At 45.0% G+C, this 114,017-nt stretch carries 117 protein-coding genes, 1 pseudogene, 1 riboswitch and 1 other annotated feature (2 of these 120 running past the window's edge); of the genes and pseudogenes, 73 read left to right on the plus strand and 45 right to left on the minus strand.

The window, feature by feature from the left end:
• On the plus strand, positions 1-1,293 hold the 3' portion of the coding sequence (locus V1499_RS10320) for an FtsW/RodA/SpoVE family cell cycle protein (RefSeq protein WP_409275988.1). It extends 39 nt beyond the left edge of the window; only the last 1,293 of its 1,332 coding nucleotides appear in the window; its start codon lies off the left edge, out of view; its stop codon occupies positions 1,291-1,293.
• 189 nt (positions 1,294-1,482) lie between these two features.
• Here the strand turns inward: V1499_RS10320 and V1499_RS10325 are convergent, their stop codons facing one another.
• A complete protein-coding gene (locus tag V1499_RS10325; RefSeq protein WP_409275989.1) occupies positions 1,483-1,962 on the minus strand; it encodes a GNAT family N-acetyltransferase in 480 nt (159 codons plus the stop codon).
• A 137-nt stretch (positions 1,963-2,099) separates the two neighbouring features.
• Here V1499_RS10325 and V1499_RS10330 point away from each other — a divergent pair, with 137 nt between their 5' ends.
• Positions 2,100-2,411, plus strand: coding sequence for a hypothetical protein (locus V1499_RS10330; protein ID WP_409275990.1), 312 nt, complete (start codon positions 2,100-2,102; stop codon positions 2,409-2,411).
• A 106-nt stretch (positions 2,412-2,517) separates the two neighbouring features.
• On the opposite strand, the gene V1499_RS10335 is transcribed toward V1499_RS10330, so the two are convergent.
• Positions 2,518-3,030 (minus strand): DUF3231 family protein, encoded by a 513-nt coding sequence (locus V1499_RS10335; RefSeq protein ID WP_409275991.1) that lies wholly within the window; start codon positions 3,028-3,030, stop codon positions 2,518-2,520.
• 166 nt (positions 3,031-3,196) lie between these two features.
• Between V1499_RS10335 and coaW the strand changes: the two genes are divergently transcribed.
• Both coaW and selB read left to right on the plus strand, forming a co-directional pair.
• Entirely contained in the window at positions 3,197-4,012 is an 816-nt protein-coding gene (gene coaW, locus V1499_RS10340) for a type II pantothenate kinase (protein ID WP_409275992.1), read from the plus strand.
• Between the two features lie 81 nt (positions 4,013-4,093).
• Complete coding sequence (selB, locus tag V1499_RS10345) at positions 4,094-5,977, plus strand: selenocysteine-specific translation elongation factor (RefSeq protein ID WP_409275993.1); 1,884 nt, start codon at positions 4,094-4,096, stop codon at positions 5,975-5,977.
• A gap of 520 nt (positions 5,978-6,497) precedes the next feature.
• Here selB and V1499_RS10350 read toward each other — a convergent pair.
• Positions 6,498-7,571 carry an AI-2E family transporter gene (locus V1499_RS10350; RefSeq protein WP_409275994.1) on the minus strand — a complete coding sequence of 358 codons (1,074 nt, stop codon included), beginning with the start codon at positions 7,569-7,571 and terminating at the stop codon, positions 6,498-6,500.
• A 149-nt stretch (positions 7,572-7,720) separates the two neighbouring features.
• Between V1499_RS10350 and V1499_RS10355 the strand changes: the two genes are divergently transcribed.
• The 3 genes from V1499_RS10355 (at position 7,721) to V1499_RS10365 (ending at position 9,753) form a co-directional block, all read left to right on the plus strand.
• Entirely contained in the window at positions 7,721-8,089 is a 369-nt protein-coding gene (locus V1499_RS10355; RefSeq protein ID WP_409275995.1) for an amidohydrolase family protein, read from the plus strand.
• A gap of 246 nt (positions 8,090-8,335) precedes the next feature.
• Entirely contained in the window at positions 8,336-9,337 is a 1,002-nt protein-coding gene (locus V1499_RS10360) for a nuclease-related domain-containing protein (RefSeq protein ID WP_409275996.1), read from the plus strand.
• Positions 9,338-9,396: 59 nt separating this feature from the next.
• Positions 9,397-9,753, plus strand: coding sequence for a hydrolase (locus V1499_RS10365; RefSeq protein ID WP_409275997.1), 357 nt, complete (start codon positions 9,397-9,399; stop codon positions 9,751-9,753).
• Between the two features lie 192 nt (positions 9,754-9,945).
• Here the strand turns inward: V1499_RS10365 and V1499_RS10370 are convergent, their stop codons facing one another.
• Positions 9,946-10,698: a TPM domain-containing protein gene (locus V1499_RS10370; protein WP_409275998.1), complete on the minus strand. Its 753-nt coding sequence runs from the start codon at positions 10,696-10,698 to the stop codon at positions 9,946-9,948.
• Entirely contained in the window at positions 10,698-11,276 is a 579-nt protein-coding gene (locus V1499_RS10375; protein WP_409275999.1) for a LemA family protein, read from the minus strand. The genes V1499_RS10370 and V1499_RS10375 overlap by 1 nt, the downstream gene beginning before the upstream one ends.
• A 291-nt stretch (positions 11,277-11,567) precedes the next feature.
• Between V1499_RS10375 and V1499_RS10380 the strand changes: the two genes are divergently transcribed.
• From V1499_RS10380 to V1499_RS10420, 9 genes and pseudogenes are all read left to right on the plus strand, one after another.
• On the plus strand, positions 11,568-12,206 hold the full coding sequence (locus V1499_RS10380) for a DedA family protein (protein ID WP_409276000.1): 639 nt from the start codon (positions 11,568-11,570) through the stop codon (positions 12,204-12,206).
• 316 nt (positions 12,207-12,522) lie between these two features.
• Positions 12,523-13,143, plus strand: coding sequence for a sporulation-specific diadenylate cyclase CdaS (cdaS, locus tag V1499_RS10385; RefSeq protein ID WP_409276001.1), 621 nt, complete (start codon positions 12,523-12,525; stop codon positions 13,141-13,143).
• A 166-nt stretch (positions 13,144-13,309) separates the two neighbouring features.
• Positions 13,310-13,603, plus strand: a pseudogene (locus V1499_RS10390) (helix-turn-helix domain-containing protein); the annotation flags it as partial.
• Positions 13,604-13,740: 137 nt separating this feature from the next.
• Positions 13,741-14,712, plus strand: a complete 972-nt coding sequence (locus tag V1499_RS10395; protein WP_409276274.1) for an IS3 family transposase — start codon at positions 13,741-13,743, stop codon at positions 14,710-14,712.
• 173 nt (positions 14,713-14,885) lie between these two features.
• The gene (locus V1499_RS10400; protein ID WP_409276002.1) at positions 14,886-15,686 is read left to right on the plus strand and encodes an SGNH/GDSL hydrolase family protein; all 801 of its coding nucleotides are present in this window, start codon (positions 14,886-14,888) and stop codon (positions 15,684-15,686) included.
• The gene (locus tag V1499_RS10405) at positions 15,686-16,597 is read left to right on the plus strand and encodes an ABC transporter ATP-binding protein (protein WP_409276003.1); all 912 of its coding nucleotides are present in this window, start codon (positions 15,686-15,688) and stop codon (positions 16,595-16,597) included. Before V1499_RS10400 ends, V1499_RS10405 begins: the two co-directional genes overlap by 1 nt.
• Positions 16,590-17,570: an ABC transporter permease subunit gene (locus V1499_RS10410; protein ID WP_409276004.1), complete on the plus strand. Its 981-nt coding sequence runs from the start codon at positions 16,590-16,592 to the stop codon at positions 17,568-17,570. The genes V1499_RS10405 and V1499_RS10410 overlap by 8 nt, the downstream gene beginning before the upstream one ends.
• 180 nt (positions 17,571-17,750) lie before the next feature.
• A complete protein-coding gene (locus V1499_RS10415; RefSeq protein ID WP_409276005.1) occupies positions 17,751-18,386 on the plus strand; it encodes an FMN-dependent NADH-azoreductase in 636 nt (211 codons plus the stop codon).
• Positions 18,387-19,115: 729 nt separating this feature from the next.
• Positions 19,116-19,487 carry a VOC family protein gene (locus V1499_RS10420; RefSeq protein ID WP_409276006.1) on the plus strand — a complete coding sequence of 124 codons (372 nt, stop codon included), beginning with the start codon at positions 19,116-19,118 and terminating at the stop codon, positions 19,485-19,487.
• A 164-nt stretch (positions 19,488-19,651) separates the two neighbouring features.
• Here the strand turns inward: V1499_RS10420 and V1499_RS10425 are convergent, their stop codons facing one another.
• Both V1499_RS10425 and V1499_RS10430 read right to left on the minus strand, forming a co-directional pair.
• Positions 19,652-20,881, minus strand: coding sequence for an MFS transporter (locus V1499_RS10425; protein WP_409276007.1), 1,230 nt, complete (start codon positions 20,879-20,881; stop codon positions 19,652-19,654).
• A 329-nt stretch (positions 20,882-21,210) separates the two neighbouring features.
• Positions 21,211-22,437, minus strand: a complete 1,227-nt coding sequence (locus tag V1499_RS10430; RefSeq protein WP_409276008.1) for an NAD(P)/FAD-dependent oxidoreductase — start codon at positions 22,435-22,437, stop codon at positions 21,211-21,213.
• Positions 22,438-22,703: 266 nt separating this feature from the next.
• Between V1499_RS10430 and V1499_RS10435 the strand changes: the two genes are divergently transcribed.
• Positions 22,704-23,273 (plus strand): hypothetical protein, encoded by a 570-nt coding sequence (locus V1499_RS10435; RefSeq protein WP_409276009.1) that lies wholly within the window; start codon positions 22,704-22,706, stop codon positions 23,271-23,273.
• Positions 23,274-23,759: 486 nt separating this feature from the next.
• Here V1499_RS10435 and V1499_RS10440 read toward each other — a convergent pair whose 3' ends face one another.
• Both V1499_RS10440 and V1499_RS10445 read right to left on the minus strand, forming a co-directional pair.
• Positions 23,760-24,032, minus strand: a complete 273-nt coding sequence (locus tag V1499_RS10440) for a hypothetical protein (RefSeq protein ID WP_409276010.1) — start codon at positions 24,030-24,032, stop codon at positions 23,760-23,762.
• Between the two features lie 214 nt (positions 24,033-24,246).
• Positions 24,247-24,654: a hypothetical protein gene (locus tag V1499_RS10445; protein ID WP_409276011.1), complete on the minus strand. Its 408-nt coding sequence runs from the start codon at positions 24,652-24,654 to the stop codon at positions 24,247-24,249.
• A gap of 395 nt (positions 24,655-25,049) precedes the next feature.
• Between V1499_RS10445 and V1499_RS10450 the strand changes: the two genes are divergently transcribed.
• Positions 25,050-25,622, plus strand: a complete 573-nt coding sequence (locus V1499_RS10450) for a M15 family metallopeptidase (protein WP_409276012.1) — start codon at positions 25,050-25,052, stop codon at positions 25,620-25,622.
• Between the two features lie 37 nt (positions 25,623-25,659).
• On the opposite strand, the gene V1499_RS10455 is transcribed toward V1499_RS10450, so the two are convergent.
• The 4 genes from V1499_RS10455 to V1499_RS10470 all read right to left on the minus strand — a co-directional run bounded on the left by V1499_RS10455 (position 25,660) and on the right by V1499_RS10470 (position 29,188).
• Positions 25,660-26,040: a response regulator gene (locus V1499_RS10455; protein WP_409276013.1), complete on the minus strand. Its 381-nt coding sequence runs from the start codon at positions 26,038-26,040 to the stop codon at positions 25,660-25,662.
• Between the two features lie 61 nt (positions 26,041-26,101).
• Positions 26,102-26,188: riboswitch (cyclic di-GMP riboswitch) on the minus strand.
• A gap of 273 nt (positions 26,189-26,461) precedes the next feature.
• Positions 26,462-26,662, minus strand: a complete 201-nt coding sequence (locus tag V1499_RS10460) for a CsbD family protein (protein WP_409276014.1) — start codon at positions 26,660-26,662, stop codon at positions 26,462-26,464.
• A gap of 100 nt (positions 26,663-26,762) precedes the next feature.
• Complete coding sequence (locus V1499_RS10465; RefSeq protein WP_409276015.1) at positions 26,763-28,037, minus strand: dicarboxylate/amino acid:cation symporter; 1,275 nt, start codon at positions 28,035-28,037, stop codon at positions 26,763-26,765.
• 101 nt (positions 28,038-28,138) lie between these two features.
• Positions 28,139-29,188 (minus strand): M42 family metallopeptidase, encoded by a 1,050-nt coding sequence (locus V1499_RS10470; RefSeq protein WP_409276016.1) that lies wholly within the window; start codon positions 29,186-29,188, stop codon positions 28,139-28,141.
• A gap of 313 nt (positions 29,189-29,501) precedes the next feature.
• Between V1499_RS10470 and V1499_RS10475 the strand changes: the two genes are divergently transcribed.
• Positions 29,502-29,810 carry a hypothetical protein gene (locus tag V1499_RS10475; RefSeq protein ID WP_409276017.1) on the plus strand — a complete coding sequence of 103 codons (309 nt, stop codon included), beginning with the start codon at positions 29,502-29,504 and terminating at the stop codon, positions 29,808-29,810.
• Positions 29,811-29,935: 125 nt separating this feature from the next.
• On the opposite strand, the gene corA is transcribed toward V1499_RS10475, so the two are convergent.
• A complete protein-coding gene (corA, locus tag V1499_RS10480; protein WP_409276018.1) occupies positions 29,936-30,889 on the minus strand; it encodes a magnesium/cobalt transporter CorA in 954 nt (317 codons plus the stop codon).
• A 150-nt stretch (positions 30,890-31,039) separates the two neighbouring features.
• Positions 31,040-31,251, plus strand: a binding site (T-box leader).
• A gap of 155 nt (positions 31,252-31,406) precedes the next feature.
• On the opposite strand from corA, the gene proS reads away from it, so the two are divergent.
• Positions 31,407-32,837, plus strand: a complete 1,431-nt coding sequence (gene proS, locus V1499_RS10485) for a proline--tRNA ligase (protein ID WP_409276019.1) — start codon at positions 31,407-31,409, stop codon at positions 32,835-32,837.
• 122 nt (positions 32,838-32,959) lie between these two features.
• Positions 32,960-33,862, plus strand: coding sequence for a DUF899 family protein (locus V1499_RS10490; protein ID WP_409276020.1), 903 nt, complete (start codon positions 32,960-32,962; stop codon positions 33,860-33,862).
• Between the two features lie 100 nt (positions 33,863-33,962).
• Here the strand turns inward: V1499_RS10490 and V1499_RS10495 are convergent, their stop codons facing one another.
• Positions 33,963-34,331: a hypothetical protein gene (locus tag V1499_RS10495; RefSeq protein ID WP_409276021.1), complete on the minus strand. Its 369-nt coding sequence runs from the start codon at positions 34,329-34,331 to the stop codon at positions 33,963-33,965.
• Positions 34,332-34,427: 96 nt separating this feature from the next.
• Between V1499_RS10495 and V1499_RS10500 the strand changes: the two genes are divergently transcribed.
• Complete coding sequence (locus V1499_RS10500; protein ID WP_409276022.1) at positions 34,428-35,006, plus strand: HAD-IA family hydrolase; 579 nt, start codon at positions 34,428-34,430, stop codon at positions 35,004-35,006.
• Between the two features lie 60 nt (positions 35,007-35,066).
• On the opposite strand, the gene V1499_RS10505 is transcribed toward V1499_RS10500, so the two are convergent.
• The 3 genes from V1499_RS10505 to V1499_RS10515 all read right to left on the minus strand — a co-directional run bounded on the left by V1499_RS10505 (position 35,067) and on the right by V1499_RS10515 (position 37,334).
• Complete coding sequence (locus tag V1499_RS10505) at positions 35,067-36,194, minus strand: TIGR04053 family radical SAM/SPASM domain-containing protein (protein WP_409276275.1); 1,128 nt, start codon at positions 36,192-36,194, stop codon at positions 35,067-35,069.
• Between the two features lie 232 nt (positions 36,195-36,426).
• Positions 36,427-36,885: a hypothetical protein gene (locus V1499_RS10510; RefSeq protein ID WP_409276023.1), complete on the minus strand. Its 459-nt coding sequence runs from the start codon at positions 36,883-36,885 to the stop codon at positions 36,427-36,429.
• Positions 36,886-37,001: 116 nt separating this feature from the next.
• Positions 37,002-37,334 carry a DUF3243 domain-containing protein gene (locus tag V1499_RS10515; RefSeq protein WP_316568708.1) on the minus strand — a complete coding sequence of 111 codons (333 nt, stop codon included), beginning with the start codon at positions 37,332-37,334 and terminating at the stop codon, positions 37,002-37,004.
• 183 nt (positions 37,335-37,517) lie between these two features.
• Between V1499_RS10515 and V1499_RS10520 the strand changes: the two genes are divergently transcribed.
• Positions 37,518-38,345, plus strand: coding sequence for an STAS domain-containing protein (locus V1499_RS10520; RefSeq protein WP_409276024.1), 828 nt, complete (start codon positions 37,518-37,520; stop codon positions 38,343-38,345).
• Between the two features lie 196 nt (positions 38,346-38,541).
• On the opposite strand, the gene V1499_RS10525 is transcribed toward V1499_RS10520, so the two are convergent.
• Entirely contained in the window at positions 38,542-39,462 is a 921-nt protein-coding gene (locus tag V1499_RS10525; RefSeq protein ID WP_409276025.1) for a VanW family protein, read from the minus strand.
• An 89-nt stretch (positions 39,463-39,551) separates the two neighbouring features.
• The gene (locus V1499_RS10530; RefSeq protein WP_409276026.1) at positions 39,552-39,887 is read right to left on the minus strand and encodes a DUF948 domain-containing protein; all 336 of its coding nucleotides are present in this window, start codon (positions 39,885-39,887) and stop codon (positions 39,552-39,554) included.
• A 241-nt stretch (positions 39,888-40,128) separates the two neighbouring features.
• On the opposite strand from V1499_RS10530, the gene V1499_RS10535 reads away from it, so the two are divergent.
• The 5 genes from V1499_RS10535 (at position 40,129) to V1499_RS10555 (ending at position 45,325) form a co-directional block, all read left to right on the plus strand.
• Positions 40,129-41,637 (plus strand): carboxypeptidase M32, encoded by a 1,509-nt coding sequence (locus V1499_RS10535; protein ID WP_409276027.1) that lies wholly within the window; start codon positions 40,129-40,131, stop codon positions 41,635-41,637.
• 210 nt (positions 41,638-41,847) lie between these two features.
• Complete coding sequence (locus V1499_RS10540) at positions 41,848-43,302, plus strand: PstS family phosphate ABC transporter substrate-binding protein (protein ID WP_409276028.1); 1,455 nt, start codon at positions 41,848-41,850, stop codon at positions 43,300-43,302.
• A 141-nt stretch (positions 43,303-43,443) separates the two neighbouring features.
• Positions 43,444-43,641, plus strand: coding sequence for a PLD nuclease N-terminal domain-containing protein (locus V1499_RS10545; RefSeq protein WP_409276029.1), 198 nt, complete (start codon positions 43,444-43,446; stop codon positions 43,639-43,641).
• On the plus strand, positions 43,641-44,549 hold the full coding sequence (locus tag V1499_RS10550; protein WP_409276030.1) for an ATP-binding cassette domain-containing protein: 909 nt from the start codon (positions 43,641-43,643) through the stop codon (positions 44,547-44,549). The genes V1499_RS10545 and V1499_RS10550 overlap by 1 nt, the downstream gene beginning before the upstream one ends.
• Complete coding sequence (locus V1499_RS10555) at positions 44,546-45,325, plus strand: ABC transporter permease (RefSeq protein WP_409276031.1); 780 nt, start codon at positions 44,546-44,548, stop codon at positions 45,323-45,325. The genes V1499_RS10550 and V1499_RS10555 overlap by 4 nt, the downstream gene beginning before the upstream one ends.
• 220 nt (positions 45,326-45,545) lie before the next feature.
• On the opposite strand, the gene V1499_RS10560 is transcribed toward V1499_RS10555, so the two are convergent.
• The gene (locus V1499_RS10560; RefSeq protein ID WP_409276032.1) at positions 45,546-46,412 is read right to left on the minus strand and encodes an alpha/beta hydrolase; all 867 of its coding nucleotides are present in this window, start codon (positions 46,410-46,412) and stop codon (positions 45,546-45,548) included.
• Between the two features lie 235 nt (positions 46,413-46,647).
• Here V1499_RS10560 and V1499_RS10565 point away from each other — a divergent pair, with 235 nt between their 5' ends.
• The 6 genes from V1499_RS10565 to V1499_RS10590 all read left to right on the plus strand — a co-directional run bounded on the left by V1499_RS10565 (position 46,648) and on the right by V1499_RS10590 (position 52,585).
• Positions 46,648-47,871, plus strand: a complete 1,224-nt coding sequence (locus V1499_RS10565; protein ID WP_409276033.1) for an amidohydrolase family protein — start codon at positions 46,648-46,650, stop codon at positions 47,869-47,871.
• A gap of 431 nt (positions 47,872-48,302) precedes the next feature.
• Positions 48,303-49,526, plus strand: coding sequence for a Zn-dependent hydrolase (locus tag V1499_RS10570; protein WP_409276034.1), 1,224 nt, complete (start codon positions 48,303-48,305; stop codon positions 49,524-49,526).
• An 18-nt stretch (positions 49,527-49,544) separates the two neighbouring features.
• Entirely contained in the window at positions 49,545-50,729 is a 1,185-nt protein-coding gene (locus tag V1499_RS10575; RefSeq protein WP_409276035.1) for a M20 family metallopeptidase, read from the plus strand.
• Positions 50,730-51,102: 373 nt separating this feature from the next.
• The gene (locus V1499_RS10580; protein ID WP_409276036.1) at positions 51,103-51,432 is read left to right on the plus strand and encodes a hypothetical protein; all 330 of its coding nucleotides are present in this window, start codon (positions 51,103-51,105) and stop codon (positions 51,430-51,432) included.
• Between the two features lie 3 nt (positions 51,433-51,435).
• On the plus strand, positions 51,436-51,603 hold the full coding sequence (locus V1499_RS10585; protein WP_409276037.1) for a hypothetical protein: 168 nt from the start codon (positions 51,436-51,438) through the stop codon (positions 51,601-51,603).
• Between the two features lie 136 nt (positions 51,604-51,739).
• The gene (locus tag V1499_RS10590; RefSeq protein ID WP_409276038.1) at positions 51,740-52,585 is read left to right on the plus strand and encodes an aldo/keto reductase; all 846 of its coding nucleotides are present in this window, start codon (positions 51,740-51,742) and stop codon (positions 52,583-52,585) included.
• 91 nt (positions 52,586-52,676) lie between these two features.
• Here the strand turns inward: V1499_RS10590 and V1499_RS10595 are convergent, their stop codons facing one another.
• Positions 52,677-54,128, minus strand: coding sequence for an alpha-amylase (locus V1499_RS10595; RefSeq protein WP_409276039.1), 1,452 nt, complete (start codon positions 54,126-54,128; stop codon positions 52,677-52,679).
• Positions 54,129-54,298: 170 nt separating this feature from the next.
• Here V1499_RS10595 and V1499_RS10600 point away from each other — a divergent pair, with 170 nt between their 5' ends.
• Both V1499_RS10600 and V1499_RS10605 read left to right on the plus strand, forming a co-directional pair.
• Positions 54,299-55,177 carry an SMP-30/gluconolactonase/LRE family protein gene (locus V1499_RS10600; RefSeq protein ID WP_409276040.1) on the plus strand — a complete coding sequence of 293 codons (879 nt, stop codon included), beginning with the start codon at positions 54,299-54,301 and terminating at the stop codon, positions 55,175-55,177.
• Positions 55,178-55,382: 205 nt separating this feature from the next.
• Complete coding sequence (locus tag V1499_RS10605; protein WP_409276041.1) at positions 55,383-56,231, plus strand: hypothetical protein; 849 nt, start codon at positions 55,383-55,385, stop codon at positions 56,229-56,231.
• 40 nt (positions 56,232-56,271) lie between these two features.
• Here V1499_RS10605 and V1499_RS10610 read toward each other — a convergent pair whose 3' ends face one another.
• Positions 56,272-57,102, minus strand: a complete 831-nt coding sequence (locus tag V1499_RS10610; protein ID WP_409276042.1) for a protein-glutamine gamma-glutamyltransferase — start codon at positions 57,100-57,102, stop codon at positions 56,272-56,274.
• Positions 57,103-57,309: 207 nt separating this feature from the next.
• Here V1499_RS10610 and V1499_RS10615 point away from each other — a divergent pair, with 207 nt between their 5' ends.
• Both V1499_RS10615 and V1499_RS10620 read left to right on the plus strand, forming a co-directional pair.
• Positions 57,310-57,816, plus strand: coding sequence for an SRPBCC domain-containing protein (locus tag V1499_RS10615; protein WP_409276043.1), 507 nt, complete (start codon positions 57,310-57,312; stop codon positions 57,814-57,816).
• A gap of 115 nt (positions 57,817-57,931) precedes the next feature.
• Positions 57,932-58,495 (plus strand): hypothetical protein, encoded by a 564-nt coding sequence (locus tag V1499_RS10620; protein WP_409276044.1) that lies wholly within the window; start codon positions 57,932-57,934, stop codon positions 58,493-58,495.
• Positions 58,496-58,642: 147 nt separating this feature from the next.
• Here the strand turns inward: V1499_RS10620 and V1499_RS10625 are convergent, their stop codons facing one another.
• The 4 genes from V1499_RS10625 to V1499_RS10640 all read right to left on the minus strand — a co-directional run bounded on the left by V1499_RS10625 (position 58,643) and on the right by V1499_RS10640 (position 64,441).
• A complete protein-coding gene (locus tag V1499_RS10625) occupies positions 58,643-60,232 on the minus strand; it encodes an acetolactate synthase large subunit (RefSeq protein WP_409276045.1) in 1,590 nt (529 codons plus the stop codon).
• Between the two features lie 216 nt (positions 60,233-60,448).
• Complete coding sequence (locus V1499_RS10630) at positions 60,449-62,560, minus strand: transglycosylase domain-containing protein (RefSeq protein ID WP_409276046.1); 2,112 nt, start codon at positions 62,558-62,560, stop codon at positions 60,449-60,451.
• A 619-nt stretch (positions 62,561-63,179) separates the two neighbouring features.
• Entirely contained in the window at positions 63,180-63,332 is a 153-nt protein-coding gene (locus V1499_RS10635; protein WP_082306864.1) for a YpzG family protein, read from the minus strand.
• Between the two features lie 164 nt (positions 63,333-63,496).
• Positions 63,497-64,441 (minus strand): aldo/keto reductase family protein, encoded by a 945-nt coding sequence (locus V1499_RS10640; protein WP_409276047.1) that lies wholly within the window; start codon positions 64,439-64,441, stop codon positions 63,497-63,499.
• A 301-nt stretch (positions 64,442-64,742) separates the two neighbouring features.
• Between V1499_RS10640 and mtnA the strand changes: the two genes are divergently transcribed.
• From mtnA to ppc, 3 genes are all read left to right on the plus strand, one after another.
• Positions 64,743-65,789 carry an S-methyl-5-thioribose-1-phosphate isomerase gene (gene mtnA / locus V1499_RS10645; protein WP_409276048.1) on the plus strand — a complete coding sequence of 349 codons (1,047 nt, stop codon included), beginning with the start codon at positions 64,743-64,745 and terminating at the stop codon, positions 65,787-65,789.
• Positions 65,790-65,896: 107 nt separating this feature from the next.
• Positions 65,897-66,538 (plus strand): L-fuculose-phosphate aldolase, encoded by a 642-nt coding sequence (locus tag V1499_RS10650; RefSeq protein WP_409276049.1) that lies wholly within the window; start codon positions 65,897-65,899, stop codon positions 66,536-66,538.
• Positions 66,539-67,045: 507 nt separating this feature from the next.
• Positions 67,046-69,802, plus strand: coding sequence for a phosphoenolpyruvate carboxylase (gene ppc, locus V1499_RS10655; protein ID WP_409276050.1), 2,757 nt, complete (start codon positions 67,046-67,048; stop codon positions 69,800-69,802).
• Positions 69,803-70,213: 411 nt separating this feature from the next.
• On the opposite strand, the gene V1499_RS10660 is transcribed toward ppc, so the two are convergent.
• The gene (locus V1499_RS10660) at positions 70,214-70,630 is read right to left on the minus strand and encodes a VOC family protein (RefSeq protein WP_409276051.1); all 417 of its coding nucleotides are present in this window, start codon (positions 70,628-70,630) and stop codon (positions 70,214-70,216) included.
• Between the two features lie 101 nt (positions 70,631-70,731).
• Between V1499_RS10660 and V1499_RS10665 the strand changes: the two genes are divergently transcribed.
• The 4 genes from V1499_RS10665 (at position 70,732) to V1499_RS10680 (ending at position 73,128) form a co-directional block, all read left to right on the plus strand.
• Positions 70,732-71,466 (plus strand): polysaccharide deacetylase family protein, encoded by a 735-nt coding sequence (locus tag V1499_RS10665; RefSeq protein WP_409276052.1) that lies wholly within the window; start codon positions 70,732-70,734, stop codon positions 71,464-71,466.
• A 99-nt stretch (positions 71,467-71,565) separates the two neighbouring features.
• Positions 71,566-72,315 carry a Cof-type HAD-IIB family hydrolase gene (locus tag V1499_RS10670; protein WP_409276053.1) on the plus strand — a complete coding sequence of 250 codons (750 nt, stop codon included), beginning with the start codon at positions 71,566-71,568 and terminating at the stop codon, positions 72,313-72,315.
• Positions 72,316-72,383: 68 nt separating this feature from the next.
• Positions 72,384-72,983, plus strand: coding sequence for a hypothetical protein (locus V1499_RS10675; RefSeq protein ID WP_409276054.1), 600 nt, complete (start codon positions 72,384-72,386; stop codon positions 72,981-72,983).
• Positions 72,970-73,128 carry a hypothetical protein gene (locus V1499_RS10680; protein ID WP_409276055.1) on the plus strand — a complete coding sequence of 53 codons (159 nt, stop codon included), beginning with the start codon at positions 72,970-72,972 and terminating at the stop codon, positions 73,126-73,128. The genes V1499_RS10675 and V1499_RS10680 overlap by 14 nt, the downstream gene beginning before the upstream one ends.
• A 45-nt stretch (positions 73,129-73,173) precedes the next feature.
• Here V1499_RS10680 and V1499_RS10685 read toward each other — a convergent pair whose 3' ends face one another.
• Entirely contained in the window at positions 73,174-73,635 is a 462-nt protein-coding gene (locus V1499_RS10685; protein ID WP_409276056.1) for a hypothetical protein, read from the minus strand.
• Positions 73,636-73,815: 180 nt separating this feature from the next.
• Here V1499_RS10685 and V1499_RS10690 point away from each other — a divergent pair, with 180 nt between their 5' ends.
• Entirely contained in the window at positions 73,816-74,058 is a 243-nt protein-coding gene (locus V1499_RS10690; protein WP_409276057.1) for a glutaredoxin family protein, read from the plus strand.
• Positions 74,059-74,196: 138 nt separating this feature from the next.
• On the opposite strand, the gene V1499_RS10695 is transcribed toward V1499_RS10690, so the two are convergent.
• The 3 genes from V1499_RS10695 to V1499_RS10705 all read right to left on the minus strand — a co-directional run bounded on the left by V1499_RS10695 (position 74,197) and on the right by V1499_RS10705 (position 76,011).
• Positions 74,197-74,562, minus strand: a complete 366-nt coding sequence (locus V1499_RS10695) for a hypothetical protein (protein WP_409276058.1) — start codon at positions 74,560-74,562, stop codon at positions 74,197-74,199.
• Between the two features lie 49 nt (positions 74,563-74,611).
• Positions 74,612-75,076: a hypothetical protein gene (locus tag V1499_RS10700; RefSeq protein ID WP_409276059.1), complete on the minus strand. Its 465-nt coding sequence runs from the start codon at positions 75,074-75,076 to the stop codon at positions 74,612-74,614.
• A gap of 290 nt (positions 75,077-75,366) precedes the next feature.
• The gene (locus V1499_RS10705) at positions 75,367-76,011 is read right to left on the minus strand and encodes a hypothetical protein (protein ID WP_409276060.1); all 645 of its coding nucleotides are present in this window, start codon (positions 76,009-76,011) and stop codon (positions 75,367-75,369) included.
• Positions 76,012-76,370: 359 nt separating this feature from the next.
• Between V1499_RS10705 and V1499_RS10710 the strand changes: the two genes are divergently transcribed.
• Positions 76,371-77,744 (plus strand): MATE family efflux transporter, encoded by a 1,374-nt coding sequence (locus V1499_RS10710; protein WP_409276061.1) that lies wholly within the window; start codon positions 76,371-76,373, stop codon positions 77,742-77,744.
• A gap of 129 nt (positions 77,745-77,873) precedes the next feature.
• Here the strand turns inward: V1499_RS10710 and V1499_RS10715 are convergent, their stop codons facing one another.
• Positions 77,874-78,338, minus strand: coding sequence for a GNAT family N-acetyltransferase (locus V1499_RS10715; protein WP_409276062.1), 465 nt, complete (start codon positions 78,336-78,338; stop codon positions 77,874-77,876).
• Between the two features lie 264 nt (positions 78,339-78,602).
• Between V1499_RS10715 and V1499_RS10720 the strand changes: the two genes are divergently transcribed.
• The 8 genes from V1499_RS10720 (at position 78,603) to V1499_RS10755 (ending at position 86,592) form a co-directional block, all read left to right on the plus strand.
• Entirely contained in the window at positions 78,603-79,058 is a 456-nt protein-coding gene (locus tag V1499_RS10720) for an NUDIX hydrolase (protein ID WP_409276063.1), read from the plus strand.
• Positions 79,059-79,395: 337 nt separating this feature from the next.
• Positions 79,396-79,773, plus strand: coding sequence for a GntR family transcriptional regulator (locus V1499_RS10725; RefSeq protein ID WP_409276064.1), 378 nt, complete (start codon positions 79,396-79,398; stop codon positions 79,771-79,773).
• 1 nt (position 79,774) lies between these two features.
• Complete coding sequence (locus tag V1499_RS10730; RefSeq protein WP_409276065.1) at positions 79,775-80,674, plus strand: ABC transporter ATP-binding protein; 900 nt, start codon at positions 79,775-79,777, stop codon at positions 80,672-80,674.
• Positions 80,649-82,616 (plus strand): multidrug ABC transporter permease, encoded by a 1,968-nt coding sequence (locus V1499_RS10735; protein WP_409276066.1) that lies wholly within the window; start codon positions 80,649-80,651, stop codon positions 82,614-82,616. Before V1499_RS10730 ends, V1499_RS10735 begins: the two co-directional genes overlap by 26 nt.
• 47 nt (positions 82,617-82,663) lie before the next feature.
• Positions 82,664-83,185 carry an RNA polymerase sigma factor gene (locus V1499_RS10740; RefSeq protein WP_409276067.1) on the plus strand — a complete coding sequence of 174 codons (522 nt, stop codon included), beginning with the start codon at positions 82,664-82,666 and terminating at the stop codon, positions 83,183-83,185.
• Positions 83,186-83,215: 30 nt separating this feature from the next.
• On the plus strand, positions 83,216-83,905 hold the full coding sequence (locus V1499_RS10745) for an ABC transporter ATP-binding protein (RefSeq protein WP_409276068.1): 690 nt from the start codon (positions 83,216-83,218) through the stop codon (positions 83,903-83,905).
• On the plus strand, positions 83,902-85,251 hold the full coding sequence (locus tag V1499_RS10750) for an ABC transporter permease (protein WP_409276069.1): 1,350 nt from the start codon (positions 83,902-83,904) through the stop codon (positions 85,249-85,251). The genes V1499_RS10745 and V1499_RS10750 overlap by 4 nt, the downstream gene beginning before the upstream one ends.
• A 483-nt stretch (positions 85,252-85,734) precedes the next feature.
• Positions 85,735-86,592, plus strand: a complete 858-nt coding sequence (locus tag V1499_RS10755; protein WP_409276070.1) for an MBL fold metallo-hydrolase — start codon at positions 85,735-85,737, stop codon at positions 86,590-86,592.
• 100 nt (positions 86,593-86,692) lie between these two features.
• On the opposite strand, the gene V1499_RS10760 is transcribed toward V1499_RS10755, so the two are convergent.
• Entirely contained in the window at positions 86,693-88,267 is a 1,575-nt protein-coding gene (locus V1499_RS10760; RefSeq protein WP_409276071.1) for a M2 family metallopeptidase, read from the minus strand.
• A gap of 106 nt (positions 88,268-88,373) precedes the next feature.
• Here V1499_RS10760 and V1499_RS10765 point away from each other — a divergent pair, with 106 nt between their 5' ends.
• From V1499_RS10765 to V1499_RS10790, 6 genes are all read left to right on the plus strand, one after another.
• The gene (locus tag V1499_RS10765) at positions 88,374-88,871 is read left to right on the plus strand and encodes a GNAT family N-acetyltransferase (RefSeq protein WP_409276072.1); all 498 of its coding nucleotides are present in this window, start codon (positions 88,374-88,376) and stop codon (positions 88,869-88,871) included.
• A 75-nt stretch (positions 88,872-88,946) separates the two neighbouring features.
• Positions 88,947-89,417 carry a hypothetical protein gene (locus V1499_RS10770; protein WP_409276073.1) on the plus strand — a complete coding sequence of 157 codons (471 nt, stop codon included), beginning with the start codon at positions 88,947-88,949 and terminating at the stop codon, positions 89,415-89,417.
• An 82-nt stretch (positions 89,418-89,499) separates the two neighbouring features.
• Positions 89,500-90,453 carry an aminoglycoside phosphotransferase family protein gene (locus tag V1499_RS10775; RefSeq protein ID WP_409276074.1) on the plus strand — a complete coding sequence of 318 codons (954 nt, stop codon included), beginning with the start codon at positions 89,500-89,502 and terminating at the stop codon, positions 90,451-90,453.
• Positions 90,450-90,818, plus strand: a complete 369-nt coding sequence (locus V1499_RS10780) for an NUDIX hydrolase (RefSeq protein WP_409276075.1) — start codon at positions 90,450-90,452, stop codon at positions 90,816-90,818. Before V1499_RS10775 ends, V1499_RS10780 begins: the two co-directional genes overlap by 4 nt.
• A gap of 15 nt (positions 90,819-90,833) precedes the next feature.
• Positions 90,834-91,265, plus strand: a complete 432-nt coding sequence (locus V1499_RS10785) for a DUF4829 domain-containing protein (protein ID WP_409276076.1) — start codon at positions 90,834-90,836, stop codon at positions 91,263-91,265.
• Positions 91,266-91,387: 122 nt separating this feature from the next.
• Entirely contained in the window at positions 91,388-91,726 is a 339-nt protein-coding gene (locus V1499_RS10790; protein WP_409276077.1) for a hypothetical protein, read from the plus strand.
• Between the two features lie 419 nt (positions 91,727-92,145).
• On the opposite strand, the gene V1499_RS10795 is transcribed toward V1499_RS10790, so the two are convergent.
• Positions 92,146-92,352 (minus strand): zinc ribbon domain-containing protein, encoded by a 207-nt coding sequence (locus tag V1499_RS10795; protein WP_409276078.1) that lies wholly within the window; start codon positions 92,350-92,352, stop codon positions 92,146-92,148.
• Between the two features lie 103 nt (positions 92,353-92,455).
• On the opposite strand from V1499_RS10795, the gene V1499_RS10800 reads away from it, so the two are divergent.
• A complete protein-coding gene (locus V1499_RS10800; protein ID WP_409276079.1) occupies positions 92,456-92,788 on the plus strand; it encodes a hypothetical protein in 333 nt (110 codons plus the stop codon).
• 103 nt (positions 92,789-92,891) lie between these two features.
• Here the strand turns inward: V1499_RS10800 and V1499_RS10805 are convergent, their stop codons facing one another.
• Positions 92,892-93,128, minus strand: a complete 237-nt coding sequence (locus tag V1499_RS10805; protein ID WP_409276080.1) for a hypothetical protein — start codon at positions 93,126-93,128, stop codon at positions 92,892-92,894.
• A 153-nt stretch (positions 93,129-93,281) separates the two neighbouring features.
• Here V1499_RS10805 and V1499_RS10810 point away from each other — a divergent pair, with 153 nt between their 5' ends.
• A complete protein-coding gene (locus tag V1499_RS10810; RefSeq protein WP_409276081.1) occupies positions 93,282-94,010 on the plus strand; it encodes a BsuPI-related putative proteinase inhibitor in 729 nt (242 codons plus the stop codon).
• 39 nt (positions 94,011-94,049) lie between these two features.
• Here the strand turns inward: V1499_RS10810 and V1499_RS10815 are convergent, their stop codons facing one another.
• On the minus strand, positions 94,050-94,811 hold the full coding sequence (locus V1499_RS10815) for a GNAT family N-acetyltransferase (protein WP_409276276.1): 762 nt from the start codon (positions 94,809-94,811) through the stop codon (positions 94,050-94,052).
• A gap of 2,067 nt (positions 94,812-96,878) precedes the next feature.
• The gene (locus V1499_RS10820; protein WP_409276082.1) at positions 96,879-97,655 is read right to left on the minus strand and encodes a FixH family protein; all 777 of its coding nucleotides are present in this window, start codon (positions 97,653-97,655) and stop codon (positions 96,879-96,881) included.
• A 347-nt stretch (positions 97,656-98,002) separates the two neighbouring features.
• Here V1499_RS10820 and V1499_RS10825 point away from each other — a divergent pair, with 347 nt between their 5' ends.
• Entirely contained in the window at positions 98,003-98,410 is a 408-nt protein-coding gene (locus tag V1499_RS10825) for an NUDIX hydrolase (protein WP_409276083.1), read from the plus strand.
• A gap of 58 nt (positions 98,411-98,468) precedes the next feature.
• Here V1499_RS10825 and V1499_RS10830 read toward each other — a convergent pair whose 3' ends face one another.
• A complete protein-coding gene (locus tag V1499_RS10830; RefSeq protein WP_409276084.1) occupies positions 98,469-98,750 on the minus strand; it encodes a hypothetical protein in 282 nt (93 codons plus the stop codon).
• Positions 98,751-99,250: 500 nt separating this feature from the next.
• On the opposite strand from V1499_RS10830, the gene V1499_RS10835 reads away from it, so the two are divergent.
• The gene (locus tag V1499_RS10835; protein WP_409276085.1) at positions 99,251-100,072 is read left to right on the plus strand and encodes an STAS domain-containing protein; all 822 of its coding nucleotides are present in this window, start codon (positions 99,251-99,253) and stop codon (positions 100,070-100,072) included.
• 74 nt (positions 100,073-100,146) lie between these two features.
• On the opposite strand, the gene V1499_RS10840 is transcribed toward V1499_RS10835, so the two are convergent.
• On the minus strand, positions 100,147-100,737 hold the full coding sequence (locus tag V1499_RS10840) for a DUF421 domain-containing protein (RefSeq protein WP_409276086.1): 591 nt from the start codon (positions 100,735-100,737) through the stop codon (positions 100,147-100,149).
• Positions 100,738-101,502: 765 nt separating this feature from the next.
• Entirely contained in the window at positions 101,503-101,877 is a 375-nt protein-coding gene (locus V1499_RS10845; protein ID WP_316568783.1) for a nucleotide excision repair endonuclease, read from the minus strand.
• A gap of 171 nt (positions 101,878-102,048) precedes the next feature.
• Here V1499_RS10845 and V1499_RS10850 point away from each other — a divergent pair, with 171 nt between their 5' ends.
• Entirely contained in the window at positions 102,049-102,591 is a 543-nt protein-coding gene (locus V1499_RS10850; protein WP_409276087.1) for an HD domain-containing protein, read from the plus strand.
• A gap of 129 nt (positions 102,592-102,720) precedes the next feature.
• On the opposite strand, the gene V1499_RS10855 is transcribed toward V1499_RS10850, so the two are convergent.
• Entirely contained in the window at positions 102,721-103,272 is a 552-nt protein-coding gene (locus V1499_RS10855) for a GNAT family N-acetyltransferase (RefSeq protein ID WP_409276088.1), read from the minus strand.
• Between the two features lie 260 nt (positions 103,273-103,532).
• Here V1499_RS10855 and V1499_RS10860 point away from each other — a divergent pair, with 260 nt between their 5' ends.
• A complete protein-coding gene (locus V1499_RS10860) occupies positions 103,533-104,600 on the plus strand; it encodes an undecaprenyldiphospho-muramoylpentapeptide beta-N-acetylglucosaminyltransferase (protein WP_409276089.1) in 1,068 nt (355 codons plus the stop codon).
• 120 nt (positions 104,601-104,720) lie between these two features.
• On the opposite strand, the gene V1499_RS10865 is transcribed toward V1499_RS10860, so the two are convergent.
• Complete coding sequence (locus V1499_RS10865) at positions 104,721-106,136, minus strand: S1C family serine protease (RefSeq protein ID WP_409276090.1); 1,416 nt, start codon at positions 106,134-106,136, stop codon at positions 104,721-104,723.
• A 120-nt stretch (positions 106,137-106,256) separates the two neighbouring features.
• Positions 106,257-107,579, minus strand: a complete 1,323-nt coding sequence (locus V1499_RS10870) for an oligosaccharide flippase family protein (protein WP_409276091.1) — start codon at positions 107,577-107,579, stop codon at positions 106,257-106,259.
• Positions 107,580-107,675: 96 nt separating this feature from the next.
• Between V1499_RS10870 and V1499_RS10875 the strand changes: the two genes are divergently transcribed.
• The 6 genes from V1499_RS10875 (at position 107,676) to V1499_RS10900 (ending at position 112,861) form a co-directional block, all read left to right on the plus strand.
• Positions 107,676-108,167 carry a redoxin domain-containing protein gene (locus V1499_RS10875; protein WP_409276092.1) on the plus strand — a complete coding sequence of 164 codons (492 nt, stop codon included), beginning with the start codon at positions 107,676-107,678 and terminating at the stop codon, positions 108,165-108,167.
• 113 nt (positions 108,168-108,280) lie between these two features.
• Entirely contained in the window at positions 108,281-108,898 is a 618-nt protein-coding gene (locus V1499_RS10880; protein WP_409276093.1) for a peroxiredoxin, read from the plus strand.
• Between the two features lie 628 nt (positions 108,899-109,526).
• Positions 109,527-109,874 (plus strand): PadR family transcriptional regulator, encoded by a 348-nt coding sequence (locus V1499_RS10885; protein WP_409276094.1) that lies wholly within the window; start codon positions 109,527-109,529, stop codon positions 109,872-109,874.
• The gene (locus V1499_RS10890; RefSeq protein WP_409276095.1) at positions 109,861-110,859 is read left to right on the plus strand and encodes an HAAS signaling domain-containing protein; all 999 of its coding nucleotides are present in this window, start codon (positions 109,861-109,863) and stop codon (positions 110,857-110,859) included. Before V1499_RS10885 ends, V1499_RS10890 begins: the two co-directional genes overlap by 14 nt.
• A gap of 234 nt (positions 110,860-111,093) precedes the next feature.
• Complete coding sequence (locus V1499_RS10895; RefSeq protein ID WP_409276096.1) at positions 111,094-111,633, plus strand: RNA polymerase sigma factor; 540 nt, start codon at positions 111,094-111,096, stop codon at positions 111,631-111,633.
• The gene (locus tag V1499_RS10900; RefSeq protein WP_409276097.1) at positions 111,626-112,861 is read left to right on the plus strand and encodes a hypothetical protein; all 1,236 of its coding nucleotides are present in this window, start codon (positions 111,626-111,628) and stop codon (positions 112,859-112,861) included. The genes V1499_RS10895 and V1499_RS10900 overlap by 8 nt, the downstream gene beginning before the upstream one ends.
• Before the next feature lie 116 nt (positions 112,862-112,977).
• Here the strand turns inward: V1499_RS10900 and V1499_RS10905 are convergent, their stop codons facing one another.
• On the minus strand, positions 112,978-114,017 hold the 3' portion of the coding sequence (locus tag V1499_RS10905) for a DUF4179 domain-containing protein (RefSeq protein WP_409276098.1). Its footprint extends 289 nt past the window's final position; only the last 1,040 of its 1,329 coding nucleotides appear in the window; the start codon falls outside the window, past its right edge; its stop codon occupies positions 112,978-112,980.

The raw sequence follows: 114,017 nt of genomic DNA on the forward strand, positions 1-114,017 counted from the left end.
ACGTCCAAAGTGAAATCGAAGGAAGCCCACAATATGATAAAAAAAGAGCTTACCCATCATCTACAAGAGTTAAGTCAATCTTATATAAGGAGAGGGTTATCTAAAGAGGATGCAGAGGAAAAGGCTATTCAAGAAATGGGGAATCCATTTACAATTGGAGAGAAGTTAAATCCCCTGCATAAGCCAAAAATGGATTGGGTTCTAATTGTTTTATTTGTTCTATTTGCTGGTATTAGTTTTCTCCCGTTGGTTGATGGGATTCCTGAATTTTCATTATCAGGCACCTATTTTATGTGGCGCCAGGCTATATGGTACACCCTGGCTGTTCTTGTAATGATTGGATTCCTTTTCTTTGATTACCAAAAATTAAAGAATGGGTGGATGTACTTTTATGCTGGCGGCTTGCTTATTCATTTATATCTCCATATATTTGGAATTATGGTCAACGGAGCAAAAAAGTGGGTGTCCCTTGCAGGCCTGACGATAGATGGAACAATGATTAGCTTATTTTTCTTCTTTCTTGCTTGGGCTGGTATTCTTAACAAAATGAATGAGTTAAATAGTTGTAAAAAACAAGGTTTACTATTTGTTTTGTTTTGGACCCCCATCTTGCTCTACACGATGGTGCCAAGCTTTATGGTTAGTATGATTTACTTATTCTGTGTACTTGGGATGTTTGCTTTCGCTCGAATCCATAAGAAATTAGCGATCAATCTAGTCGTAACAAATATAGTGGCTGGTATCACCTTCATGATTATGATTATCATGACATCTAGCCAAAGTTCTTGGTTCACCAGATTATCTGCATTTATAAACCCCACTGCCGATCCAAATGGAACAGGATATCTGTATATGGCGGTTAGGAAGGTACTTTCAGAAGCGGGATGGTTCGGTAACGGACTTAACAACGATTTGAATTTTCAATCGTTGCCGGAAGCACATACAGATTTTGCTTTCCCCTTCCTCGTCTATTCTCTTGGTTGGGCATTCGGAATCTTTCTTTGTTTGACCCTGCTGATATTTATTTCAAGGATTTCAAAAAATGCGTTTAAAACAAAGGACCTCTATGGGAGATTGCTTGTAATTGGTGGTGCTACATTATTTGCCGTTCCTACAACCTGGAACATCTTGATGGGTCTTGGAGTCGTGCCGATCATGGGAGTTTCCCTGCCTTTTATTAGTTATGGAGGCAGTGGGATTGTCTTTTATGCTGCTGTTTTAGGACTCATTTTAAATGTTTATCGAAGAAAAGATCTTGTAGAATCCACGATTGCAGATGAAATTAAAAGTTAAAGTCAACCATGTAAATGTTGATAAAAAGGGCGACAGCTAAATAATAGTTGTCGCCCTTTCCTTATTGAACTATCGGTTGCTTATATAAAACAATACACTAACTAAAGGAAGCCCAGTTCATTAGTGAACCTGAGCTCCTTCGCGTGCTAATTATTGCGAGAGCCCGCCGAAATCCTAGACTCCCATTTTTCACCCACTAACAGATTCAAATTCCTGTATGGTCCTTCGGTTAGAATCGTTTGTTTCACTATAGCTGCCATTTGTATACTGACCGATTACATTACGCCAAAATGCTTTCGCCGGGTCGTTGGCTTCGATTTGCGTAATCCGCCACTTGCCCGGAAACATCGTGAAAATTTTCAAAGCAGCCTGCCTGCCGTACCCAAATCCATTGTATTTCCGGATGACGTGGAACTCCTCGATTGAATTTGGATTTCCGTCATTCCCTATGAAAACAAGTGCGAACCCGATTAGCTCCTCGCCGAGTTTTATGAAAAATGGATGGTGGCAGGGATCCTCCCAATACGTTGACAAGTCAAAACGTTTGTACGTTCCGTCCTGTTCCAATTTGATTTCTGGCTTTAACGCTGCAAATTCGTAAATATAGAATTGCATTAAATGATGGAGTGTGTCTTCTTCCTCTTTTTCTACCCTAACAAGTTCGATCATCATTTTTCCCCCTCACCGGGTATATTCGCCAGTCTGCCAATAAATCCCTTCCTGGTTTGAACTTTTTCAAAAACGGATATGTAGAAAGCAAATGAAACGATACACATTCTGCTTCATACATGAGAGGAGAATTCCATATGAAGATTGTATATGGATTAATGACAAACACAGGAAGCGGCAATGAATTTTTGTATGACCTGGGGGTTTGGGAAACTGAGGAAGCGGCCAGTGACTATCTTGCGAACAAGCTTCCACATTCGACCGGAATTTGGGTTGAGAAGATTGAAATCAATGACGCTTCACCGGAACAGTTTATTCCGATAACTGAAAAAATGATTGAATGCAGCCAGTGCGGAATAGAGTACAGCCCTGAAGACATCCATGTAATCGACGGCATGGAAGTTTGCCTGGACTGTGAACCGGCTTTAAATGAAAATTTGACTGGCTAATACGGTTAAAAGCAAAAGGATGGCGGCTGCCATCCTTTTTTAACTGTCTTCCGCAATATAATTAAATGTCATGCAAATATGGAGAGGGGTAGAGCAAAACCCCGCCTTACTCTTCCACAGGTTTTTGCATATGGAGCGGCGGCGGGATGAGCCAGCCTTTTTCCTTATTGAGCCTTAAGTAACGGGCGGCTTGCTGCGCCATTGTCATATGGAATTCGCCGAACATCATCGCGATATCTTCCCTGATGCAATTTCCCATTGCACCGCTGCACATCACCAATCCAGCCGCGAGATTTGCGGATGCCGCATAGGAGATCTCGTTATCCATGAACCTTGCACCTGGCGGGATGGTCTCCAAATCAGCCAGTGGCCTCTCAGGAGGTGTAGGAGGTAGCCCAATCCCATTTTCTTTTAGAATATCCTCCACACGCTTTTCTTCCTGCTGGCAAGTGTTGATTGAATCCTCAATAAGGTTCCGTAAATCCTTGTCGCCGATATGGTTTAGAAACGTTTGGTAGGCAGCCTTCATTGCCTTGCTGCCAGCCACATAAGACCAAAGCGCATACACTTCACCATAGTGCAGAGGTTCTGATTGAGGGTTTCCACTTAAAATTCCCATATTTACACACGTCCTTTATTAAAATAATGCAAATCTACCCGCATAGTGTCCCTCAAATGGCAAAAATTATTCGATACTTGGGAAATATGGTGGCAGCCACCCAAAGATGGAATTTCCAATCAACACCACTATAATTAAAGCTAGTAAAACAGAAATGGGGGATACGATGGAAACGGGCAGGATTGGAATTGATGCGGGAGGGACGCTGCTGAAGATTGCCTATGAAGAAAGCGGGAGGATCAAGTACCGGAAGACCGGATACAAAGAAGCGAAAGAGCTGCTGAACTGGCTGAAGCTTATCTCGCCTGCAGCTTCTCCATCGGTAACTGGAGGAAGGGCTTCTTGGGTAAAAGAACATTTTTTCCCCAACGCACGGCTTGTCCCTGAATTCGAAGCGGTCTGCACGGGTGCTGCTATTCTTCGCCAAAAAGAAGAGAACACCTCCGTCGGCCAGTTTCTACTCGTAAATATCGGGACTGGAACATCCATTTTCCTTGCCGGAGAAGGAAAATGCGATCGCATCGGAGGAAGCGGCCTTGGCGGCGGTACATTGACAGGGCTCGGCAGCCTGCTAACAGGAACGGATGTTTTCTCCGAGCTCGTCGGCATGGCAGCCGTCGGGTCAAGGCAACAAGTTGATTTATTGGTGAAGGATATTTATGGCGGCGGGGATGAACCGCTGAACGGAGACATGACCGCAGCAAATTTTGCTAAAGGGAACGGTTCCAGGAAGGAAGACCTTGCGGCAGCGCTTATCAATATGATCGCCGAGACAATTATTCTACTAACTTCCCAGCTTGCTATGGCAAGTAATGTGGACACAATTGTATATGCAGGCAGCACGCTGGCCGGGAATGCTCCTTTAAAGGACACCCTGTCCGCCTATACTGGGGCGTTTGGCCTCAACCCAGTTTTCCTTGCGAACGGCGAATATTGCGGGGCACTCGGGGCGCTAATGGCTGATGGCCCAACTAGGAATTAACCGGCAGAGAAAAAGAGTTTCTTGAACAAACCAGCCGTTTCAGTCAGAATATAGGGAGAATGGTTGAAGAAGGTGGCTTATTTGGAAAAACGATTTTTTACGATTGGCATGGCAGGCCATATCGACCACGGAAAAACATCGCTTACAAAAGCGCTTACCAACGTCGATACAGACCGGCTGAAAGAGGAAAAAGAGCGGCAAATTTCAATCGAGTTGGGTTTTGCCCCACTTTATGAAGATAATGAAATCCAAATTTCCGTCATCGATGTGCCCGGCCATGAAAGGTTCATCAGGCAGATGATTGCCGGAGTGGCAGGAATCGACCTTGTAGTCCTAGTTGTTGCAGCCGATGAAGGCGTCATGCCGCAGACACGGGAGCACCTCGATATTCTCGGATTTCTTGGGATAAAAAACGGAATCGTCGCCATCACGAAGATGGACCGTGTTGAAGAAGAATTCATCGAGCTTGTTAAAGATGACATCCTTGAAGAACTACAGGGAACTGTCTTTGAAAACGCGCCATTCATGCTCGTTGATTCGCTTTCGAAAAAAGGAATCGAAGAACTGAAACAATTGATTATCGAAACCCTGAAAGAACAGGAAATGCGCGATGCCCGCGGTGCATTCAGATTGCCGATTGACCAGGTGTTTACTGTCAAGGGACAGGGGACGGTCGTCCGCGGCACGGTATATGAAGGAACGGTCGAAGAGGGCCAGGCGCTGACTATAATGCCGAGGGGAATTGAAGTCCGCGCGCGGCAGCTTCAGGTTCACCATAAACCGGCACAAAAAGCGTATGCCGGGCAAAGGGCTGCGATCAATCTTTCCGGGGTGGCGAAAGAAGACCTTGAACGGGGCGATGTCCTCGTATCCTCCGAGCATTTCATCGTTTCAAAAACGCTTGATGTCGCAATTAGGGTCGTAGAAGACCTTGATTATATGGTGAAACAACGCATGCCTGTAAAACTCCATATCGGCACAGCCGAAGTGATGGGGCGGATTGTCTTTTTCGACCGGAACGAATTGAAGGAAGAATCTGGCGAAATCCTCTGTCAGCTCCGGCTTGAGGAGGAAGTGCTGACGAAGCGGGGCGACAGGTTCATCCTACGGAGACCAAGCCCGCAGGAAACGATCGGCGGCGGCTGGGTCATCGATCCGCGCGGCAATAAGTACCGGTTCGGAAATGAGACAATTGAAGAATTGGAAAAGAAGAAGGCAGGCAAACCAAAGGAACGGATTGCCGCTGCTCTCTACGAAGCAAAAAGCCTTGGTTTTAATGAGCTCATCAAACGAACAGCGCTTGACAGCGAAACGCTTACAGCCGAGCTTGTGGACGAAAGCTTCCTTTTATATAACGGAAAGGAATATACGCTTCGCCAATTAGTCGATTCAATTGAAGAGGATATGTACGACAGGCTTCAGGACTACCACCAGCAGCATTCGATGAAGCAGGGGCTGAATAAAGCCGAGCTTCTCCAATCGATGAACAAAACCTTCCCGCGCAGCCTCCTTGATTTTGTGGTGGAAAACGGGATTGGAAAAGGAGCGTTCAAACGTAACGGCCAGTTCGTTTCTCTTGCCGAGTTCTCACCGCATGTACCGAAAAACTGGCAAAAACGAGCGGAGAACCTCGTCGATGAACTGAAAAAGGATGGACTGCAAGTTAAATATCTAGCAGACTATTTTAAGGCTGCCGGAATCCCTGACTCCCTTGAAAGCGATCTGGAAAGATACCTGGAGGAAACAGGGCAGATTGTCCCGCTTGACGGGCAGTATTTTTACCACGGCGATATTTTTGAAAAAGCGGTCAAGACGCTCCGTGATAGTACCGGCCCCGAGTTCGAAGTCGGCGACGCAAAGGATGCACTGGGTCTTTCCAGGAAATACATGATTCCATTCCTCGAACGTCTCGACGCCAAAGGACTCACAAAACGCGTTGAAAACAAACGTGTTTGGCAGAAATAAAAAGGAAAAACCCATCCGGTTCGGTAATGAAGGCAAAATTCCAATTAGCTATATATGTTAGAATGGAATTTGCCTTTTTAACAACACATTCAAACCCAAATTAATGCAACAAAAAATGCTTAGGTTTTTCTGAGCATTTTTTTTATGAAGAAAACTCAATTACGTTAAAAGAAGATTTAAAGCCCGAACAGCAGTGGTTGGGCGGTCCTTCGGGCGTTAACAGAGGATTTAAAACCTGAACAGAAGTTGTAAGGCGGCCTTCGGGCGTTAAAACGGGATTTAAAGCCCGAACAGCATTGGCTAGACAGTCCTTCGGACGTTAAAATGGGATTTAAAGCCCGAACAGCATTGGTTAGACAGTTCTTCGGGCGTTAAAAGAAGATTTAAAGCCCGAACAGAAGTGGTAAGGCGGTCCTTCGGGCGTAAAAAGAAGATTTAAAGACCGAACAGATCTGGTTAGCCTTGTGTACATACCATTTAAAACGCGCCAGGAATTGTTCCTGACACATTTTCATTTCTGCTAGATCGCTTTTTTGATTTTGTTCAAGTTATAAAACTTTTGAATATTTTTGAAGGTTACTTTCACAACAGAGAATAAAGGGATTGATATAATGACGCCAATCGCTCCGTAAAGGGAACCCGCGACCAACAGGACGAGGATGACTGTCAGCGGATGGAGGTTCAACTTATTGCTCATTACCCTTGGTGTAATCAAGTTGCCTTCGAGCTGCTGGACGATGAACATAACCAATAGGACCTTTACAACAAGGTCCGGCCCGTCCATGAGCGCGATAAACACTGCCGGGATAACCCCGATGATGGGCCCGAGGAACGGGACGATCGCGACACACATTGCAAACAATGCTAGTAGCAAGGCGTTTTCTAGTCCGATGATTAAATAGCCTGCATAAAGCATAACGCCATCCGAGACCGCGATGATGAATTGCCCGACAATATACGATGAAAGGGTTTTGTCGATATCACGGAGGATTTTTCGCCCCTCGTCCTTTCTGTCGGTTGGCAAATGGCGTAGCAACGCGGGCTGAAGCCGTTCTGCATCCCGTAACAAGTAAAACACGATGAAGGGCACAACGGCGAGAACAGTCACAATGCCTGCAATTGCGGAGAGGACTTTCCCGATATTTCGTTCCGCTGCTCGGAAAAATTCCCCGACCATGCCATTCGCTTTCGTTTGGATTTTGTCCACGGATTGCTTGGCTTTTTCGTTTTCCTTTACCAACTCTTTTGATTCATCCGTGACCTCCGCTACCTTTGATGGAAGATGGCTGCTGATTTCCTTTACTTGTTCGGCGATTTGGGGGCCGGCGACATGAAAGAAGGCGAACCCTATTGCGAAAATCAGCAAAAATACGGTTAGGATGCTGGGGGTCGTGGGCATGAATTTTTCCAAAAAGCGGACTGGTGGACGCAAAATATAATAAAGGAAACCTGATAATAACATTGGAAAAAAGATGGTGGCGATGAGTTTTTTGAACGGCCAGATAAAGTAATCGATTTTGCCGAGCAGGAAAATGATCAATAATAGCAGGATTGCGGCTGTCGCATACCTGAAGAATGGTTTCTCAATCCACATAGATATCCTCCGTTTTCTCTCTGATACGATGCTTTTTCCCTGTTTATGTACCGCGGTAAACAATTCTGTATCTGAGAGGCTGAAAGGGTTTTGGTTTCCTGCGTTTGGTAAAAATACTGTCAAACTCGTATAAGAAAAGGTGGCTTGCCATGCTGACGCTTATAAAAAACGGAATTGTGTACAGCCCCGATTTTCTTGGCAAAAAGGATCTTTTAATTGTGAGGGACCAGATCGGGTTTGTAGAGGATGAGATCAGGCAACCGTCCGATTTTGTTGAAATCGATGTGATTGATGCGGAGGGGAAATACATATTCCCGGGATTTTTAGATTCCCATGTTCATATTATGGGAGCCGGAGGGGAAGGCGGTTTCAGGCTGCGGACCCCCGAATTGATGCTGACGGATGTCACAACAGCGGGAATCACGACGGTAGTTGGCCTTATTGGGGGTGTTTCGAAGCGGGTGCTCTTATTAAACTGGCAGTTCGTTCACCTATTGCCACCATGGCGGGTTGGTTAACCGGTGTCTTTTGCGCTGCAAATGTGGCAGAAAAGTGACAAATCCGGATATCGTGGTTGAAAACCCGGATAAGTGGTCCAAAAACCCGGATAAGTGGCCCGAAAACCCGGATAAGTGCCTCGAAACCCCGGATATTATTTCCCCCCCCGAAAGAACAGTCCCAAAAAGTTCACGAATGAACCTCCAATTCGGCAGGATTTTACAAAAAGTGCTAGAATTGTAACAGAAAGAAAGGAGGATACTAATTTGATTGCATTGGAAAGAGCAATTCCGCTTATCATTTTGATGCTTGAGGCACTTTTAAGGAGGCTGCCGGGCGGTCATCCAAAGAGAAAGGATATTGAGGAATCGTTACGGACTCAAAAAGCGGGGTATAACGGTGAAAAATCAGTTGACCATTACCTGAATTTCCTCGATCAGGAAAAGTTCATGATTTTCAAAGGATTGCGGCTCAACAACAACGGATTCTTTTTTCAAATTGACACGCTTTTAATCACTCCGTTCTTCGCATTGATTCTTGAAAGTAAGAACTGGGCTGGAGAAATTCATTTTGAGAAAAATTTCTGCCAGGTTTTTCAGGAGAAAGATGGCAAAACAGCAACATACACCAATCCCATTTCACAAGCAAAACTGCAGACGCGCAATTTAAGAGAGTGGTTCAAAAAACAGAACTTCCCGGACATCCCGATTGAATTCCTTGTGGTGATGAGCAACAATTCCTCGAAGCTTAAGGCAGACCCGGGCTACTACGAAGTTTTCCAAAAAGTCATTCTCGCCATACGCCTGATTGAAAAAGTTTCTGAAATCGAAAAGGGCTACAAACAGTTGGTGCTGGAAGCGAAGCCATTGAAAAAGTTAAAGAAGGCGATTCTCCTGCAACACACGCCACACCGTCCCGACGTCCTAAAAAACTTCACCATTTCCACTACTGAAATCCTTCCTGGCATCCTTTGCCCCAAATGCCTATCACTCACAATGAAATTTCATTATAGAAAAAGCTACTGCGGCCGATGTGGCGATATATCGCTAACCGCCCATTTGGAGGCAATCCAAGATTATTTTTTATTGATTTCCCCCGAACTTACAAATTCTGAGTTGAGACGGTTTCTAAAGTTAACAAAACCCGATCAGGCATACAACCTCCTCACTTCGATTGGCCTCCCTTTTACCGGCACAAAAAGAGGCCGCATCTACCACCAGCCCCATAACTGCACACTGACATCCAACGCCCGCCTACGAAAAGATTAAAAGTTCCCAAAAGTGGTAAAGGACAGTATAGTAGATTGCGTTGAACAGGAGATGAAACCATGCTGGATAACCCGCAGGAAAAGAAGATGTATTTCGTCGATATCAAGACAGGGGAAATTACGATGGAACCGACCGCGGAGAATACGTTTACCGTTATCGCGGATGAGCAGGAAATCCAGGATTTGCGCGAGCTGTTCGAGGAAAATTATGATGCTGACAAGCGAGGCTACTTGCGGACGCATTTGCCGTGGCAGCAGTACCATGAATTTTCCGAGGGAGAAAATAAAGATTACGATAGGTCGATTGAACTGATTTATGCGATGATTTACAGGCTCGGCGATGCTGAAGCCAGGCAGCACATTGATGAGATGGGCATCCTCAAAGAGCAAAATTATGATAATGAGGATTTCCGTTGATGATAGCGGCGGACTGACAAGGTCCTACTTTTAAATGACATGAAAAAAGCTGTTCCTGGCCGGGAGCAGCTTTTTCACATTCAGAAAGAGTTTTATTATAAGCAGGGTTCGTAACTCAGTGACCTCAGCATAAAAAAACCGCCCGGGTTCCCGGACGGCCAATATGTTGAAGAACTGCACTCCAATCCCATTTTACCAGCCCCGGCTGGCGCCGCCTCCTCCGGACGAACCACCGCCACCGCCGCGTGGGCCTCCGCCACCGCCACCGCCGCCTCCACGTCCAATCATGGAGAGGAGGAGGAAGGTGAATGTACCGCGGAAGAAAACCATATCGACGATAATAAACCCGACGACAAGCAGGATAATCAGCCATTCAGGCAGGCCGCCGGATTTCTCGGAAGCTTGCTGGCCGTCAGTAGTCCCACCGACTCCCTTACCTTCGCCGATGACTTCATTCCCAATCGCCTGGTACGTTTTCATCACAGCCTGGCCCGGCTTGCCTTGCTGAAGGTAGGGAATCGCGTTCGTATCGAGAATTCGGCCTGCCTTGCCATCGGGGATAATCCCTTCAAGGCCGTAGCCGACTTCGATTCTGATTTTCTTGTCTTTTAAGGCGAGGACAAGGAGAACGCCATTATCCTTTTCTGCGCTGCCAAGCTTGTATTTCCGGAATGCTTCATTTGCATACCCCTCAATATCGCGGCCGCCAAGCGAGTCAACAGTCAGGACGGCAACCTGGGCGCCGCCCGTGCTATCCTCAATTTGCCGGCCCCAGCCGATCAGTTGCTGTTCCTCGGCGGGACCTAATACATCGGCGAAATCCTGGACGTAAATATCTCCCCGCGGTTCCGGGATTTTATCGCCGGCAGCATAGGCCCCAGCGCTGCCGCCAAGCAGAAACAGGACTAACAGCGAAAGAATGGCTGAGGCCTTTGCCGCTTTCATTACCCGTTGCCCCCGAAGTCGACTTCGGGTGCTTCCTGGGCACGCGGGTCTGCGCGGAAATATTCCTTTTCATCAAAACCTGTAATCGATGCGACAATCGCACCAGGGAATCGCTTTACCCTTTTATTAAATACCGCGACTTGATCGTTGTAATCCTTTCGGGCGACAGCTATCCGATTTTCTGTCCCGGCAAGTTCATCCATCAGCTGCCTGAACTGCGCGTCAGCTTTCAGGTTTGGATAATTTTCAACGACGACAAGTAATCTGCTCAACGCCCCCGACAATTCCGCGTTGGCGGTCGCTTCTTCTTCAGGTGATCTTGCGCCTGCAAGACGGGCGCGGGCATCAGAGATAGCCTCAATCGTTTCTTTTTCATGCGCTGCATAGCCTTTAACCGTGTTCACCAAGTTTGGTATTAAATCCAGCCTTCGCTGCAGCTGGTTTTCAATTTGCGCATACGATTGGTCTACGTTTTCCTCGGCGTTGACAAACCCGTTGTAGCTGGACATCAACATGATGACAAGTACAACGACGATACCGAGGATGACAATCCATGTTCCCTTAAAGCCTCTTCCCATTTTCGACACTCCTAACCTGTTTAATCTATACGGGTATCTTCCCTCGGGGCCTCGGGTTTTAAACCCGGCGGCAATGGCACCGCTTTGTTGCCCGCTGTTCAAGTATACGGGACTTCTCTCAGGAAGTTTCATTTTTCGAAAGCATTGGGGAAAAATAAAACCGAACCAGTTTTCTGAATAAAATTGCTTATTGCCAGAAAGGCGTAATGGTACTATAGTTAAATTGGAGAAAGTTGGGGACAGACTCGCAGCTTGATTTTACACACAGTATTCCGGGGGAGGAAGTGCCCAATGCAGCAAGTGATGGCATTTATGAATGAATACGGCTATTGGTTTCTCTTCTTGTCGATGGCGACAGGAATGATAATCTTGCCATTGCCGTTGGAAGCGATAATGGGATATTCGGGTTATCTTTCATTTGAAGGTGATTTGGACTGGTTTACATGCGTGCTTGCCGCAGCGGCAGGAACTTTTCTTGGAATGATTGTCAACTATTGGATTGGCAAAAAGCTTGGTTATGGATTTTTCAAAAAATACGGCCATTACTTCTTTCTGAAACCAAAAACCCTTGATAAATTGTCTGACTGGTTTTTAAAATACGGCAACAAGCTGTTGATTATCATATTCTTCGTCCCGGGGGCCCGCCACGCAATCGGCTTCTTCGCCGGCATTACAAAGTTCCCGGCAAGGACGTATGCGATATGCACTGCACTCGGATCGCTTATTTGGGCGACGCCTTTCATCATAATAGGTAAAATGATTGGCCCGGGCTGGATGCTGTACCATGAGGAAGTGAAGAATTTCCTCTATATAACAAGCATGGTCCTACTTGTGGTATTTCTTGCATTCTTTTTGTCGGGAAAAACGAGCCCGCGCGTCTCCGATTTCGGCTTCAGGCTTAAGAGGAAGCTCTCCAAATTGATTCGTTAAGCTGCTCGAGAATTGGTTTTAGCTGGACCACCTATTGAAAAGTTCAGTCAAGAAAAATACATGAAGTTTTAACCAGAATGGGTTCCGAATTTTGTCGGGCCCTTTTTATTTTGCTCTAGATGAGCAAGTTATGCATCCATTCTAAGGCAGGTTTTTACAAAAAGCACAAAGCCCTAACATGAATGTATTAAAAGCCAACTAGCGAATAATTCACGTTCTTGTAGAAAAACATAAGGTGGGATGAAGGAATTGAAGTTTGAAAATCCATTAAAAGCTTCATTATCCATATAAAAAGTGATTACGAAGAGGTGTCTCTGTGGACCAGGAAAATTGTGACTTCTCGCCGATGAAGCAATCATTGAAAAAGGATATAAGCCAGGTTATTACGGCCTTACAGAGTAGCTTGGAAACAATGGATAATGAAAATTATTGTCTTCTAGGAAATTTTGAAAGAATAAAAAACCAATTTATACAAGTCGAAATGACCGCTGCTTCCTTTTATTTAAACTGCTATTTGTCCCCGTTTACGGATAAATATCCGGAATTAACCACCTGTGTGCAAAATATGTCGGCCCGGAAACATGGTGGATTAATTGTCATTGAGCGTGAAGATTCAGTTGAGCCCTACATTCATCCTGGTATTTCGATAGGGGCAGAGTTGAGCCATTCCTTACTGGAATCGATCTTTTTTCCGGGAAATCCGTTACATGATGGCGCTGTGCTGGTTAGCCAAAATCATATCGTGTCCGCTGCCAATGTACTCCCGCTTTCAGGCAAATATGTTGGAGATAAAAAATTGGGGACACGCCACCGGGCTGCTCTCGGGCTATCCGAAAAATGTGATGCTCTCGTCCTTGTTGTATCGGAGGAAACGGGTAAAATTTCATTTGCTTTTAATGGGAACTTATATCCTATTACGACAGGGGAACTACTTTGACTCTGCTTGCTTGAACGGAGAGGCCTGTTCTTTTAAAAAGATCTTCTGCCATCCGTATTGGCACCAACTTTGAAAAAGAATTAACAATTCACTTACCAAAAGGACTTCAAACTGATGTGCACCCCAAAAGTTAGACGAACAAATTCTAACTTTTGGGGTGTTTTTTATGGTCAAATATGATGAGGGATTTAAGCAAAAGGTAGTAGACGCTTATTTAGCCGGTGAAGGTGGATATGCTTCCTTGGCGACTAGGTTTGGAATTCGAAGTAAAACCAATATAAGAAAATGGGTCAGTGCGTTCCATCAATTCGGGAAACAGGGCTTAATTACTAAAAAAGCATCTACGAATTATCCTGTTCAATTTAAATTAGATGTCCTAAACTATAAGGTAAGAACAGGAGATTCCCTTGAAGAGGTTGCTAGAAAATTTGGCATTACTGAACCGCCTATGATTCTTAATTGGTTGAGGAAATGGCAAAATGAAGGTATTGAAGGGCTCTCTAAATTAAAGGGGCGTCCATCCGTGTCCAACAAGCCGAAGAACAAGAAAAACGAAAAGAAAATGACGAAGGAAGAACAACTTTTAAAAGAAATAGAATTACTGCGCGCGGAGAATGCCTATTTAAAAAAGCTCCGAGCTTCAGGGATAAATATTCCGAGCCGACTGCTAAAACAGAATCCAGGATCATCCATGAACTCAGAAAAGAATTCAAATTAGCTGTTATCCTTGAAGCTACAGGTTTTCCAAAGGCAACCTATATGTATTGGCAAAAGCGATTTAATGAACCTAATCCAGATGAAGAGATTGAAAGTATTATCCAGGATATTGTAGATAAACATAATGGAAATTATGGTTATCGTCGAATTGATATGGAATTACGTAAGAGAGGTTATATCGTAAATCACAAAAAAATCCTTCGGATCACCAATAAGCTGGGTATTATTTGTACCTCATACACACGTAAATCTCGCAAATATAGCACTTATAAAGGAAGCATAGGTAAAATTTCTAAGAACCTTGTCAACCGCAGATTCCATACAAGCATCCCGCATCAAAAATTAACAACTGATACATCTGAATTCAAATACTACATGACCGACTCTGATGGGAAGATGATTATCAAGAAGGCTTATTTAGATCCGTTCCTAGATATATTTAATGGGGAAATTCTATCATTTCGGTTCTCGGAACGCCCCAACGCAAAAGCAATATTGGATGCTCTAGACGAAGCAATTGAAATAACAAAAGATTGCCCCTATCGAACTACTATACACTCTGATCAAGGCTGGGGTTACCAAATGAACACGTACGTTAAGAAACTGAAAGATAATGGCGTCTTTCAAAGTATGTCACGGAAAGGAAACTGTCTCGATAATTCACCAATGGAAAACTTCTTCGGAATAATGAAGCAGGAAATGTATTACGGTAAAGTTTATCATTCATTTGACGAGCTTAAGCAAGCAGTGACTGATTATATTTTTTACTATAACAATGAAAGAATAAAAGCAAAATTGACTGGCATGAGCCCGGTTGAATACCGTCTTCATACCAGCCAACTAGCTGCTTAAATATTTTGGTCTAACTTTTAGGGTTCAGCACAAACTTGGAGTCCTTTTTGCTTTTTCAACTTAAGCCTGCCGCGTATCCCAAAAACCTCCCTTTATTTTTATAAAATGAGCCCTGCAAAATTTGAAATAGGCCTATTCTATGATTAAATAAAATAAGGAAGTTTTTGAAAGGGATGGTTTTTTTGCGAAAAAGGACTGTTGGCATTTGGATGATTACATCAGCATTGTTCATGCTGCTTTGGATGGCGGGGCTTGTTTGGGCTGTTGGCGATTATTACGCGGGCAAACCATCGGAACCACAGGCCAGGAACCCCGAAACACCAATACAAGAAAACAAAGAAGGGGATCTCACGATTGTCGCGATGGGCGATTCATTAACAAGAGGGACCGGGGATGCCGCGGGGCGTGGGTATGTCGGCTATTTGACCGACAGTTTGAAAAAGCGGTCCGAAGAGGACATTAAGCTAGTTAATCTTGGCATAAATGGCCAGCGATCAGAACACCTCGCTCAACAGGTTAAGCAGACTGAGGTCAAACGGCAGCTCGGGAACGCGGATATTGTCCTTATTACAATAGGCGGAAATGATTTATTCAGGGGCGGGCAAGGGCTTGTTGAATTCGACCGCCAAAACCCCGAAGAAATCGAAAAGAAGTTCCTTGCAAACGTAAACGCCATCCTTTCGGAAATCAGGGCTGTAAATAAAGATGCGACCGTTTATTTTATCGGACTGTACAATCCATTCATCGAACTTGCAGATGGAAAGGAAATTTCCGCTGTCATCAGGCAATGGAATTTCGCAACCGCCAATCTTGCCGCGAAATTTGAGAAGGTGGTGTATGTCCCGACATTTGATTTGTTCGAACAGAACGTGAACGATTATTTATATACAGATAAATTCCACCCGAATACAAAAGGCTACCAGCTTATCGCGGACAGGGTGGCGGCATTGGTGGCATGGAAGGGGAAAAACTGATGTCCTCGGTAACGCTTGAAGTCAAAGAGTTGAAAAAACGGATTGGCAAAAAGGAGATTATAAAAGGAATATCCTTTGAGCTTCATAAAGGGGAGGTATTTGGCTTCCTAGGCCCAAACGGCGCTGGAAAAACAACGACAATCCGGATGCTCGTCGGATTGATCAAACCGACATCGGGCACCATTTCCGTCTGCGGTTACGATTTGAGGAAGGACTTCCCTGACGCGATGAGGCATCTCGGCTGCATCGTCGAAAACCCGGAGCTTTATCCGTATTTATCAGGCTGGGACAATCTCGCCCATTTTGCAAGGATGCTAAATGGCGTCAGTGACGAGCGGATTTGGGAAGTGGTACGGCTAGTCGGGCTTTCCGAACGGATTCATGACAAGGTAAAAACGTATTCGCTCGGGATGCGGCAGCGGCTCGGAATTGCCCAGGCGCTTCTCGGAAGCCCAAGCGTGCTCATTTTGGACGAGCCGACAAACGGCCTCGACCCGGCTGGAATCCGTGAGATGAGGGAGTTCATCCGGTTTCTTGCCGAAAAAGAAGCCTTGAGCGTCCTCGTATCGAGCCATTTGCTGAGCGAAATCCAGCTCCTATGCGACCGGGTGGCAATCATCTCAAAAGGCAGGGTCATTAAGACGGATACGGTTGCGGTCCTGCTTGGCATTAGGGAACGGATTGCCTGGAAGCTCGAACCCTTCGAGGAGGGTAAAAAAATCCTCGGCGCCCTTACCTCAATTGAAGTCGCTGAAGATGGCTCGATTTTAACGGAGTACAGCGCTGATAAAGCCGCCGAGTGGAACCGGAAGCTTGTTGAAGCTGGCATCTCCGTCTCGGAAATGAACAGGAAGATGCCGGTCCTCGAAGACCTGTTCCTTGAGCTTACCGGGGGTGACACAATTGACTAAGCTCGTACATAATGAAATGCTCAAGCTTTTGGCTAAAAAGAGACTCCTGGTTATCGCTGCAATCATCGCCGTCCTCGTCGCCCTTTTCACGTACGCGCAGCTTCGCCAGGTAGAAACACAGCGCGAGCGCATGGGTACAACCGATTGGAAAACCATTCTCCAGCAGCAAATCATCGATACGCAAAACAGGCTTTCATCAAGCCGGATAAGTGAAGAATGGAAAAAACAGCTGCAAATTAGCCTTCAGCAGCAGCAATACTACCTTGACCATAATATCAATCCATCCGAGCCAGGCGCGCCAACCTTTATGCGCATGTTCATCGAAAATTCGATCGACCTGTTTCTGCCACTCATGGTCATGGTCATCGCGAGCGACCTTGTGTCCTCCGAGCACAGCCAGGGAACAATCAAGTTATTGCTGACAAGGCCCATTAAGCGTTGGCGGGTTTTGCTCAGTAAGTATGTGACGCTTTGCCTTTCCGTTTCGTTGATTGTCGCCATCATGGGCATTCTGTCGTATTTAATCTCAGGCCTTGTGTTCGGTTACAAAGGGTGGGGCGCGCCAATTCTGACCGGCTTTTCCGCTGCGGGTAGCACACTTGATACATCAGACGTCAAATTGGTTGACCAGTGGCAATATTTGTTGATGGAATTCGGGCTTGTCTGGTTCGTCGCCATCGTCGTCGGCACGTTGTCGTTCATGTTATCGGTATTAATCAGGAGCACGGCGGCGGGAATGGGCATCATGTTAGCGGCACTCATCTCCGGGGCGATTTTAAGCAATATGGTATCATCTTGGGAATCCGCGAAATACTTGTTCATGGTAAACCTCAGGCTGACGGATTACATGAATGGCACCGCTCCGCCAATCGAAGGGATGACCCTTTCGTTCTCGCTCGCCGTCCTGCTCGCATGGTGGGCTGCAGGCCTGTTCATCTCGTTCTATGTCTTTATTAATAGAGATGTATATTAAGCCGGATGCTTTAAATGGAAGATGTATCTACACGGAAGTGTGATTCGATTTTTTAAAAAATCTCGTCATGGTACTTCGTTTCTCTTTTTTAAACAAACCTTCCTGCTTTTTCCACGGTTACCTACCTCATAAACAGGAATAATAATGGAGTCAGCATTATTTGGAAAGGCAGGGGTTAAAATGTCGCAGCTTTTATACGTCACCGCCCATCCGCATGACGATACGGCTTCATACAGCATGGCGGTCGGGAAAGCATTTATCGAAGCCTACCGGGAAGCAAATCCTAATGATGAGGTAATCCATCTTGACTTGTACAAAGAGGATATACCGCAAATAGACGTAGACGTTTTTAGCGGGTGGGGAAAACTTCGTTCGGGTTCCGCGTTTGATGAGCTGTCCGGCGAGGAAAAACGGAAAGTGACCCGGCTCGGGGAATTGACCGATCAATTTGTCGCAGCCGATAAATACGTCTTTGTTACGCCGCTCTGGAACTTTTCTTTTCCTCCGGTCATGAAAGCGTATATCGATTCCATCTGTACGGCAGGAAAAACATTCAGGTACACAGAAAAGGGGCCAGTCGGGCTTCTTACTGATAAAAAAGCGCTCCATATCCAGGCACGCGGCGGCGTTTACTCGGAAGGCCCTGCAGCCGCAATGGAAATGGGCCACCGCTACATCGGAATCATCATACAGTTTTTCGGAATTCCGTCCTTCGAAGGCTTGTTCGTTGAAGGGCATAACCAGTTCCCCGACCGGGCGCAGGAAATCAAGGAAGACGCCATCCGAAGAGCAAAGGACATGGCAGCTACGTTTTAACACTCATTGTATGGCACGGTGCTATCATGGCGCCGTGCCTTTTTGAATTCAAGGACTAATCTATTTGAGTGGTTATTAAACTGTTTTCCTTGATCAAATCCGGCTATGTGACAAAGATTTAGCGAAATCCTGAAAAGGTGTCGCTAAATCAAAATGTGCGACAAAAATCCGGTGAAATTCTGAAAAGGTGTCACTCAAATCCGGATGAGTGACAAAGATTCAGCGAAATCATGAAAAGGTGTTCCTCAAATCCGGATGAGTGACAAAGATTCAGCGAAATCATGAAAAGGTGTCATTCAAATCGAGATGTGCGACAAAGATCCGGTGAAATTCTGAAAAGGTGTCACTCAAATCAAAATGAGTGACAAAGATTCGGCGAAATAATGAAAAGGTGTCATTCAAATCGAGATGTGCGACAAAGATCCGGTGAAATTCTGAAAAGGTGTCGCTCAAATCAAAATGTGCGACAAAGATTCGGCGAAATCCTGAAAAGGTGTCGCTCAAATTAAAATGAGCGACAAAGATTCGGCGATATCCTGAAAAGGTGTCACTCTCCTCTTAAGGAATATCAACAAAGAACCAAACCTTAGAAGCCCAATACAGTACCTATCGAATTCCTCTCTAACCCATCAGCATAATAAGATTTAATTATCGGCATGGATAATAGTCTCCTAATTTCTATAACCTCCACTCTGGCTTATAATGGAAGGACAAAGGGGGAATGAGTGGATGGAATTTGCATTCAAGCAGCTTGACCATGTCCAGCTTGCCGCTCCAAAAGGATGCGAGGAGGACGCGCGTGCTTTTTACGGAAATCTATTGGGGTTTACGGAAATTGAAAAACCACCCGTTTTAAAAAAGAAAGGCGGCGCCTGGTTCCAAAACGGTACGATTCAATTACATATTGGCGTCGAGGATCCGTTCCTTCCGGCAAAGAAGGCGCACCCCGCGTTTGAAATCGAAAATTTAGATGGATTAAAGGCTCATTTAAAGGAAAATGGGGTGGACGTCATTGAGGATGACAACCTTCCTGGCGCGAACCGGTTTTATGCCGCGGACCCATTTGGCAACAGGCTCGAATTCCTTGAATGGGTAAAATAATCCTGGAGGAACAGCTTTACCCCAGCTCAAGTGGCATCTAATAAACAAAAACATTGCCAGACAACTGCGATTTCTCAGGTATCTAAAAATCACCCCATAATAGCTAATTACAATAAAAGAGAAGAACCCGCATTTCCAAACCAAGGAAATGCGGGTTCTTCCAATTATAAGGCTTGGGCTGGCTGCTTGCGCTCGAATTTCAGTGCGACAAGCAGGAAGGAACAGCCAGCAAGCAGGCGGACAACGGAAGCGATAGCCATAGCCGAGAACATTCCGAATTGGCCGAGCAAGAAGACACCTAGCTGCGGTGCTACAAAACCGATGATTGACAAGATAAATTGATAGTTTGCGAGATAAGTGGACCGGTTTATTTCTGGTGTTGCCTTCAGAAGCTGGTTGAATAACAACAGGTTTGTGCCGGATACGAACAGGCCGATCCAGAAGTTAAGGGCTGTCAGATAGAACAGATTGGTGGACAGCATGGTCAGGATTGGCGCGGTCGCCATACCGGCTGCGGCAACGAACAGGACGAGCGTGTTCCCGTGTTTGTCGGCGGCTTTTGCCCACCATTTCACGCTCAAGATTTGGGCGACTTGGTTTGTAACTGAGAAAAAGCTGAACCAGAGCGCGGTCGCGTTTGCTTCGCGGATATGGTAGATGCTGAACAGAGACCAGGCCATTTGCGCCCCGATGTTGAAAAGGACTGCGCATACGATGAACGATAGGAACGGCTTGTACCGGAAAACGTCCAAAGAAAATTTCTTTTTGGAGGTCTGTGTTTCAATTTTTTCAATCTTATCCTCTTTCATGTCACTGTGCTTATACAGGTAAAACACTTCCAGGAGTGCGAACAGGAAGCCGGCGACAAACAGGATTTGATATGGGAAAGCATCAGACTTGCTGAACTGCTGCAGAAAAAAGCCAGTCAGGAAGGTCACGATCATCGCGGCGATAGTTGTCCATTGGTTTCTTGTACTAAAGAATGAGCCACGGCGTCCTTCGGGGATGAGCCCGCCAATCAAGGTTTGCCATGAAAGCCCGGACAGCGCGCCGGGGAAGTTCAATGCCGCTATTAAAAAAACGAGCACCCACGGAGCAAAATGCGCATCCAGAAAAGGGACGAACAGGATAAGCATGAACATTAGCCTGGTGGCGAGGGTTGTATATACGGCAAAATTCTTTTTGCTTCTCGACAGGTTCAGCCATATCGCGCCCGGGATAAGGGCAAGCATAGCCACTATGGATGGGAGGGACGTGATTAGTCCCATCTGGCCATCGGTCGCGCCAAGGACACTGATGGCGAACAATGGAATATATCCGTTAACGGCAGTCGTTGATATCGTCGAAGCAAGCCCATGGTACAGGCTTAATTTTTCATCTTTTGTATGGGTCAAGATAAACAATCTCCATTCCATTTTTAGTCACGAAATGGATTGTATAACGGCGGTTTTACTAAATCAATATCAGCGGGAAAAAACAGTTCCATATGCATATGTTCTCCGCTGAGAACCCATGTAAATAGGCTTACAGTTTGTGAAAACTTTGTGGCTGGCACCCATCAGGAAGAGATTTAAGAAGAAAAAATAACCCTTCCTTAAAAAGGAAGGGCGGGGGAGGGATTCGGTGCCTTTGGAAGGAGAAAGGGAATGGGCACCGAGATAACGATTTAATTAGATTTATAACAAGAAGGGCGGAATGAGGGATTCCTTCCTTCCAGTATTCATTATTGTTGTTTTGCAGGTGCAGAAAGCTGTTCCCTTTTCAGGAAAAGAGTTTGTTTTAGAACCAATGCCGGTCCGCCGAGGACGAATAAATACCGGGTTTCAATCACACGTTTCATGATTGCCGCGAACCGGCCCGACATTGTGAAGCTGCCAACCTTGCCGACCGCCGTCCGGTCGCCAATCGAGGCGACGGAGCCTTTATGGTGATATTCAAAGCTTTTTAGCTTTTCGCCACGAACGAGGGCAACAAGGTTTTGCCCGCAAACATCTGCTTCCTGCATGGCTACCTGTGCGGTAGGAGGCAACGCCGATTTTTCATCTTTCATAAACAAGGCGCAGTCGCCGATGCAAAAAATGTTTTCTGTTCCTTTTACAAGGAGTGACTTTTCAACTGGTAATCTGCCGTTCACAAGCGGAAGCCCGAACGTTTCAAGCAGTGAGTTCGCCTTCACGCCGCATGACCAGATGAGTGTCCGGCATGGAATGTCAAGGCCGTTTTCAAGCTGGACAGCTGTTTCGGTACAAGACTTGATCTTAGTTGATGTAAAAATGTCGATGTTGTACGCCTCCATAATATGGGACGTATAGGCAATTAATTCATCCGCGAAGAATGGAATCAAGGAATCCGCGGCTTCAATGCCGATTATTTTCACATTTTCATATGGAACGCCGTACTCCTCGCACAGCTTTGGCAGCCCTTCGGCAAGCTCACCAAGCATTTCGATCCCTGTGAAGCCGCCGCCTGCAACGGCAAATGTCAACCTCGAAGGATCCTTGTCTTCTTTGTAGAGTGACAGTTGTTTTGTAATTTGGTGGTAAATCGCCTTTGAACTTCTGAAACTGCGAATCTCAAATGCATGCTCCTTTATGCCGGGGGTGCCAAATGTGGCAACTTCAAAGCCAAGGGCGATGACAAGATAGTCGTAGGAGATTTCCTCGCCTGATTCAAGAACAACGATTTGGGAATTCGGATCGACATTCGTGACTGTTCCTGTCTTAAAACGGGTTTTAGCATGGTTGACCAACTCCGGAATAGATAAGGCGATTTTCCGGTCCGGCGCGGTTCCTACGCCAACTTTGTGAAGCTGAGTTGTAATGTAATGGTAGGAATGTTTGTTAATTAACGTTACAGAGGCTTCTCCTGAACGAAGCAGCTTTTCGAGTTTTTTTGTTGTGACTAGGCCGCCATAGCCTGCGCCAAGAATGACGATATGTGGCTTTTTCATAAGAATTCCCTCCATCAATATTGTGAAATATTTCACATATTAAAATAAAAATAAAAAGACGAACATTGTGAATATTTTCACAAAACAAATTAAAAATAAAAGAACCAACTTGATATATTGTGAATATTTTCACATAACCTTTATAGGAATATAATAATCGATTTTACTGAAATGCACAAGCCTTTTTTAAAAAATATTCCATTCATAGTTTTTTTGTATTGTGGGGATAGTATTCCGGTAGATTATTTTACAAAGGAGAATGAATAATGAAGATTCGAATTGCTGCGGGAATTTTATTGGTTGGCCTCATTTCATTATCACATCTTTCCATCATTAGTGCCACACCATCGGCAATGGCTGAAATGATTGAAAAGGGTGGACATGAAAAAGGCGAAGACCGCCACCATAAAACGGGGCTGTTCCGTATAACCGATGAGGAGTATGTGGCCTGGGCGGAAAAATATACACCTGACAGGGTGGGTGAATGGAAGGAAGTCCTTGCGGAAAGGGAGCGGCTGAAGGAGCGCTGGCTCAGCCCGGAAATGGCGGCAAAACGTGAAGCGCTCCAAAAGAAACGGGAGGATAGGCGGAAGGAACTCTCTGAGCTGAAAAAACAATATGAGTCCGGTAAGCTCACAAAGGAAGAGTACATGAAAAAGGCCTATGAGAAAGTAAGGATGGGAATGAACTATGGGATGAAAGGGCATGCCTTGGCAATTAATCTGAAAATCGCGGTCGATGAGAATAACTCACGGGAGGCGGCCCTATTTTTAAATGAAATGCTTGTCTATTTTAAAGAGCACAACGATCGAATTCAAAAGAGGATGGAAACGTGAAGAAGGGCGCTTTTGGAGCGCCCTTTTTTGCATCCGACCTTAGGTGAAGGGATGCTGATTATAATTGCTGCATTGGGTACTTATACGGAATTCCGGAAACCTGTTTATAGGAATAGCAATCCCTTTTATATCCGCCAGTTGATGGCTCGCATATGATTTTTGCAGAAAACCTTGGATAGTCAAACGAGAAATACCCGATGCCAGTGGAATACCTTTGGACACTGTGGCGGCTGCCGCTTCGAATTGAATGTACCGGTTTTATCGCAATCTCCTCCTATTCAAGCAGGCCCATATGTGAGCGAGCCAAAGAATGGTCCCATGACAACGGCGTTTCACATCCTAACTTTTTCCCAATTTTTAAAAAGACAAAACCGAAAAACGGAATGTTTTTCGGTTTTAACCTGTTTTTTATCTCGGAGTAAGGCGAACAGCAGAATATAGGTATGGACTAACATGATGTCCATTGATGAAGGTTCCCTTTTTCGTTTAAGAACGTGACAAGACGCCCTGGTCGTGTTTTTCGGTTCCTGAGTAGGCATCCAGCACTGCTTTAATGGCATCCGCCGCCTGGTAGGCCAGTTTGTAATTGGCGGCAGTATTCCGTTCCATTGTTGTCACACGAAATAAGTCAAGTTCCTTGTCATATTTCAATTTGATCAATTCCTTATTGTCGAGGGAAAAAACATGAGTGACATCGGATCCGATATAAGGAACCTCTTTCAGTTCCTCGGCCAAATGGCGAAGTTCGTCAATCTTCATTTTTCCCAGCCCCTTTTATATAACATTCCATAATTCCCTTGGCATTCGGTTGGAAAAATAGTTCACCATTGGCGTTTCCGCCCTAGCCCTATATACTATCTTACCAGACATGGGTACGGGAAAACGGGGCAGGTGGAAATTGTAATTAATAAATAATGTGTTTGTAATGGGGATGTAAGAGGGATATGGTAAATGATTGGCTCAAAGAACCTTATCAGTCCTCCTTTATGTCGACCAAAATATAATCATCATAATATACCCGGACTGTTTTTCCTGATTGGGCCGCTTTTTGGGCAACAGCTACATTTCTGCAGAACAAAGGAATATCATGATCACCATTTGAAAAAATGATGTACGTAAAATCCGCTTTTAAAGGAATATAGCCATCCTTGATTTCTACAAACTTCCCGGTGAAGCAAGAGAGCTCCTCCAAACCTTTTTGTTCCGCCTTTGCAGCAAGGACGAGAAAACGGGCGCGAACGGTTTCCAGAACTTCTTTTATAAAAAGGAAAAACGCCAGCAAGCCAGCAATCATCAATGAAACAATCAGCACATCTGAAACTGGAGGGCGCAACAAGCCAATGGACCAAAAGAGCAATGCAGCTGCCAAATGATGTCTCAAACTTATCACTTCTTTCCGGAAAGAATGTTGTTATTCTGCCGTATCAAAGTTGGGAAGATAAAATTGCTCTGCAAGAAACCAGGAATGGTTGGGACAAAAATAGCCGCCTTCATACTCATCAGGCAGCCGCATCAATTGTTGAAAATATTCCCTTTTTTGTTCTTCCTATAATCATACACCATTTTGCCCTTTAAGTAAATTTAAAATACTGAAAATTAAAACAATTGTAATGGGATTTTTATGAAGTTGTCTAGAGAGTTTCTTTTACCTGGCCGAAAATCTCGGCCGGCCATTAAATCTCTAAATTGAAGCTAAAAACAAAAGAATGGATTTACGGGGGAAAACAAAGATAAAATAAGAATATCACATGTTTATTGGCACAATAGGAGAGAGAGATGCGAAATGTAAAACCGTTTGGGGCTGCTTTGGTAATCGCGGCAGTCCTTTTTCTTGTATGGAAGGCAATGGGCTACCCGGGCTACAATTACGGAAGAAATGTCGCGATGCCTACAGACCTTCATCCTGTAGTTAGGGAAAAAGCGGAGGAACTCGTTTCGACCGCGGCGAAAAAAGGCATTACAATCCAGCTGATTGAGGGGTTCAGGACGGTTGAGGAGCAGAATCGCCTTTATGCAAAAGGGCGTTCCGATGGTGGCCAAATCGTCACCTATGCGCGCGGTGGAGAATCGTATCATAATTATGGCCTTGCTGTCGATTTTGCTTTAACCGGCAAGGATGGATCGCTAATTTGGGATACGGAACATGATATGAACGGAAATGCACGGCCGGATTGGGAGGAAGTTGGATTGATGGCGAAAGGATTGGGATTCGAATGGGGTGGGGATTGGGAACGATTCAAGGACTACCCACATTTGCAAATGACCTTCGGGCTCTCAATCAGTGAGCTGCAGAGGGGAAAACGGCCTCCGGAACGGGCAGTGGCCGATATGAATGGACGAAATGGATGAAAAAACGGCAGTGCGGAAAGCAATACTGCCGTTTTTCTTATGTTCCTTTTAGGTTGGAAACTGGTGTTCCAAGGGCATCAAGGACGGTGAGCAACCCTTCAAATCCCGGTTTGAGAATGAAGCCGCTTGCTCCCATTTCCCTTGATTGCCGTTCAAGGCATTCATCCGTAAAGGTCGACATCATAAAGACCCTTGCTTTCGGATTGATACGGATAATTTCCTGAAGCGTTTCAAAGCCATTCAACTGGGGTAGAAAAAATTCGAGCATAACAACATCGGGAAATCCGGTCCTGTATTTCAGGACGGCCTGTTTTCCATTGTCTGCTTCAGCCATGACCCTGTAATCAGTTTTGTAAAGCTTTTTTTTAAGTACGCTCCGAATAAAGATGGATCGGTCTGCTACGAGTATTGATTTCATTGCCAAGAACCCCTTCGCCATTTTAAAAGGCAAATCAGGAAAGGTTTTGGGATTATAAGCGTACTGCAGCCCGGCTGCCATGACAATTTCTTGTTTTAGGCCCGTGGCTTTGCGTCTTTTACTTTCGTAAAATTTGCCCTTTCCCAAATAGTAGCATTCCTTACTAGTAATAACATGGGACTATAGTCCTGTTTTAAACTAAAGGACGAACATGCATTCTCCTGTGGATGAAAATAACCTTTATTCACTGGGGATTGAGGGTACGAAAATTAGTTCAGAGGTTGTTGGGAAAATCGATTTTTCGGGGAATGTGGCGAATACCGCCCATTCAGCTTGCCAAAATTTCGTTGGGATGGGCTAAAGCTTGTCATTTTTTTAAAAAAAGCCGCCTGGAATGGTCCAGGCGGCTCGATCGTTTGTCCTATTTTGTTTTGTCTATCATGTTATTAAACTCACTGGCAAGCCGGTCCTTGGCTTCGCCGTATTTTTCTTTTACTTGGCCTTTGCCTTTGTCAAAATTGCCTTCAGCCTCAAGCGATTCATTACCTGATACTTTTCCTGCAGTCCTTTTGGCTTCACCTTTCAGCTGGTCCCATGCACCTTTTGTTTCATCTCTGTTCATGATTGAACCCTCCTTGTTGTTCTGCCTTTGTTCTTTTTTACCCTGTAAAGAAGGCATTAAAACAAAGTATGGCTGAAGGGAAGGGGGCAGGGCAGCCTTTTTAGGATGCGAAGTGGTTCGCTTTCCCTTTGATGGTTGCCTGAAGCCAGTTCTTTCCTTCCACAAGGCGGGAAACGAGCATTCCGCAAACGGTGTTGCCAGTAGAGTTAAGCAAGGTTGCCGGCGCATCGATAATCGTTGAAATGACGGCGATGATCGGCAATACCTCAGGTGGAAATCCGAATACGCTGATAATTAGCATTTCGCCAATAAAGCCGCCGCCCGGGATCGCGCCCATGACCGCGCCAACGAGGAACGACACGGCGAGGATGCTTGCGATGCTTGAAAGGCTTGTCACATCCTTGCCGAAAAGCCCGAACAAGAAGACGATTTTCAATACGCCGCCGAACACGGAACCATCCTTATGCGTATTCGCGCCAAGCGGGATGATTGTTTCGGCGATATCCTTTGGTACGCCCATCTTTTTTACGGCATCGAGGTTAACCGGAATGCAGGCCGCGCTCGAGCATGTTGCGATTGCTGTAACAGAAGGGGCAATGACATTTTTCCAAAAAATCTTCACACCGGCTGAGCCGCCGGCAATAAACGCGTATAGTGTGAAGAAACCGAAATAGTACAGGACGGAAAGGCCGAGATACAACAGGAATGTTCGTAAATAGCCTTCCAAAATCTGCGGGCCAAGTTCGCCGATGACCGTGGCAAAATAAGCACCCAGGCCGATTGGGGCATAGTACATGACGATTTTGACGATTTTCATCATTACTTCAGAGCCCGAAGCGAGGAAGGACGCGACAGGTTTGCCCTTTTCGCCCGCCATCGCAGTCGCCAGGCCAAAAAGGACCGCGAAAACAATCAGTTGAAGCATATTGCTCCTTGAGAACAGATTGGCGAAATCCGGGACGGTAACGGTGGCGACAAGCTGAGCCGCGAGCGAAGGTTTTTCGGCCTGCTCAGGCGCATCGGCTTTTTCCATCATTTCCTTTACCGAAGAAATGTCTGTATTCTCTAGGGGGTTTACAATCGTTGTCCCGATAAAGGCAACGACGGCTGAAATTGCCGCCGTGATGAAAAAGACGAGGAAAATACTCCCCATGATTTTCCCAAGGCGCTTCATGCCGCTCATATTGGCGATGGCTGAAGCAATGCTGAAAAAGACAAGCGGGACGATAATCGTAAACATTAAATTCAAAAATAAGTCCCCAAGCGGTTTGACAACCGCTGCGTCCGTCCCAAAGATCAGCCCGGCGGCGCCGCCGACAATGATGGCAGCCAGGAGAATAATCGATGTTCTATAGCTTTTTAGGATAGAACCCATACTTTAAACCTTCTTTCGTAAAATCATTATGCTTCGGGTGCCAGGCATTATCCAACGTTTCATTGGAAAGTCACCATCAACTGCCTAAGGTACAGGCACCATTAAAGCACCATATCCGATTGGACATATTCAAACAGCAGCGCGGCTGTATGGCCGAGCGACAGCTTGTGTGTGCGCTCGAATGCGTGTGAGGAATCGATGCCAGGGCCGATGAGTCCGTGGACGATGTCATGCCCTGAGCGGATTGCTGCGGATGCATCAGATCCATAGTAAGGATAAATGTCGAGTTTGTATGGGATGCCGTGTTCTTCCGCCAAACTAACAAGCTTCTTGCGGAGGCCATAGTGGTACGGGCCGCTGGCATCCTTTACACAAATGGAGACGGTGTATTCATCCGTCGATTGTCCATCACCCATCGCGCCCATGTCGACGGCGAGATACTCGACTGTTTCCGGCGTGATGTTCGAATTACCGCCATAACCGATCTCTTCATTATTTGAAAAGAGGAAATGGGTTGTATACGGCAGCTCAATGTCGTCGGTTTTAATCTTTTTTATGAGCTCCATTAAAATCGCGACGCTCGCCTTGTCATCAAGGTGGCGGGACTTGATATAGCCTGACGGTGTTACTTCGACCCTAGGATCGAACGATACAAAATCCCCGACTTCAATCCCAAGAGCCCTTACTTCCCCGGCGCTATGTACTTTTTCATCAATACGGATTTCCATATTATCCTGGTTCCGCTCGGCCTTGCCTGCATCTTTGTATACATGGACCGATGTTTGGTGCATGAGGATGGTTCCCGTATACGTTTTCCCTGAACTTGTTTCGATTGTGCAATATTCGCCTTCGATGGAGTTGTATTTAAATCCTCCAATTAGGTCGATTTTCAGCCTTCCGCTTGGTTTGATTTCTTTTACCATCGCGCCTAGTGTATCAAGATGGGCGGTTAGCATCCTGTGGCTGCTGGTATCCTTTCCTGGGATCGTTGCAATCAGTCCGCCTTTTCTGTTCCTGGTTGTTTCCACTCCAACCTCTTTTAGGAATTCCTCCACATAGGAAATTGCCTTTTCGGTATTTCCGGTAGGGCTTGGGATGGAAACAAGGTTAGTCAGGATTCCGACGATTTCTTCAATTCGCTCCTGTTCCATAAAGTAACGCCTCCATTAATTTATAGTAGTAAGCCGGCTATCGGAAGTGCATTTTAAAATACGAAAGACCTTCCGAATCCATGTACACCTTTTTCAATTATACATCTAGCAGCGTGGCAAAAGGAGACAAATTTTCTCGTTTTTTTTAGCCTTTCTAAGCATATTTTTCTAAGTAGGTGCATAAGTTGGTAGGGTGCGCAGGAAATTTTTTCAATATTTGATTAAATTCCTCTAGAATGGGGTATTACTGTTAGCGAAGATGCCACTGTATTCTGGTGCATTTCCTATTAATATTTGAAACGGGGGGAGACCGGTGACAAGGTATGAAATGCGGCATATGAAGCCTAGGAAAATCAATGTGTACAAAATGGTTCTTTCGTTTGCTGTCTTGCTTGTCTGCATAGGGGTGATGCTTGGGTTCAGCAGGTATGCGCAAAGCACAATCAAAATCGAGGCTCCTATTGTCGACAACGGCAAGAAGGTCATTGTAACCCTGCCGAACGGACATAAAGTGTATACATTCGAGAATTTGATCGTTGAGGAGAATGGGAAGCTGTTATACAGGGGGGAACGGAACACAATTGACCTGACCGGCGGCAATGTGGAGTACAAGGATTGGTAAGAGGTTTTGCTTAGTTGGACTTGGTTTGGCCGCTTTCTCTTTTTTTGTAATTGTTATTATATTCATATTTTAAAAAGGCTGCCCGGTTTAGTGCCGGTGCAGCCTTTCTAATTACCGGAATACCACTATTTAAACCATCCTTTTTTCCAAAAAATCAGGAACATGGCCGCCGCGATAATCCCCATTACGGCTAGTGATGCAAAATAGCCGTACTTCCAGGCCGTTTCCGGCATGTAGTCAAAGTTCATCCCATAAATTCCCGCGATGAACGTGAGCGGCATGAAAATCGTCGTGATGACGGTCAGCACTTTCATGACGCGGTTTGTTTCGCGGGTATTCATGGACAGGACGCTGTCGCGGATGTCCTTCGTCAGTTCGCGGTTGGAATCGATCATATCCGTCAGTTTCAGAAGATGGTCATGGATGTCGGAATAGTACGCATGCCTCGTTTGGAGCTCAGTAAGTTTTTGTGAATTGAGCATCCGGTAAACCAGGTCCCTTGTCGGGGTAACGGTATGCCTGAGCATCAGCAGCCGCTGCCTGATTTCAAAAACCTCTTTCAGCACATCTTCCGTATAGTCACCCGTATAGTTTTCTTCCATTGCATCTAGTTGGTCCTCAATGACATAGAGCGGAGGGAAATAATTGTCGACAATCTGGTCGAGAATATGATACAGGATGAGAGAGGGGTTCCATTCATCCTTGTTTTCGGAAGATGTGGCCCTGTTCCAAATTTCTGTTATTTCCAAAGAAGGCTGCTTATGGTAGGTCACGATGAAGTTTTTTGCAAGGAAAATATCCACCTCTTCTCGCTCAAGCGTTTCCTGATTGATTGAATGGGTAACGAAAAACGTATAGCCATCATAATAATCGAGCTTTGGGCGCTGCAGCTTGTGCAAGCAGTCATCGATTGCAAGAGGGTGGAATTTCAACGGATTAAATAGCAGTTCAGACTCTTCATCGCTTGGGCTGTTAAAGTCAATCCAGTACCATAATGAAGATTCCCCTGCAGCCAATTCTTCCACTGGGATGCTTGTGGAAATTTCGCCGGTATGGCCTATTGAAAGTGTTCGAATCATACGTATCTCCCCGGTGCCTTTTTCTTCATAATATCCGAACTAGGCATGTGGGCAAACATCCAAGAAACGAAAGTCTGCCTTTTTTAGTAAAATTTCCCCGTCCCCTGTTGACATTGTCCGGGCGGATATATATAATTTTCAAAAAATAAACCTGAAACAATGATGGGGACCAGTACAATGGAGATTAGTCCTACCCAGAGAGGAAGCCGGTTGGTGCAAGGCTTCCAGGACGTCCATTCGAACCTGCCCCGGAGTTCTGTATCGGACAATTGCGAAGATACGGCGGAGCGTTCCGTTAAACGTTAAGTGCGTGGGCTTATGCCCGCGAATAAGGGTGGTACCGCCAGGCCATGGTCCCTTTTTTAGGGGATTCATGGCCTTTTTGTATTTTTTCAAGGCCCGTATTATGTGTTTTTTTAAAAAAAAGCTCTATTATAGGCAGTTTTGATTATCACAACGTTGATTGAAGCGGTGGCTCGCGTGATCAACAACCAATATAAAAGAAGAGGGATGACAAATGGAAAAGGAATTTGTAAAAAGTATTACCGCCATGGACAAAGACTTTGCCCAATGGTATACCGACGTCGTAACAAAAGCGGATCTGGTCGATTACTCGTCCGTCAGGGGCTCGATGATCATCCGTCCATATGGGTACGCGCTCTGGGAACATATCCGTGACGCGCTTGATGGCATGATTAAGGAAACGGGGCATGAAAATGTGTATATGCCTTTGTTTATCCCGGAAAGCCTTCTTGAGAAGGAAAAGGACCACATTGCCGGTTTTGCTCCTGAGGTCGCCTGGGTGACCCACGGGGGGTCGGAGGAGTTGGCGGAAAGGCTGTGCGTTCGGCCAACTTCGGAAGTGCTGTTCTGCGAGCATTACAAAAACATCATTCATTCTTACAGGGATTTGCCAAAGCTTTATAACCAGTGGGCGAATGTTGTCCGTTGGGAAAAGACGACCCGGCCGTTCCTGAGGACGCTTGAATTTCTCTGGCAGGAAGGGCATACCGCACATGAGACCGATGAGGACGCCCATGAAGAAACAAAGCGGATGCTCGATGTGTATGCGACCCTTTTGGAAGATTATCTTGCGGTCCCTGTAGTGAAAGGGCAGAAAACGGAAAAAGAAAAATTCGCGGGCGCCAAGTTCACCTATACGGTCGAGAGCCTCATGCATGACGGCAAGGCTCTGCAAGCAGGAACATCCCATCATCTTGGCGACGGTTTTGCGAAAGCATTCGGAATCAATTATCTGGACAGGGAAGGAAAACTCCAGCATGTACATCAGACTTCTTGGGGAATGACCACAAGGGTAATCGGCGCTTTGATTATGGTCCATGGCGATGACCGCGGCCTCGTCATTCCTCCAAAAGTGGCACCGACCCAGGTGATGATTGTGCCAATAGCCCAGCATAAGGAAGGGGTTCTTGATTTCGCATACGGGCTGAAGGAAAGGCTATCAGGCGCGTTCCGAACCGGTATTGACGCCAGCGACAAAAACCCTGGCTGGAAGTTCAACGAATACGAAATGAAGGGAGTCCCTGTAAGGCTTGAGGCAGGTCCACGCGATATTGAAAAAAACCAGGTTGTGCTCGTAAGAAGAGATACTGGGGAAAAATTAATCGTAGCTATTGATGAAGTTGAAGCGAAGCTCGGCGCACTGCTTGACGAAATCCAGCAAAATCTTTTTAGCCGGGCAAAAGAGCTCCTTGAGAAAAAGACTTCTGTCGCTGAAAACATGGAACAGTTCAAGGAAAGGCTTGAAACCAATCCTGGCATGATCAAGGCAATGTGGTGCGGCAAGCGTGAGTGCGAGGACAAAATAAAAGAAGAGACAGGCGCTACCTCCCGCTGCATCCCGTTCGAGCAGGAAAAAATCAGTGATACATGTGTATGCTGCGGCGGCGAAGCTGAATCAATGGTTGTTTGGGCAAAGGCTTACTAATCTTACTTTAGAAGATAAAAAACGACTGCTTTTTGAAAGGGCAGTCGTTTTTGTGATTTTTTAAAGGGAAATCAGCCATTCTTATAGAAATAAATATGAAAATGGTAAGGGGAGCTGAGGGAATGTCAATTACAAATGTTGAGTCTCAAATTGAACAATTGCAAAACGAGATTATTGAAAAAAAGAAACAGTTGAATGAATTGAAAAAATCGGTGCCGGAGAAACTTGTTAAAAACTATACGTTTCAAGTTTCGGATGGGCGCATAACTACTTTATTAGAACTTTTTGGCGACAAAAATGAATTGATTGTCATACATAACATGGGGAAAGGCTGCTCGTATTGTACGATGTGGGCGGACGGTTTGAATGGGGTTTACCACCATTTAATCGCGAAAGCTGGATTTGTTGTTTCATCTCCGGACGCACCTGAAATACAGGAAGATTTCGCGGCAAGCCGAAAATGGCAGTTCCAAATGGTATCAATTAATGGAAGTACATTTGCAGAGGATTTGGGTTTCCAAAAAGGGAAATACTTTTATCCTGGTGTATCAACATTCCGTAAGGACGCAGAAAACAATATTTATTTAATTGCTCAATCACCTTTTGGGCCTGGGGATGATTTTTGTGTGACATGGCCATTGTTCGAGCTGCTCCCATCCGGTACCGAAGGCGTCGTTGCAAAACAAAACCTCAATAACCGCTCAGCTTTCCAATTAACCAATAATATTGCAATCGGCGTACAAGACTACGATCAAGCGGTTACATTCTATGAAACCATTATTGGAATGGAAAAGAAGCAAACTACTACCGGGGAGACATTATTTTCGATTAGTGGTACGAATATCTTCGTAGAAGAAAGCGAGCAGAACAATACCTATTTCGAATTCGCCGTGGATGATTTTGAACCTTCCAAAAAGATTTTAATGGAGAATGGATGTGTCATTACGAAGGAATACTCCGATAAAAGTGTAATGCTTGCCGATCCTTACGGCTTAAAGTTCCATCTCTTTGAAACCAAGAAATAATTAAATCTTTTAATTGAGAACTTCGAAAGGTGAGTAGGCTATTTTTTTAAAAAAAGGATAGATTAAGCGGGCAGTCACCGTCTTAGTCTATCCTCTTTCCTTATTTCGGCTCAGAATCATCGTGGGTGCTGCTTGGATTTTCGGCAATGATCCGTTCGATTTCCTTTGTGTCACCATTGGCATTAATGATTCTGACAAGATCGGTCAAGTTTTCGGCAACTTGCTTATCATCAAGCTTTTGATCGTCATTTTGATTTTGATTTCGTTTCAAGGGTCTTCCTCCTAACATGTGGTTATTGGGATAGTGAGGAGTGAGCCTACTTTCCTGTATCGTTTGATTTCCGGTCGTTTGTTTTGTACCTTTTTCATTCATAACCGGTTTATCTTCTTTCTTTTCATCAGAAGAGCATCCCGCCGTTCCAATCGAGAGGGCAAGCGCCGCAATGCCTGCTGCTGCAAATTTCCTCATATGGAATTCCTCCAATCAGGCAGATTTAGTATTTATATACCCATAATAGGGGTATTTAATTATTCGTGGAGAAGAATATTGGCTAGGAGTGGAGAAATGAAACTATTATGGGATTTTGATGGAACGATATTTAACACCTATCCGTCGTATACAAAACTGTTGATGGAAATACTGGGAGACGGCTATACAGAAGAGGAAGCATTTGCCCAGTTGAAAATATCATTCGGCCATGCGTTTCGTTTTTTTAAAATTACCGAGGAACAGAGCCGAAAAATGCTAGAAAAGGTTAGGGGATTGAAGCCGGAGGAATTCCTCCCGTTCCCGGGCGTCGAGGATATCCTGAGAAGAGCGGATATAAATGTGATCATGACTCATAAGGAAAAAGAGGATGTTGAAAAAGTCCTTGCCCATTACAATTTTGACCGCTATTTTACGGAAGTTGTCGGGATGGAAAATGGGTTCCCTCGAAAGCCGGACCCTGCGGCATATGCTTATTTGCATAAAAAATACGGAATCGACCTTGTCATTGGGGACCGGGCTATCGATTTGGAACCGGCAAGAAGGCTCGGAATCCTTACTGTATCCTTTCAAAACCATGAGTCTGAAGCGGACTTCTACTTGGATGACTACCGTGAATTCGACAAAGTGGTTTTACCGAATATGGAAGCACGATAAGGAAGGGATAAGCAGAGAAGAGGCACCCAGTCTAGAATGGACGCCTCTTTTTTCATGGAATTAAACTGTTTCTTTTTTTCTCATTGCCATTGGGATGTAGACACAATATGGCTCGCTTTCCATGTAATCTCCTGTCACGGCATATGTTCTGGAACGTGAGCCCCCACAAATCTTGTTGTATTCGCACACGCCGCACTTGCCTTTGTATTTATCCGGGCTGCGGAGGTTTTTCAATACTTCTGAATTTCGGTAAATCTCTGCCAACGGTTTTTCGCGAACATTCCCAACTGGGATTGGAAGGAGGCCGCTTGGCAGCACATCGCCAATATGGTCGACGAAGATAAAGCCATTTCCGTCATTCACGCCTTTTGGAGCGCGTTTGAGCCCGTCAATGATGCCTTCCTGGTCCATCGTCATCGTATCTTCATAGCGGATTTCACCGTTGGCAATCTTATGGTCGCGGGCTTTTTCCTGAAGGACGACACGGCGGTAATGCTGGGCCGCGGTTGTTTTAATATCATAAGGAGCGGTCTTACTCAACTGATAAAGCCAGCGGAACACCTTTTCATGCTCTGCAGGGGTAATGCACTTGTCTTCCTGTCCCCGGCCTGTCGGCACAAGCAGGAAAATATACCACATAACAGCTTTCAGTTCGCCTACAAGCTTCGCCATTTCCTCTAGAGAATCATAGTTGTAACGGGATATGACGGTATTGATTTGCAGCGGCATTTCAAGCTCGTTCAGGTACTTGATCTTCTCGAGTGTTAAATCGAATGAACCAGGCGTCCCGCGGAAATGGTCATGGATTTCAGGTGTCGGGCCGTCAAGGCTGAATCCCCAACGCGATAGGCCGACTTCCTTCGCCCTTTGCATCTTTTCCTTTGTCACATTGTCCGTCGCACTTGGCACCATCGACACCCTCATGCCTTTTTTAACAGCATAATCGGCCAGTTCGAATAAATCCTCGCGCATCATGCAGTCTCCGCCTGTAAAAACAAGCATCGGGTTGTTCATGTCATAAATCTGGTCGAGCAGATTTATGCCTTCCTCATGTGTCAGCTCCCGCGGATCCTTTTGAAGCTGTGCATCAGCGCGGCAGTGTACGCACTTAAGCTGGCACGCCCGTGTCACTTCCCATATAACGATAAATGGGTTTTCATTGTAATCGATAACCGGCCCAAGCCCCATATTATGCGGATGCCCGCCGGGGTGTCCCCCAGGATGCCCTCCCGGATGTCCTCCAGGGTGTCCGCCGCGATGCGGATGTCCCATTCCATGTGGATGTCCCATTCCTTGCATTTTCATCACCATGCTTCACGTTAGTATTTGTTCCATGATTCGTCCTATTGGAAAGCAACATAATCATGATGTTCTATAAGTTAATTATAAGAGTGGTCATGGTTGAAAAAACGGCGTATTGTTACGATTTTTCTACATTCCTGTGCCAAATTGGAAAACTAAAGGGGAGGGGATAGTAACTAGTGCGGTTCTCAGTAAAACAAAGGGGTTGGTAAAACTCATCAGGGGTTTGAGCGACACCTTTTCGGGTTTTGGACGAATGTTTGTCGCACATTTCAATTTGAGCGACACCTTTTCGGGTTTTGGACGAATGTTTGTCGCTCATTCCAATTTGAGCGACACCTTTTTGGATTTTGGACGAATGTTTGTCGTTCATTTCAATTTGAGCGACACCTTTTAAGGTTTTGGGCGAATCTTTGTCGCACATTTCAATTTGAGCGACACCTTTTAAGGTTTTGGGCAAATCTTTGTCGTTCATTTTAATTTGAGCGACACCTTTTAAGGTTTTGGGCAAATCTTTGTCGTTCATTTTAATTTGAGCGACACCTTTTCGGGTTTCGCCCAAATCTTTGTCACGCAACAGAAATCTGATCGGCTCGGTTGCCGTTTAACCCTCACCAAACGAATCATATAAATAATTCCCTAAAAACCAAAAACACCGGCTTCGAAATAAGCCGGTGCTGAATGTAATCCTTATTATTCCGCCCACTTCACGAGCATGTGGGCAAGCATATGGCGTTCCTCGTCATTTCCGACTTGCCACAGTTCCATCAGGAGCGCTTCTTCACGGTTCTGCGGTGCGGCGTTTTTGGCAAGGTAATTCGCAACCTTCTGGGCAGCGACCGCCAGTTCTTCCTCATTCATCCCGATTCGCTTGCCTAGTTCAATCCGCTTGCTCAGGTATGATCGAAATTCATTGAAATCCTGGAGTTTGTCATACATTTTGCCTTCGTCAATCCGGTCGATGACATCATCTACTTTCGATGGCTCAAAATCTCCATCCTTATGGACCGCATGATCCTTTTCCATTGTTCATCATCCTCCGTTTCATCAAGTCATTTCTCTGTTACTTTTACCCCTAGCATGAGGCATCAAACATAGGAAATGAACCGTGATTTCAGGAAAATTGTTCAATTGGCAACTCCCCGCTTTGCATTAGGCAAGGAACATGGTATGGTCAATTTAACCAAATTTTTTAGGAGAAAACGCCAAATGGAACTTGATCAATTGAAAAAATTCTTCAGCGAAAAACTCGAGGCCAATATTGACAGGATTACAGAACAACTTTTATCGGAAATGCTATCTTTCTACAACTACCGCTTCCAGGATGAAGAGCAAAAAGAGCAGACGACCGAAAAATTCAGGGAGCTTGTCCAAATTGTCCTGAATAGCCTGAAGAATAAGGATGTAAAGGACCATGCCTTTAAGTGGGGGGAACTGATTGGTGCCAAGTCCGTGGAAAATGGGGGGAATCTTGGCAGGACCATCAAAGGAGTGACGGTTTATAAAAATGTCATTTGGTCCTTTTTGCTTGAAGAGGGAAGGAATATTCAAATAAACAATGTGGAGTTGCTGGATATCATCATGGAAACCGACCATATTTTCAATAACATGGTCCACGGCTTCAGCACCTCGTTTACGAACAATGCCGAAAAACTCCTCCAGGAATCAAGGGAGCTTTATTTGAAAATCTCCGTCCCGATCGTACCGATTTCGCAAAAGCTCGCAGTCTTGCCGCTTATTGGGGAAATAAATGAAATGCGTTCGGAAACATTGATTGTCGATTCCCTTGATACGTGTGTAAAAAAGCGGATTGAAACTCTCGTCATCGACCTTTCCGGAGTCTATGAAGTGGACCTTATCGGTATTGAGGTTCTGTTCAAGCTTATCCGTTCCCTAAACCTCCTTGGCGTCAAGCCCGTCATCACCGGGATGAAAGGGGAGCTTAGCCAGACATTCATCAATCTGGGAATCAATCTGCAGGGAATATCCATCTACAGCAACCTTGAACAGGCATTGAAGGAATTGAAGTTTTTTTAAAAAATGTGTCCGTTAGCACGTTTTTGCAAGGTGAAAATTTAAACCTTTTATAAGAAAAATCCGCTACAGTTCGTTCAGCAGAGGGCAACTTTTTTCCTTTTAAAAAGAATAACCAAGGCATCCGCATCTTCCAATGCGTGGCCTTGGTTTTTTTTATGTCCCTTTATGATCCTAACCGATTTTACCACAAGCGAACTTATCGTCCCGAATTCTTGAACGTCGTTTCCTCGGGCAGGATGGCGGGCGCGCCCGGGATGCTCCGCGGCTTGAACTCAATGTTCGGTGCAGAATACAAGGTAACTGATAATGTGCTCCCATACGCATTGGCCCGGATTAACACTGGCTGGCTGTACGGATTTTTAAAAACAAAATCAGGCCCGTACCAGCTGACTGTCGCATCGCGGCCAGAGGGTACATAGGTTACAGCCTTTGTATGCGAATACCGCTGGAGAATCGACATGCCGGCATTATCCGCCGCGTTGAACAAAGTGGAGGAAACCTGGCAAATTCCTCCGCCAATCCCTTCGGATAATTCTCCGCGGACGATAACAGGGGCTTTCATATACCCACGCTCCGCTGTTCTTTTTCCAATCGCTTTATTAAAGGAAAAAGTTTCACCTGGGAAAACGACTTTGCCGTTCAGCGTTTCAGTGGCAAGCTTGATATTATGAGCGCGTTCTTTATTGCCCCCATTAAAAAAAGTCCTATAGCGGCCGATCAGTCTTGTCCGAATGTGGTCGAGCAGCTCGCTGTCAACATCGGGATAGATCGTTTTGGTCGGTATTTCGGTCCGCAAAGGTTTCCCGGAATAAATAAAGGAATACAAAATCTCCTCCATCTTTTCGCGATCAAGCTTAATGCCGGCCTTTTCGGGAACGATTGTTCCGGATCCATCGATTTTGGCGTTTTCGGGTGGAGCCTCCACTTCTTTTTCTAGGCTGTCCAATAAATTTGAGACTTTGTATGTGTCTGGAAAGGCACTGCCCGGAACTGGGAGAAGGGTAATATCCTCACGGTGAATGACAGTGACGAGTTGTCCGTCAGACTCGATGAATAACGGGTGATGGCTTACTGGCAATAAAGTTAAGATAGCTGACAGTATGACTGCTTTTATCATCTTCGGGTTTCCCTCCTCATCTCTAGTATGGATGAACGGAGGGGAAATAATGATAAAAACCCGCCAATAATGGGCGGGTTTTATGAATATCAATAAGCGGGTGTCCTGGACTTCTTCCTTCTTACCTTCGCGATTGGCTTGATTTTCACCAGCTTTTTAAAAGTGGCAAGGGTATCTTTGGCAGCATCTGTAGTAAAGGAAACAGCCTCTTTTTTGTAATCGATGTCCGCGACAATTTCCTGTTGGCTTTTCGTAAGCTGGTCCGATTCAACTTTTAGCGTATCGGCTTTTTGTTGGACCCTTGCGATCGTTTCATTCAGTCTGTTGATGGCAGGTTTTGCTTCCTTGAATGTTTTGAAGGCGACAAACCCTAGGTATGCCAGTGACAGGATGATGGCAGCTATACTTAAATAAATAATCCACATACGATAGTTCCTCCCACACTCGTTTTTTTATTTTTACCCGAAAAATACGATTTTTAACTAAATCTTCAGCAAGCCTGAATAGATAGAGCCCTTAAAGTATGAAGGTGCCTTACAGCCCATCATGTTTGAATGATTTATTTGAAAATTTAAGTTATTTTTTGGAGGGGGAAAGAAAAAACGGGTATAATGGGGAAGCGGCCCACCCGATTAAGGGCGGCAATTTTTAGAGGGGGGAAAATCAATGGATAGACAGAAAGCAATTGAAGATTTTAAAGCACTTGACGAAAAAATTACCCATTTCCAAAGTATATCAGGCCTTGCCGATTGGGATCAGAAAGTAATGGCACCGAAAAAAGGGCGCGCCCAGTTCGCCAAATCGATTGGCACATTGCGGACGGAAGCGTTCAAGCTGTCCGTTTCAGATGAGATGGGCAGGCTGCTTGAGGAATTGACATCGGAATCAGCTGAACTTGATGAAGTAACAGCTGCGCAGGTTCGCGAGCGGAAGGAACAGTATGATCGTTCAAAGCGGATTCCCGCAGAGGACTTTAAAGAATTCGCCATTTTGACAGCCCAAGCGAATGACGCGTGGGAGCATGCGAGGGAGCACGATGACTTCGGCCATTTCGCTCCGTACCTTGAAAAAATTGTTGCATTCAGGCGGAAATTCGCCGAGTTGTTCGGCTACGAAAAACATCCTTATGATGCGGTACTCGATGAATTTGAACCAGGCCTGACGGTGGCCAAGCTAGACCCGCTTTTTGCAAGGCTGCGGGACACAAGCGTCGCGCTTTTGGAACGGATCAAGAAATCGCCGCACCAGACTCCTTCGGAAATTTTCAGCCAGAAATACAATGTTGAGAAGCAAAAGGAATTCAACCGCTTCATTTTGCCGATCATCGGCTTTGACATGGAAGCAGGCAGGCTAGATGAAACTGTCCACCCATTTGCGCAAAGCATTACGATCGGTGATGTCCGCCTGACGACAAGGTATCTCGAAGACAATGTCCGCTCCGCGCTTTTCGGAACAATCCATGAAGCGGGCCATGGGATTTACGAGCAAAACATCGACTTGAAATATGACGGGACCGTTTTAGCGGGAGGGACTTCCTTCGGTATTCACGAGTCCCAGTCACGGTTCCTTGAGAACATGGTCGGACGCAGCAAGGCGTTCTGGAGCTATTTTTACCCAAGGCTGATCGAATATTTCCCAGAGCAGCTTGGAGCTGTCAGCGAGGAAGATTTCTATCGGGCGGTTAACACTGTTGAGTCTTCATTTATCAGGGTTGAAGCGGATGAACTGACGTATAACCTCCATATCATGGTCCGTTATGAAATTGAAAAAGCCCTCATGGCAGGCGAAATCGAGGTTCATGAACTTCCTTCCGTCTGGAACAGGAAGATGGAAGAATACCTTGGAATCACCCCTCCAACGGACCGGGAAGGCGTCCTCCAGGATGTCCACTGGTCATTTGGCGGAATCGGCTACTTCCCTTCGTATTCACTTGGAAACCTGTATGCCGCGCAAATCCTGAATACAATCAGGAAGGAAGTGCCTGATTATGAAGCGGCAATTGCCAAGGGAGATTTTGCTCCGGTCATCGGCTGGCTGAAGGAGAAAATCCACCAGCACGGTTCGCTTTACAGGCCAAATGAGCTGATTGTCCGAGTAACAGGAGAAGAATTGAACGCTGATTACCTCACCGAGTACCTGGAAGCGAAATATTCAGAGGTTTATAAATTTTCCTAGAACAACGTGCTAAGCGCCTGGGCCAACCCCCGTTCACCTATGCATTTGAAAGAGGGCCTGTCACCTGGCAAGCTCTCTTTTTTGGTGGCTTTTTTTTTAAAAAAACCAGCCGTTTTACTCACTTAAGAAAATATTGCCAAGTTTCGGATTGAATTCAGATGCGCATTTAGTGTAAAATTACACTAAACTTACCAAAGGGGTTGAGTCGGCTTGCGTAGGATTTTTTTTCTTGTGGCTATCTTTTATGTGCTGTTTCCTATCATTCTATCGATTATTGTAGGCTATCTATCGATTGCGGCGGGTGAAATGGGAGTGATAATCGGTGCGGCTGGGTATTTGGCGGGTGGAATTGGCGCAGGTTTGTATTTTTCGAAAAATGATCGAAACGATTTAAGTGGATTCAAAAAGTTCCTGCCTGTGTTTTTGCCTTTATTCCTTACCGTTTTCACCGCGGCCATACTTATGGTTGCCACAAAAGGGCATTTCGGAAATGATTTGTGGGCGGGTTTCATCTTCTTGTTTTTCCCATTCCTTCCGAATAGCTTTCTAAATGTTTTGGCCGGCGAAGTCATGCTTGTCTTTCTCGCGCCTTTCACCTATTTCCTTGGTTTCCTGGCTGCATACTTAGTGGTAGATAAACAGAATCGGCCAAACTGGAAATCTTTCACCACCGGCCTCCTAACCGTTGCGATTTGTCTTGCCGTTTCGGGATATGTCCTTTGGCAAAAGAGCCAGACGGTTTTGCCATCTTACGGTTTCAAGTATGAAAATGGCTATTCGAGCGTCGACTTAAGCCCTTATTATGTAACTAACAAATCAAACATTTTGCCGAAACTCAATGAACCGGCCACTTATAAAATTGAAAAAAAGGAAGAAATGCCGGTTCTTGATGGTGCAGAAGCAGCCTACCCGGTGTATGCGGCATTCGCGAACGCGGTTTATAATAACATCGCCGCCATCAATGATGGAAACGAGAAATACGGGGAAATTGTCAGTTTTACGAATACGATTTACGCGTTTGAACGCCTTTTATCTGGTGAGGTTGATATTTTTTTTGGCGCGCAGCCTTCGGAGGAACAGAAGCGGATTGCGGAGGCCCAAGGGAAGGAATTGGTGCTTACGCCAATCGGAAAGGAAGCGTTTGTCTTTTTTGCAAATAGTAAGAACCCGGTCGATTCGCTTACCATCGACCAAATCAAAGGAATTTATTCAGGTCGGATAACGAATTGGAGCGAAGTGGGCGGGGGAAATAACAAGATCAGGGCGTTTCAGCGGCCTGAAGGCTCAGGTTCGCAAACAATCATGCAGGTCATCATGAAAGGAACGCCGCTGATGGACCCGTTGAAGGAAGAAATCAGGGGGATGGGCGATATTATCGATGAGGTCGCTGACTATAGGAATTACAAAAATGCCCTTGGGTATTCGTTCCGCTTTTTCACAACTGGCATGAGCCCAAACAATGAGATAAAACTGCTTGCGATTAACGGTGTTAAACCGACCCCGGAAACGATTCAAACAGGCAGCTACCCCTATGTAGTTAATCTTTACGCCATTACATTAAAGGATAATCCTAAAAAAACAATTAATCCGTTCCTCGGCTGGATGCAAGGTCCCCAGGGCCAAAACCTTGTTGAAGAGGTCGGTTATATCCCGCTGAAAAATTAGGAAGGAATCAGTTAATTCCTTTTATTGTTATTTCCCGAAGAATTTATAGAAAAATATGGACGAAATTGCTATTTATGCTACTATAAAATGAGGCTTTAGTCACAGAATCGTCACCATATATACGTTAAGGGGGAATGAGAAATGGATGTTGGCGGTATTGGATTTGGCATATTGCTGCCGATTTTGCTGATTCAGCTAGTGTTGCTTGTTGTTGCGATTGTTGACCTAATTCGGACTGAAGAGACGAACGGGCCGAAGTGGGTATGGGCGTTGGTTATTTTGGCATTCAGTTTTATCGGGCCAATTGTGTATTTCATTTTTGGAAGGAGAAATACTTAATGCCCCTCGTCGAAATTAGCGGCCTTAAAAAGAGCTTTAAGGGAAACGAAGTCATCAAGGGGCTCGACTTTGTCTTGAAAAAAGGGAAATGTACAGCTTTGCTAGGACCGAATGGCGCCGGGAAAACCACAACACTGAGAATGCTGTCCGGCCTGATGGAGCCGACGAAAGGGACGATCGTTTTCCCGGATGCGAAAAGAGGAGAAGATCTACGGAAGTTTATCGGGTATCTGCCTCAGTTTCCTGTGTATTATAACTGGATGACGGCCCAGGAATTTTTATCTTATGCGGGAAGACTCGGCGGGCTTTCGAAAAAGGAAGCAAAAGAGAGGACTGATGAGCTACTGGAAATGGTCGGGATTGCTGAGGCAAAAAAACGTCAAGTTGGCAAATATTCAGGCGGCATGAAGCAGCGGCTCGGTATCGCCCAGGCGCTGATTCACCGTCCAAAACTAATTATGCTCGACGAACCGGTTTCCGCGCTCGATCCCTTTGGCAGAAGGGAAGTCCTTGAGCTTCTTGAAAAATTGAAAAACGAAACGACAGTCCTGTTTTCCACACATATTTTAAATGATGCCGAGGAAGTTTGTGATGAAATTCTCTTCTTACATAATGGGGAAATCGTAGAATCGGGTACGATGGTTGAATTACGGGAACGCCATAAGCAATCGAGGGTTGAGCTGCAATTCAATGGCCAGGCAGAAGATTATAAAGGAGCTTTTGCTTCAGCCCAGTATGTACATGACATAGAGGTCGCAAACGGCCAAATGAAGATTTTCGTTACCGACCTTGATAAAGCTACGAATAGCATCCTGAAGATCGCAGCAAATGGCGAGTTTCCGGTTACAAAGATTGAATCCAGCAGGATGACACTTGAAGATATCTTTATGAAGGTGGTGGGAAAATGAGCCAGTTCCTAACCCTTCTGCAAAAAGAAATACTCGAAATGTGGCGGAACTATAAATTGGTCTGGGTTCCAATTGTATTTATAATCCTCGGTGTGCAGGAGCCGTTGTCAATCTATTATATGCCTCAAATTCTTGACTCGCTTGGCGGGCTACCTGAAGGGTCAATCATCGAAATCCCGACGCCGGCCCCAGCGGAAGTGCTCGTTGGCGGCATCGGGCAGTACAATATGTTTGGATTCATTATTACTATCCTTTTATGCATGAGCCTCGTAGCGGGCGAGGTGAAAAGCGGGACAGCCGCGATGATCCTTGTTAAGCCCGTGAAACATGGCTACTTTATCGCAGCAAAATGGGTTGGCGCCCTTTTACTCCTTTGGGTCTCGTTCTTTATCGGATATCTTGTAACATGGTATTATACCGGGCTACTCTTTGATTGGGTCCCGTTTGACTCGTTTCTTGGTTCATTTTTTATTGAAGGATTATGGCTGACATTCATTGTGACAATTTCACTTGTATTCAGTTCAATCTTTAGCGTTCCAGGTGCGGCGGGATTTGCATCCGCTGCAACTTCGATCATTCTGATGCTCGTCAGCAGTTCACTTTCGCATCTTCTTGAGTGGAGCCCTGGCATGCTGCCTTCATACGCTTCAATCTATCTTGTCGAGGACAGTCTAAAAGGGGATGGGGTTATGGCGGTCGTACTAACGGCCGTGATCCTGGTCATTTTGCTCTTCCTCGCGATGAGGGTTTTTAGGAAAAAGGAACTTGCTGCTTAGGCTTAGTAAAAAAACAAACCGGCTGGCCAGTCCAGTCCGGTTTGTTTTATTTAAAGAAGGGATTTTTAGGAAGCTCCACTTTGGAAAATCGACATCAAGAAAGATGTTATTTTAGATAATTGTTTCTGAGAGCTTGTTATTTTAGTAAAAATAATTTCAGAAAACATGTTAGTTTAGAAAAATAAATTTAAGGAAGCTTTTCACTTTATTTAGTTGTCCTTCATAAAACTGAATTCAGGAAGTCGATGACTTCAGAGAATGCGTCCTTCACCGCTGGGTCGTCCATTTTTTCATCGAATAAATGAGCGCCTCCGGGAATGGTAATCAATTTATTTTGGACTCCAGCTTCAGCCAGCTTCTGGGACATTTTTTCCGATTCTTCGTATGGAACATCGTCATCTTTCGTGCCGTGCAGAAGCATGGTTGGAGGGTAATCCGCGGTGATATTCCAAAATGGAGACCATTTTTGAAGCTGCTTCTTCTCGAAGAGGGTGTCAATTCCTGATACATCCCCAATCCATTCTCCGGTTTGCCTTCCATATAAATAAATTCCATACCGTTCGGTGATTGGCCCTACAGAAATGGGGTCCTTCTTTACAAGCATGGCCCGCAGCTCCTTTGGAACTCTGGCCATCGCCAGAAAGTATGGGCTTGGATCAAGAGCCCAGCTGCCCGTAATATCTCCATACCCATAAAAGGAAACGATCGCTTTCGGCTTTGTTTCAATCGTCCCGCTTAAAAGGGCAAGGTAGCCGCCAGCCGAACCGCCGGAAACGACAATTTTCTCAGGGTCAATTCCAAATTGGGCCGCACCCTCTGTTCTCAGCCAAACGAGGGCATCCTCTACATCCTGTTTGATTTCAGGAATTTTTATTTCGGGGGCAAGCCTGTAATCGATTGAGAACACGGCAAAACCCGCGTCATTATAAAGCTTGATTTGCTCTTCTTTCATATCATCGCGGGAGCCCCAAATGAGGCCACCACCGTGTATATACATAATCACTGGCGCCGAGCCGGCCGGTACCGGATAAAAATCCCCTTTCAGTTCCAGGTTGCCGGTTGTTTTGTACACAATAGTTGTTTTCATATCATTCAACTTCTTTCTCTAAATCGTTCTTGGTAAGAAATAATACTAGTATAGCAATTGTCATGGAAAATGACAAAAAATCAAGGTGATTTAAGGAAGGGAAATGGAGTTTTCAGATTTAATTTTATTCTAAAAAAACGAATTAATTGCGGAGGATACAGACGTTTCGTATGATGAATGAGAGAATTTAAAATTATTTTAAGCAGGTAAAACTTAAATTCTGGAGGACAGTATAATGGATATTTTGTTCAAGCAAGTAAGGCTAAAGGATGGGGAAGAGCTGAAAGACGTTGCCATCAAACGCGGAAAAATTGAAGCGATTGAAAAAGAACTGAATGTGGATGCTGCAAGGGTTATCGAAGGGAACGGAAAAGTATTAATCCCTGGCCTTGTTGAAAGCCATATCCACTTGGATAAAGCGTTGATTGCTGACAGGCTTCCGAACAAATCAGGCACCTTGCAGGAAGCGCTGTCGGTAACTGCCCAGCTGAAGCCTACTTTTTCAAAAGAAGATATTGCCGACCGGGCGGAACGTACCCTTCAAATGCTGATCAAGCATGGTACTACCCACATCCGCACGCATTCAGAGTTCGATCCCTCCCAAGGCTTTACAGGTTTCGAAACGGTACTAGAACTGAAGGAAAAGTACAAGGGCATCGTAGACATCCAGGTTGTTGCGTTCCCCCAGGAAGGGATCTTGAAAGCTCCTGGAACAGAAGAAATGATGTACGAAGCTATGGATATGGGAGCGGATGTTGTCGGCGGCATCCCTTACAACGATACTCCATGGGATAAACATATCGACCTCGTATTTGAAATTGCTAAGAAATACGACAAGCCAATCGACTTCCATCAGGATTTCAAAGATGGTGCCGATGGAATGACCATCGAATACGTTTGCGAAAAAACAATAAATGAAGGCTACCAAGGACGCGTTTCCGTCGGCCATCTGACTGCACTCGGCGCGCTTCGAAAGGACCGCTTGCAGTCAATCATTGAAAAAATTGCTCAAGCGCAAATCAGTGTCATGAGCTTGCCCGCAACCGACCTTCACCTGGGCGGAAGGCATGACGAGTACAATGTGCGCCGCGCATTGACTCCAATTAGGGCACTACGCGACGGCGGCGTCAATATGTGTATCGCGACAAACAACATCCGCAACGCCTTCACTCCATACGGAACGGGCGACGTGATGCTGACTGCTATGCTCGCAATTCCTGCTGCCCACCTTGGCGGGGCGGATGACCTGCCAACTGTATTGCCGATGATTACAACAAACCCTGCAAAAGCGATGCAAGTTTCCGGATACGGCATTGAAGTCGGGAATAACGCTGACGTTGTCCTTCTCGACACTCAATCTGTAACCAACGCAGTCATCGACATGCCAGCCAAGCTTTTCGTAGTGAAGAGCGGCAAGATTACAGTTGAAACGAAGAAATCTGTTGAGCTTTTCTTTTAAAATAGGATTTCGTATGCGAAGAGGCGGCGAAATGCCGTCTTTTTTGTGTTGTCGGCGTAGTTGGATGGGCTTGCGGCTTGGATGCAGGGGGTTAAAAGGGATGATTCGTGGAATTTTGATCGGTGGGGCGGACTTCTACGGGTAGATGGGGAAGTTTTTCGTAGATATCCGGGTTTTGAAGGAATTTATCCGGGTTTTGGAGGGGGTTTTCCGGGTTTTGCAGTGATTTATCCGGGTTTTCGATACACTTATCCGGATTTCCCAATTTTTAGACACTATTGGGCAGGCAGCGAATAACCATTCAACTGTGGAACAGATTTGTGAAACAAGAAAATTCGGGGCGTCACAGGCACTGTTCGTATTTATTGTTCGCCTTTCGTAATAATAAGTTTTATAATTATATGATAATTTGCAAATTGGAGATGTTAGGAATGGTAAATTCGAACCGGCTGTGGGATAGGCTGCAGCAGCTTAGTAAAATAGGAGCTACACAGAACGGGGGCGTTACCCGGCTTTCTTTTACAAAAGAAGAGCGGGAGGCGAAGGATTTAATCGCTGGATTTATGAGAGAGGCAGGCCTTTCGGTTAGGGAGGACGAAGCCGGAAACCTGATTGGCCGGAAGGAAGGCACAGTTGAGGGTACACCTGTCGTTATGACTGGTTCGCACATCGATTCTGTATTTGACGGCGGGAATTTCGACGGGCCGCTTGGGGTGATGTCGGCAATCGAGGCACTGCAGACGATGGAGGAGGATGGGGTAACAACAGAGCATCCGATTGAGGTTGTCGCTTTTACGGATGAAGAGGGGGCACGCTTCAGCTTCGGGATGCTCGGAAGTCGCGCGATTGCCGGACTGATTTCGATTGAAGAGCTTGAAAACAGGGACAAGGATGGCATTTCCATTGCGGAAGCCATGGAATCAGCGGGATTCAACCCTAAAGAAATCAGGAAGGCCGCCCGGAAAAAAGAAGAAGTGAAAGCATATATTGAACTACATATTGAGCAGGGAAAGGTTCTTGAAAAAGAGAATTTAGCGGTCGGAGTTGTTTCTGGGATTGCCGGGCCGCTTTGGATGAAGTTTACGGTGGAAGGCGAGGCAGGCCATGCCGGTAATACGCCAATGGGAATCCGCCGCGACGCAATGACAGCAGCTGCGCGGATGATGTTGATGATTGAGCAGGAGGCTATTAAAACAGGATCGTCTGTCGGAACGGTCGGCCAGCTCAATCTTTTCCCAGGCGGAATTAACATCATTCCAGGCCGGGTTGAGTTTTCGCTCGATTTAAGGGATATTAATGAAGAAACCCGGGATGAGGTTGAAAGGGCAATTTTAAAAGAAGCGGGAAGGATAGCAGAGGAACAGGGGGTCAAACTATCTTTCGAAGACCTGCAGCGGGTTCCTCCCGCGCCTTGCGATGAAGAAATCGAACAGGCAGTTCGTGAGTCAATTGCGGAAGCGGGTTTGAAAACAATGACTCTGCCTAGCGGCGCCGGCCATGATGGGATGCAATTCACAGGTTTATGGCCGATCGGGATGATTTTCGTCCGTTCGAAAAACGGCATCAGCCATGACCCTGCGGAATGGACTTCCCAGGAAGATTGCGCCGCCGGAGCGGACGTGCTATACAGGACTCTTTTAAAACTGGCAAACTAACTGAAGGAGATGGGGAAAATGGAAACAAGCGCAACATTAAACTTAAACGGACTGGCAGAACAGATTTCTGCTCAGGTAGTAGAGTGGAGAAGGTATCTTCACAGCAACCCGGAATTATCATTCCAAGAGGAAAAGACAGCACAATTTGTTTTTGATACACTTGCCGGATTTGACGGGTTGGAATTGTCGAGGCCGACAAAAACGAGTGTTATGGCGAGGCTCATTGGCGGACAGCCTGGTAAGGTTCTCGCTATCCGCGCCGATATGGACGCGCTGCCGATCACAGAAGAAAATGAGTTCGAATTTAAATCGCAAAACCCTGGCGTCATGCACGCATGCGGGCACGATGGCCATACTGCGATGCTTCTCGGGACGGCGAAAGTGCTGTCCAGCTTGAAGGACCAGATTAAAGGGGAAGTCCGTTTTCTGTTCCAGCACGCCGAGGAATTGTTCCCAGGCGGCGCCGAGGAAATGGTTTCGGCCGGTGTTATGGATGGCGTCGACCTCGTCATCGGTACTCACCTATGGTCACCGCTTGAGATTGGAAAAATTGGCGTTGTGTACGGCCCAATGATGGCCGCGCCTGATACATTCTGGATTACTGTAAAAGGGAAAGGCGGCCATGCGGCGCTCCCGCATCAGACAATCGATTCGATTGCGATTGCCGCCCAGGTTGTTACAAACCTCCAACACGTTGTTTCCCGGAATACTGACCCGCTTGACAATCTTGTCCTGTCCGTGACCCAGTTCACTGGCGGAACGACGCATAACGTCATCCCGGGTTCCGTACAAATGTGCGGTACAGTCCGTAGCTTCGACCCGAAATTGCGCGAAACCATGCCTGCGGTAATGGAACGGGTCATCAAAGGAATTACCGAAGCCCATGCCGCAACCTATGATTTCAAATATGAATTCGGCTACCGCCCAGTCATCAATGACGCCGAGGTCACGAAGGTCATTGAAGAAACAGTCCGTGAAGTATTCGGCGAAGAAACACTCGACCTAATGCGCCCGAACATGGGCGGCGAGGATTTCTCCGCATTCCAGCAAAAAGCTCCTGGCGCATTTTTCTATGTCGGAGCCGGCAACAAGGACAAAGGGATCGTTTATCCACATCATCACGCAAAATTCACCATTGATGAGGATGCACTGGAAATCGGCGTGAAAACGTTCCTGCATACGACGTTTAAGTTTTTGGGGTAAACTTCGCGAACTGGTATAAGCTAAAGGAAGTTTTTATTAACATAGAAGGACTCATTCAGGTGCCAAGGTGAACCGGAGCGATAGTCGTCCAAAGTTTTTGAGTTTACTCTTTTTGAATCAACCTTCCTGTTTCTTTTTAAAAATTTTCCCTCGTTACATTACAGGTTCAGCCTAACGTTAAAATCATTTGCATCCTACGTTGTAATAAGAAGTCGTATGGGGATTGTAGTTCCTATACGGCTTTTCAATTATTATTAAGTGCGGCTCAAAAGAAGGATTAGTAGCACTGTAGGAGAAATAAAGAGTTAATGAATTGGGCTAGTTATTCGTTTTGAGCGAAACAGCAAATTACCTTAATAGTGGAGGGGTATGTATGTTTTCAGTGGATGGCTATTTAAATTCAATTAAAGCAAACCTTGAAAAACAAACTGATGTTTTGGTAGGAAATTTAAAAACTATTTTTACCTATAACTTTTCTCCGGAAATAGATTTAATTGATTTCTCTGCATTTATTGAGCCTACAAGATTTGAACTATCTATTCGATTGTTTTCAATGGATAAAGAAGCCAATGAAGTTTTCCAAGACGGGGACGACTTAACGGTTTTTGCTGGGAGTGAGGAAGTACTTACAGAAGTTGAATACTTTCAACTTAATGAAAGCCAGATGGATGATTTTTTTGAGTTTTACGAGCAGAATGAATAGGTGTTGAATTCGCAAGAACAAAAAGTATTTACGGGATGGTTTTATCAATGCTGGGAAAAAGCTGGTGGAGATAGTTTGAAAAAACGGGCATATTTTGTCTTCCATGATGATGTAAAATCATTTGACTTAAAAAATAAACAATGGATTGATGATGATGACAAATGGTCATAAACAATTTACAAACCCATACCCGCACCATCTACTTGCCACAAAGCGGGATGATTGCAATCATATACTGGCAGTGGCAATATGTTAGGTGCAAGTAAAGTGTTCTATTTTTAAGGAAAACGTGTCTGGAGGAATGAGGATGACTGCGAAACATTTGCAGGATACGGTGACATTACATAATGGCGTGAAGATGCCTTGGTTTGGGCTTGGGGTTTATAAGGTCCAGGAAGGCGACGAGGTTATTCGGGCCGTGAAGGCCGCGATTAAAAATGGCTATCGAAGCATTGATACGGCAGCTGTTTATAAAAATGAAGAGGGCGTTGGAAAAGCGATCAATGAAGCGCTTGAGGAAAATGGACTCAGCAGAGAGGGCCTGTTCATCACATCCAAGGTTTGGAACTCCGACCAGGGGTACGAATCAACACTTGAGGCGTATGAAACGAGCTTGAAAAAGCTTGGCCTTGACTACCTTGATTTGTACCTTATTCACTGGGCGGTGAAGGGAAAGTATAAAGAAACATGGCGCGCGCTGGAGACCCTTTACAAGGAAGGGCGTGTCAAGGCGATTGGCGTGAGCAATTTTCACATCCATCATCTTGAGGACCTTTTGAAGGACGCGGAAATCAAGCCGATGATAAACCAGGTTGAATACCATCCGCAATTGGCACAGCGAGAGCTTCACGCATTTTGCCGCGAGCAGGGTATCCAACTGGAAGCTTGGTCTCCACTTGCCCATGGGAAGCTTCTTGAAAATGAAACATTGAAAGAAATCGCCGGTAAATACAACAAATCGGTCGCCCAGGTCATTTTGCGGTGGGATTTACAAAATAAAGTGGTTACGATCCCTAAATCAATCAAGGAACACCGCATTATTGAAAACGCAGCGATTTTTGATTTTGAAGTTTCTCAGGACGATATGGAAAAAATAAACAGCCTCAATGAGGACCGCCGTGTTGGTCCGGATCCGGACAATTTTAATTTTTAAAAATGAAAAAGCGGCTTTCCCCCTCGTTGGGAAAGCCGTTTTCCGATAGCTGGCATAACCGCCTAACAGTTACTTAGCCAAAAAACCGTCGTCACCCAACCGCCCAAACAGATACACTGCCGCCATTAACGCGGAACGTTGCCCAGCCGTCTTCCTCAATCACCACTTCGTCTTGGCGGTTGCCGGTGATGTCCTTCCACGTTTGGCCGGCGCTCTCCTCACCGACGAACATCCGCTTTTCACCCTCGTCACCGTTGGAGATAAGAACAGCACATCCTGAATTCTCGTGTTCCGGCACGCCTCCACGCACCCATCCGATTGTGTTTGGATGGTCAAAATAGTCTGTCTGCTCGCCATAGGCCAAATGTTTTCGGGCATAGAGAAGGGGGTCGAGGGCAGCTTTTTTCCCTTCGCAAGGTTCGGGCCCTCCGATTCCGAAATAGTCGCCGTAAAAGACGCATGGGTAGCCCGCGCCCCTTAGCAAGATCAACGCATAAGCGCTTTGCTTGAACCAGTCTTCAACCCAAGATTCCAGCGCTTCATGAGGCTGGGAGTCATGGTTGTCGACAAAGGTTACCGCGTTGCGTCGGTGCGATTGGACGAGGGTGTCATCGAAAATCGTCGTCAAATCGAAGTCACTGCCGGCTTTTGAAGCATTGTGCAATTTATAATGAAGAGGTACGTCAAACAGAGCGATATTGTAGTCGACGATGTCCAGGTATTCGCGGCATTTTTGAAGGTCGGGCTTCCAGAATTCCCCGACAAAAAAGAAGTCCTCGCCGCGGTGGTCCATCATCGCATGAACGAAATCATTGATAAACTTATGATTGATGTGCTTAATGGCATCGAGCCGGTATCCGTGGCAATTGGTCGTATCTGCAAGCCATTTTCCCCAGCGGATCATTTCTTCCCGCACTTCGGGGTGGTCGTAGTCATAGTTTGCGAACATGAGATAATCATAGTTACCAAACTCGTCATCGACATGGTCGCTCCACGATTTATGCTCGCCGAGTATTTGAAAGACGCCTGTTTTTTCGGTTTTGACGTCATAATCCGTGCCATTGAAATGGTGGTAGTTCCATTTGAAAGAAGAGTAGGCATCACCACGTCCGGCAAAATTGAATTTTGTCCAGCCTTCGATTTCAAAAGGGTCTGAAATGACTTTGGTCCGGTCCATTTCGTCCACCTGGACTACTTGGAACGTTTCCGTTTCGTCGGCGCCGGCTTTATGGTTCATGACCACATCGAGGTAGACCTTGAGGCCATTTTCATGGCATGCCTGGATGGCTTCTATCAGCTCATCCTTTGTTCCGTATTTCGTCCTGACGCTTGTTTTTTGGTCGAATTCGCCAAGATCGTACAGGTCGTAAGGAGCATACCCCACGTCATCGGGCGAAATCGCTTTAGTGGGTGGCGGCAGCCAGATCGAATCAATTCCAATTCGTTTCAGTTCTGGGGCCAGTTCCTTCAGCCGGCTCCAATGCTTACCGTCTGCGGGCAAATGCCATTCGAAAAATTGCAACATTGTTTTATTTTCAACCATGAACCTTATCCTTTCCGAAAAAAATGCCGCCTAACTGGCTGAATATTCATTTACCCTTAAGTCCGTTCAATTAATCACATGGATGGGAATGAAGGATGTTTGTTTTCCTTTATAAAAGGGTTTTAGTAGAACAGAGAGCAAGAATACGTATGTACATAAGGAGGATCCTCATGCAAAAAGAAGTTGAGCTTGTTGTTGACGCGAAGGCTGTACTTGGAGAGGGGCCGAGCTGGGACATGAAATCCGGGTTCCTGTACTGGGTGGACATCGAGGGTAAAAAGGTCCATCTATATGACCCGAGTACTGGGGAGGATAAGACGTTTGATATTGGCCAGATGGTCGGCGCGATTGTCCCACGGGAATCAGGCGGGGCTGTTGTCGCCCTTGAAACAGGAATCCACTTTTTAAACCTTCAGACAGGTGGGCTGGAACTCATTTGTGATCCTGAAACAGAGTTGGAGACGAACCGGTTTAATGATGGGAAATGCGATCCCGCCGGGCGCTTTTGGGCTGGCACGATGGATAAGAACGGCTCTGGAAAGAACGGTTCCCTATATTGCCTAGAACCCTCTCTTTCTTTTAAAAAGAAGCTTGAAGGGCTGGGCATCTCGAATGGCCTAGCCTGGTCACCTGACAACAAGTATCTTTATTTCATCGACACGCCGACCGGAAAAGTCGTCCGGTACAATTATGAGCTGGAAACCGGTGAAATCAGCGAACCAAAAGATGTTGTCACGATGCCGGACAGGGAAGGGTTCCCAGACGGAATGACGATTGACGAGGAAGGGTTCCTTTGGATTGCGCATTGGGCCGGTGGGAAGGTGAGCAGGTGGAATCCGGAGACCGAGGAAAAGGTAGAAGAAATCAGGGTGCCGGCTGTAAATGTAACGTCCTGCGCGTTTGGCGGCCAGGATTTTTCGGAACTTTACATTACAACTGCAAGGAATGGCATGTCCGATGAAGAACTGGAACGGTTCCCGCATGCGGGCGGCGTTTTTAAGGTAAAACCAGGCGTGAAAGGGATGCCCACAAACGAATTTAAAGGATAATCGGAGTGAATAAGGATTTATTCGTTCTTGATCAAATCAAAAAGTGTCATGGCTTAAAATGATTTGGACCAGGCTCCATATGGTTTTTGCTGCTTGTGAACGGAAGAAGCCTTATGGCGTAAACTGAATAATTGACCCGTCTCCGTTTAGGTTTGTCCCTTTGAGGTAAAGGAGTATAAAAAGCCAGACCAAAAGGAGAATGCCTATGCCTGGTTGGGTAATTGGGTCGATTGTCGGGGCTTGGGTTTTATTATTCATTATTGAAGAGGCTGGACAATATTTCTGGAAAAGGTATGTAGAAGATGAACCGGTGGGGACGCGGCGTAGCCGAATTCATTTAACGCGGAGGCGGTGGGCTTCCGGCATACTTGAAAAGGTTTCAGCGGTCAAAGCAGGAGCTTTTGGAAGGATAAACAAGCATGTTGCATGGCAAAATGCTGCCCGTTTTGCAGGCAAGATTTCAGGAAGATGTGCCGGGGCTATTAGAAGGGTACGAAGCCATGCGTCATGGGAGAAGCTTTCGCTGTCCGTGGGACAATTTTTTCGAAAAGCTGCCGGTGCAATAGGAAATGTGCGAAGCCATGCATCTTGGGAGAAGCTCTCACTGTTTGCGGGCCAATTTTTCCGAAAAGCTGCCGGTGCAATAGGAAATGTGCGAAGCCATGCATCTTGGGAGAAGCTCTCACTGTTTGTGGGACAATTTTTCCGAAAAGGAGCCGGTCCAATAGGCAGGGTGCGAAGCCATGCATCATGGGAGAAGCTCTCGCTGTCAGTGGGCAATTTTTTCCGAAAAGTGGCGGTTAAAATTCACCGTAATAATGTCTGGCAGAGAGCATCGTTTTATGTGAATGGGTCAGATGGAAAATTGGACAAGATAAAATCACAATTTGCGGGTGCAACCTCGAGATGTTCAGCGTTTGTGAAGAGAGCCGCAGCAGTGGTTGTTTCAAGCGTTAGGTCGTTGGCACTTCTAAATGTTAAAGTTGTAAAGCTATGCTTGGCCGGTGCTTCCGCTTTCGTACGGAAATACCGAAAAAGTTCATCGCATTCATAAGAAAAAGACGTATGTGGCTCATACGTCTTTTTGCGTGCGTTTAAAAGAGATACGTTTTTGTGCCGATTTCCGAAACAATGAGATTTGAAGAATGGGAAATTTGATGAAGACCGACAGCCTCATGGTCATCCAAAACACGAAATTGGCTTAAATAGCGGAAGTTCGGGATTGCAACGACATCGGTTAGGTAGGCTTCGCGTGTGGCGTTTTTCTTCCGTTTCGTATTGAGGAAGTCGATGATGAATTTCCCGGGCACGATTCCGATTCCGTGGGCAAAATAGAGGTTCCGCTCCAATAGAATCGCATTTTCACCTTGCCAGTGGAGCGTTTTAGGGTTGACGTCCGGGTTTTCAAAATAGAGGCAATCTCCCAGCAAAAAGTCCGTAGTGTTGAATATTATCAAATCGAGGTCCGCGTCATACTGCCAATCGTACAGCGTCAGTCCGGCGAAAAGCCTATTGAAATTCGCTGTGCCAATCGACTCGAGCACGGCTTTATAAAAAATGATCAGCATTGCAGTCGCGCATTCGAAGGCGTATTTCTTACCGTTAATAAAAATATCGTTAAGCGCGGTATGGGGCAAGACGTTTGGTTTGAGTACAATGGCGCCGCGGTAATCCAGATACCAATACTTTTCATTGCACCGCGTCGTCGTGAACGTCGCGAAACCGGGACCGCTTTTATTCAGCAAAACGGACGCGCGCATGATGCGAAGCCTCATATTTAGTTCGAACTCAAGTTCTCCGATTGTTCTATATTCATAAACCCTTTTTGATTTTGCCATCATTTGAAGCAGTTGATATTTTTTGCCGGAGGGCTTGCCGGTAAAGACTTGGTTTACCTCCATTTGTTTCTGGTTAATTATGATCAATTCCAATCCCTCCTGTTTTTTTAAAAAAGATCTTTACCATTATTATTGGTTTATGAACAATACGTTAATTTTGAATGTCGTCCTGTAGATGTTGAAAAAAGAAATTTGAAGTATTAAACAAATAAGGGAGGGATAAAAATAGAAGGACAGAATATATAAATGATAGTTTCTATTTTTGAGCATTTTACAATAAGGGAGGCTCGGCGGATGGAAGGAAATATGTCGAACGACACGGGTATACAAGATTTGATTATTAGCCGCGTTTTGGATGCGAGTCTGGAAGAAGCATGGAAAGCCTGGTCTGATTCAGAATATGTCATGCAATGGTGGGGGCCGGACTGTTTTACTTCTCCATTTGCCAAAATAGATTTTAGAGAGGGAGGCAAATCGCTTGTTTGTATGAGTTCACCTCAGTTTGGGGACCATTACAACACATGGGAATATACGAAAATTGAACCCTTGAAGGAAATCGAATACATTAACAATTTGACGGATCATCATGGCAATAAGATTGACCCGTTGCTCGCGGGCTTCCCAGCGGATTTCCCTCAGGATCAACTCCATACAGTCACATTTAAATTGATAGGAGACAATAAAACCGAAATGACGGTTACCGAACACAGATGGCCAGCGGGAAAAATGATGGAATTGTCTAAAAAGGGCATGGGAGAATGCCTTGATAAGCTGGCTTCAATTTATAACAAATCGAACTGAAATGGAAGGAAGGGTGATTATGCCCTTCCTTTTTTGTGTTTAATCAAGAGTCCCATCCCAACTACGGTTAATATCCTGTTGGGTAGCCTGCATAGTATTGTAACGAGGTGGTCCAATGGTTTTTTTAAAAGAAATAACCGATGATATCCGTTCCGCGCAAATAAATTTCAGCTCGTACTCAGCTCCCATGAAGCTCGTTCTTGGTGCGATCCTTGCCGGCATTGCGGCAGTCCTCCAATCGGCGGGCGGCGTTTTCCCGGGGGTCGGATATGTGGTCAGCCCGTTCGCGACCGCACCGATTTTGCTCTGTTTTGTCATATCGTTCTGGACAGGGACACTGTCGTATTTCCTTACATGCGTGTTGCTTCTCGTTCTTCAGCCTAGTGAACTTTTCGTGTTCCCGTTTACAACCGGCCTGCTCGGGGTGGGGCTGGGCGTTGCGTTTACGATTTATAGGAGGAGACTGGCCATCATTTGTTCCGGGGCGGTTAGTTTAGCAACGGGAATCGTCGTTCTCTTGTACGCGTTGAACTTCCCGGTGCTGGGCCCGGTGGTGTCCATCTCGTTTTCACTCCAAGCAACAGGCGGCATCCTGCTGTTTACTTTTTTGTACGCATGGCTGTGGGTTGAAGCTATTTTGTTCTTTTTTAAAAAAATAAAGGTCATCATACCCTGGTAACTCTATGGACTTGTTCTTATAGGAACACCCTGATTTATTAAAAAAGTAATTCGACTTAAATGAAAACCCAAACGGTGCCGGTCCCTTTTCATCCCCATGGAAATGCCTTTTTACCCTCATATTCCAGCCGCAGGTGGAAAAAAGGGATTACATCAATAATTCTATTAAGGTAATGCCTTTCGGTTCAGAGAGATAGTTATTAAAAGCGGTTTCGAACTCTTCCAAAGTGGCAACCCGCTTGCCTTCAGTGCCAAAGCTTTCGGCCAATTTTACAAAATCGGGATTCTGGAACGTTACGCCATAGCTCTCGCCGAACTTTTTCTCCATTTGCTTCACTTCAAGCTTTAACATCGAGTCGTTGATGACAATAATCAGGAACGAAAGCCCGAGGCGTCTGGCGGTTTCAAGTTCGGCAAAGTTCATCAAGGCGCCTCCGTCTCCGGTGACCGCGATGACAGGGGCATCGGGACAGGCGAGTTTGGCCCCGATACATCCCGGAATCGCAATTCCCATCGTGGCCAGCCCGTTTGAAATGACGAGCCTGTTCAGCATTTTCGGCTGATACGCCCGTGCTATGGAAACTTTATGGTTCCCGACATCGGAAATTAAGATCGTCTCATTCGGAGACAGCCTTTGAATTGATTGAAGAATCTGTTCAAGTTTCATTGGCCCGCCGCCAGAATCGGAAGGCTGTTGCTTTATTTTAAATGCTTCCATCATAGATTCTTTTAAATTGCCCGTTGGAGCCCATGCTTTCTCCGGGATTTCCGATTGATTGAGCAACCGGAGAGTCTCCTTGATGTTCCCTGTGAGTTCAGCGGTGACCGGGTAATATTCGTTCGTTTCCGCAGGGAGTGAGTCGATGTGCAAAACAGGAATTTTTTCTTTGTTCCAGTGGTCAGGCAGCTTTTCGGAAAAGTCGAACCCAATGGCGACCAATAAATCCGCCTCCTCGATTCCGGAGAGCGCTTCGTCCTTTTCGTTAAAACCAAAGGTAAAGTAATTTTGCGGATGGTCAGGTTCCAAAATTCCTTTCGCCTTAAAACTGTGTGAAACGGGCGCCTTTAGCTTTTCGATAAAGGTCCTCAGTTCTGTGGTAGCATCCTGCCTGAACACCCCATTTCCGACAAGGAGATAAGGTTTGTTATGCTGTTGGATCAACTTAGCGGCGGCCTTGATGGCTTTTTCCGACGGCACGGACTGGGGCAGGGGAGTGGCCACCAAAGGCGTTTTCTCCGTTTCCGCGGTTAAAATGTTCTCGGGTAGGACAATCGCTACCGCGCCTGGCTTTTCCATCAGCGCCACTTTGAATGATTTGCGGACAACCGCTGGCAAGGTATCGGGGTTTACAACTTGCGTGCATTCTTTCGTAACGGGCTCAAACAATTTAACAAGGTCCACATATTGGTGCGACTCCGGATGTTGGCGTTTCAGGTCTGCCTGGCCAATCAATGCCACCAAAGGGGAGTGGTCCAGCTGTGCGCTCGCTGTCCCGGTCACAAGATTCGTTGCGCCCGGCCCAAGCGTTGACAGGCAAACACCCGGTCTTCCGGAAAACCGCCCATACACATCGGCCATAAACGCCGCGCCTTCTTCATGGCGGACATTAATAAACTGGATTTTCCCCGATTTTGCCAAAGAGTCAGCCAAGGCGAGCACCTCCGTCCCTACAATCCCAAAAATATACTCGACACCTTCAGTTTCAAGACACTTTACTAAAACATCCGCTGCTCTCATAGCTCCTCCTTTTAAAAGAACGATCATACTATTAGTTTGGTTGAATGCAAGGCTGTTATGCAAAAGGGATCAAAGCAAAAGTAGATGGCCGCTCAAAATGGGGAGCGGCGGGCCTTATAGTTACATATAGCCTTTGATACATAAAGAAAACCCGCTAGTCAGTTTTGAATCCTAGCGGGTTCTTCCTATTTTACTGGGTGAAAGAGGGGTTGCATCCTATCTGTTTTTCAGCTCCTGGATTTTTTCAGCGAGCCTGCCAAACCCATCCATCATTGCTTCAACGCCTGTATCAAGCGCCTTTTTCCATTTTGGGGCTTCCTGTTTGATCGCTTCAGCAGCTTGGCCGACTTCTTCTCTTAGTTTCTCGGTCTGTGCGAGGATTTCTTCTTTCGAAAAAAACGGTTCCGGTTCCTCGCCGGCAACAGCGATGCCAAACGATTTTTCCTGCAAGTAAGGCTTTGCCTCCTCCATGATTGCCTTGAAAATTGGGGCGGTCCCTTGAGAAGCGTTCGTTGTCAAGTAATGCTCGCGGTCGGTCCGGTCGTAGCCCATCCAAATCGCTCCGGCAACTTCCGGTGTATAGCCGGCAAACCATTGATCCTTCGTTCCCTTTATGTCCGCGAATGGAAGCTGTGTCGAACCGGTTTTTCCTGCAATATCGAGCCCGCTGACCCGAGCCGCTCTCCCGGTGCCATTCTCCACGACGCCAAGCAGCATGGAAGTGATCTCCCGCGCGACTCGTTTGGAAGTCACTTTCACGGTTTTCTTCTTGTGGCTCGCGATTTCATTGCCGGTCGGGCCGACAATCCTGACGATGAAATGCGGGTCATGCCGCTTTCCATCGTTCGCCAATGCCGAATACGCGGAAGCAAGCTGAAGAGGGGAGATGCCGTGGTGCATCCCGCCAAGCGCTAGGGCCAGGTTCCGGTCTTCCTTCTGGATCGGGATTCCGAACCTTTCCACAGCATCTGCACCTTTGCTTACCCCAATTTCATTCATGAGCCAAACGGTCGCAACATTAATCGATTGCTCCGCCGCCTTGTACATCGGAACCTTTCCTGAATACCTTTTTGTCACGTTTTCAGGTTTGTACCCGTTAAACGACATTGGTTCATCAACGAGCTCGGATTCAGGCGTGTATCCTTCCTCGAGCGCGGGAGTATACACGGCGAGCGGCTTCATCGTTGAACCCGGTTGCGCCTTAAGCTGCGTCGCACGGTTGAATCCGCGGAAGACATGTTCCCCGCGGCCCCCGATAACACCCATGACCCCACCCGTTTGCGGTGAAATCAGCACCGCGCCGCTTTGGACGATTTCTCCGCCACGGCCGCGAGGGAAGAGCCAGTCACGCTGGTACACTTTCTCGAGAGATGTTTGCAAATTAGAATCCAGTTCCGTGTAAATCCGGTAGCCTCTTGTTAAAATTTCATCCTGCGTCAGGCCGTATTTTTTTATCGCTTCATTGATGACCGCATCCACATAGTACGGATATTTCCGTTTAATCTTTGTGCCCTCGCCATCGCTGAGAGCGATTTTTTCCTTTACGGCGCGCTTGTATTCCGCATCGGAAATCTTGTTGAGCTCCTGCATTTTCGCTAGAACGACATTCCTCCGTTCTAGCGCCCGGTCATAATGGTTGAACGGGTCATAGGCGGAAGGTGCCTTGAGCAATCCCGCTAGCAGCGCGGCTTCGCTTATAGTGACATCCTTAATGTTTTTATTGAAATAGCGCTGCGACGCGGAGCCAATTCCCCAAGCGCCGCTGCCGAAATACACCTGGTTCAGGTACATTTCAAGAATTTCATCTTTTTTATACGTATCCTCAAGCTTCGCGGCAAGGAACAATTCCTCGGCTTTCCTGCGATACGTTTGTTCAGGTGAGAGCAGCGCATTTTTCGCAAGCTGCTGGGTAATCGTACTTCCACCGCCCGTAATCCTTCCGGCAAGCAGGTTGCCGAAGAACGCCCGCGCAATCCCCCTGATGTCAAAACCGTTATGTTGGTAAAAACGTTCGTCCTCAATCGAAATGACGGCATTTTTCACATGGTCGGGCAGTTGGTCAATCTTTGTCCCGCCAATCCGGTTGGCCGTCACTTCAGCCGCTTTTACCCCATCTCTATCATAAATGACCGTCGACTGACTGAGCCCCTCCTTCAGGGACTCCACGTTGGCACGGCTCGCAAGCCATGCGAAAAACAAAATCGTTACCAGCAGTGTAATCAATGCAATCAGCAAAAGAATCTGAGTCAAATGCCGCTTTTTCCAAAAACGGCGCACTTTTTCCCAATAAGGGCGTACTTTTGCCCAAAAAGGATGCAATTTTTCCATAAGAAATCAACCTTCAATCGATTTAGCTTATAGCAGAAGGATACCAAAAGAGTGGGCAATGTCAAAATAGATATGTGCCAGTACAGGGGGATTTAGCCAGAATTTAGGAAGTTTGTGGAAGGAGGGGTGAGGTTAAAAGGCAGGCATGCCTGTTTCGGCTGAAAAACAAGCTAGCCGGCTTTTTGTTCAATTACTTGGAAACTCTCGGGTGCAGGAATGGCTTTTAAAACGGACTTTAAGTCATTTTACGAAACCTTTTATGGATTCAGAAGGGACTTTCTATAAATTAGCAGGGAGTATGACGCTAAACAGGTAACCTATTGGAATCAGCCCGTGGCCATTTAGGTTTGCTGAGGGACCCTTTTAAAGTTTATCGCCCACTTTTAAAAAGATATCGAAAATTTCAGGCAGGATATCGAAAGATTTTTCGGGATATCGAAAATTCCAAGCGACTTATCGAAAACTGTCACATTTTGGACACAAGTAAAGAGAATATAAATTGTGCCCAAAAACCCCCCGATCGCATAAAAGGCTAGCAGCAGGGACACCGCCTTTCCCAACAAAAAAACGGCACCCCTCAATAAAAAGGGTGCCGCACATACGTTTCTCCTGCCAGCCATCACCAGCGGTGCGCTTTCGCGTTACTCCTAAGGATGATGTCTGTTTGTGACATTTTCGTTTGGCCGTTCAGCTGTGACTTTGTGTGCTTCCGGCTTTGAAACGCCTGGTGAAAAAGACCTGAACGCGGATCAAGATAATCCTTGTAGCTCATTTTATCACCTCTATGCAGGATTTTGGTGAAACGCTGGCATCACAGGGGTGCCAGTATTATCTTTTCTTGGAAACACACAAATTAACCAAGCCCGATTTTTATAAAAATAAGAACATTGCCGTACAACTAAATAGGGAATCACTCATTGATAAGCTCCATTTGAACTAGCGAAGAATAACTTCGATTCTAGCAAGAACATCGGCTGAAAGCTTAACTCCGCTTGCTTTGACGTTTTCCTCGACCTGTTCCGGGCGGCTGGCGCCAATCAACGCGCTCGAAACGCCTTCCTGGCGAAGAATCCAGGCAAGTGCCAGTTGGGATAGACTCAAATCGAGTTCTGCCGCAACACCTTTCAGCTGATTGACTTTCTCAAGGTTTTCATCCGTTAAAAGGCCGAACAGGTTCGCATATCCTTCAACTGATGCGCGGCTGCCGGCAGGGATGCCTTCACCTTTTTTGTATTTTCCAGTCAGGACGCCTTGCGCAAGAGGGGAGAACACAACCTGGCCAATGCCATGTTTCATGCTGACCGGCAAAACTTCAGCCTCAATATAACGCTGCAGCATGTTGTACTTAGGTTGGTTGACGACAATCCGGTCGAGCAGTTTTTTATCGGCAAGGTGGACCGCTTCGGTAATTTGCTCGGCAGTCCATTCACTGACGCCAATGTATAGCACTTTCCCCTGGCGGACGAGGTCATCCAGCGCACGGATCGTTTCCTCGAGCGGGGCTTCCGGGTCATAGCGGTGGCAATAATAAAGGTCTACATAATCCATGCCGAGCCGCTTGAGGCTTGCGTTCGCCTGCTCGATGATGTGTTTCCGCGACAGGCCTTTGTCATTCGGGCCTTCACCCATTTTGCCAAATACCTTCGTGGCTAGCACATACGACTCGCGAGGGTATTTGCTGAGCGCCTTACCGACCACTTTTTCAGCTTCGCCGCGGATATAAACATTGGCCGTATCGAAAAAATTGATTCCAAGCTCATACGCCTTGTCAATCGACGCCTCCGCATTTTGTTCCTCAACGTAACCTCCATATGTAAGCCAGCTTCCAAGGCTGATTTCACTCACTTTCAGCCCCGTTTTCCCCAACCTGCGATACTCCATCCCGATCACTCCTTATTATTTCGGATTACGTAATAAACGTACTATACTGGAATATTTATGTAAAGGAGGAAATTAATAAAAAGGTGGGTAGTGGTAGTTAACATAATACAGTTATGGTGAATAGTTTGGTGATTGAAAAAAACTTCTACCCACAGTTCCATTTTCGACAAATTTCGGGTGGTACTAGGCACTGTTCGCGTTTCTGCTGTTCGTATTATTGCTTGTCCGGAAGAACCCGCAGGTGATAGACTGAATGCTGAGAGTATAAGAACTAGCATGATAGACAAAAGGGGGATTCGGCGTGGCTGAACCGTTGATTACGATTGAATGGAAAAATGATGGACTCACACTGATTGATCAGACTCTTTTACCGAATGAAATAGTCTATGAAACATTTACAACCGCTGAAGGCGTCTGGGACGCAATCCAGGTGATGAAAGTCCGTGGGGCGCCAGCGATCGGAGTCGCGGCCGCATACGGTCTGTACCTCGGCATCAAGGACGCACCCGAAAATTCTTTCGACTCCTTTTGGAAAAAAGTAAAGGAAGTCTCCGATTATCTCGCCACATCCCGCCCGACCGCGGTGAACCTGTTCTGGGCGCTTGAGCGGATGGAAAACACCGCCGAATCGTTAAAATCGCTCCCGATTGCGGAAATCAAGGCGAAATTGCTTGAGGAAGCAATCGCGATCCATAAGGAAGACGAAGAAATCAACCGCAAAATCGGCGAACACGCACTTACCCTCATGAAGGACGGAATGGGGCTGCTGACGCACTGTAACGCCGGAGCGCTCGCCACAACAAAGTACGGCACCGCAACCGCGCCGATGTACCTCGCAAAGGAAAAAGGCTGGGACATCAAGGTTTATTCGGATGAAACGAGGCCACGCCTTCAGGGTTCGACCCTTACCGCACTTGAACTGCAGCGCGCCGGAATTGATGTAACCGTCATCACCGACAGCATGGCCGCGGTCGTCATGTCGCAAGGGAAAATCGACGCCGTCATCGTAGGCACCGACCGTGTAGCCGCAAACGGCGACGTCGCGAACAAAGTCGGCACTCTTGGCGTTTCCATCCTTGCCAAACACTATGGCATCCCGTTCTACGTCGCCGCGCCGACACCAACAATTGACATGCGCACAGAGACCGGAAAGGACATCCCAATCGAGGAGCGCCATGCCCATGAAGTCATCAATCGCTTCGGGCAATTCTCCGCGCCGCAGGACATCCAGGTCTACAACCCGGCTTTCGACGTCACGCCGCACGAAAACGTTACGGCCATCATCACTGAAAAAGGCATCGTCCGCGCGCCATACAAGGAAAACCTGAAGAAACTTTTTCAAGACTAAACCTTCTTTTGAAAAATTGGACAACACCCAGCGGAAACCAATTTCAATTCAGTGTAGGCTATGCACGAAGTTCAACTTAAACTATTAAAAAAGGCGGTAGATTCCGCATGCTATTGCAACACGAACGTGAGAATATTGTTGAATATGGAAAAAAACTGATCACAAGCGGGCTGTCAAGAGGGACAGGCGGGAACATTTCGATTTTTAACAGGGAGAAAGGCCTCGCCGCCATCAGCCCGAGCGGACTGGACTACTTTGAAACAACGCCGGAAGATATTGTCGTTATCGATCTTGACGGAAACGTCGTCGATGGCGCTCGCAAGCCGTCAAGCGAGCTCGAAATGCATTTGATTTTTTACCGGAAAAGAGACGACATTGACGCCCTCGTCCATACCCATTCGCCGTTCGCAAAAACGATTGCATCCCTAAGATGGGAGCTGCCCGCCGTTTCCTATCTTGTTGCATACGCGGGGCCGAATGTGCGCTGCTCCGATTATGCGACATTTGGGACCAGAGAACTCGCCGAGGCGGCCTTCAAGGGGATGGAAGACCGGCGCGCCGTCCTGCTCGCAAACCACGGACTGATTGCAGGAGCCAATAATATCGCGACAGCTTTTACAATCGCCGAAGAAATCGAGTTTTGCGCGCAGATATACTGCCAAACGAAAGCGATTGGAAAACCAGTCCTTTTGCCTGAGGAGGAAATGGCGGTACTGGCTGAAAAATTCAAAACGTACGGACAAAGATAAAATCCGGCAAGGAGTCTAATAAACTCCTTGCCTAATTTATTGTTCCTTGAACATTGAACCTATGTTACGATAAAATTAACAATTATCGCCAAATGGCCGCGGCCAATCAACCCCTTTGGAGGGTTTGGAATGAGGGGAGTACCTATGAATAAAGGCTCTAAATTCGCTCTATCCGTTTCCTTGATCGTTTTAATTGGCTTTCCCTTACTATTCTTATTGGTTTCAGTGATTACCGGACAATGGCATTATCTTTTATGGAGCCTTCCGCCTTCCTTTACTGCTGGTTTCACAGGTTTAATGTTTACCCTAAATCAGATTAGGAAAAAAGTTTAATATGTTGTCCTCTAAAAAGAGCCTTCAACAAATTTTGAAGGTTCTTTTTTAATTCATTTTAAAAAAATTTATTAACAAACCGTTAAAATGCTATCTTAATAAATGAACAAAAGGGGCTTTCATGCTATAGTAGTAAAAAACTTTTTGTAATGTAGTTAGTAGGAAGGTGAGTAGATGACACAATTGAAAGCAAATGACAGCAGCCTTCTGCTCAGGCGGGATGTGAAAATGCTGGGGAATATCCTTGGCGAGATTCTTCAGTACAACGGAGGGCAGGAACTTTTTGAGACAGTCGAAAAAATCAGGCTGAAATTTAAGCTTCTGCGCGAATCGTTTGAGGATACGATATTTGAAGAACTGAAAAGGGAAATTTCCGAGTTGGACCCTGGATTAAGAAAACAGGTCATCCGGGCATTTGCCGTTTATTTTCACTTGATTAATATAGCCGAACAGAACCACAGGATCCGGAGGCGGCGCGAGTACCAGCTGCAGGAAGACGCGAACAAGCAGCCCGGCTCGATAGAAAATGCCATTCTTTCCTTGAAAGAGCATTCGATTAGCTCAGAGGTTATCAAAAAGGTGCTGGACGGGATGTCCCTCGAACTCGTCATTACCGCGCATCCAACCGAAGCAACAAAGCGGTCGATCCTCGAAATCCAAAAGCGGATCGCCGACCTTCTGAAGAGCCTCGAGAACCCTCTCCTCTCCAAAAAGGAGCGGAAAAAGATTGAAGGCAGCCTGTTTAACGAGGTGGTCGCACTTTGGCAGACGGATGAACTCCGTGACAGAAAGCCTACCGTCATCGATGAGGTGCGGAATGGATTGTATTATTTCGATCATACTCTTTTTGACGTGCTCCCTGAAATCCATCAGGAAGTCGAGGAATGCCTCACGGAGTATTATCCGGAAGAATCATGGAAGGTTCCGACGTTCCTCAGGTTCGGGTCTTGGATTGGCGGGGATCGGGATGGCAATCCTCATGTAACGTCTGAAGTAACATGGGAAACACTCAAGAGGCAGCGCAGGCTTGTTTTAAAAAAATACCGCGAAGTCCTCGTTGAACTGATGAGGCGGTTCAGCCATTCAACCGCCCATGTAAAGATGAGCGATGAGCTGATTGAGTCGGTCGCAAACGATGAGCAGGCTTATTTGCCGGAAGAAAAACGGTGGAAAGTGGCCGAGGAACTGTATCGGCGGAAATTTGCGGTCATGATTGAGCGGGTCAGAATTGTTGGCAAGGAGGAGACCGGCTACAAACAGCCCGAGGAGCTGCTCGCCGACCTTGAAATGATCAGGCGCAGCGTTTATCAGCACCATCCTGCCAACCATGAACTGAAACTTTTGGAAAAATTGATTAGGCAGGTCAAGCTGTTTGGGTTCCATCTCGCAACACTTGATATCCGCAACCATAGCGGCGAACATGAAGCAGCGATTACGGAAATTCTCCGGAAGGTCCGCATCGCGGAGGATTACAAATCGCTGAGCGAGGAGGAGAAACAGGAACTCCTTCAACGGCTGCTCGCCGACCCAAGGCCGGTTTTACTTTTACACGAAGATTACTCAAAAGAAACGCAGGAAATGATTAACGTCTTCCAGCTGATTAAAAAAGCGCATGAGGAATTCGGGAAACAATCAATCCTTGTTTACCTCGTCAGCATGACGCAATCGGTAAGTGATCTTCTTGAAGTTCTTGTTTTGGCAAAAGAAGCGGGCATTTACAAACTTCATGTGGATGGAACGGTCGAGTCGTATTTGAACGTCGGGCCGCTGCTCGAGACAATCGATGACCTGACCGCGGGACCGAAAATCATTGAAACGCTTTTCAATATGCCTGTATATCGGAATCACTTGGAAAAGCTCGGCAACCGACAGGAAATCATGCTTGGCTACTCGGACGGCAGCAAGGACGGCGGCACGATGACGGCCAACTGGAAGCTGTATAAGGCACAGCTTGAAATCCATCAAATGGCGAGGGAACATAACATCAGCCTGAAGTTTTTCCATGGACGGGGCGGTTCGCTAGGCCGTGGCGGCGGACCGTTGAACAGAAGCTTGCTGTCACAGCCGGCGGAAACGTTCGGCGACGGCATCAAGATTACCGAGCAAGGCGAGGTGCTGTCATCACGCTACCTGCTTGAGGATATTGCCTATCGAAGCCTCGAGCAGGCAACGTCAACGATGCTTGAGGTGGCCGCACACGTCTCGACCGAATCGGAACAGGACATCCGCGATGAGCGGTTTGTCCGGGCAATCGAGGAAATATCCGCGGCATCACTAGAGAAATACCAGTCGCTTGTGTTCGAGGACGAGGACTTCCTGACATATTTCAACCAGGCAACGCCTCTTCGTGAAATTGGCGAGCTGAATATCGGATCAAGGCCGATGGCAAGGAAAAACAGTGCGAAATTCGAAAACCTACGCGCAATCCCATGGGTTTTTGCCTGGACGCAAAGCAGGCAGCTATTGCCAGGATGGTATGCCGCGGGCACTGGGCTGGAGAGCTTTGCTCGTAAAAGTGAAGAGAACTTGGCTTTGCTGCGGGAAATGTATGCAAAGTGGCCGTTTTTCCACTCGACCATCGACAACCTCCAGATGGCGCTTATGAAGGCGGATATCACTACGGCAAGGCAATACGCCGCCATGGTGGAGGATGAGGAAATCAGGAATCGAATTTTCGGGAATATCGAGGACGAATACAACCGAACGAAAGAAATCCTGCTTGCGATTACGGAGGATGAGGAGCTGCTCAAGCACTCACCGAATATCCGCGACTCCGTCAAACGCCGCAATCCGTACGTCGATCCGCTCAACTTCATCCAAGTCGAGCTTATTAAGGAACTGCGAAAAATGGACGAGCCCGATGAGGAACTCATGAACCAGGTGCTGCTCACGATTAGCGGGATTGCCGCCGGTTTGAGAAATACAGGGTGATTAAATAGGTTACGCCGGGATTTTAATCCGGCTAGAGGAGGGGCACTTGTAAAAAGTGTCCCTTCTTGTGTTCGGAAACTTGTGGCGATTTCCGTCCATAAAATGCATTACCCCAAATACATTATCTTAAAGAGCTCAGCCGTATTAATTGAGTGAAACCTTTTTAGGATTTTAACCAATCTTTGCCGCTCATCCGGATTTGTGCTACACCTATTTAGGATTCGGCTCAAACCTTGTCGCTCATCCGTATTTGAGTGACACCTTTTTAGAATTTTAACCAAACTATGTCGCTCATCCTAATTACTGTAATAATAGACACGAAATTTAACCCTTATTTACAATCTATGAAATAGAAAAAAAGGAAGCCGCACCCAACGGCTTCCTTTTTCAGAACGCACTTTGCCCCTAAATTTACTGCTGTCCCTTTTCAAAATTCAAGTCCCAAATAATCCCGAATTCGTCGCGGACTTTGCCGTATCTCGCTCCCCAGAAGGTGTCCTGCAGTTCCATGTAGACTTCGCCGTTCCTCGAAAGCTCCTCGTAAGCACGGTTGATTTCCTCTTCGCTCTCGAATTCCAGTACAAGCGATACGTTGTTTCCTGCGGTTACATCGCGGCCAGGTCCTGCGTCTGAAACCATGATGATAAGCTCGCCGACACGCAGGCGGCCATGGATCAGCATGTCGTCAGCGCCTGGCGGAGTAGGGAAATTCGCTTCCCCGTACGTTTGGACCCGCTCAAGTTCCCCGCCGAAAATCTCCTTGTACCTTTCCAATGCTGCCCTTGCATTGCCATTAAAGCTTAAATAAGGCGTAATCACCTGTTTCATAAACGCTCACTCCTTGTAAAATAGTTCTTTATATAGTTTCTCTAATAAGTTTTTGATTCCTGCACAACACTAAATATTATTACAAAAAGGCGGGAATCCATATGAAAAAACGCATCTTCTTACTGGCGGCTTCGCTGATGATTCTTTTTCCAACACCAACATTGGCGGAAAAGAAAATCCCCATCCTGGTATACCATTCAATTGCCGAGTTCAAAGGAACTGGGCAGAAAGAACTTTATGTAACGCCGAAAAACTTTCAAAAGCAAATGGAATACTTAAAAGCGAACGGGTTTACGCCGCTTACGTTTGAACGTTGGGATGAAGCGGGCCGGATTGCCAAACCGATTTTCATAACGTTCGATGATGGCTATAAGAATAACCTGAGTGTGGCGGCCATTTTTTCAAAAATAAGGGGTGAAACGTTCCAGCCGGCAGCGACACTGTTTGTCATTTCGGACTTTATCGGGAACAGGAACCGCTTGTCTGAAGGGGATTTGCGGGAGATGGCGGGGACTGGTATGTTCTCGATCCAGTCCCATACGGCCACTCACCCGGATTTGACGAAAATCAGGAACTACGAATACGAGCTTGGGGAATCGAAGCGCAAAATCGAGAGGATCACGGGCAAGCCGGTGATCGCGATTTCGTACCCTTACGGCAACGCGAACCGCAAAGTGATCAACGAAACGAAAAAGTACTATCAATTTGGATTGACGACAACTCCGGGGCCTTTTGTCAAAAGAAATACGCCAAATGAGAACTACGAGCTGCCACGGACGTATGTGAAATATTCAACCACCTTGGAGGAGTTTGCGCGGATTGCAGCGGGGGAATAAGGGGGTAGCAGCAGCCTTCCAAGGCATAACAATTTCAACCACTATGGCAACATGTTAAGATGGACACTAGTACTATAGAGAGAGTTTGGAGTGTGAGAAATGGAAAAGGGGCAATTAGACATTAAATTAATCGCGTTGGATATGGATGGAACACTTTTGAATGACCACCATGAAGTTTCGGAGGAAAACCAAAGGGCCATCCGTGAGGCAGAGGCAAAAGGTGTGAAGGTTGTCCTGAGCACGGGACGCAATTTGGCGACATGCCGGGATTATGCGGTTTCGCTTGAATTATCTTCCTACCTGGTGACCATCAACGGGGCAGAAATTTATGGACCGGAGGGGGATCTTGTGGAGCGGAACCCGGTCAGTCTTCCACTGGTGGAATGGATGTTTGACCTTTCGAAAAAGTATAACACGCATTTCTGGGCGATCAGCACGGAGCGTGTTTACCGAAGGGAGATGCCGGAAAACCTCGCCGGCCAGGAGTGGCTGAAGTTTGGTTTCGATATTCCTGATGACGCAGTAAGGGAAGTTGTTTTGAAGCTGCTCCGTGAAAAAAAGGAACTGGAGATCAGTAATTCAGCCCCGACCAACATCGAGGTCAACGCCATCGGGATCAATAAAGCGGAAGCCCTTAAAAAAGTGTGCGGGTTTCTTGGGATTGGCATGGAAAATGTCATGGCGGTTGGCGACAGCTTGAACGATATGATGATGATTAAAGAAGCCGGCCTTGGAGTCGCGATGGGGAACGCCCAGCCCGTTGTTAAGGATGAAGCGGATTGGGTTACGTCCACCAACAATGAATCCGGGGTTGCGAAGGCGATCGAGGAATGGGTTTTAAATAAATAATTGCAATGTGCCCCTCGCGTTGTGCGGGGGGTAAGCTATATAAATTTTATAGAAATCAGGGGTTTGCAATGGGAATCGTTGGTACACCAATGTTCGGCCAATACAGGCAAAAAATCTTTTCATTGCCATTCCCTTTGCGGGACGAGGACTTAAGGAGCCGGCAATTCCTTTTGGAAAAAGACGTACAGCGGAAGCTCGAAATCTATTACGCACCATTTGAATACATAAACACGAGTTCAAAAATCCTGATTGCCGGCATCACCCCGGGTATGCACCAAATGCGGGTTGCCTATCAAACCGTCCATGGTTTTCGCTGCAAGGATACCCTGGATGAGGAAATCCTCCACGAAGTAAAGAAGCGGTCAAGCTTTGAATGGCCGATGCGGAGGAATCTCGTTGCTATGCTGGACGAGCTTGGGCTTGCCGATCACCTCGGGATTCCAACCACTATGGACCTTTTCGGCGCGTCGAACCACCTCGTTCAGACGGCCTCTATATTGCCGCATGCTGTCTTTTTTGACGGGAAAAATTATAACGGTTCGAGGCCGGATCCTTGGAAAACGGATATTCTCCGGGCCCAGATCGAAACCTATTTCGCCAACGACCATTCGGTTTTGGACGCGCCGCTTATCATCCCACTCGGGGTGCAATGTCTTGCGGGTGATTGAGGAAATCGGCAGAACCGGCCAGCTGGATTCCCGCCATTTAGTCGCAGGCTTTCCGCATCCGTCGGGGAGCAACGGCCACCGGCACAGACAATTCGCCGAGAACAAAGAAAAAATGCGCCAGGAAATCCGCCTCTTTTTCAAGTAGGCATAGTCACGTCGCATTTTTTGCTTTTATATTCAGTTCGTATCATCAACCCGTAATCCTCATCAAGCGTTCGCTCGTCATATCGTCTAGGAGCTGGTTATTGAGCGCCCTGGCCATTTTCTTCGTCATATCAAGGACGCGCTTCATGCCTTCTTTGTAGCCGCGCATGATTGCCAGCTCGTCGCAGCGGATTTCGGATTCCACACTCAGCTGGCCTTTTTCAACGGGATTTTCGATATGCCCAAGTTCATGCCAGATGATTGCTTCCTTTACTTCCGGGTCCGAGCAAAATTGCTTATAATCGTAAACGACGATGAACCAGTCGATACCTGGCATCATCGATTTATAAAACATCGTCAAAAGCCTCGTATCAATACCGGCAAGTTCCAAATAGCGGTCGCTTTTCAGCCCATACGCCTGTAGGATCGTTTCCTTGCTTTCCAAAATGACAACCTTCCCGCCAAGCCCATATTCCTCGTAATCGAGCTCTTCGCAAAAACAAATCATGATGTTTTCCCCCATTTGCTGTTTTTCTCTGTTATCATTGTTAAATGTATATGCACCATTTAAACAATGATTTATATATTTATTTTTGTAAGTATACAACAGTGAAAACGCTTACCAAAAGTGTAAATTTTATGAATTTTCAAAATAAAGTACTTGACAAATAGGAATGGAGGGTATCTAGTGGTCGACAAAGTTCTGGTTTATACGACAAATGACTGCATCGAGTGCACAATGGTGAAAAGGGTGCTGGAGGAGGAGGGGATCCCGTTTGAAGCGCGGAATATTTCCGAGGACCCTCTTTTTAAAAAGGAAGTCGAACAGTACGGCTACCTCGGCGTGCCCGTCACTGTGTATGGGGATAAAGCCGTCAAGGGTTTCACAAATGAATTGAAGGAGATTATTGAATTGGCGAAAAAGGACTAGCAGTTGTAGCCTGCAACTTAAAAAACAATCGCCGGGAAAACATAAAAAACGGCCTCAAATAAAAGAGGCCGTTCCATTTCATTTTCAAGAGGAGTTTGCATAGGAACCTTTACATCAAGATGCCGGCATAAAGAATTATCAAGCTTCTTCGAGGATTCCGGCTTTCGCCCTAAGAATTTCATCTACGCAAAAGTAAATCAACGAGGCTCCGAGGCTGTAAACGACCATGAATTCACCATTAATCAGGATGAGCCCAAACAGGATGTGCATCAGGAACCTTGCTAGAATGGCCATTTTTTCCGAGGAAAGTTTGCTTGACATATATTCTGCAAAGAAAGCAGCTGCAAGGCCATATGTCATGACAGCCGCGGCGAAGATTAGAAGGACCATCGACATAATGGCTATATCCATCTCTTTGTAAAAATAGATCCAGACAGCAATGCTGGATAAAAGAATCGTCAGCAAGCCGGCTTTGATTTTCCGCTTAACGGTTGCCCAAACCATGTACGTACCTCCACACCATTTTACTCGTTACGCTTGTGACCTCCGATTACTAAAAAGATACATTTACATAGATAACAGAACCTGCAGCTGCAAAAAGAGGGATAAAGTACGCATACACAGCGGCCTTTTTCAAAGGGATATAGTATCCCAATGAGAAAATCACCGCCCCGACGATGATTCCGTACGTGGCCGGGAATGCCAGCAGGCCGGTTAAGCTTTCTTCAAAAAGGACCATTCCAAATAGCAAAGAGAAAAGAATTCCTGCCAGTAAACAATGAATGATATAGTTCCAGCGGGGGATAAACTTCTTCATGATCACATATAAAAGAATTGTGGCAAGGGTAGTACCGTAAATGAATGGTATGGAGTAGACTGATAAAACACTTAAGGAAAGTTCTTGATAGCCACTCGATAAAAACAGGCTATTCAATACGAAATTAAAAAACGGAACGGTAAGCAAAAAAGCGATAAAGCTTAACGAACTGCCGATGAAATACCTGTGCAATGTGACCATAACATCCTCCTATCGCCTAAATGGAAAACCACATTCACACATTTAGTATTTCGCCGCCAAGGTTTATATTCCTTCCAATTTGCGGAAAAAAATGAAGGATGCAGGCGGCTTTTGTATTTTCTTAACGGCAAGGGACGATTGCTGGTTATGACCAGAAAGACCTCGCCAAATCCGTTCTCTCTGGAAAATTTTATAGTTGGGAAATCGTAAAACATCCCTAATCATTTTGGTTTCCTTCGTTTTTTGGCCCAAGTACGCAAGTAACGTTTGCTAAAAGGAAAGATAGAAATCTACATCATTCCACGAAATAAATTGATTTGAGCGGTAAGGAAATAAAGAAGCATTCCTATCGTAACAACCTTGATTATTTGTCTTGGAGATTGATATAAAACAAAAATCGTGCCTATCCAAAGTAACAATTCCAAGTGATCCCTGATATCAAAATACCAAAATCCAAATGCAAAAGCCTGTCTTGAAATAAGCATTAAAATAAATGATGAAACAGAAATGGCAATTATTCCATTTCCTTTTGCATACCAACATACAAAAGCCAAAAATGGTGAGAGACAAGTCATTATAATCCAAATCATCATATAATATTTAGGAAAAAAACCAGCTGCCAGCACTGTGTATAGATAATAGCTGCCAACCATGCCTACAAAAAACAAAAAAACATTTATGGCAGACCTAACAGGGGATTTGCTATACACAGATATAACGGCCGCAAGGAAAATCCAAACCCCAATGCGGGAAAAAAAGTTCCTTAAATCTAATTGTTCAAGGAAATAAGGTAAATAATTACTTGGGGTGGTATCAAGCACCTTGGAAATTAAGCCTAAGCCAATCCCTGCAATAAATATTGATGTCGAATATAAGAATCTCTTTAATGGGGATAATTCTAGTGGTCTACGAATCTCATTCAAAAAACTTATCATTTATTCCCTCCAAATATTGAAGCTCTTTTCCTATAGGCTTTAATCCACTGATTTTATTTTATAGTGGACGAGTCCCTATTGGAACTTCTTATTGAACAACCGAATCCACAATAAAGATCGCGCCTGAAACCATCATATGTGATTGTCTTTTCCAATACAATGATGTTACTATTTTCTTTTCCAAAATGGAGTCGGCCGCCATCCAGTGGATAGTTTTGAAACAAAAAGGGATGATATCAAAATATTTTTAAAAAATTCCACCCCAAAAGCAAAATGTTTCTTATTCCGCCAAGTCTGTTATACTCTATCCTATGGGTTAAATGGTTAATCCGCATTATTGTTATTTTAGGAGCATTGAGATGTATCAGACATTTACAACGAGAGAAAAAATTAAACTAATTTTTGTCATGCTGATCCCAATCCTGATTACCCAACTTGGGATGTTTTCGATGGTGTTTTTCAGCACGATCATGTCGGGAAAATACAATCCGGCCGACCTAGCAGGGGTGGCAATCGGTTCGTCGATCTGGAATCCGGTTTTCGTCGGCTTGAGCGGAATCCTGCTTGCGGTTTCGCCAATTGCCGCGCAAAAGTTTGGGGAAAAGAAAGACCATGAAGTTTCCTCGATCCTTTCACACGGAATATACCTTGCAATTGCGATCGCGCTGATTGTCATCGCCGTAGGGGCGATAATCCTAAATCCGCTTTTAAACGCGATGGATTTGGATCCACGTGTCCATGAAACAGCCCACAACTACCTGGTTAACCTTGGATTTGGAATCATTCCATTGTTCATCTTCAACGTGCTGCGTTCATTCATCTATGCGCTTGGCAAAACAAGAATTGTCATGGTTATCCTGCTAATGGCATTGCCGGTCAATTTCTTCCTGAACTATGTTCTTATTTTCGGAAATCTAGGCTTTCCGGAACTCGGAGGGGCTGGTGCCGGGATTGCGACTTCCGTTACGTTTTGGGTCATTACGGCGATAACCGCCTTTATCATCAAAACGAAGGAACCTTTCTCCGCCTATGTTTCTTTCGCCAACTTTAAAGAGTTTTCGCGTGGTCGGTTTGCGGAAATATTGAAAATCGGCATTCCGATGGGATTGTCGCTCTTTTTTGAAACGAGCATGTTTGCCGTCGTGACGATCCTCATTTCAAAATTCAGTGTCACAACGATCGCGGCGTACCAATCAGCTTTGAATATTGTTTCGTTCCTGTACATGGTCCCGATTTCTATCTCGATGGCGCAAACCGTTCTTGTCGGGTTCGAAGTCGGCGCGCGCAGGTACCGGGATGCCCGGGCCTACAGCTGGCTGGGAATTTTCCTGGCGATAATTAGTGCGGTTTGCACCGGGACGCTCGTCGTATTGTTCCGCGATCAGGTCGCCGGCCTCTATTCGAATGACACGGCAGTTATCGCACTGACCGGCTCTTTCCTTATTTACGCGCTGTTCTTCCAGATTGCCGACGCCATCCAGGTGACGGCGCTTGCGGCACTGCGCGGATACAAGGATGTGAACCTCGCCTTTGTCATGACGCTTATTGCCTACTGGCTCGTCTGTTTGCCAATCGGCTATATTTTGGCGCATAACACCGGCCTTGGCGCACCGGGATACTGGATCGGCCTGACAATTGGCCTTTTGGCAGCTGGAATCGCGCTGTCCTTCAGGCTCCTCTACATTCAAAAACACAAATTTCCAAGCGAAGGCGCTTTGGCAGAAAACCTTTAATCCGATTTCGGGTTAGAGGTTTTTTCCTATTCAAGGGAGGCTTTTTCGAAAACCATATGGTAAAAAACAAGGACACTTAATTGGGCCCTTGCTACTTAAAGGTATGCACAAGATCGTTTAAGTACAGTATTAACATAAATATTCCATTTTTAGAAATTCAAAAGTGCTGCCATTCGTATCTTGCATAAATGTATCCACTTCTTTGAATCCAACTTTTCTATATAGTTTAATCGCTCTTTGATTGAAAGCAGCAACCGATAATGTAATTTTTTCAGGCTTAAATTCCGATTTAATAAAGTTAATAATAGCTTTTAAAAATTCCATCCCATTGCCTTTTCCAGTTAAATCTGGCCTCATGCCTAGACCAATATCAAATGTTACTTCGGAAACCTTGCCATAACTAAAAAAAGCAACCAATTCATCCGCTTCTGTTACAGCAAATTTTGAATTTTCTCGTTTTTTCGGGTTTAAAAACTCCTCTAAATCGTCTTGATCAGCATCCATATTATAAAAAGAATACTGGCCATCAAAATGCCAGTTAAAAGCAATAGCTTCTGCTTGTTTTTGAGTCATAATGCTAAACTTATATCTCATCTCAATACCCCTTTCTTACGTTTCATCACTTGTTCCCATTGTACGATCTTCTGTTCATGATAGTTGAACAAGGCTTATTAAAATTTGAATGTGGATATACCGTAACGTTTACTTTCAAATAATTGGATGCAGCCGGGGGAAGATTTCAAGATGGATCGCTGCGGCGGTCTTTTTTGCTTTTTGTGCTAACGAGGTTCGTGAAAGAAAGTTAAACAGGTATAATGGAGATAAATGAATTTTAAGAGGGAATTGGGGAGAACTCAAATGTCGCAAGATGGAATTGTATTAGTAGCAAGTGTGTCAATCTTTAATGACGAAAAAGTCTTGATTATAAAAGAGAATAAACCTACTGCAATCGATAAGTGGAACTTTCCAAGTGGTCATGTCGAAAACGGTGAGGACATTCTCTATTCAGCTCAGAGGGAAGTTAAAGAGGAAACAGGGTTTGATGTAAAACTACTTGGTACTACTGGGGTATATAATTTTGTAAGTAGTACAAACAATCAAGTTATTCTATTTCATTTTGTTGGTGAAGTTACAGGAGGTTCTCTAAATCTTGAAGAAGATGTAGTTTCAGACAGCAAGTGGATAAAAGTAAATGAACTTTCAACATTTGAAAACAAAGACTTACGAGAACCTAGAGTAATAAAGCAAATAATTAATAACCTATTACAAGAGAAAATACACCCAATTAGCGTATATAATGAGAAACTAATTTGAATCGCCCTTGTTCATTGGGTGCTTATGTACGACAACAATCTAAGATAAAGCAAGCTCAGTGCTCTGAGCTTTTTTGAATGCTAATTTAACAGCACAAAACTGCTAATTCAATTGCGAATTTCCGGGCTGATAACAATGAAAATTAGAATATTGTACTTCAAAACCGAACCCAATCTTCAAAGAGAAATAGGTTTTTTTTATGGAAAAAAAGTATGGCAGAAAGCGTTACAAAAATTTTTTCCACAAAATCCTTTTCTTTTTCCTAATCATCGAATATAATCAACTGTATTAAGAGTAGTAATACACCTAGTACACATAGTACAGATAGGGGGTCATCATGTTCGATCTTGACCTTAGGAGCCGGAAGCCGATTTATGAGCAGCTTGTTGAAAAGCTGAAGGAACTGATTGTCAATGAAGTGCTGAAGCCTGATGAGCAGCTGCCATCAGTGCGAACGCTTGCGCAGGAATTGACGATCAATCCGAACACGATTCAGAAGGCGTACCGCGAGTTGGAGATTCAAGGGTTTATTTACTCGCTGAAGGGCAAGGGCAGCTTTGTCAACCCGATTACAAAAGGGATGGATAAGGAGAAGATTTCACAGGTGAAGCAGGAACTGGAGAAGCTTATTTTAGAAGCGTTGTATCTTGGCGTGACGGTGGAGGAACTGCAGGCCATGATTGTAGAGACAGATGCCAAAAAGGGGGCAGACTGAAATGATTCAGGTGAAACAAATTAGAAAAATGTTCAATAGCCAGCCTGCCGTCCAATATGTGGACATGAATATTGGGCAAGGTTCGATATACGGATTGATTGGTTCTAACGGCGCGGGGAAGACGACACTCATAAAAATGCTGGCCGGTATTTACAGGCAGGACAGCGGCGAAATGACGATGGACGGGGAGCCGGTTTACGGGAATGCAACCTTGAAGGACAGGATTTTCTTCATTCCTGACCAGCCATATTTCTTGCCTCAGTACACCACAAAGCAGATGGCCCATTTTTATCGCAGCATGTACTCCCGCTGGAACGGCCAGCGTTTTGAAAAACTAAAGGAAGTTTTTGAGATTGATATGAACAAGAAAATCCATACGTTCTCCAAAGGGGTTCAGCGGCAGGTTGCGTTTTGGCTTGGGCTATCGACGATGCCGGATTTCCTGATCCTCGATGAGCCGATGGATGGGCTTGACCCGGTTGTCCGCAGGAAGGTAAAGAACCTACTCGTCCAGGATGTCGCCGAACGGGAAATGACGATTTTGATATCATCCCATAACCTGCGTGAGATTGAGGATTTTTGCGACCACATCGGGATTTTACATAAAGGGGAACTCCTTCTCGAAAAAGATATTGATGACCTGAAGTCAGACATCCACAAAGTCCAGCTAGCCTACAAGGATGGAATTCCGGAGGGCTTGACAGAAAAACTAAACGTACTCCACTCCGAAAAGCGGGGCAGTGTACAGGTCCTGATTGTGAGGGGCAGCGAAGATGAAATAGTAGGTTTAATCAAAAAGACCAGCCCGGTCATTTTCGATTGGCTACCGCTTACCCTTGAAGAAATTTTCATCTATGAAATGGGGGATATCGGCTATGCCATCAAGAATGTCATTGTTTAATAAGGATATGGTCCTCCAGGTCGTCCGGAGTGTTGGCTGGATATCGATCGTTTATTTCCTTGTCCTGCTCTTTATCCTGCCAATCCGGATGTTGATGATGTACGCGGACAGGGAGCTGAACGTGTGGACGCCGCAAGAAACATTGTTCCTTTATGATTTCGGAATCCAATTCGTCCTTATGGTCGCCGCGCCAGTACTGCTGTCAGTATTCCTTTACCGTTTCCTGCACGTTAGGCAATGGTCGGATCTCATGCACAGCCTGCCAATAAAAAGAGCGCAAATTTATCATTTCTACACAGCAGCGGGCTTGGTCTTCCTTGCTCTGCCAATATTGCTAATCGCGGCCATCATTCTTTCCTTACATACCGTATACGGTTGGAATTTTTACATGACTATTGAGGATATCGCAATTTGGACGGGGCTGACGCTGCTATTCAATTTCGTCTTTTACCTGGCCGGCGTTTTTGTCGCGATGGTCACCGGAATTTCCGCGGTCCAGGCGGTACTTACGTATATTTTCCTGCTGTTTCCCGCTGGTGTATCGCTTTTAATTATCTACAATCTTGGTCAGCTGCTGTACGGCTTTCCAAGCAGCTACTATAGAATCCGTAATTTAGAATTTTTATCGCCACTTACACATCTGACCGTCCTTGAAAATTCCAATAGACAAATCGGCTGGAATCACGTTCTCATCTATTTAGCTATATCGGTGGTTCTGTATGTGCTAGGCCTATTCATTTATCAAAAAAGGAAAAGTGAAGCCGCCTCCGATGCAATAGCGTTTGATTCGCTGAAAGTTGTTTTCAAATTCGGAGTGACAGTCTGCACGATGATGCTTGGCGGAATGTATTTCGGTAATTATCAGCATTCGTTTGGATGGATGGCGTTTGGCTATGCATTTGGGGCGATCATCGGGTACTTCGTTGCCGAAATGGTCCTTCAAAAAACATGGCGTGTCTTCGGGAATCTTCGTGGGTTTGCGGTTTATGCCGGAGTAATTGTCCTTTTGGTTTTGGGTCTGCAGGCTTTTGGTCCGTACGAAAAGCATATTCCCGCCCAAAATGAAATAAAGAGCGTAATGGTCACGAATTTTGTGATCAGGCACCAGGATGAAACCGACAAGCTGTACCGCCCGGTTCCCCTAAAAGGCGAAGAATCGATTGAAATGGCCAGGAAGTTTCATGCAGCCATTATCGGCCGGGAAAAAACAAACCGGAAGGATCCACGGATCACGCAGCAATTTTTCTTTACGTACGAACTGCAAGGCGGAGGAAAAGTTGTCCGTGAATACAACATCAATCCAGAAGAATATGACTCTTGGCTCAGGCCTTTACAGTTAACAAACGAATACAAGCATTCCATCAATCCGATTTTCAAAATAAAAGAGTCTGCGCTTAGGCAAATCGTTATTACGGATAGAATTGGATTAAACAAAAGAGTATTAATTTCCGACAGCCGAGAGGTTAAAGAGGCTTTTTCACTTTTAAAAAGAGAAGTCGAAAATGAGTCGTATGAAGAATGGAGAAAACCGGTCGGCTCGAAATCCTACATCGAAATCCTGTCGTACCAGGGAGTTGTCCAGTTAGAATTCAAAAAATCGTATAACGAATTTGCCGCATGGCTGGATGAAAAAGGGCTATTAGAGGAAGCAACCATCTCGGCGAAGGATGTAGACTATATTGCCGTTGTCCAAAATTCCCGTGAAATGATGAACCAAATGGCAACGGATTTGTTCGACGATCCGCTAAAGCCGGTTCTAAACAAGCTGATCATTAAAGAGAAAAATGACATCCAGCTGGCATTGGACCAGGCAACCAATGGCTGGAGCGAAAGCGATGGCTATGTCGCGGTCGTTGTTTATAAACAGCCAGGAGTTAAGGAAATGAGGTCATTTGATGATAAAAATGTCCCTGAATTTATTAAAAAGCATTTTGATAAATGATTTTTTGGGATAAGACGATTTTAAAAGAGCGGAAGGGGGTCATCCGGATGACGGAGCTTGATTTTGACCAACTGTATTCAACGTATGCTGGGAAACTAAAACAAATTGCATACAGCATCACTAGGGATTTGCACATCGCCGAGGATGTTGTCCAGGAGAGTTTTTTAAAAGCATATAAAAAGCTAGGTACCGTGCAGGATACGGGGAAAATCGCCGCTTGGCTTCGTTCAGTGACGCGCAGGACCGCAATCGATTTCGTTCGTGGCGAAAAACGAAAACGGTGGATGCCTGCCGACCAAACGGTGATGGAGCAGCGAATTTCGGAGCAGGGAGCAGTCGAATCGACCGAGAAGAAAGTTGAATTCATAGCTCTTAAGGAAGAGGTGCGCGGCGCGGTCTTCCAGATGGGCATTGAGTACCAAAGCGTGCTTGTCCTCCGGTTTGATTACGGGATGAGTGAGCATGAGATCGCATCAAGGCTAAATCTTAAATCCGGGACAGTCAGGACGAGGCTGTACCGCGCACGGCTCCATTTGAAAAAGGCGGTGCTTGATAAGCAGCCTGCATGAATTATTAAAAAATAGACTAGGAGATTCATAATGATTACAATCCAAAATTTGTCCCATGACTTTGAAATTGGGAAAAAAGGGAACAAAACGATTATTCCTGTGCTGAAGGACGTTTCGCTAACAGTCGGCGAAGGTGAAATCGTCACAATCGTAGGAAGAAGCGGTTCCGGAAAATCGACACTGTTGAATCTTGTGAGCGGGTTTATCCGCCCGAAGCAAGGCGAAATTATCATTAATGGAACCACGGTTTCCAGCTTGAACGAAGCGAAGTTTGCTGATTTCAGGATCAAGCATTTGGGCTTTATTTTTCAAAGCTTCCAGCTCATTCCAAGTATGACGGCATACGAAAATGTTGAATTGCCGCTAGTTTTACAAGGGATGAGCGAGGCGCGCAGGAAACAGAAAACCGAGGAGATGCTTGCGAAGGTCGGGCTGCTCGAGTACCGCGACCATTACCCAGGTGAATTGTCCGGTGGCCAGCAGCAGCGTGTCAGCATTTCAAGGGCACTCGTCGTTAACCCGCCGATCATCCTTGCAGATGAACCGACAGGCAGCCTCGACAGTGAAACGGAAAAGGAGCTACTTGATTTTATCGTCCAGCTGAATCGTGAGCTCGGCATCACGTTCCTGATTATCACGCACGATGAACAGGTGGCAAGAGTCGGGCACCGGACGGTCGAATTAAGGGACGGCAGGGTGTATGAGGAGGTTTACGCATGAAACTGAAAGACCAGTTCCGGTTCGTCCGGCAAAATATGAAAAAAAGCAAGACCCGCGTGTTCATGACGATTTTGGCAGCGGCGATGGGAAGCGCGTTCCTTATCGTCCTCGCATCTGTAGGCTTCGGCCTGCATTCGTCTGTAGTTAAAGAAATCACCGAACGGCAGATCGTAACAGAGATACAGGTGCCTGGAAAGCAAGAAAGTACAGACGGTAACCACCAACTTACCGATAAAGACATCGCCAAATTTGAGAAAATCGATAATGTTAAGGCAGTGACAAGGCGAAAATCCCTTCAGCAAGAAGGGTACTTTGAATACGGTAACCACGAAGCGTTTGCTCGGACGGTAGTCACGCATATGCCTTCCGAACTGAAAGCCGGCTTTGAATTGTCTGAAGGAAAGGTCGCCGAAAAAGACAACGAAATCATCCTTGGCTACAATTTCATTGATGGGTTTGTCCCGAAGAATTTTGAGGGCGATGACCTGTACGACAATACAGGGAAAATAAAGAAAGAGTACCAGGTTCGCGAATCATTGCTTGGAAAAACGCTAAAACTGACCGTCCGGAAGTTTGAGGATGGAAAGGAAATAACAAAACCGTTTGAGGTTACGGTGGCAGGCATACGAAAAGAGCCTTCAAAACAATGGGTGCATGACGGGACAGTTTTTATTTCCGAAGGCCTGATGAAGCAAATCGAAGCATTCACCGGGACCCCGCGCGGCATGATGAAGGATCCGAACAACCCAAATATGGAATTCGAGCCGCTACCGGACGATTCCTATGATGAAGTGAAGGTATACGCGAAAAATCTTGAAGCGGTTAAGGGAATTTCAGATAAACTTGAGAAAGATAAGTATTATGTTTACTCGGTCGTGAATGAATTGAAGAATGTTAATACGATGTTCACGATTGTAAAAGCCGGATTAATCTTCATCGGCACAATCGCCGTGCTGATCGCTTCAATCGGCATTTACAACACGATGACAATGGCGGTCACCGAGCGCTCGCAGGATATCGGCATCATGAAAGCGATCGGCGCAAATCCGAAAACGATTAAAAGCATTTTCCTTTTGGAGAGCAGCTATATCGGAATTATCGGCGCCGCAATTGGCACGGCGGTCGCATATTTAATCAGTTTTGCCGTCAACTTCGGCCTGCCGCTCATCATCAAGCAGGCATTCGGCGAAAATCCGCCGGAAGGGCTGACGTTCAGCAGCATCCCATGGTCGCTGCCAGTAATCAGTTTTGTCATCTGCTATGTCGTGACCATTCTGTCCGGCATGCGCCCGGCTAAACGCGCGACCCAGGTTGATGTGCTAAGCGCGCTGAGAAGGGAAGTATAAATATGAAGGAGTACCCCGGCTTAATTGGTAGGCCGGGGTGCTCTTTTTTGATTGGTGGAAAAACCATCGTTATTAATCTGGTTTGGTTTACCATACACCGGAGGAGAATGACAAAGATTGGGCGAAATCTCAAAAAGGAGCCACTCAAATCAAAATGAGTGACATTGTTTGGGCAAATTCGGAAATCGAAGTCACTCAAATCAAAATGAGTGACATTGTTTGGGCAATTTCAGGAATCGAAGTCACTCAAATTAAAATGAGTGACATTGTTTAGGTAAATTCCGGAATCGATGTCACTCAAATCAAAATGAGTGACAATGTCTGCCCAAATTCCAAAAAGGATGTCACTCAAATCAATCGAGAAAGACCATACTAAGATAGACGAGTACCATTTTTAAAAACCAAACAACAAAGCGAATTAAGAAATTCAAAAAAGAGGGCACAATATCCAATGAAATTGATATAACCAAAGGAGGAAATCCAATGGATAAACAAATGAACTATGGAAGTGATTACAAATTCATTCCGGCCACTTCAATTGGGAGCGGAATGGGGATTCAAATATTGCCGGATTTATTTTGTTATACAATCCAAATTGTCAACATTTTGTTAGTCGGGAATCCTGAAACGGGTGATTTTGTTTTGGTGGATGCTGGAATGCCTGAATCCGCGGCTGAAATCATTTCAGTAGTAGAAGAACGATTTGGCAGAAACAGTCGGCCAAAAGCGATCATCTTGACCCACGGCCACTTTGACCATGTCGGGGGAATAATCGAACTCGTGAACCAATGGGATGTTCCCGTCTATGCCCATCAGTTGGAAATGCCTTTCCTGACAGGCCAGAAAAGTTATCCAGATCCAGACCCAACGGTTGAAGGGGGCATGGTGGCAAAAATGTCGCCTTTGTTCCCCAACGAACCGATAGACTTAGGGAACAACGTAGAGACGCTGCCTGCTGATGGAACTGTTCCCCATATGCCCGGGTTCAAATGGATACATACTCCAGGACATGCTCCTGGTCATGTTTCATTATTTCGGGAAAAAGACGGCGCCTTAATTGCTGGAGATGCATTTGTTACGGTGAAACAGGAATACCTGTATAAAGTGTTCACCCAAGAGCTGGAAATAAGCGGCCCTCCACGCTATTTAACAACAGACTGGCAGGCAGCCAAGGAATCTGTGATTAAACTGGAGGCATTAAGGCCATCGGTTGCTGTTACTGGACACGGGCTGCCCTTGTCGGGAGAATTGCTTACTTCGAGCCTGAAAAAACTCGTTAATGAATTTGATCAGATTGCCGTACCTGATTACGGAAAGTACATTGACAAAAACACGCATTAAAAACCGAAAAATTATAAGAAAAAACCGAACCAGCCAGCACCCCAGCCCCACGCCAAAACAAAAACCCCAAGCCGCAACCCGGCCCGGGGCACTTAAAAAGCTAGCAATACAATTCAGCAAAATACTGTGGATTCAACTTTTCGCCTGTCACCCGGGCGATTTTTTCATTCCATGGGTAAAGGGCGCCCGGCTTGAAATACTCCTCAATCAACAGCCTGCCGGTTTCTTCAGTGAAGAATTCCTGAGAAATCGTCCGCTCGATGTAGCGCTGAAGCTGTGCCGCGGTCAACTCGCCCAACGCGTAGTTGTGGTAGTAAACCGGCGCAAGCGTGAAATGGATTTTCGCCGCCCAATCTGGATTATTTACATCATCCGGCGGAGTGACGAGCTGGATTTCCTGGACAGTTTTCCACCAAAGGGAATTCAAATCCTGATCCGGATTGTCATAAAGCTCTTTTTCAAAAAAGACGAACGTAATAATCCAACGCGCAGAAATGAGCATTTGCAGCTGTTGGTATTTTTCCAGCTCTGGAGCCAGTTCGGAAACGGTCGACTCATCAAGGCCGAGGAACCTTGACAGCCAGCGCGGATCCTTGCCCATTTTTCCAAAAAGCATCGCAATCGCTTCGGTTGTCAGCGTATGGCTGTAGGACCGGAGGCTGAATGGCAGGCGCGAATCGATATACTTAAAATACGCCGCATGGCCGAACTCGTGGAGGTTCGTCTCCATCCAGTAAGCCGTTTCCGTCAAGTTGCACAACACTCGGACATCGCCAGCCCGGTCAATATCGGTACAGAACGCGGTCGGGTTTTTCTTTTCGCGCGGGTAAAGATCGCTCTTTTCATAAAGGTCGGTAATGTCGATTCCCATCGCATTGAACGTGTCGGATGTCAGCTGCACAAGGTCCTTCCCCTTGTAAAAACGGTCAAGGTTTGTGGCATCGGAAGGAGGCGCTTCCTGGAAAAACGGATCGACGTAGTGCCACGGACGGATTTCCGATACAACAATTCCGAACTTCTCAGCCAGGCGGCCATCAAGCTCTGCTTTCATGGAACGGTAGGTAGCATCCGACTGCTCAACAAAATCCTTGAAAATGCCCATCACTTCATTTTGGTCCAGCTCCTGAAGCTCGAACGCCATTTCGTAATAATTGGTATAGCCAAGCATGCGAGCGGCATCGTTCCGCTTTTTAACAAGCTCGATCAAATCCTTTTCGACTTCGCGGCCAACTTCCTTGCTCGCGAACCAAACCTTTTTACGGAGCTCCAGGTCATCGCTATTCGTCAGCACGTCGCGGATGTCATTGGCTGAGTAAGCTTTGCCATCCACTTCCGGTGAATAAGTGTTGAAGCGCAAATTCAGTTCTGAGGACCGCTTTGACAGGTCCGCGAGAATTTCTTCAGGGAGCTGGTTCCGCTTCATGCTGTTGGTTAACAGTTCAAGCTGTCGATTCTGAACCTCGGTAAGGCCTTCTTCTTTTAAAAATTGCTGCGCTTTCTCGTATGTATCCTTGTTTGCGAAAAACAGGCTGAACGCCGTGCTTGCTTTTGTCAGCTTGTCGGCCCATTCAGGGTCTCCCGTCGTCTGGGCCATCCAGCTTGTTTCAGTGACTTTTTTTAACAGCGATTCCATTTCCCCGTTGAGCTCTTGTAAAAAAGTTTCTACACTAGCCATTGTGCTCTCTCCCCATCTACCATAAAATTGTCTTAATACTAAAAATTGTATAACAATGGAATGGAAACTGCTAGATATATGTATTTTTAAGAAAGAGGGTTTGAAAATGGAGATTAGAAAACTTACCCCGGATGACGCCGCCCGATATCGAACTATAAGGCTGGAGGCGTTGCGTGCCCATCCGGAGGCGTTTGGTTCAAGCTACGAAGAAGAACTTGAATATCCGCTTTCCTTTTTTGAAGATCGGTTCAGGAATGGACCCGCTGTGACGCTTGGAGCATTTATCAAGGGCGAATTGGCGGGAACGGTGACACTTTTCCCGGAGACGAAAAAGAAGTTCAAGCACCGGGTCAACATTGTCGCCATGTATGTCGCCCCCGAGCATAGAAGGTCGGGAGCGGGGAAAAAACTCGTTGGAGCGGCGCTTGACTTAGCAAGGGAGATGGAGGGCGTTACTCACGTTTATCTCGCCGTCACATCAACAAATATTCCCGCGAAAAAGTTGTACGAATTGTTAGGTTTCTTTACGTACGGGGTCGACCAGTCTGCATTGAATCTTGACGGTAAGCTTTACAGCGAAGATTTGATGGTCCACGCCCTCTGAAAAACGGCTCGGAGGAATACAGAGGTGAATTGGTGAATAGAAGTACTCTAATAACGGATTTACGGGGGGAGTCTTATGAGGAAAAAAGCGAACCAAGCCAGTTTCCTGGACAAAAAGTGGTTTGTGGTCCTCGTCGCTATTTTGCTTGCATTATTGCTTTTTCACATCGCCTCGGGTAAAGCGAAAAATAAGGAAATCACATTTTCCGAAGCTGTTGCCGTAGATTTGGATAACACGACAAAAATTGTTTTCCGTGACGGCAGGGGAATGAATCAGCCATTTACCCTGGAAGAAACCGGGAAAGTAGATGCTTTTTTGGAAAAACTCAACAGCTATGTCGTGAAAAAAGAGAAAAACCATGAGAAAAGTGTTGGCTGGTTCCATGCCGCCGATTTTTACGAAGGAAACAAGAAACTCATGACCATCACATTCACCGACCCGCTTTCAATAAACGGATCCTATTACGAAATAATCAAAGGGCAACTCCAGCCTGATGAAATTGAACAATTCATCCAATCCGCCAACCCTGATTGGAAAAAGAAATGAAGTTGCCAGACGCCATACATAAGTGGATCTATTTTGTCCCAGCGTGGCGCCTGAAATTGAACATTAAAAGGGAGAGTCGAGTATGAGTGCTAAAAGATTGGACTTGCCAGGGGATTTTATTAGGAAGATCACGGGAGCATTTGGGGAGGCGGGGAAAAAGTGGCTCGAGGGCTTGGAAGGCCAAATCAGGCATTACGCCGAGAAATGGAATCTAGCCATTGAAGCGCCCGTCCCGAATCTTTCCTATAATTATGTGACAAAGGTGAAGGATATAAATGGAACCCCGGTCATCCTTAAACTAGGCGTCGCGAATGGGGAATTCAAGAATGAAGTGCGGGCCGTTAAGGCATACAACGGGAACTCTTTTGTGCAACTGCTCGCCGAGGATTCCGAAAACGGAGCTATGCTGCTTGAGAGGATTTTACCAGGTGGCAACCTGTCCACTTTAGAGGACGAGGAGCGGGTGACAAGGGAATACATCAATGTTTGGAGAAAAATCCGCACGCCAATTCCCCTAGGAGGCGATTTCCCGTCAATCAAAGATTGGGCTTCCGGTCTCGACAGGTACAAAGAAATGTTCCTGGATGATGAGGAACCACCGATTCCATTTGAAGCAATCGACACCGCTGCTGCATTTTTCAAAGAGCTTGCGCAATTGGGGGAGGAGCAGCTTCTTCATGGCGACCTGCATCATGAGAACATCCTTTATGCGGAAGGCCGCGGCTGGGTGGCAATTGATCCGAAAGGCGTAATCGGGCACCCGTATTTTGATATAATTTCTTTTCTTGTAAACTATGTAAATGAAAAGCCCGATCCAAATGGGTTGTTAAAACTTAGAATAGATTTGATTTGCAACGAGGTTTCAATGGACCGGCAATTGCTTTTAAAAGCGGCCGTTTCGCTCTCGACCCTGTACGCCTGCTGGGGAATCGAGGACAAAACAGATTGGAAAGATACATATCAATGTATGATTTGGTTCAGGGAACTGTTTGAAGAAACAGCATACGAATCAGATAGAAATCAGATACATAAATGATTTCACAAGGCGTGATTTTAAAAAATGGCCGAGTTCTCATGGTAAAGCAATATGTTCAAAGGGGAGATATTGTTTGGAATTTTCCCGGCGGCGAGATTGAAGGCGATGAAACACCCGAGCAGGCATGCATTAGGGAAGTTAAAGAAGAAACCGGCTATGAAGTCGCGATAACAAGGCTACTTGCAAAAAAAAGTTCCAAGTATACTTTTGAAGCTGAAGTCATCGGCGGCAGCCTCCATGTGGACAAGGAACACGAAGCAAACACCGACATCCTGGAAGCCGCCTGGATCAACCTCGATGAAAAAGAGAAATTTGACAGCTACACTGCGCCGGTACTCCAATTGTTGAAAATGTCAACTCGATAAGAAAGGGGTTTTGGTATGAAAAGAGCCAGAATTATATTTGGTGTTATTGTTGTCGTACTTGCAATTTTGTTTTACACCCAACTTGGCAAAACCCATAATGCTAGGGTGAGTATAGAAAAATCCGATAAGTTTTCCACTGAAGAAATAAATGAAGCGGCAAAAGCGGTAAAGAGGAAATTTTGGAGCTTCAGGGGATGTGAACTCACCGAAATATGGTACTCCGAAAAAGAATCCGAGAAAGAGATTGAAGGGTATATGAAAAGTGGCAGGGGAGCATCAAACGGCGTTAAACCGGAAAATGTTATTGTATTGTTTTCAAATTTTAAAGTGAGATCCTGGGGCGCAGACGTAACTCTTGAGCCAAATTCAACCCATACCGGTTGGCAATGGATCTTAATAAGGGACAGCAAAACCGATAAATGGCGAGTCGATGGTTGGGGATATTGAATTTAATTCTTCAGAAATACTACTAATGTAGTACTATAAAACTGCTATAGTAGTATAGGAAACCCTGGTATACCCCGTTTATAATGAAAGTAGAAAGCAATTAAAAAAGCGGGGGAGCGGGCATGGTGCTTGATGAGAAAGAAATGAACCTATACGAAAAATGCAGGCATTCATGCCCATTCGAGGTCCTTCATACCGTAACCGGGGGCAATGTCCGTGGCCTCGATTTGCTGGCACTCAGACTCGTGCTCGCAAAAAATAAACAGCCATCCGAAATCGTCAATGTTCTCCTCATCTATTTTTATAAAACATTCGCCAACAAAGTGTACGATCGGAACGCCTTGTTTAAGGTCTTTGATTTTTGGAAAAAAAACAACGTCGATACATTCAAGCAGGCAGTGGACATGACGGAAAGGGACATACACACTATTCTGAAGGACCGCAAAAAACTTCATGAATAGCATCACGCAGCTTTGCAGCGATTTAGCGAAAGTATCCCCGAATTTCCTATGGCGCAGGAGCAGTTAGCTGCCCTTAGGCGGTTGCTAGCAACATGCTAGCTGTTTGCTAAAAGACTGCTAGCGATTCCCGGAGATTTTTCGATTTTATCCTGGAGGTTTTCGGTTTTATCCGGAAGTTTTTCCGTCTTATCCTGAAGTTCTTTAGGTATTATCCTGAAATTATTAATGTGTTAAAATTATTTCACCTATTTCATATGAAACTCCAAGCACTTAAGCAGGTTAAAAAACCCTTGTTCAAGGAACCGGCTTATGGATTATTTTGAGACAAAACTTTAACCAACGAACCGATTATTTGAAAAACGAAACAACATAAAAAGGCCTCCCACATGGAAGCCCCGCTTGTGATAACTGAATGAAGATCAGCCGCCAAAGAACAGGTCGAGAAGGTTGGAGCCCATGCTTGTATTCTTGTTGTAAAACTCGGAATAGCCGCAGTTTTTACAATAAATCACGGTGAATGTGTTTTTCTGGATATCAAACATTTTCGAAAGCCCGGTGCCTGTCATCGCCACATCCTTTGACCCAGCGTTCCTGCTGCCGCATTTGATGCATCCTTTTTTCTCCATAGTATCACTCCTCCTTGAGTATGATACGGGAACAAGCTGCAAAAGATTCGGCACCCTGAAGAAAAATTTGGTAATATAAACAAAAAGGCTAGGAGGGAAAAGGATGCCTCTTGAACAGGAAGTACCAGGGATACTCGCTATTAGTTTTTATGGAGTAATGGCAATTTCAATACTTTTGCTTGTTTTAGTCATGATCCGGTATAAATCCGCTGAAATGATTCCATTCATCATCTTTTTGATTTTGCTTTTGCCCGCAGGCTACTATCTTCTTGAGGCAATTAACGTTGTAAGGAGCGATGTTCCGGAAGCGATGCAATCAGAGGAGGCCTCCCTGAATATCGGGCTGGCAGGCGTTTTTTGGGCGATCGCAATGGTCGTGTTTCTTTTTGGGGTTTATAGGGCTGTGAGGTCGGCCGGAATAAAACAAGCTGGGTAAAAAGCACCTGGATAAAGGGTCCGGAGAAGTAATTCGGGCAGGTTTTCCAATCAGGTTCGTTCAAATTGTAAAGGCCTCATCATAAAAAAATCTTGGCCAATCATCAGCCAAGATTTTTCTTTACTTTATAGAGATAGCATTTTTCAGCAGCAAAGCTTACGGCCAGCGCGATCAGGATTGGTAGAAGCGAGCCGGTTACCATTGAAAAACCACCTGAATCCGAGGTGAATTCATGCCGGAACATAAGCGGCGATATCGTAAATGCGTGTCCGATAGCATACAGGATGCCAGCCGTTCCAACGAATGCGGTAATCGTTACGATAAAAGATTTTAGTTTCATTCAAACAACTCCTTCCTTTTTTACTATTATAAACTTCTTTAGAAGGGTTTTGAAATAAAAAAGGCCATTAGACTTAATTTGCTATCCGAATGTAACTTTCTAACGTGTCCTCCGTCTAACATAATATCAAACACATAAAAGGTGGTAAATGACATGATGAAAGCTTTATTAAAAACAGCTGCAGTAATCCTTCTCGCAATCGTAGTGACAGCTTGCGGGTCAAAAGATGAAGGTGCCGAGAAAAAAGTTGTGAATACGGGTGGTTCTGTGAATAAGGAAACCCCTGCGGATCCGAAAGAAACAATCGATGCTTCACTTGACCAGGAAAGCAACTCCCAGGACGATGTGAAATACAAGCTTACGCTGAAAAATACGAGCGACCAGGAAGTTGTTCTTGAACACGGAACATCACAGGTTTACGATTACCACATTAAAGACAGCTCAGGAAATGTAGTATACACATATTCCCAGGATAAAATGTTCGCCCAGGCAGTAACGGAGAAGAAAGTGAAGCCATCCGACAGCCTTGAGATTGAGATCGATGCATCGGAAGGATTCAAAGGACTTGCAAAAGGCGAATACACTCTCGAAGTTTGGCCGGTGGCAAAAGGTGCGGAAGAGCTTAAAAAGGTAACAAGAGTGGAATGGCCTGGAGACAGCAAAGCCGATGCCAATAAGACGGTTACAGAAGACGTAACATATGTCGGACTTGCGGATAATCATACAATTGAAGTAACTGACAAAAACGGTGAAGCAATCTCCCTGCAAATCGACGAAACCATTTTCAATCAGGTTCAAAACACAGAGCCTGACCGGAAAATGACAGTCACCTACACAGATGACGGGGTAACGAAGACAGCAACAAAAATTGAATTGAAATAACGATGTAAACGCCTGGGCGAATGCTCAGGCGTTTTTTGATCACAGCAACGCCTTTAAGCGTTTCATCGCCGAATGGACCGTAAGCCGGTGGAAGGAAATGAGCTGCTGTTTAAAAACAACCCCATAAATGCCATAGGGGGTGGGGGATAGCCTAAGCAATTCTTCCCGGTTTTGTATCTCAATGATTTCAGCCTGGACGCCAAGTTTGGATGCGGCCATGACAACATTTTCGGTGGCGATGTCCACGAATGGGCACTGCTGTGTCCGGAGGATTGTTAAGTTTGAGAAACGGTTCAGACGCTCATCCCAATCATTTGGGAAATAAGGATTTGGAGAATCATCGAATTTTAAAACCAGCAGTTCAAATCCAAACGGCCCGTGGCCAATTTCAATAAAGCCATTTTTTAAAAAGAGATCCTTGCCCGGAGTCCAGGAAGTGTCCGGGTTTGTAATGACGATCACGCCAGCTTTTTGATTATGCTTCGCATCCTGTACACATTTCGCGATTAGCTGGCTGGCATAGCCTTTACCTGTACTGGAAACCCAAAGGCAATGGATCACCGTATAATTTTCGCCAAAAACGACCCTGGATGAATATTCAATCGGTGCGTATTCAATAAAGCCCGCAGCTTTACCGTTTTCTAGCAATTTTATGTATTTTAACCCTTCCACAAACCGTCCCATAAGCCAATTATTCTTGTTCTTGTATCCTGTTGAATTTGGCTTAGAGCGAAGGCAGAAGCAACCTTCATCCTGCAAATTTGTGCTGTCAATCCCGACAAATTCGATTGTGTCTAACATTCTCTTCAACCTACTTTCCCCGTATGTTCCTGATGAAACACATTTTACCATATGTAGGAAAGGATGGTTCGCATTTGCCTTTAAAAATCCACCCAACAAAAAAACCAGCAAGCCTAAGCCTAACGGGTTCGGTTTTCGAGTACAAAAACTAAATTCACACAGAAAATAGCATTCCAATTCGTAACTGATGTGGAATGCTAATTTTTGTTGATTTATCAAGGTTTTACATATATTTATGGAGTGGATTTATTTTTCAAATATCGCTATAAAATTTTTTCTGTAACAGAACAACATAAAACCATGCAAGATGACAAGTAAAATAGCAAAAATGAGTAAAGAATGGTCGAGAAATATATGAAGTAAAAGAATGTTGACGATAATTGGCGACAAAATTGAAAGGGCTAGCGGGACAAACCGTTTAATTAATAGTAATAAACCACATATAACTTCTAACGATTTTTCAAAGATAAGTAGATATTGAAACTCAAATAATGCCATTGCTTCAGGACTTGTTGCAATAAAGGGTTCTAAATTAAAAATTACAAAATAACCATTTATGCCTGCAATTAGGAATATTAAACCTAAAGAAATCCTAGAGAAAGCAAGGAAGTATTTGATCATTTTTAACACGACCTTTAAGTATAGTTGAAAGGATTATAACATTTAAGAAAGTGGAAGTATATGGATTTGCCGTTATGCATTTCGGACTTAATGTTCAGTAGAAGAAAAAAGGACGATAGCCATAAAATTGGTTATCGTCCTTTGGCGTTGATCCAAGAAAGATTGAGGCACCTTTTGTTGAATTCCATATCGAACGGGTTTTGAAAATTAAACGTAAGCGAACACAATTAAAGAGGATTTTATAATATTAAGGAAGAATATGTATGTAGAGTAGATAAAGTGATAAATGAGGTGAGTTTATGGGACATTTTCTAGGTGTTCTTACGTTTCTAATTCTATGCATTATTAGCATCATTGGACTGACGCACCATTTTAAGTTTAATAGAAAATATGTATGTAAAAGGTGCTCACATAAAATTAATGCCTCACAAATTGTGTGTCAACACTGTGGTACTTTTCTAGAGAAAAAATCGTATGAAGGGAATGCAGTTAAATATATGGGTCGGCATTTTGATGGCAGATATAAAGAAGGGATAAAAAAGTTAGATAGACAGAATAAATGATAGGGCTATCTAAAGGGTTAGAATTCTTTGCTGCTATTTAAGCAGCATTTTAATTGTGCTCTAACGGGGAGTTGAAGGAGGATTATTTTTTTGGGGGGATGGTGAAAGTATGAAAAATTATATATTGAAAGTATTATTTATATTATGGGGGTTTACTTTATTTATCGAGCTATTCTGGTTTAGTTTGTTGACTCATAGACCTCATTCCACTTCAGAAGTTATATTTGCAGTCACTGTGATTGCTGTAACCAGTATATTTGGTTCGGTTGGAATGTATTTATTTAAAAGTTCGAGGAAATAAAATCTTATTCAAGTAATGGATGCCTTGATCCAGGAAGGACACTTGTTGAGCTAAAGCGGCAGAATAGTGAAGGAAGGAATATTCACTAGAATAAGTCGTTAAAATTTTTGGGGTAATCTATATTGAAACGGCTTTTTGATGCAAATAAAAGGGGAGAGGTTTTTGAAAAACTTAATTCTGTATTGGAGGATATTTGTCGTAGTTACGTTAACGGTCCTTTTCTTGATGAAGGTTATAAGTCAATTCATCTTCCTATCATTTCTTTCAGGAATTATTATCTTTGTTGGGATTCCTTGGTTATATACTAAGGTAACGAAAAAATAGTATTTGGATTGTGAAGGATTTCACTTAAACTCCCTCAGTTTGATTCAATTATCTCACGAATGCTCGCTATAGGGTACTTATGTTTAACAACACACATATATAAAAAAAGCCCAGAATTTTTCTGAGCTTTTTGCATGCTAATTTGTCTGTTAAAGTTCCTGCTAATTCAAGTGCGACTTTCAGTGCGAAAAGCACTGTTAATTCAAATTTTATACTTCAAAACCGAACCTGTTAAGCCTTAGCCGGCTGTTATCTACGTTATTTTACAGTAACGATTTTTTCCTGATGCTCATGAAGGTCTTTTCCTTTTTCAACATGCACATTGACCGTCCAGTCGCCGGCGGAAGGGAAGGCATGCTTTAACTCATATGTGCCTTCAGCCATTTCCGCCGCAGAGAGGAATTCATGCTTTTCCACGCCATCCTTCCACACTTCAAACCTGACCGTTGCGCCTGTAAGTGGCTTGTCATCATGCTTGATGGCTGCTGTTAAAAGCGTTTCCTGGCCGGCAGCAGCCGAAGTCACCGGAAAGTCAATCGCAACTGAGCCATGCCCATGCCCATGATCGTGCCCTTCCGCAGACTCATGCCCGTCACCGGATTCGTGGTCACCGTGCCCATCTGCGCTTTCCTCCGAAGGATTGCCGACGACAAACTCCTTCTTCGGCATAACATGCATATCCCGGGCGGTCACATGGCTGATCACCACATATTGGCCAGCCTCGGCAAACGTCTTCTTAATTGAATAAATGCCATCGCCAGCATGTTTTGCTTCAATCATCTCGTGTTCCTTGTCGCCATTTTTAAAAACCTCGAACTTAACCTCGTTCGCATCCTCAACATTTTTTCCATCCTGAGTGACATGCGCCTTGATTTCAGTCTCCACATTCGGGTCGATTTTATCTGGAAGCAGGATCGTAACCTCGACCATCTTCGGTAGATCATCGCCCGTACTCTTATTATTATCCTTCGCATCGGAACACGCCGCCAATGCAAACGCCAATAAACCAATAAGTAAAAACAATAACTTCTTCATATGCTGTCCCCTTGTCAAAAGTAGTTAAGTGCAGGCACCCTGGCTTTGTCCAGTACACGCACTATTTTACACTATAACCATAGGACTTTGGTGGCTCAACAGGCTGAAATCGCAACAAAAGTATGGCGAAATTATGACAAGTGGCTTCTCCAATCCGTTCTAAGGATTTTTTTGGGAAAATTGGACATCGCAATTCGAGTCTCAACCTTTAAACCAAATTATGCCTTACGGCGTAGACAGCAAGCAGGAAGTAGTTATCAAATTCTAGCTTCTCTAAAATAGCTTACTTATACCGTTTATATGATACTTTAGTATAGAGAAATTACCAATTGAATGGGGAGAAACGGATGGAACGAGTCGATGTGGTGTATGGTTTGATTGTCAATGAAAAAGGGAAAGTACTCATGGTGAGAAATAATGGAGCAGGCTGGACCCTTCCTGGCGGTGCCGTGGAAAAGGGGGAAACCTTAACTGAAGCACTTATCCGGGAAGTAATGGAAGAAACAGGCCTCGAAGCCGAAGCAGGGAGGCTTCTGGCTGTTAATGAGGCATTCCGGCCGGACAGGGGCAACCATGTTCTGTTTTTTACGTTTGAAGTGAAAGCCACTGGCGGGGAGATCACAATTTTTGACCCGAACGAAATCACCGAAATCAGATGGATGGATTATCAAACAGCCGACTCGCTCATGCCGTATCACAAAGGCGGTGTGGCGGAGTTGTTGAGGGCTCCGGCGGGGTATACGTTTCAAGGATAAACTGCATTAATTTTGTTAAAAAGACTGCCTAGCTGTGCCGGCAGTCTTCTTATAAGTTCTAGGGGAAAAAGAAGTCAACCCAAATCGGCAAGTTGAAGTTCTCTTCGGAAAGCTCGATGAACTGTCCCATGATTCCAAGATGGGAAACCCCATATTTTTCATCTATTACTGGCGTATAAATCGATAAAATCAGAAGGTTGGTTTTTTCTATTTTGTCCGGATGGGAGTCCACCATGTACTCATTCGAATAGGTGATATAGTCGTTTTTAGTTGGATTAAAGAAAGCCAATATCCCAGCTGCCAAAAGGATAACGGCAGCAAAAGCGATTTTTTTGGCCAAAATGTTCATCTCCTTATTGGAATAGGGTATATAGATACAAGAGCCACAGCAAATAAAATGGAAAGGAATTTAATTACATTTTTCCTGAATAATTTGGAAGTTGATTTACACAAATACCAAAATAAACCACTATACTTAAATAATATGTTTTACAAGTCATGATTGCAATGGCTAATCTCATATATACATATTTTTGTAAAATTTTGAAATAAAGTACTTTAAGTATGAGACTCGCCTGCAGGATTGAAAAAAAATAATCTATTTTTTTACCGATACTAGGTAGTAAACAAGCGTAGCGGCTAGCAAATAGTGGATTAAGAACATGAGGGATGTTAATGTCCCGGTTTTTGAAAATTTCCAATGGAAATCTCGTTAACAATAGGTAAATAGTTCCTTGTCTAAAAATAACAAGCCTTTCTTTTTTTAAAATCGAAGATGCTATTGTATACTTTCATTAACACTATGTTTACGCAAAAATTACTTTTTCGAGGGAGAATATAATGGTATCAACATACAATCTAGGTAACCAGATATGGGAATACGTCTTTGAGAACCGCGAGGAGTTTAAGGGAATGCTGTTGTCCGAAGCCGTTGGGGTCGCCTCTAAGATTAATGATATCCTTAGGCAAGGCAACATTGACCTATTGAAAAATGCGGAGAGGCTTGTGAATTACGTTGTTGAAGAAAAAGAAGCCGAATTAATCCAATTTGCCGAGCAAGAGGGTATGATCTGGGCGGAGCATTCGCTGACCCTTTCCTTCAAGCTTGAATGGATTCAGGCAATCCGCCGGACTTTATGGCAATTCATTGCCCGATTTGACGAAAACAGCGAGAGCTTCCTGAAAAAAGATGACTTCTTTGTTCTCGAAAAGAAAATCAATGACAAAATCGACCAATTCCTTAACAATTTTTTTCTAAGTTATTCAACATTCAAAGATGAACTTTTGAATGCTCAGCGCAAATTGGTGGAGCATCTTTCTGTTCCAATCATTCCTGTTAGCCCGACAGTTTCCGTATTGCCGCTGATTGGCTTGATTGATGCCTATCGGATGCGGACCATTGAGGAAAAAGTCCTTACCGAAATCGGAAACCAAAAAGTACAATCCCTTGTAATCGACCTATCCGGTATCGCCACAATGGAATTGGACGTAATTGACCATTTCCTAAGGGTTTTGAAAGGCGTTGAAATGATGGGATGTAGAGCGATTATTACAGGTATGCGCCCGGATCTAGTCAAGGAAATGGTCCACTCCGGCGTCAACTTCTCCGATAAGGTCGAAACGAAAGGAACACTGCAGGAAACACTTAAAAAATATTTATAAACGCATTATTCCTTTTTTAAAAATGGCCGCCTCCATGTGCATCTGGGGCGGCTTTTCATTGAGTATGTATTGAATCACTGAAGATAATCCTGATTCTTTTTTTCCTCCCCATCAAGCTCCTCAAAAAGGTTTAATCCTTTTTTTCCTTCAGAAGGGGGCTGGGCAGGCTGTACTCCCGGAAAATACATATCCATCAATTTCTTAAATTCGCCCACGGTCAAAGGCTTCGCATCATCCTTCAACTCGTATCCAAGCTCCCCATTAACCTCAAGGGAAGCATTCTTAATATCGTTTAAGTTCGAAACCCCATGTATCCTCAGGCGCATCTCAAGCTGGTCAACGGTAATCCGCAATTTACGCATCGTTTTTGTATCAAGCTCGCCGTTTTTAATGATCAACTTTGCTTTTCCGGTGATGAATTTTTCCATAGCGTTCGATTTTACCTGCATATATTCAATGATGACGACTGACAAGATAAAAAAAGTCGAAACCATAATGGTTTTAATCAAACTATTTTGAACAACCGGCTGTACGATGATCATACCGATTGAAAGCATCACCACCGTCTGGGCCAAGGTCAGCTGTGATATGGATTTCCGACCCGCAATTTTCAAAAGGATTATCCCCACAACAATCAAAACGGCCGACTGCCAAATAAAATCCACACCATCACCTAATTTCCAATAGAAGTATCCTATTTAAATTTTGCAGTTTGGGCGATTCTATTCTTTGTGTGGTGAACAACATCTTTTCTGGTTTTGCGGTGAATCCTTGCCGGCTTTATTCTGACACAGAAATCGGTTGTTGGGGTTTTGCTGCCAGAATCAGGGGGGTTAATTCTGACTCCGAAAGCGGTTAATGGCGTTTTGCTGTCAGAATCAGGGGTTAATTCTGACACCGAAAGCGGTTAATGGCGTTTTGCTGTCAGAATCGGGTCTTTATTCTGCACCAAACTCGGTTTTAGGCCCGCTGGTTTCAGAATCAGGTTTTATTTTCAAGAGATGTTTCCAAAGAAGCGAGATGTTTGGACAGCAAAGTGAATTTTCAAGGGATGTGTGTCCAGAGATGCCTGATGTTTGGACAGCAAAGTAAATTTTCAAGGGATGTCTGTCCAGAGATGCCTGATGTTTGGACAGCGAAGTGAATATTCAAGGGTTGTTTGTCCAAAGCTGCTCGATGTTTGGACAGCAAAGTGAATTTTCGAGGGATGTGTGTCCAAAGATGTCCGATGCCCGGATAGTTATTCGCTCATCCAGATTTGTATGTCTTCATTTTCAAAAATTGCCTAAACCAAATCACTCGTCTTGATTTATGTGACATCCTTTCCGAAATTTGGCCAAACACTGTCACTCAACCGTGCTTCACAAAAATCCAGACTAAAAAAAGGTTCCCCGAAAAAGAAAAACGCCTCCGAAACCGGGGCGTCATTCCTATTTGTAGAACACTTTGTCGATGTTGTATTTCGCCTTCATGGTGTTGATGGCATATGTCTCGTAAATTTCTCGGTCCATAGGCTCGTCGACCACCAGTATGGCTATTTTGTGGATCTCATCGCGGTGGTTTTTCAGAGGTGAGACCGTGTCCTCGAAGTGCCTTTTCACACGCGGGCGGAGCTTACGCGCTTTCCCGACAAACAGTAGGTCATCATCCGCGTTAAAAAACAAGATGATGCCGCCTTTGTCCCTTGGAATCCGGTTATAATCTGTAAAGCCATATTTGCTACTGATAGGTGCCTCCACCGGTTCGCCCAGTTGTTTTTTTCTTGTCAGGACGACATCAGGTGCAGGCAGTTCAATTTTTATCATCGTATCACTTCCTTATCTTCAATTACTTTACCACAAGCAATGGACAGAAACCAAGAGCGCCAAGATTTTTTTAAAAAGCAAGAAAGGATTCAGCCCAATAAAATGGAATAAAATCATATAGAATCTTTTTTTTACAGGCATATATCCCATTTTAAAAAAGGAGGCAATTACATGCAACTAATCGACAAAGCACTTCGCTTCGCAGCCGAAGCGCATGAAGGGCAATACCGAAAGGGAACGAAAACGCCATACATAACCCACCCAGTGGCGGTCGGGATGCTGCTTTTAAAGCATGGGTACAGCGAAGAGCTAGTCGCGGCTGGAATTTTGCACGATACGGTCGAGGATACGGATGCCACCTTACAGGATATCGAAAAAAGATTTGGCCGAAAGGTGGCAGAGGTGGTAGCCGGATGCTCGGAACCCGACAAAACGCTCAGTTGGGAGGAGCGGAAGGAGCATACGATTGAATTTTTAAAAACAACCAGCAACGAAATTCGTGCAGTCGCTTGTGCCGACAAACTCCACAATATTGCATCCATGTTGGACGACGTCGCTCAGGGAGGGGATGAAGTTTGGAGCAGGTTCAATCGGGGCCGCGACAAACAAGAATGGTACTACCGAAGCCTCCTTGACAGCCTCGGCAGCCAAGGAACATTTCCGCTACTTGAAGAACTAAAAACCGCCGTCCAAACCGCTTTCGGAAAAATCTGAGGGAGGCAAAAATCTCTGGTCTAATCCGTTTCCTATTACTATTTTGTTAAACTTTAAGAATCCACGAAAGCAAACACCAAAGAAAGGCCCGTTCTCCACAAGGCGGGCCTCTACTCATTCACAATCTACTTAACTACTAATCGGCATGAATTCAGATTTAAGCAGTCCCATCATAATCGTATCATGGTATTCATGGTTGTAATAATGGCTTTGCCTCTTGATGCCTTCCTTCTTAAATCCAAGCTTTTCATATGCCCGAATGGCACGGTGGTTATAGGAGTAAACTTCCAAATCAACCCTGTGCAGGTTGTAGACGCCGAATCCATAATCGAGCAGAAGGCGCATCGCTTCCGTTCCATAGCCTTTGGAAAGGTAGTTTTCATTCGAAATCTGGATGCGGATATTGGCAGAGCGGTTTAACAGGTCGATGCAATTCAGTTCGACATCGCCAATCAGTTCATCTGTCTGGGGGTCAGCAATCACAAGAAATATCCGGCTGTCATCCTTGCTAATTTTCGTAAAATATTCATCCATAAACTCCCTGGAGTAAACCTTTTTCAACCCGGTCAGCTTTCGGGTTTCGAAAATGTACAGCCCCTTATAAAAGAAATCCAGGTCACCAGAATTGTATGGCCTGAGATAAACCCTCTCTGACTCTAAAAAACGTTCCTGTTTGGACATAATAAAATCTCCCATTTTTTTCTTTAAGTATACTCTTAAAGGCAGTTTTAGAAAATGCCAGTTGGTAAAGATTCAGAACGATAGGGACTACTTTTATAAAAAGCCACATAACTTCAAGCCTGCAACGATATTCCGTGGGTTATTTTTTGGAAAAATCCGCCCACCCACTCGTGATTTCCCACCAAACCCGAAAAGATGTTAAAATGGGCAGTAGGCTTTGCATACATATAAAACATCAGTGATTGAAAAGTGGAGGCATTATGAAAAAAAAGACGATTGTATTCACAGGTGGGGGGACTGCCGGTCATGTGACCCCGAACCTTGCCTTAATCAATGAACTTGATAAAAACAAATGGAATATCCAATACATTGGCTCCAAAAAAGGGATTGAACGGGAACTAGCGGAAAAAGCGGGCATCCCTTACCATGGCATCAGCAGTGGCAAGCTCCGCAGGTATTTTGACATGGAGAATGCGAAGGACATTATCAGGGTGCTCCGCGGCTGCTTTGAAGCAAGGCGGATTTTGAAAAAATTGAAGCCCCGGCTTGTTTTTTCAAAAGGGGGCTTTGTCAGCGTCCCGGTGGTCATTGCAGCAAGAACGCTGAAAATCCCGATTTTCATTCATGAGAGCGACTTGACGCCTGGGCTCGCCAATAAAATATCCCAGCGGTTTGCAACGAAAATTTTCACTTCATTCGATGAAACCGTCAAATATCTCCCGGCCAGTAAAACAGCCGCAATTGGCTCCCCGATTAGAAGGGAAATCCTTGAAGGATCCGCCGAAAAAGGCCGGAAGTATCTCGGATTTGATTCAAGAAAACCGGTGATTACGATAATGGGCGGAAGCCTCGGCGCAAAGCGGATTAACGAGGCGGTCAGAAGCGTCCTGCCGCAGCTCCTGGAAAACTTTCAGCTTGCCCATATTTGCGGGAAAGGCAATTTGGATGAAAGCCTTGCGTCTGTGAAGGGGTACAGGCAATTCGAATACATCCATGGTGAGTTGCCCGACATCCTTGCCGCGACGGATATGGTCATTACCCGCGGCGGCTCAAACTCCATTTTCGAATTCCTCGCGCTCGAGATTCCAATGGTGATCATCCCTCTGACGCTTCAGCAAAGCAGGGGAGACCAGATCCAGAATGCGCACTCGTTTGAGGAAAAGGGCTATTCCCTCACGCTAAATGAGGAAAATCTGACGGATGAAACACTTCTCGCCGCAATGGAGGAGTTGAAGAATAAAAGCGCCGATGTGAAAAAGAAAATGAAAGCTGCCTACAAGCAAAACGCGCTTGATATACTTCTTGAGGAGATTTCCAAGGTAAAGTAATTAGCGGTATTAAGACCATTTCAAGAGGAAAATCCCAGTAAACTCGAAAAGGTCCGTAATAAAAAACACAAACAAAACCCCCTCCAGCAATGAGAGGGGGTTTATCCTTATAACCAACTATTACTTTTCTACATGGAAAATTAATGACGCAACTAATTGGCCATCCTTAGGGAGAACGACCAGGCTCATTGCGGAAGCCCTGTCATCACCATTCCATGTCGCTTCGATCATATTATCGTCCCAATTTGTATCCTCGCGATCTGCCGCTTCATCCCAATCTTCCTCAATGTAGCCCTTAATTTCATCGAAGAATGCCTTCCCATCGGCATTGTCCTCAAACTCAATGAGGAAAAGAACGGCCACTGACTCCAATTTTCCATTTTTGAAATTGTAAACTTCAATTACCGGGTAATCGTAATAGGAGATTTCATCAAAAACGAGATAATCCGCTGTTTCCTCGGCCAGGTTGCCGAAGTCTAGGTTGGCTTGTTTCACTTGTTCCTTAGTCATGCCAACGTACATATCATCATTTAAGTAAACCTTCAATGTTTCTTTTGGAAGAACCTTTATGCTTTTATGTTCTGTTGCCAGATATTTTTTCCAAACAAATGATTCGTCAATGGAAATGGCGAAATTCAAGCTGGTGCCAAAAATTCCAGCAGTTGTAATTCCGATCAACTCACCTTTTGTATTGAATAATCCACCGCCAGAGCTTCCAAATGAGATGGATGCCGACGTTTGAATGAGACTGACTCCGTCTTCACTACGGAAACTGCTGATCAGCCCTTGTGAGACAGTATTCTGCAATCCAATTGGGCTTCCGATGGCAACGACTGTGTCGCCTTTTTTACTGCTGTTCACTGTTCCCATAGTAACTGGCTTAATCGATACCGGTGTGGCAAGCTTGACGATTGCAAGATCCTTTTTTGTATCTTTTACAACAACGCCTTCTATATCAATTTCCTGGCCGTTAATGAAGAGTGCTGTCATATTCGGGTTATGGCTTACGACATGTTCATTTGTTAAAATCAGGCTCTTGCTAATGAGGACGCCGCTGCCTTGTCCCGCAATTCCATTAAGTAAAACAACTTTATCATCGTTTAGGGAGACAATTTCCGGAACGGTAAGTGTTTTGTCTTTTGGAGTGGTGGTTCCAGTCGGATTGCTGATGCACTTAACCGCATCCAGTTTTGCTTTGCTCGGTGTTTCATACTTTACTTTTGCATCACGGTTTACGTAATAGCCACCGCCAACGCTCAGCATGCCAGGCTTGAAGGCGTAAATCCTATAAAACTCGCCTTTTTTAAGAGTTTTCGAAGCTGTCTTTTGTTCGCCGCTGACCTTGTAAAGCGTTGTATTCTGCAAAACTGTCAATCTGCCAATCTGGCCGGGCTTCAACTCTACCCCATTCCAGAAAATTTTCGACTGGCCTTTAAATTGCGCGCAAAAGGATGCATCTGCGGCTGCTGCCTGTCCGGTGTTGAAAAAGAATGTCGAACTAAGTAAAAATAATAATGCCAATAAAACTTTCCTCATGATTGACCCCCTATAAACGAATAACTAAATATTACCATATTTAGGAGGTGGCTGTCCTTCTAGTTTTAGAATATTTGAAATTTTATTTGTTGGGAAAATCTTCGTCGTTCAACAATCTCATCAAGGCATTTTCCCGGCCACAAGCCATGTCCGTACGCCAATCCGCTTACAAACGGTAAAGTAATGAAGCAACGCCTGAAGTACCGCTCCAGCGTTCATTCCAAGAATGACTCCGTCCATATTCAAACCTGGCATGGACCCGAAAACGAATACTGCGGCAAACGTAATCGAATTTGCCCAAATGCTATGCAGGAATGCATCTTTGATCAGTCCAGCGCCGATTAAATACGCCTGGAGTGGGATGATGAAAAAATGAAACAGGAAGCATGGCCAAAGCATTTTTAAATAATAGGCCGCGGAAGGGGAGGAAAAGAACAGCGCCGCCAATTGTCCGGAAAACATGTACATGACAAAAATAGAAACGGTCCCGTACAGCATGGTCAGCCACATCGACTGGCGCAAAAGGGCATGAAGCTTAGCCGAATCGGAACGCGCGAACGCATCGGAAACATTCGGAATCAGCGCAACCATAAGCGAATGGGCAATGAACGCCGGGAAAAAACCGATCGACATTGCCACCCCCATGAGCATCCCAAAATGTTCAGTAGCCGCGAGTGAAGTAAACCCGGACCGGACAAGCGTTAGCTGAATGAGGAAAGGCTGGACCGCATTGACGAACGACTGAAAAATCCGGAGGCCTACGGTTGGGACCGATACCGCCATCAGTTTTTGCCGGGCCTGTTTGGAAGAGAGGATCTCGTGCGATTGCGTTTTTAAAACCCGTAATTGAATCAAGAAAAAACTGAATAGATAGAGAAAAACAATCAGCTCGCTGCCAATCAAGGCTCCGAGTGCAATGAGAAGCGAGGTTTCAAGGCTCGAATCAAACAATTGAAAAATGGCCACGAGCAATCCAAGCTGGGCAAACTTCCGCAAGAAATTCGAAATGGCGATTTTGCTCATCTGCTGGATTCCCATGAAGTATCCGCGGGCAATCGACGAAAAAGCCGCGATGGGCACAAGGGCAAACAAAAGCCAGTGGATATGCGCCGGAAACCTCCTGAACGCGGACGGAATCGCAGCAGCCACGCCTACCACGATGATAAAAAAGATGGTTGATAAAAGCCCAATCCGCAACGCATGTTTTAAGAGACTCAAATGGGTTTCCCGTTTATGTTCGGCTATGTATTTCGAAATCGAAATCGGCAATTCCAGGCTTGCCAGGATAAAAATAAGGAAAACGACTGGCATGGCGGACATATACAGTCCCATGCCTTCCTCCTTTAGCTCCTTCGCCAGCTGCATATTCACCAAAAACTCTACGCATTCACTCAAAAAGGCGGCAATGATCAGGATTGCCGTCCCCCGCAAAAATGTACTCACGACACCCACCCCCGATATAAAACGATATGAGACGAGCCGGACTTTTATGAGGCAAGGCTAATTGTTGGGAAAAGTGGGGAGAATAACAGCATCAATATGGAAGGAGGAATCCTATTGGAGGCTGCATTGAAAATTGGCGACAAGGCACCCGGCTTTTCGCTGGAAGCAACAACGTACGAGAAACTGTCCCTATCCGACTTTTTTGGAAAAAAGAATGTTCTGGTCGCATTTTACGGTATGGATTTTACTCCTGGCTGAATTAAGGAAATCACCTCTTGGAAAGAGGATTACAAACGATTCGAAGAGCTGAACGCGGAAATCTTGGCGATCAGTGTGGACCACATCCATTCGCACCGCGTATTCGCCGCAAGCATGGGAACACTCCCGTATCCACTGCTTTCAGACTGGACAAAACAGACCGCAAAGGATTACGGCGTCTACAACGACAAAGGGCTTGTTGCGAAACGGTCCGTCTTTATCGTGGATACAGAAGGGAAGATAGCCTACCTGAACACATCGTTCAAGGCCGACAAGAAAGACGATTACGAAGCCGTTTTTGAGGCTTTTGGTAAAATAAAGACCCATTAAGTTACATAACCGTACCTGTGTGTCCATCGGTACGGTTTTTTGTGCACCCACATAAACTAACCGGAGAACGGCTTTTTACCTATAAGCCTAATCTGGATAGCAGGGGTGCAGCCATGGCAAATGAAAAAGATATGATGAGCGGAAGGGAGTCGCAGCTCCCATTCTGTGCGCAAACGAACGATGTGGCTCCATTATTTGTAGCCGAGGCATATGACAACCGCGAAAAGAAGATGAAACAAATCCGCCTCGCCGATTACCGCGGCCGATGGGTCGTGCTCTTCTTTTATCCCAGCAATTTCACCTTTGTCTGACCGACAGAATTGGCGGCGGTCGCTGCCATTCATGATCAACTTAAAGCCATTAACACGGATGTGCTGGCAATCAGCACGGACAGCGTATACTCACATAAGGTTTTCACAGAAACGTCCCCCTCCGCGATGAAGGTACAATATCCATTGCTTGGAGACCGGACTCATACAATCTGCCGTGCATACCGGGCGTTGGACGAATATTCGGGCGCTTCCTTCAGAGTAACTGTCATCATCGACCCCGAAGGAAAAATCTGCGCCAAATTCGTCTACCCTCCCGAAGTCGGCCGCAACGTCTACGAAATCCTCCGCGTCATCCAAGGAATCCAATACGGCCGCATGACAGGGGAAAGCGTCCCCGCAAACTGGGTGCCAGGCAACCCGGGAATCAAACGCGATACGAAGAATATTGGGAAGTATTGATTGTGCAGCATCCAATGGTTTCATGTTGTTTGGACAGCAAAGTGAATTTTTCAAGGGGGTGTGTCCAAAGAAGCCCGGTCTCTGGACAATAAAGACAATTTTCAAGGGTTATGTGTCCAAAGAAGTCTGGACTCTGGACAGCAAAGTGAATTTTCAAGGGTTGTCTGTCCAAAGAATCCTGGTCTCTGGACAGCGTAGTGAATTTTCAAGGGTTGCGTGTCCAAAGAAGCCGGGTCTCTGGACAGCGAATTGAATTTTCAAGGGGTTTGTGTCCAAAGAAGGCGGGTCACTGGACAGCGAATTGAATTTTCAAGGGGTTTGTGTCCAAAGATGCTCCATGATGGGATTTTGACACGGGAGAGGTCTTTTTTCTAATTCGTGTCCAAATCATGTTGGTATTCGGACACAGGAACAGTTAATAGAATCAATAAAAATTGCAAAATGCACACGTCATTCACATTTGACGCGTGCTTCTTTTTTCCCAGGTAATCAACCCATCGAAATAGGATAACCAAAAATTTTTACCAACATTATGAAAAAGTAATTGATTTCCACACAATAATACTGTACGATACATAGTATAAGATAAATACTGTACGACACATAGTAAAAGAAATGAGGTGTGTGAATGAGTAATTTATTGGATTCTCTAATGATCGAGCTTAGAAGAGGGACGTTGACATTGGCAGTATTAAGCCAATTGCGAACCCCCCAATATGGATATTCACTTGTTCAGTTACTGGAAGATTCGGGCATTCCGATCGACCAAAGTACCTTGTATCCACTGCTTCGGCGGTTGGAAAAACAGGAGTTGGTGACGAGCAGCTGGGATACAACCGAGAGCAGACCCCGTAAGTACTATGTTTTAAGTGAATATGGGTTCGAACTATTTTTGCAGTTAAAAAAAGAATGGATTAAGAATACAAATGAGCTTTACAGCTTATTAAAGGGGGAAGAGGACGATGAAATTAATTGAGATTTATATTCATGAAGTTACCCGAAGACTGCCGGAGAAAAATCGCGAGGATATCGCGCTTGAGTTGGAGTCAACCATATCGGATATGCTTCCGGACGACCCAAATCAGGAAGACGTGAAGGTCGTTCTGGAAAAATTGGGAAATCCAGTCAGTTTGGCAAACGGTTATCGGGATCGGCCTATGTACTTGATTGGGCCGCGCTATTTCGATGTATATGTGACGCTGATAAAAATGTTTTTTCCAATTGCGGCGGCGGTTTCTTTCATCATCGTCATTGCTCAATTTTTTATTGGATATAGTGGAAATGAAGCTGTAATGGATGTGGTACTCGATCTTATCGGGAAAGGAATATCAAAAGTCATTGAGGTAGGCATCCAAGTTTTCTTTTGGTTAACGATTGTGTTTGCGGTTTTGGAAAGGGTCGATAAAGGAAATGACGATCAGCCGTTAACATCAAGTCTAAAGAAATGGACTCCGGACGATCTGAAAAATGTCACTTATCTCCCTAAGAAAAAAGCCATTTCTAATTTTGAAGTATTCCTGTGTTTATTGTGGACCGCAATTGCGGCAACAGTTTATTTTTATGCGGATCATTTAATAGGCGTGTATGAAGGCGGAAGAGGCGAGCTCGAATTTGTAATCCCAGCTTTTAATCAGGAAGTTCTGCTTCGCTTTTGGCCGATTGTAGTTATAATGATTGCTTTAGAAATAGCGCTATCCCTCTATAAATTGATAAAGGGGAGATGGACGAAGCGAATGGCGCTTTACACTACTGTTCTCCAACTCATTGAAACGATCGTAGTTATCGTAATCTTGGTCACCCCAAACATTCTAAATGCTGAATTCCTTTCCTATATGGCGGATTTATTTAACATTACAAATGATCAGTTTAAAACGTGGTTACTTGCCGGCGCAATCTTCTTAATGATTTCTGGAGCAGCATACAATATATTTGATGCATTTCGCAAAGCAAGCAAAAATTAGTATGTCCTGCTTTATAATAATGCTCGGCCATTTACAATTTTGCAAAAGTGCCATCCAGGGTAAAACGATAAGCAGAAGAATGGATAGGACTAACTAACCGCCTTGTTGGTTTCGACAAAAGGCGGTTTTTTGTGTTCTGTAGGCTAGTTAGTTTACGATAAATGAAAGGCCTATAAAATAAACGGGTCAAAGCCATCTTTACATTCGTCTAATCTTTTGAAGGGAGGGGCGGCGGTGTTTATTCAAGAAAGTAATGATATAGAAATAACTAAAGATATCCTCTTGCATCAGTTAATGCTGAAGTATGGATCTGAGTTAAAACGGATCGCCTATTTGTATGTAAACGATCAAGTTGAATGCGAAGATATTATTCAGGAAGTTTTTATTACTTTTTATAAAAATATGGACAAGTTTCGGCATGAAGCTAGTTATAAGACTTGGCTGATTCGAATCACAATTAACAAATGCAAAGATCATCGTAAGCGATGGAGCATTAAGAATCTAATTTATAAACCAGAAATTCATCCATTGAATACAAGTCAATCATCCGAAAATATGTATATTCAGCAACAACATTCCAAGGAAATAATAGATCAAATCGCTAGTCTTTCAGGAAAATACAAAGAGGTTCTCATTCTATATTATTATCAGGAAATGAACATGAGGGAAATTGGTGAAGTTCTAAATATTAGCATAAATACCGTTAAATCAAGACTGTTACGCGGAAAAGAGGCTCTTCAAAGTAAACTTGAAAGGGGTAGTAAACTTGAATAACTTTGATAAGAAGATATCAGAAAACGTGAAGAGTTATTTAGAAGAGAATGTTAACTTTTCGGCTGAAGAAAGCGAAAAAATTCACCTGAAAATCCAGCAAGGAAGTCATAAATCAAGAAAGTTTAATCCCGTATATTGGACAGTTTTGGCTTCTGCTGCAATTATTTTTCTCGTATTAAGCCTACCCTTTCTGAAAAGTTCTATTGTGGGTCCAGAAAACGGGCCTGCTGTGAAGGGTTCTGGTAATGACTTACCTGAGGGTGAAGAATTAGCGGTAGACTTGTCTGACATTGAACAAATGAATATTGGTGCCGAAATGCCCCGGCTTTTATATGCCGATAACAACATAGTAGTTATGCAGGGTACATTCGGAGTACTCGTATATAATATGCAAGATTCAATCGTTACGAATCGAATTTCATATGAGCAAATTAAGTCATATGGCATCTCAATGATGTTGGCATCTGTATCGCAAGATGGCACAACAATCTATATTGGAAATGACGATATGTCTATGTCTAATGAATTTGTATATACTCATCAATACAATATTAGTAGTAGAGTAATCAAAAAAACGACACAACAGCCAACAAGCTTGTATAGACCTAAAACTATTGAAGCACCTGGTTATCATGAGCAATACGACGATTTACAATATGGTACGAGTCACAATATTGTAGAATTGGAACATTCATTTATCTATCTACGCTCCTCAGACTGGAATATGAAAAACCTACAAATTGTTAATTGCGAGTATGAAGATGGTGAAAGCAAAGTTTTTGATGTATTCGTTCCAACCATCTCTGATAATGAAACTCCACCACCTTTAGAAAAACACTACTATGATCTCGCTAAACTTTTAAAAGAAAATTCATACTACCAAGACCTATTTCAAAAATTGTCCAAAGCAATCCAGTCAGAAGAGGGCGCGAAAGTGTTCATCCTGTATCTTCATGCGCTTAAACAACAAGACATGGAAGAAATTAAAAAGTACGCATTTACAAGAATGGAATCCGAAATCGAGGAACTGATTGAAACTTATAATAAGATTGACTATGAAACGATTACGATTGACAAAACAATTCCAAGCAAAGCGGAGCCCAGCTATGAGGTACAGCTAACATATCAAATAAAAGGAAATGCCGAAACGGAAGAAAGGACGATTCACATCCATTTAAACGATGGAGTGGCCATCGATATTTTTGAACCAGATACCTCACTTGAGTAGTTATCTCATGCTTGGAACAGTTGGGTTTATATTTTCTCTGTTTGGAAAAATAAGCCGATTCAAGGTCATTTCTTGAATCGGCTTTACTTTAGGGGTATACGTTCTTTGCAAATTATCTACTTTCCCTCTAGTTCTACTTGGATACGAACAGTTCCATTAAGATATTGTTCATAGCGAGCGATTTCAAGCATTACTGGATTAGTTGGAAGCTTTTCTACATTTTCTAGATCAAAATGCTGCCCAATTAACATATGGTTCTCTTGATTTGAGATCCAAACACTATAAGAACGATAAATTTCGCCACTAGTATCAATTAAATGATTGAATACTCCTTTATGTTCATCCTTTTTAAAAGAAGGAACTTTATATTCAATTTCATAGTTATCCTTAATCTCAAGCGCGATGTTAATCTTATCTGGCTGACTAATCACTTTTTTCTTTTCAAAATCAACGACAATAAATTCATCGGCTTTATCAATCGCTTCAATTTCCCGCATTTCAATTGTAATGGCTTTTGGAATACGAAAATAATTGCTTTCTAACATGATACTAAATTGCTCATCCTTATAGTCACCAAATCCAACGACACCGTGTCTAATTTTTCCCCATTCTTCATGATTTTCATCATATATTCGAATATCCTCAAAGCTTAATATCTTCTTTGAATTTGATGGGTCAATGGACATTTTTAGTTCGGACCTAATCGGAGAAATAATCAGCTCATGGACTGTGAAGCGTTGCCCATCGACGACGACCTGTTTGTTAACAGCGTATCGTTTGGATGGTTTAACTTCTTTTTTTAGTGTGAACGGAATTTCAAAAACTGTTTCTGGCCGGTCACGTAGCGATAGTGTAAGTACGAAATCCCGGGATGAATAGTCCATACGATGGCTAGCTGTTGTAACATTAATTGTATCTTCCACCTCATAAGTTCCTGTGGACTGAGCCGTCCAATTACTGCCAATTGCCGCATTTACTAATTTATCTTTCTGCTTTATTTCCGGCATAACGCCCGTAAATAGTGCTAAATCTTCATCCGAATTCAATTTATATGAAATGATCATCCCTGATTCATCCGCCACTACACTTGTAATCGTAAGGGTTTTTCCATCGATTGTTTGGCTTTCATTCATTCGCTCAAAATATTCGTTATTAA

This window comes from Neobacillus oceani, assembly GCF_046237595.1.
In the GTDB taxonomy this organism is placed as follows: Bacteria; Bacillota; Bacilli; order Bacillales; family Cytobacillaceae; genus Bacillus_D; species Bacillus_D oceani.

Excerpts from the sequence above, each read along its gene's own strand:
- V1499_RS10375 (WP_409275999.1), bottom strand. The coding sequence starts at position 11,276 with ATGGGAAGAGGCTTTAAGGGAACATGGATTGTCATCCTCGGTATCGTC.
- V1499_RS10525 (WP_409276025.1), bottom strand. The coding sequence starts at position 39,462 with ATGATAAAAGCAGTCATACTGTCAGCTATCTTAACTTTATTGCCAGTA.
- ppc (WP_409276050.1), top strand. The coding sequence starts at position 67,046 with ATGACACAATTGAAAGCAAATGACAGCAGCCTTCTGCTCAGGCGGGAT.
- V1499_RS10660 (WP_409276051.1), bottom strand. The coding sequence starts at position 70,630 with ATGAAACAGGTGATTACGCCTTATTTAAGCTTTAATGGCAATGCAAGG.
- V1499_RS10550 (WP_409276030.1), top strand. The coding sequence starts at position 43,641 with ATGCCCCTCGTCGAAATTAGCGGCCTTAAAAAGAGCTTTAAGGGAAAC.
- V1499_RS10805 (WP_409276080.1), bottom strand. The coding sequence starts at position 93,128 with ATGAAACTAAAATCTTTTATCGTAACGATTACCGCATTCGTTGGAACG.
- V1499_RS10535 (WP_409276027.1), top strand. The coding sequence starts at position 40,129 with ATGGATAGACAGAAAGCAATTGAAGATTTTAAAGCACTTGACGAAAAA.
- V1499_RS10605 (WP_409276041.1), top strand. The coding sequence starts at position 55,383 with ATGCCTGGTTGGGTAATTGGGTCGATTGTCGGGGCTTGGGTTTTATTA.
- V1499_RS10380 (WP_409276000.1), top strand. The coding sequence starts at position 11,568 with ATGCAGCAAGTGATGGCATTTATGAATGAATACGGCTATTGGTTTCTC.
- V1499_RS10450 (WP_409276012.1), top strand. The coding sequence starts at position 25,050 with ATGCGAAATGTAAAACCGTTTGGGGCTGCTTTGGTAATCGCGGCAGTC.
- V1499_RS10800 (WP_409276079.1), top strand. The coding sequence starts at position 92,456 with ATGCCTCTTGAACAGGAAGTACCAGGGATACTCGCTATTAGTTTTTAT.
- V1499_RS10500 (WP_409276022.1), top strand. The coding sequence starts at position 34,428 with ATGAAACTATTATGGGATTTTGATGGAACGATATTTAACACCTATCCG.
- V1499_RS10665 (WP_409276052.1), top strand. The coding sequence starts at position 70,732 with ATGAAAAAACGCATCTTCTTACTGGCGGCTTCGCTGATGATTCTTTTT.
- V1499_RS10650 (WP_409276049.1), top strand. The coding sequence starts at position 65,897 with ATGCTATTGCAACACGAACGTGAGAATATTGTTGAATATGGAAAAAAA.
- V1499_RS10890 (WP_409276095.1), top strand. The coding sequence starts at position 109,861 with ATGAAATTAATTGAGATTTATATTCATGAAGTTACCCGAAGACTGCCG.
- V1499_RS10515 (WP_316568708.1), bottom strand. The coding sequence starts at position 37,334 with ATGGAAAAGGATCATGCGGTCCATAAGGATGGAGATTTTGAGCCATCG.
- V1499_RS10545 (WP_409276029.1), top strand. The coding sequence starts at position 43,444 with ATGGATGTTGGCGGTATTGGATTTGGCATATTGCTGCCGATTTTGCTG.
- V1499_RS10810 (WP_409276081.1), top strand. The coding sequence starts at position 93,282 with ATGATGAAAGCTTTATTAAAAACAGCTGCAGTAATCCTTCTCGCAATC.
- V1499_RS10760 (WP_409276071.1), bottom strand. The coding sequence starts at position 88,267 with ATGGCTAGTGTAGAAACTTTTTTACAAGAGCTCAACGGGGAAATGGAA.
- V1499_RS10465 (WP_409276015.1), bottom strand. The coding sequence starts at position 28,037 with ATGGGTTCTATCCTAAAAAGCTATAGAACATCGATTATTCTCCTGGCT.
- V1499_RS10735 (WP_409276066.1), top strand. The coding sequence starts at position 80,649 with ATGCCATCAAGAATGTCATTGTTTAATAAGGATATGGTCCTCCAGGTC.
- V1499_RS10835 (WP_409276085.1), top strand. The coding sequence starts at position 99,251 with ATGGTATCAACATACAATCTAGGTAACCAGATATGGGAATACGTCTTT.
- V1499_RS10560 (WP_409276032.1), bottom strand. The coding sequence starts at position 46,412 with ATGAAAACAACTATTGTGTACAAAACAACCGGCAACCTGGAACTGAAA.
- V1499_RS10740 (WP_409276067.1), top strand. The coding sequence starts at position 82,664 with ATGACGGAGCTTGATTTTGACCAACTGTATTCAACGTATGCTGGGAAA.
- V1499_RS10785 (WP_409276076.1), top strand. The coding sequence starts at position 90,834 with ATGAAAAGAGCCAGAATTATATTTGGTGTTATTGTTGTCGTACTTGCA.
- V1499_RS10825 (WP_409276083.1), top strand. The coding sequence starts at position 98,003 with ATGGAACGAGTCGATGTGGTGTATGGTTTGATTGTCAATGAAAAAGGG.
- V1499_RS10405 (WP_409276003.1), top strand. The coding sequence starts at position 15,686 with ATGTCCTCGGTAACGCTTGAAGTCAAAGAGTTGAAAAAACGGATTGGC.
- V1499_RS10595 (WP_409276039.1), bottom strand. The coding sequence starts at position 54,128 with ATGGTTGAAAATAAAACAATGTTGCAATTTTTCGAATGGCATTTGCCC.
- V1499_RS10370 (WP_409275998.1), bottom strand. The coding sequence starts at position 10,698 with ATGAAAGCGGCAAAGGCCTCAGCCATTCTTTCGCTGTTAGTCCTGTTT.
- V1499_RS10520 (WP_409276024.1), top strand. The coding sequence starts at position 37,518 with ATGGAACTTGATCAATTGAAAAAATTCTTCAGCGAAAAACTCGAGGCC.
- V1499_RS10555 (WP_409276031.1), top strand. The coding sequence starts at position 44,546 with ATGAGCCAGTTCCTAACCCTTCTGCAAAAAGAAATACTCGAAATGTGG.
- V1499_RS10820 (WP_409276082.1), bottom strand. The coding sequence starts at position 97,655 with ATGAAGAAGTTATTGTTTTTACTTATTGGTTTATTGGCGTTTGCATTG.
- V1499_RS10430 (WP_409276008.1), bottom strand. The coding sequence starts at position 22,437 with ATGAAAAAGCCACATATCGTCATTCTTGGCGCAGGCTATGGCGGCCTA.
- V1499_RS10755 (WP_409276070.1), top strand. The coding sequence starts at position 85,735 with ATGGATAAACAAATGAACTATGGAAGTGATTACAAATTCATTCCGGCC.
- V1499_RS10885 (WP_409276094.1), top strand. The coding sequence starts at position 109,527 with ATGAGTAATTTATTGGATTCTCTAATGATCGAGCTTAGAAGAGGGACG.
- V1499_RS10770 (WP_409276073.1), top strand. The coding sequence starts at position 88,947 with ATGAGGAAAAAAGCGAACCAAGCCAGTTTCCTGGACAAAAAGTGGTTT.
- V1499_RS10590 (WP_409276038.1), top strand. The coding sequence starts at position 51,740 with ATGACTGCGAAACATTTGCAGGATACGGTGACATTACATAATGGCGTG.
- V1499_RS10675 (WP_409276054.1), top strand. The coding sequence starts at position 72,384 with ATGGGAATCGTTGGTACACCAATGTTCGGCCAATACAGGCAAAAAATC.
- V1499_RS10640 (WP_409276047.1), bottom strand. The coding sequence starts at position 64,441 with ATGGAGTATCGCAGGTTGGGGAAAACGGGGCTGAAAGTGAGTGAAATC.
- V1499_RS10400 (WP_409276002.1), top strand. The coding sequence starts at position 14,886 with ATGGTTTTTTTGCGAAAAAGGACTGTTGGCATTTGGATGATTACATCA.
- V1499_RS10815 (WP_409276276.1), bottom strand. The coding sequence starts at position 94,811 with ATGTTAGACACAATCGAATTTGTCGGGATTGACAGCACAAATTTGCAG.
- V1499_RS10700 (WP_409276059.1), bottom strand. The coding sequence starts at position 75,076 with ATGGTCACATTGCACAGGTATTTCATCGGCAGTTCGTTAAGCTTTATC.
- V1499_RS10775 (WP_409276074.1), top strand. The coding sequence starts at position 89,500 with ATGAGTGCTAAAAGATTGGACTTGCCAGGGGATTTTATTAGGAAGATC.
- V1499_RS10460 (WP_409276014.1), bottom strand. The coding sequence starts at position 26,662 with ATGAACAGAGATGAAACAAAAGGTGCATGGGACCAGCTGAAAGGTGAA.
- V1499_RS10435 (WP_409276009.1), top strand. The coding sequence starts at position 22,704 with ATGAAGATTCGAATTGCTGCGGGAATTTTATTGGTTGGCCTCATTTCA.
- V1499_RS10455 (WP_409276013.1), bottom strand. The coding sequence starts at position 26,040 with ATGAAATCAATACTCGTAGCAGACCGATCCATCTTTATTCGGAGCGTA.
- V1499_RS10715 (WP_409276062.1), bottom strand. The coding sequence starts at position 78,338 with ATGAGATATAAGTTTAGCATTATGACTCAAAAACAAGCAGAAGCTATT.
- V1499_RS10365 (WP_409275997.1), top strand. The coding sequence starts at position 9,397 with ATGCTGGATAACCCGCAGGAAAAGAAGATGTATTTCGTCGATATCAAG.
- V1499_RS10685 (WP_409276056.1), bottom strand. The coding sequence starts at position 73,635 with ATGATTTGTTTTTGCGAAGAGCTCGATTACGAGGAATATGGGCTTGGC.
- V1499_RS10530 (WP_409276026.1), bottom strand. The coding sequence starts at position 39,887 with ATGTGGATTATTTATTTAAGTATAGCTGCCATCATCCTGTCACTGGCA.
- V1499_RS10350 (WP_409275994.1), bottom strand. The coding sequence starts at position 7,571 with ATGTGGATTGAGAAACCATTCTTCAGGTATGCGACAGCCGCAATCCTG.
- V1499_RS10720 (WP_409276063.1), top strand. The coding sequence starts at position 78,603 with ATGTCGCAAGATGGAATTGTATTAGTAGCAAGTGTGTCAATCTTTAAT.
- V1499_RS10780 (WP_409276075.1), top strand. The coding sequence starts at position 90,450 with ATGATTTCACAAGGCGTGATTTTAAAAAATGGCCGAGTTCTCATGGTA.
- V1499_RS10355 (WP_409275995.1), top strand. The coding sequence starts at position 7,721 with ATGCTGACGCTTATAAAAAACGGAATTGTGTACAGCCCCGATTTTCTT.
- V1499_RS10730 (WP_409276065.1), top strand. The coding sequence starts at position 79,775 with ATGATTCAGGTGAAACAAATTAGAAAAATGTTCAATAGCCAGCCTGCC.
- V1499_RS10855 (WP_409276088.1), bottom strand. The coding sequence starts at position 103,272 with ATGTCCAAACAGGAACGTTTTTTAGAGTCAGAGAGGGTTTATCTCAGG.
- V1499_RS10615 (WP_409276043.1), top strand. The coding sequence starts at position 57,310 with ATGGAAGGAAATATGTCGAACGACACGGGTATACAAGATTTGATTATT.
- proS (WP_409276019.1), top strand. The coding sequence starts at position 31,407 with ATGGAAAAGGAATTTGTAAAAAGTATTACCGCCATGGACAAAGACTTT.
- V1499_RS10790 (WP_409276077.1), top strand. The coding sequence starts at position 91,388 with ATGGTGCTTGATGAGAAAGAAATGAACCTATACGAAAAATGCAGGCAT.
- V1499_RS10575 (WP_409276035.1), top strand. The coding sequence starts at position 49,545 with ATGGAAACAAGCGCAACATTAAACTTAAACGGACTGGCAGAACAGATT.
- V1499_RS10325 (WP_409275989.1), bottom strand. The coding sequence starts at position 1,962 with ATGATCGAACTTGTTAGGGTAGAAAAAGAGGAAGAAGACACACTCCAT.
- V1499_RS10580 (WP_409276036.1), top strand. The coding sequence starts at position 51,103 with ATGTTTTCAGTGGATGGCTATTTAAATTCAATTAAAGCAAACCTTGAA.
- V1499_RS10415 (WP_409276005.1), top strand. The coding sequence starts at position 17,751 with ATGTCGCAGCTTTTATACGTCACCGCCCATCCGCATGACGATACGGCT.
- V1499_RS10630 (WP_409276046.1), bottom strand. The coding sequence starts at position 62,560 with ATGGAAAAATTGCATCCTTTTTGGGCAAAAGTACGCCCTTATTGGGAA.
- V1499_RS10330 (WP_409275990.1), top strand. The coding sequence starts at position 2,100 with ATGAAGATTGTATATGGATTAATGACAAACACAGGAAGCGGCAATGAA.
- coaW (WP_409275992.1), top strand. The coding sequence starts at position 3,197 with ATGGAAACGGGCAGGATTGGAATTGATGCGGGAGGGACGCTGCTGAAG.
- V1499_RS10750 (WP_409276069.1), top strand. The coding sequence starts at position 83,902 with ATGAAACTGAAAGACCAGTTCCGGTTCGTCCGGCAAAATATGAAAAAA.
- V1499_RS10795 (WP_409276078.1), bottom strand. The coding sequence starts at position 92,352 with ATGGAGAAAAAAGGATGCATCAAATGCGGCAGCAGGAACGCTGGGTCA.
- V1499_RS10625 (WP_409276045.1), bottom strand. The coding sequence starts at position 60,232 with ATGAGAGCAGCGGATGTTTTAGTAAAGTGTCTTGAAACTGAAGGTGTC.
- V1499_RS10565 (WP_409276033.1), top strand. The coding sequence starts at position 46,648 with ATGGATATTTTGTTCAAGCAAGTAAGGCTAAAGGATGGGGAAGAGCTG.
- V1499_RS10860 (WP_409276089.1), top strand. The coding sequence starts at position 103,533 with ATGAAAAAAAAGACGATTGTATTCACAGGTGGGGGGACTGCCGGTCAT.
- V1499_RS10695 (WP_409276058.1), bottom strand. The coding sequence starts at position 74,562 with ATGGTTTGGGCAACCGTTAAGCGGAAAATCAAAGCCGGCTTGCTGACG.
- V1499_RS10335 (WP_409275991.1), bottom strand. The coding sequence starts at position 3,030 with ATGGGAATTTTAAGTGGAAACCCTCAATCAGAACCTCTGCACTATGGT.
- V1499_RS10865 (WP_409276090.1), bottom strand. The coding sequence starts at position 106,136 with ATGAGGAAAGTTTTATTGGCATTATTATTTTTACTTAGTTCGACATTC.
- V1499_RS10490 (WP_409276020.1), top strand. The coding sequence starts at position 32,960 with ATGTCAATTACAAATGTTGAGTCTCAAATTGAACAATTGCAAAACGAG.
- V1499_RS10710 (WP_409276061.1), top strand. The coding sequence starts at position 76,371 with ATGTATCAGACATTTACAACGAGAGAAAAAATTAAACTAATTTTTGTC.
- V1499_RS10725 (WP_409276064.1), top strand. The coding sequence starts at position 79,396 with ATGTTCGATCTTGACCTTAGGAGCCGGAAGCCGATTTATGAGCAGCTT.
- V1499_RS10420 (WP_409276006.1), top strand. The coding sequence starts at position 19,116 with ATGGAATTTGCATTCAAGCAGCTTGACCATGTCCAGCTTGCCGCTCCA.
- V1499_RS10495 (WP_409276021.1), bottom strand. The coding sequence starts at position 34,331 with ATGAGGAAATTTGCAGCAGCAGGCATTGCGGCGCTTGCCCTCTCGATT.
- V1499_RS10705 (WP_409276060.1), bottom strand. The coding sequence starts at position 76,011 with ATGATAAGTTTTTTGAATGAGATTCGTAGACCACTAGAATTATCCCCA.
- V1499_RS10440 (WP_409276010.1), bottom strand. The coding sequence starts at position 24,032 with ATGAAGATTGACGAACTTCGCCATTTGGCCGAGGAACTGAAAGAGGTT.
- V1499_RS10845 (WP_316568783.1), bottom strand. The coding sequence starts at position 101,877 with ATGATAAAAATTGAACTGCCTGCACCTGATGTCGTCCTGACAAGAAAA.
- V1499_RS10600 (WP_409276040.1), top strand. The coding sequence starts at position 54,299 with ATGCAAAAAGAAGTTGAGCTTGTTGTTGACGCGAAGGCTGTACTTGGA.
- V1499_RS10620 (WP_409276044.1), top strand. The coding sequence starts at position 57,932 with ATGGTTTTTTTAAAAGAAATAACCGATGATATCCGTTCCGCGCAAATA.
- V1499_RS10570 (WP_409276034.1), top strand. The coding sequence starts at position 48,303 with ATGGTAAATTCGAACCGGCTGTGGGATAGGCTGCAGCAGCTTAGTAAA.
- V1499_RS10765 (WP_409276072.1), top strand. The coding sequence starts at position 88,374 with ATGGAGATTAGAAAACTTACCCCGGATGACGCCGCCCGATATCGAACT.
- V1499_RS10470 (WP_409276016.1), bottom strand. The coding sequence starts at position 29,188 with ATGGAACAGGAGCGAATTGAAGAAATCGTCGGAATCCTGACTAACCTT.
- V1499_RS10850 (WP_409276087.1), top strand. The coding sequence starts at position 102,049 with ATGCAACTAATCGACAAAGCACTTCGCTTCGCAGCCGAAGCGCATGAA.
- V1499_RS10635 (WP_082306864.1), bottom strand. The coding sequence starts at position 63,332 with ATGAGCTACAAGGATTATCTTGATCCGCGTTCAGGTCTTTTTCACCAG.
- corA (WP_409276018.1), bottom strand. The coding sequence starts at position 30,889 with ATGATTCGAACACTTTCAATAGGCCATACCGGCGAAATTTCCACAAGC.
- V1499_RS10505 (WP_409276275.1), bottom strand. The coding sequence starts at position 36,194 with ATGGGGCTTGGGCCGGTTATCGATTACAATGAAAACCCATTTATCGTT.
- V1499_RS10745 (WP_409276068.1), top strand. The coding sequence starts at position 83,216 with ATGATTACAATCCAAAATTTGTCCCATGACTTTGAAATTGGGAAAAAA.
- V1499_RS10670 (WP_409276053.1), top strand. The coding sequence starts at position 71,566 with ATGGAAAAGGGGCAATTAGACATTAAATTAATCGCGTTGGATATGGAT.